Annotated in this window: 117 protein-coding genes, 1 pseudogene and 1 riboswitch (1 of these 119 cut by a window edge); of the genes and pseudogenes, 75 read left to right on the top strand and 43 right to left on the bottom strand. The window is 64.5% G+C overall.

Annotated elements, in window-relative coordinates:
* Positions 1 to 130: 130 nt before the first annotated feature.
* Positions 131 to 1048, top strand: coding sequence for an alpha/beta hydrolase (locus tag GRI42_RS05620; protein WP_160607353.1), 918 nt, complete (start codon positions 131 to 133; stop codon positions 1046 to 1048).
* A 7-nt stretch (positions 1049 to 1055) separates the two neighbouring features.
* Here GRI42_RS05620 and GRI42_RS05615 read toward each other — a convergent pair whose 3' ends face one another.
* Together GRI42_RS05615 and GRI42_RS05610 are read right to left on the bottom strand one after the other, a co-directional pair.
* On the bottom strand, positions 1056 to 1328 hold the full coding sequence (locus GRI42_RS05615) for a hypothetical protein (RefSeq protein WP_160607352.1): 273 nt from the start codon (positions 1326 to 1328) through the stop codon (positions 1056 to 1058).
* A gap of 78 nt (positions 1329 to 1406) precedes the next feature.
* Positions 1407 to 1886, bottom strand: a complete 480-nt coding sequence (locus tag GRI42_RS05610; protein WP_160607351.1) for a peroxiredoxin — start codon at positions 1884 to 1886, stop codon at positions 1407 to 1409.
* Positions 1887 to 2062: 176 nt separating this feature from the next.
* Between GRI42_RS05610 and GRI42_RS05605 the strand changes: the two genes are divergently transcribed.
* The 11 genes from GRI42_RS05605 to GRI42_RS05555 all read left to right on the top strand — a co-directional run bounded on the left by GRI42_RS05605 (position 2063) and on the right by GRI42_RS05555 (position 16873).
* Positions 2063 to 2521: an S-adenosyl-L-homocysteine hydrolase gene (locus GRI42_RS05605; protein WP_160607350.1), complete on the top strand. Its 459-nt coding sequence runs from the start codon at positions 2063 to 2065 to the stop codon at positions 2519 to 2521.
* A 143-nt stretch (positions 2522 to 2664) separates the two neighbouring features.
* On the top strand, positions 2665 to 4074 hold the full coding sequence (ahcY, locus tag GRI42_RS05600; protein ID WP_160607349.1) for an adenosylhomocysteinase: 1410 nt from the start codon (positions 2665 to 2667) through the stop codon (positions 4072 to 4074).
* Positions 4075 to 4163: 89 nt separating this feature from the next.
* On the top strand, positions 4164 to 6506 hold the full coding sequence (locus tag GRI42_RS05595; protein ID WP_160607348.1) for a PAS domain-containing sensor histidine kinase: 2343 nt from the start codon (positions 4164 to 4166) through the stop codon (positions 6504 to 6506).
* A complete protein-coding gene (gene tsaE, locus GRI42_RS05590) occupies positions 6503 to 6955 on the top strand; it encodes a tRNA (adenosine(37)-N6)-threonylcarbamoyltransferase complex ATPase subunit type 1 TsaE (RefSeq protein ID WP_325065301.1) in 453 nt (150 codons plus the stop codon). Before GRI42_RS05595 ends, tsaE begins: the two co-directional genes overlap by 4 nt.
* Positions 6952 to 7941: an aminoglycoside phosphotransferase family protein gene (locus tag GRI42_RS05585; RefSeq protein ID WP_160607347.1), complete on the top strand. Its 990-nt coding sequence runs from the start codon at positions 6952 to 6954 to the stop codon at positions 7939 to 7941. The genes tsaE and GRI42_RS05585 overlap by 4 nt, the downstream gene beginning before the upstream one ends.
* Positions 7938 to 8660 carry a nucleotidyltransferase family protein gene (locus tag GRI42_RS05580; protein ID WP_160607346.1) on the top strand — a complete coding sequence of 241 codons (723 nt, stop codon included), beginning with the start codon at positions 7938 to 7940 and terminating at the stop codon, positions 8658 to 8660. Before GRI42_RS05585 ends, GRI42_RS05580 begins: the two co-directional genes overlap by 4 nt.
* Complete coding sequence (addB, locus tag GRI42_RS05575) at positions 8653 to 11673, top strand: double-strand break repair protein AddB (protein WP_160607345.1); 3021 nt, start codon at positions 8653 to 8655, stop codon at positions 11671 to 11673. The genes GRI42_RS05580 and addB overlap by 8 nt, the downstream gene beginning before the upstream one ends.
* Positions 11670 to 15134 carry a double-strand break repair helicase AddA gene (addA, locus tag GRI42_RS05570; protein ID WP_160607344.1) on the top strand — a complete coding sequence of 1155 codons (3465 nt, stop codon included), beginning with the start codon at positions 11670 to 11672 and terminating at the stop codon, positions 15132 to 15134. Before addB ends, addA begins: the two co-directional genes overlap by 4 nt.
* A 51-nt stretch (positions 15135 to 15185) precedes the next feature.
* The gene (trxA, locus tag GRI42_RS05565; protein WP_160607343.1) at positions 15186 to 15506 is read left to right on the top strand and encodes a thioredoxin; all 321 of its coding nucleotides are present in this window, start codon (positions 15186 to 15188) and stop codon (positions 15504 to 15506) included.
* A gap of 67 nt (positions 15507 to 15573) precedes the next feature.
* Complete coding sequence (locus tag GRI42_RS05560) at positions 15574 to 16362, top strand: LysR substrate-binding domain-containing protein (protein WP_160607342.1); 789 nt, start codon at positions 15574 to 15576, stop codon at positions 16360 to 16362.
* Positions 16355 to 16873 (top strand): GNAT family N-acetyltransferase, encoded by a 519-nt coding sequence (locus GRI42_RS05555; RefSeq protein WP_160607341.1) that lies wholly within the window; start codon positions 16355 to 16357, stop codon positions 16871 to 16873. The genes GRI42_RS05560 and GRI42_RS05555 overlap by 8 nt, the downstream gene beginning before the upstream one ends.
* Here GRI42_RS05555 and GRI42_RS05550 read toward each other — a convergent pair.
* Entirely contained in the window at positions 16870 to 17508 is a 639-nt protein-coding gene (locus GRI42_RS05550; protein ID WP_160607340.1) for a GNAT family N-acetyltransferase, read from the bottom strand. The two genes, GRI42_RS05555 and GRI42_RS05550, sit on opposite strands and share 4 nt — an antisense overlap.
* An 88-nt stretch (positions 17509 to 17596) precedes the next feature.
* Here GRI42_RS05550 and GRI42_RS05545 point away from each other — a divergent pair, with 88 nt between their 5' ends.
* On the top strand, positions 17597 to 18205 hold the full coding sequence (locus tag GRI42_RS05545) for a DUF305 domain-containing protein (RefSeq protein ID WP_160607339.1): 609 nt from the start codon (positions 17597 to 17599) through the stop codon (positions 18203 to 18205).
* Between the two features lie 14 nt (positions 18206 to 18219).
* Here the strand turns inward: GRI42_RS05545 and GRI42_RS05540 are convergent, their stop codons facing one another.
* Genes GRI42_RS05540 through GRI42_RS05530 form a run of 3 tightly spaced genes read right to left on the bottom strand, consistent with a single transcriptional unit; the run spans position 18220 to position 19608 of the window.
* The gene (locus GRI42_RS05540) at positions 18220 to 18705 is read right to left on the bottom strand and encodes a DUF411 domain-containing protein (RefSeq protein WP_160607338.1); all 486 of its coding nucleotides are present in this window, start codon (positions 18703 to 18705) and stop codon (positions 18220 to 18222) included.
* Positions 18706 to 18727: 22 nt separating this feature from the next.
* Positions 18728 to 19342, bottom strand: coding sequence for a DUF2231 domain-containing protein (locus tag GRI42_RS05535; RefSeq protein WP_160607337.1), 615 nt, complete (start codon positions 19340 to 19342; stop codon positions 18728 to 18730).
* The gene (locus tag GRI42_RS05530; RefSeq protein WP_160607336.1) at positions 19339 to 19608 is read right to left on the bottom strand and encodes a metal-sensitive transcriptional regulator; all 270 of its coding nucleotides are present in this window, start codon (positions 19606 to 19608) and stop codon (positions 19339 to 19341) included. The genes GRI42_RS05535 and GRI42_RS05530 overlap by 4 nt, the downstream gene beginning before the upstream one ends.
* Before the next feature lie 82 nt (positions 19609 to 19690).
* On the opposite strand from GRI42_RS05530, the gene GRI42_RS05525 reads away from it, so the two are divergent.
* Both GRI42_RS05525 and GRI42_RS05520 read left to right on the top strand, forming a co-directional pair.
* The gene (locus GRI42_RS05525) at positions 19691 to 21487 is read left to right on the top strand and encodes a copper resistance system multicopper oxidase (RefSeq protein ID WP_160607335.1); all 1797 of its coding nucleotides are present in this window, start codon (positions 19691 to 19693) and stop codon (positions 21485 to 21487) included.
* Positions 21484 to 22416: a copper resistance protein B gene (locus tag GRI42_RS05520; RefSeq protein ID WP_160607334.1), complete on the top strand. Its 933-nt coding sequence runs from the start codon at positions 21484 to 21486 to the stop codon at positions 22414 to 22416. The genes GRI42_RS05525 and GRI42_RS05520 overlap by 4 nt, the downstream gene beginning before the upstream one ends.
* Positions 22417 to 22426: 10 nt before the next feature.
* On the opposite strand, the gene GRI42_RS13895 is transcribed toward GRI42_RS05520, so the two are convergent.
* The gene (locus GRI42_RS13895) at positions 22427 to 22855 is read right to left on the bottom strand and encodes a hypothetical protein (RefSeq protein ID WP_199800429.1); all 429 of its coding nucleotides are present in this window, start codon (positions 22853 to 22855) and stop codon (positions 22427 to 22429) included.
* Between the two features lie 329 nt (positions 22856 to 23184).
* Between GRI42_RS13895 and GRI42_RS05510 the strand changes: the two genes are divergently transcribed.
* The 26 genes from GRI42_RS05510 to rpmD all read left to right on the top strand — a co-directional run bounded on the left by GRI42_RS05510 (position 23185) and on the right by rpmD (position 38413).
* Positions 23185 to 23442: a cold-shock protein gene (locus tag GRI42_RS05510; RefSeq protein WP_160607333.1), complete on the top strand. Its 258-nt coding sequence runs from the start codon at positions 23185 to 23187 to the stop codon at positions 23440 to 23442.
* Between the two features lie 88 nt (positions 23443 to 23530).
* The gene (locus tag GRI42_RS05505) at positions 23531 to 23950 is read left to right on the top strand and encodes a hypothetical protein (protein ID WP_160607332.1); all 420 of its coding nucleotides are present in this window, start codon (positions 23531 to 23533) and stop codon (positions 23948 to 23950) included.
* Positions 23951 to 24279: 329 nt separating this feature from the next.
* Entirely contained in the window at positions 24280 to 24651 is a 372-nt protein-coding gene (gene rpsL / locus GRI42_RS05500) for a 30S ribosomal protein S12 (protein ID WP_160607331.1), read from the top strand.
* A gap of 24 nt (positions 24652 to 24675) precedes the next feature.
* The gene (gene rpsG / locus GRI42_RS05495; protein ID WP_160607330.1) at positions 24676 to 25146 is read left to right on the top strand and encodes a 30S ribosomal protein S7; all 471 of its coding nucleotides are present in this window, start codon (positions 24676 to 24678) and stop codon (positions 25144 to 25146) included.
* Between the two features lie 107 nt (positions 25147 to 25253).
* Positions 25254 to 27386: an elongation factor G gene (gene fusA / locus GRI42_RS05490; protein WP_160607329.1), complete on the top strand. Its 2133-nt coding sequence runs from the start codon at positions 25254 to 25256 to the stop codon at positions 27384 to 27386.
* A gap of 93 nt (positions 27387 to 27479) precedes the next feature.
* Positions 27480 to 28655 carry an elongation factor Tu gene (gene tuf / locus GRI42_RS05485; protein WP_160607328.1) on the top strand — a complete coding sequence of 392 codons (1176 nt, stop codon included), beginning with the start codon at positions 27480 to 27482 and terminating at the stop codon, positions 28653 to 28655.
* Positions 28656 to 28971: 316 nt separating this feature from the next.
* A complete protein-coding gene (rpsJ, locus tag GRI42_RS05480; protein WP_061924928.1) occupies positions 28972 to 29283 on the top strand; it encodes a 30S ribosomal protein S10 in 312 nt (103 codons plus the stop codon).
* 244 nt (positions 29284 to 29527) lie between these two features.
* Positions 29528 to 30397 carry a 50S ribosomal protein L3 gene (rplC, locus tag GRI42_RS05475; protein ID WP_160607327.1) on the top strand — a complete coding sequence of 290 codons (870 nt, stop codon included), beginning with the start codon at positions 29528 to 29530 and terminating at the stop codon, positions 30395 to 30397.
* A 2-nt stretch (positions 30398 to 30399) separates the two neighbouring features.
* Positions 30400 to 31023, top strand: a complete 624-nt coding sequence (gene rplD / locus GRI42_RS05470) for a 50S ribosomal protein L4 (RefSeq protein WP_160607326.1) — start codon at positions 30400 to 30402, stop codon at positions 31021 to 31023.
* Positions 31016 to 31336, top strand: a complete 321-nt coding sequence (locus tag GRI42_RS05465; protein ID WP_160607325.1) for a 50S ribosomal protein L23 — start codon at positions 31016 to 31018, stop codon at positions 31334 to 31336. Before rplD ends, GRI42_RS05465 begins: the two co-directional genes overlap by 8 nt.
* Positions 31336 to 32172, top strand: coding sequence for a 50S ribosomal protein L2 (gene rplB / locus GRI42_RS05460; RefSeq protein WP_160607324.1), 837 nt, complete (start codon positions 31336 to 31338; stop codon positions 32170 to 32172). Before GRI42_RS05465 ends, rplB begins: the two co-directional genes overlap by 1 nt.
* 6 nt (positions 32173 to 32178) lie before the next feature.
* Positions 32179 to 32454: a 30S ribosomal protein S19 gene (gene rpsS, locus GRI42_RS05455; RefSeq protein WP_160607323.1), complete on the top strand. Its 276-nt coding sequence runs from the start codon at positions 32179 to 32181 to the stop codon at positions 32452 to 32454.
* Positions 32454 to 32831 carry a 50S ribosomal protein L22 gene (gene rplV / locus GRI42_RS05450; RefSeq protein WP_160607322.1) on the top strand — a complete coding sequence of 126 codons (378 nt, stop codon included), beginning with the start codon at positions 32454 to 32456 and terminating at the stop codon, positions 32829 to 32831. The genes rpsS and rplV overlap by 1 nt, the downstream gene beginning before the upstream one ends.
* A 1-nt stretch (position 32832) precedes the next feature.
* A complete protein-coding gene (rpsC, locus tag GRI42_RS05445; protein WP_160607321.1) occupies positions 32833 to 33528 on the top strand; it encodes a 30S ribosomal protein S3 in 696 nt (231 codons plus the stop codon).
* Between the two features lie 21 nt (positions 33529 to 33549).
* Positions 33550 to 33984, top strand: a complete 435-nt coding sequence (gene rplP, locus GRI42_RS05440) for a 50S ribosomal protein L16 (protein WP_090478793.1) — start codon at positions 33550 to 33552, stop codon at positions 33982 to 33984.
* Entirely contained in the window at positions 33984 to 34190 is a 207-nt protein-coding gene (rpmC, locus tag GRI42_RS05435) for a 50S ribosomal protein L29 (RefSeq protein WP_160607320.1), read from the top strand. The genes rplP and rpmC overlap by 1 nt, the downstream gene beginning before the upstream one ends.
* A gap of 10 nt (positions 34191 to 34200) precedes the next feature.
* The gene (gene rpsQ, locus GRI42_RS05430; RefSeq protein ID WP_160607319.1) at positions 34201 to 34491 is read left to right on the top strand and encodes a 30S ribosomal protein S17; all 291 of its coding nucleotides are present in this window, start codon (positions 34201 to 34203) and stop codon (positions 34489 to 34491) included.
* Between the two features lie 56 nt (positions 34492 to 34547).
* The gene (gene rplN, locus GRI42_RS05425) at positions 34548 to 34916 is read left to right on the top strand and encodes a 50S ribosomal protein L14 (protein ID WP_006831888.1); all 369 of its coding nucleotides are present in this window, start codon (positions 34548 to 34550) and stop codon (positions 34914 to 34916) included.
* Positions 34916 to 35236 (top strand): 50S ribosomal protein L24, encoded by a 321-nt coding sequence (gene rplX / locus GRI42_RS05420; protein WP_160607318.1) that lies wholly within the window; start codon positions 34916 to 34918, stop codon positions 35234 to 35236. The genes rplN and rplX overlap by 1 nt, the downstream gene beginning before the upstream one ends.
* Positions 35229 to 35810 (top strand): 50S ribosomal protein L5, encoded by a 582-nt coding sequence (rplE, locus tag GRI42_RS05415; protein ID WP_160607317.1) that lies wholly within the window; start codon positions 35229 to 35231, stop codon positions 35808 to 35810. Before rplX ends, rplE begins: the two co-directional genes overlap by 8 nt.
* A gap of 41 nt (positions 35811 to 35851) precedes the next feature.
* Positions 35852 to 36157, top strand: coding sequence for a 30S ribosomal protein S14 (rpsN, locus tag GRI42_RS05410; protein ID WP_160607316.1), 306 nt, complete (start codon positions 35852 to 35854; stop codon positions 36155 to 36157).
* An 11-nt stretch (positions 36158 to 36168) separates the two neighbouring features.
* Positions 36169 to 36564: a 30S ribosomal protein S8 gene (gene rpsH / locus GRI42_RS05405; protein ID WP_160607315.1), complete on the top strand. Its 396-nt coding sequence runs from the start codon at positions 36169 to 36171 to the stop codon at positions 36562 to 36564.
* On the top strand, positions 36564 to 37097 hold the full coding sequence (gene rplF / locus GRI42_RS05400; RefSeq protein WP_160607314.1) for a 50S ribosomal protein L6: 534 nt from the start codon (positions 36564 to 36566) through the stop codon (positions 37095 to 37097). Before rpsH ends, rplF begins: the two co-directional genes overlap by 1 nt.
* Before the next feature lies 1 nt (position 37098).
* Entirely contained in the window at positions 37099 to 37443 is a 345-nt protein-coding gene (gene rplR / locus GRI42_RS05395) for a 50S ribosomal protein L18 (RefSeq protein ID WP_160607313.1), read from the top strand.
* On the top strand, positions 37443 to 38222 hold the full coding sequence (rpsE, locus tag GRI42_RS05390; protein WP_234033855.1) for a 30S ribosomal protein S5: 780 nt from the start codon (positions 37443 to 37445) through the stop codon (positions 38220 to 38222). The genes rplR and rpsE overlap by 1 nt, the downstream gene beginning before the upstream one ends.
* A 5-nt stretch (positions 38223 to 38227) precedes the next feature.
* Positions 38228 to 38413 (top strand): 50S ribosomal protein L30, encoded by a 186-nt coding sequence (gene rpmD / locus GRI42_RS05385; protein ID WP_160607312.1) that lies wholly within the window; start codon positions 38228 to 38230, stop codon positions 38411 to 38413.
* Positions 38414 to 38490: 77 nt separating this feature from the next.
* Here rpmD and GRI42_RS05380 read toward each other — a convergent pair whose 3' ends face one another.
* Positions 38491 to 39750, bottom strand: coding sequence for a glycosyltransferase family 4 protein (locus GRI42_RS05380; protein WP_160607311.1), 1260 nt, complete (start codon positions 39748 to 39750; stop codon positions 38491 to 38493).
* 155 nt (positions 39751 to 39905) lie between these two features.
* On the opposite strand from GRI42_RS05380, the gene rplO reads away from it, so the two are divergent.
* The 11 genes from rplO (at position 39906) to GRI42_RS05325 (ending at position 49201) form a co-directional block, all read left to right on the top strand.
* A complete protein-coding gene (gene rplO, locus GRI42_RS05375; protein WP_160607310.1) occupies positions 39906 to 40430 on the top strand; it encodes a 50S ribosomal protein L15 in 525 nt (174 codons plus the stop codon).
* A 105-nt stretch (positions 40431 to 40535) separates the two neighbouring features.
* The gene (gene secY / locus GRI42_RS05370) at positions 40536 to 41900 is read left to right on the top strand and encodes a preprotein translocase subunit SecY (protein WP_160607309.1); all 1365 of its coding nucleotides are present in this window, start codon (positions 40536 to 40538) and stop codon (positions 41898 to 41900) included.
* Positions 41901 to 41933: 33 nt separating this feature from the next.
* Positions 41934 to 42578, top strand: a complete 645-nt coding sequence (locus tag GRI42_RS05365) for an adenylate kinase (RefSeq protein ID WP_160607308.1) — start codon at positions 41934 to 41936, stop codon at positions 42576 to 42578.
* Between the two features lie 65 nt (positions 42579 to 42643).
* Positions 42644 to 43309 (top strand): SRPBCC family protein, encoded by a 666-nt coding sequence (locus GRI42_RS05360; protein ID WP_160607307.1) that lies wholly within the window; start codon positions 42644 to 42646, stop codon positions 43307 to 43309.
* Positions 43310 to 43603: 294 nt separating this feature from the next.
* Positions 43604 to 43972, top strand: a complete 369-nt coding sequence (gene rpsM, locus GRI42_RS05355) for a 30S ribosomal protein S13 (RefSeq protein WP_160607306.1) — start codon at positions 43604 to 43606, stop codon at positions 43970 to 43972.
* 53 nt (positions 43973 to 44025) lie between these two features.
* Positions 44026 to 44415: a 30S ribosomal protein S11 gene (gene rpsK, locus GRI42_RS05350; protein WP_160607305.1), complete on the top strand. Its 390-nt coding sequence runs from the start codon at positions 44026 to 44028 to the stop codon at positions 44413 to 44415.
* 104 nt (positions 44416 to 44519) lie between these two features.
* Entirely contained in the window at positions 44520 to 45575 is a 1056-nt protein-coding gene (locus GRI42_RS05345) for a DNA-directed RNA polymerase subunit alpha (protein ID WP_160607304.1), read from the top strand.
* Between the two features lie 96 nt (positions 45576 to 45671).
* Positions 45672 to 46091, top strand: coding sequence for a 50S ribosomal protein L17 (rplQ, locus tag GRI42_RS05340; protein WP_160607303.1), 420 nt, complete (start codon positions 45672 to 45674; stop codon positions 46089 to 46091).
* A gap of 90 nt (positions 46092 to 46181) precedes the next feature.
* Positions 46182 to 47546 carry a serine hydrolase domain-containing protein gene (locus GRI42_RS05335; RefSeq protein WP_160607302.1) on the top strand — a complete coding sequence of 455 codons (1365 nt, stop codon included), beginning with the start codon at positions 46182 to 46184 and terminating at the stop codon, positions 47544 to 47546.
* Positions 47547 to 47676: 130 nt separating this feature from the next.
* On the top strand, positions 47677 to 48282 hold the full coding sequence (locus tag GRI42_RS05330) for a hypothetical protein (RefSeq protein WP_160607301.1): 606 nt from the start codon (positions 47677 to 47679) through the stop codon (positions 48280 to 48282).
* Between the two features lie 151 nt (positions 48283 to 48433).
* Positions 48434 to 49201, top strand: coding sequence for a hypothetical protein (locus GRI42_RS05325; RefSeq protein WP_160607300.1), 768 nt, complete (start codon positions 48434 to 48436; stop codon positions 49199 to 49201).
* Positions 49202 to 49204: 3 nt separating this feature from the next.
* On the opposite strand, the gene GRI42_RS05320 is transcribed toward GRI42_RS05325, so the two are convergent.
* From GRI42_RS05320 to GRI42_RS05260, 13 genes are all read right to left on the bottom strand, one after another.
* Positions 49205 to 49840 carry a trimeric intracellular cation channel family protein gene (locus GRI42_RS05320; RefSeq protein ID WP_160607299.1) on the bottom strand — a complete coding sequence of 212 codons (636 nt, stop codon included), beginning with the start codon at positions 49838 to 49840 and terminating at the stop codon, positions 49205 to 49207.
* Between the two features lie 4 nt (positions 49841 to 49844).
* Positions 49845 to 50570 carry a PepSY domain-containing protein gene (locus tag GRI42_RS05315; protein ID WP_160607298.1) on the bottom strand — a complete coding sequence of 242 codons (726 nt, stop codon included), beginning with the start codon at positions 50568 to 50570 and terminating at the stop codon, positions 49845 to 49847.
* A 43-nt stretch (positions 50571 to 50613) separates the two neighbouring features.
* Complete coding sequence (locus GRI42_RS05310) at positions 50614 to 51948, bottom strand: amidase family protein (RefSeq protein WP_160607297.1); 1335 nt, start codon at positions 51946 to 51948, stop codon at positions 50614 to 50616.
* Between the two features lie 32 nt (positions 51949 to 51980).
* Positions 51981 to 52793, bottom strand: coding sequence for a hypothetical protein (locus GRI42_RS05305; protein ID WP_160607296.1), 813 nt, complete (start codon positions 52791 to 52793; stop codon positions 51981 to 51983).
* 22 nt (positions 52794 to 52815) lie between these two features.
* A complete protein-coding gene (gene lpdA, locus GRI42_RS05300) occupies positions 52816 to 54228 on the bottom strand; it encodes a dihydrolipoyl dehydrogenase (protein ID WP_160607295.1) in 1413 nt (470 codons plus the stop codon).
* 10 nt (positions 54229 to 54238) lie between these two features.
* Positions 54239 to 55477, bottom strand: a complete 1239-nt coding sequence (odhB, locus tag GRI42_RS05295; RefSeq protein ID WP_160607294.1) for a 2-oxoglutarate dehydrogenase complex dihydrolipoyllysine-residue succinyltransferase — start codon at positions 55475 to 55477, stop codon at positions 54239 to 54241.
* Positions 55478 to 55505: 28 nt separating this feature from the next.
* A complete protein-coding gene (locus GRI42_RS05290; RefSeq protein WP_160607293.1) occupies positions 55506 to 58337 on the bottom strand; it encodes a 2-oxoglutarate dehydrogenase E1 component in 2832 nt (943 codons plus the stop codon).
* A 106-nt stretch (positions 58338 to 58443) separates the two neighbouring features.
* On the bottom strand, positions 58444 to 59334 hold the full coding sequence (gene sucD, locus GRI42_RS05285; protein WP_160607292.1) for a succinate--CoA ligase subunit alpha: 891 nt from the start codon (positions 59332 to 59334) through the stop codon (positions 58444 to 58446).
* A gap of 31 nt (positions 59335 to 59365) precedes the next feature.
* Positions 59366 to 59854 carry a hypothetical protein gene (locus tag GRI42_RS05280; protein ID WP_160607291.1) on the bottom strand — a complete coding sequence of 163 codons (489 nt, stop codon included), beginning with the start codon at positions 59852 to 59854 and terminating at the stop codon, positions 59366 to 59368.
* Positions 59851 to 60348 carry a hypothetical protein gene (locus tag GRI42_RS05275; RefSeq protein WP_160607290.1) on the bottom strand — a complete coding sequence of 166 codons (498 nt, stop codon included), beginning with the start codon at positions 60346 to 60348 and terminating at the stop codon, positions 59851 to 59853. The genes GRI42_RS05280 and GRI42_RS05275 overlap by 4 nt, the downstream gene beginning before the upstream one ends.
* Before the next feature lie 29 nt (positions 60349 to 60377).
* Entirely contained in the window at positions 60378 to 61352 is a 975-nt protein-coding gene (gene mdh / locus GRI42_RS05270) for a malate dehydrogenase (protein WP_160607289.1), read from the bottom strand.
* Between the two features lie 289 nt (positions 61353 to 61641).
* Positions 61642 to 61977: a hypothetical protein gene (locus GRI42_RS05265; RefSeq protein WP_160607288.1), complete on the bottom strand. Its 336-nt coding sequence runs from the start codon at positions 61975 to 61977 to the stop codon at positions 61642 to 61644.
* A 114-nt stretch (positions 61978 to 62091) separates the two neighbouring features.
* Complete coding sequence (locus GRI42_RS05260) at positions 62092 to 63123, bottom strand: cell wall hydrolase (protein ID WP_234033853.1); 1032 nt, start codon at positions 63121 to 63123, stop codon at positions 62092 to 62094.
* 120 nt (positions 63124 to 63243) lie between these two features.
* Positions 63244 to 63433: riboswitch (cobalamin riboswitch) on the top strand.
* Positions 63434 to 63509: 76 nt separating this feature from the next.
* Here GRI42_RS05260 and GRI42_RS05255 point away from each other — a divergent pair.
* The 4 genes from GRI42_RS05255 to GRI42_RS05240 are packed head-to-tail and all read left to right on the top strand — an operon-like array spanning position 63510 to position 67919.
* A complete protein-coding gene (locus GRI42_RS05255) occupies positions 63510 to 65435 on the top strand; it encodes a TonB-dependent receptor plug domain-containing protein (RefSeq protein WP_234033851.1) in 1926 nt (641 codons plus the stop codon).
* Positions 65432 to 66244 (top strand): ABC transporter substrate-binding protein, encoded by an 813-nt coding sequence (locus GRI42_RS05250; protein ID WP_160607287.1) that lies wholly within the window; start codon positions 65432 to 65434, stop codon positions 66242 to 66244. Before GRI42_RS05255 ends, GRI42_RS05250 begins: the two co-directional genes overlap by 4 nt.
* Positions 66241 to 67194 (top strand): FecCD family ABC transporter permease, encoded by a 954-nt coding sequence (locus tag GRI42_RS05245; protein WP_160607286.1) that lies wholly within the window; start codon positions 66241 to 66243, stop codon positions 67192 to 67194. The genes GRI42_RS05250 and GRI42_RS05245 overlap by 4 nt, the downstream gene beginning before the upstream one ends.
* Positions 67191 to 67919: an ABC transporter ATP-binding protein gene (locus GRI42_RS05240; protein WP_160607285.1), complete on the top strand. Its 729-nt coding sequence runs from the start codon at positions 67191 to 67193 to the stop codon at positions 67917 to 67919. The genes GRI42_RS05245 and GRI42_RS05240 overlap by 4 nt, the downstream gene beginning before the upstream one ends.
* Before the next feature lie 77 nt (positions 67920 to 67996).
* Here GRI42_RS05240 and GRI42_RS05235 read toward each other — a convergent pair whose 3' ends face one another.
* From GRI42_RS05235 to GRI42_RS05210, 6 genes are all read right to left on the bottom strand, one after another.
* On the bottom strand, positions 67997 to 70213 hold the full coding sequence (locus GRI42_RS05235) for a M3 family metallopeptidase (RefSeq protein ID WP_160607284.1): 2217 nt from the start codon (positions 70211 to 70213) through the stop codon (positions 67997 to 67999).
* 165 nt (positions 70214 to 70378) lie between these two features.
* Positions 70379 to 71011, bottom strand: a complete 633-nt coding sequence (locus GRI42_RS05230) for a hypothetical protein (protein WP_160607283.1) — start codon at positions 71009 to 71011, stop codon at positions 70379 to 70381.
* Positions 71008 to 71547 carry an RNA 2',3'-cyclic phosphodiesterase gene (thpR, locus tag GRI42_RS05225; RefSeq protein ID WP_160607282.1) on the bottom strand — a complete coding sequence of 180 codons (540 nt, stop codon included), beginning with the start codon at positions 71545 to 71547 and terminating at the stop codon, positions 71008 to 71010. The genes GRI42_RS05230 and thpR overlap by 4 nt, the downstream gene beginning before the upstream one ends.
* 9 nt (positions 71548 to 71556) lie before the next feature.
* On the bottom strand, positions 71557 to 72726 hold the full coding sequence (locus tag GRI42_RS05220) for a GGDEF domain-containing protein (protein ID WP_160607281.1): 1170 nt from the start codon (positions 72724 to 72726) through the stop codon (positions 71557 to 71559).
* Between the two features lie 128 nt (positions 72727 to 72854).
* The gene (locus tag GRI42_RS05215; RefSeq protein WP_234033850.1) at positions 72855 to 73766 is read right to left on the bottom strand and encodes a lysozyme; all 912 of its coding nucleotides are present in this window, start codon (positions 73764 to 73766) and stop codon (positions 72855 to 72857) included.
* A gap of 118 nt (positions 73767 to 73884) precedes the next feature.
* On the bottom strand, positions 73885 to 74907 hold the full coding sequence (locus GRI42_RS05210) for an META domain-containing protein (protein WP_160607280.1): 1023 nt from the start codon (positions 74905 to 74907) through the stop codon (positions 73885 to 73887).
* A gap of 124 nt (positions 74908 to 75031) precedes the next feature.
* On the opposite strand from GRI42_RS05210, the gene uvrA reads away from it, so the two are divergent.
* The 3 genes and pseudogenes from uvrA to GRI42_RS05195 all read left to right on the top strand — a co-directional run.
* Positions 75032 to 77947, top strand: a complete 2916-nt coding sequence (gene uvrA / locus GRI42_RS05205; protein WP_160607279.1) for an excinuclease ABC subunit UvrA — start codon at positions 75032 to 75034, stop codon at positions 77945 to 77947.
* Positions 77948 to 78016: 69 nt separating this feature from the next.
* The gene (locus tag GRI42_RS05200; RefSeq protein ID WP_160607278.1) at positions 78017 to 78379 is read left to right on the top strand and encodes a DUF7662 domain-containing protein; all 363 of its coding nucleotides are present in this window, start codon (positions 78017 to 78019) and stop codon (positions 78377 to 78379) included.
* Positions 78380 to 78410: 31 nt separating this feature from the next.
* A pseudogene (locus tag GRI42_RS05195) lies at positions 78411 to 78608 on the top strand (hypothetical protein); the annotation flags it as partial.
* Between the two features lie 10 nt (positions 78609 to 78618).
* Here GRI42_RS05195 and GRI42_RS05190 read toward each other — a convergent pair.
* Both GRI42_RS05190 and GRI42_RS05185 read right to left on the bottom strand, forming a co-directional pair.
* Positions 78619 to 79659, bottom strand: a complete 1041-nt coding sequence (locus tag GRI42_RS05190; protein ID WP_160607277.1) for a phosphoadenosine phosphosulfate reductase domain-containing protein — start codon at positions 79657 to 79659, stop codon at positions 78619 to 78621.
* The gene (locus GRI42_RS05185) at positions 79656 to 80279 is read right to left on the bottom strand and encodes a hypothetical protein (protein WP_160607276.1); all 624 of its coding nucleotides are present in this window, start codon (positions 80277 to 80279) and stop codon (positions 79656 to 79658) included. The genes GRI42_RS05190 and GRI42_RS05185 overlap by 4 nt, the downstream gene beginning before the upstream one ends.
* Positions 80280 to 80454: 175 nt before the next feature.
* Between GRI42_RS05185 and GRI42_RS05180 the strand changes: the two genes are divergently transcribed.
* Both GRI42_RS05180 and GRI42_RS05175 read left to right on the top strand, forming a co-directional pair.
* A complete protein-coding gene (locus GRI42_RS05180; RefSeq protein ID WP_160607275.1) occupies positions 80455 to 81330 on the top strand; it encodes a hypothetical protein in 876 nt (291 codons plus the stop codon).
* The gene (locus GRI42_RS05175; protein ID WP_160607274.1) at positions 81306 to 81866 is read left to right on the top strand and encodes a hypothetical protein; all 561 of its coding nucleotides are present in this window, start codon (positions 81306 to 81308) and stop codon (positions 81864 to 81866) included. Before GRI42_RS05180 ends, GRI42_RS05175 begins: the two co-directional genes overlap by 25 nt.
* A 20-nt stretch (positions 81867 to 81886) precedes the next feature.
* On the opposite strand, the gene GRI42_RS05170 is transcribed toward GRI42_RS05175, so the two are convergent.
* Together GRI42_RS05170 and GRI42_RS05165 are read right to left on the bottom strand one after the other, a co-directional pair.
* Positions 81887 to 82399, bottom strand: coding sequence for a septal ring lytic transglycosylase RlpA family protein (locus GRI42_RS05170; protein WP_160607273.1), 513 nt, complete (start codon positions 82397 to 82399; stop codon positions 81887 to 81889).
* A 935-nt stretch (positions 82400 to 83334) separates the two neighbouring features.
* A complete protein-coding gene (locus tag GRI42_RS05165) occupies positions 83335 to 84549 on the bottom strand; it encodes an argininosuccinate synthase (RefSeq protein ID WP_160607272.1) in 1215 nt (404 codons plus the stop codon).
* A gap of 157 nt (positions 84550 to 84706) precedes the next feature.
* Between GRI42_RS05165 and GRI42_RS05160 the strand changes: the two genes are divergently transcribed.
* Both GRI42_RS05160 and GRI42_RS05155 read left to right on the top strand, forming a co-directional pair.
* Entirely contained in the window at positions 84707 to 85597 is an 891-nt protein-coding gene (locus GRI42_RS05160; protein WP_160607271.1) for an acyltransferase family protein, read from the top strand.
* 15 nt (positions 85598 to 85612) lie between these two features.
* On the top strand, positions 85613 to 86026 hold the full coding sequence (locus GRI42_RS05155) for a hypothetical protein (protein ID WP_234033848.1): 414 nt from the start codon (positions 85613 to 85615) through the stop codon (positions 86024 to 86026).
* Here the strand turns inward: GRI42_RS05155 and GRI42_RS05150 are convergent, their stop codons facing one another.
* On the bottom strand, positions 86027 to 87274 hold the full coding sequence (locus GRI42_RS05150) for an SAM-dependent methyltransferase (protein WP_160607269.1): 1248 nt from the start codon (positions 87272 to 87274) through the stop codon (positions 86027 to 86029).
* A gap of 81 nt (positions 87275 to 87355) precedes the next feature.
* On the opposite strand from GRI42_RS05150, the gene GRI42_RS05145 reads away from it, so the two are divergent.
* Positions 87356 to 87793 (top strand): DUF1801 domain-containing protein, encoded by a 438-nt coding sequence (locus GRI42_RS05145; RefSeq protein ID WP_160607268.1) that lies wholly within the window; start codon positions 87356 to 87358, stop codon positions 87791 to 87793.
* On the opposite strand, the gene GRI42_RS05140 is transcribed toward GRI42_RS05145, so the two are convergent.
* The 7 genes from GRI42_RS05140 to rlmN form a co-directional block, all read right to left on the bottom strand.
* Positions 87794 to 88534, bottom strand: coding sequence for a molybdopterin-dependent oxidoreductase (locus GRI42_RS05140; RefSeq protein ID WP_160607267.1), 741 nt, complete (start codon positions 88532 to 88534; stop codon positions 87794 to 87796).
* The gene (locus GRI42_RS05135; protein WP_160607266.1) at positions 88524 to 89195 is read right to left on the bottom strand and encodes a cytochrome b/b6 domain-containing protein; all 672 of its coding nucleotides are present in this window, start codon (positions 89193 to 89195) and stop codon (positions 88524 to 88526) included. Before GRI42_RS05135 ends, GRI42_RS05140 begins: the two co-directional genes overlap by 11 nt.
* Positions 89192 to 89959, bottom strand: a complete 768-nt coding sequence (locus tag GRI42_RS05130) for an SDR family oxidoreductase (RefSeq protein ID WP_160607265.1) — start codon at positions 89957 to 89959, stop codon at positions 89192 to 89194. The genes GRI42_RS05135 and GRI42_RS05130 overlap by 4 nt, the downstream gene beginning before the upstream one ends.
* A gap of 159 nt (positions 89960 to 90118) precedes the next feature.
* Positions 90119 to 90505 (bottom strand): glycine zipper 2TM domain-containing protein, encoded by a 387-nt coding sequence (locus GRI42_RS05125; RefSeq protein WP_160607264.1) that lies wholly within the window; start codon positions 90503 to 90505, stop codon positions 90119 to 90121.
* Between the two features lie 128 nt (positions 90506 to 90633).
* The gene (locus GRI42_RS05120) at positions 90634 to 91275 is read right to left on the bottom strand and encodes an MOSC domain-containing protein (protein WP_160607263.1); all 642 of its coding nucleotides are present in this window, start codon (positions 91273 to 91275) and stop codon (positions 90634 to 90636) included.
* Positions 91272 to 91880: a class I SAM-dependent methyltransferase gene (locus GRI42_RS05115; protein ID WP_160607262.1), complete on the bottom strand. Its 609-nt coding sequence runs from the start codon at positions 91878 to 91880 to the stop codon at positions 91272 to 91274. Before GRI42_RS05115 ends, GRI42_RS05120 begins: the two co-directional genes overlap by 4 nt.
* Positions 91877 to 93118, bottom strand: a complete 1242-nt coding sequence (gene rlmN / locus GRI42_RS05110; protein WP_160607261.1) for a 23S rRNA (adenine(2503)-C(2))-methyltransferase RlmN — start codon at positions 93116 to 93118, stop codon at positions 91877 to 91879. Before rlmN ends, GRI42_RS05115 begins: the two co-directional genes overlap by 4 nt.
* Positions 93119 to 93401: 283 nt before the next feature.
* Here rlmN and GRI42_RS05105 point away from each other — a divergent pair, with 283 nt between their 5' ends.
* A complete protein-coding gene (locus tag GRI42_RS05105) occupies positions 93402 to 94064 on the top strand; it encodes an outer membrane protein (protein WP_160607260.1) in 663 nt (220 codons plus the stop codon).
* Between the two features lie 54 nt (positions 94065 to 94118).
* Here GRI42_RS05105 and GRI42_RS05100 read toward each other — a convergent pair whose 3' ends face one another.
* Genes GRI42_RS05100 through GRI42_RS05090 form a run of 3 tightly spaced genes read right to left on the bottom strand, consistent with a single transcriptional unit; the run spans position 94119 to position 97049 of the window.
* Positions 94119 to 94604 (bottom strand): invasion associated locus B family protein, encoded by a 486-nt coding sequence (locus tag GRI42_RS05100; protein WP_160607259.1) that lies wholly within the window; start codon positions 94602 to 94604, stop codon positions 94119 to 94121.
* Complete coding sequence (greB, locus tag GRI42_RS05095) at positions 94597 to 95076, bottom strand: transcription elongation factor GreB (RefSeq protein ID WP_160607258.1); 480 nt, start codon at positions 95074 to 95076, stop codon at positions 94597 to 94599. The genes GRI42_RS05100 and greB overlap by 8 nt, the downstream gene beginning before the upstream one ends.
* A gap of 23 nt (positions 95077 to 95099) precedes the next feature.
* A complete protein-coding gene (locus GRI42_RS05090) occupies positions 95100 to 97049 on the bottom strand; it encodes a lytic transglycosylase domain-containing protein (RefSeq protein ID WP_170290000.1) in 1950 nt (649 codons plus the stop codon).
* Positions 97050 to 97144: 95 nt separating this feature from the next.
* Between GRI42_RS05090 and dapA the strand changes: the two genes are divergently transcribed.
* Positions 97145 to 98026 carry a 4-hydroxy-tetrahydrodipicolinate synthase gene (gene dapA / locus GRI42_RS05085; protein WP_160607257.1) on the top strand — a complete coding sequence of 294 codons (882 nt, stop codon included), beginning with the start codon at positions 97145 to 97147 and terminating at the stop codon, positions 98024 to 98026.
* Here the strand turns inward: dapA and GRI42_RS05080 are convergent.
* Entirely contained in the window at positions 98023 to 99096 is a 1074-nt protein-coding gene (locus GRI42_RS05080) for a succinylglutamate desuccinylase/aspartoacylase family protein (RefSeq protein ID WP_160607256.1), read from the bottom strand. The genes dapA and GRI42_RS05080 overlap by 4 nt on opposite strands.
* A 95-nt stretch (positions 99097 to 99191) precedes the next feature.
* Here GRI42_RS05080 and smpB point away from each other — a divergent pair, with 95 nt between their 5' ends.
* The 9 genes from smpB to GRI42_RS05035 all read left to right on the top strand — a co-directional run.
* Entirely contained in the window at positions 99192 to 99674 is a 483-nt protein-coding gene (gene smpB, locus GRI42_RS05075) for an SsrA-binding protein SmpB (RefSeq protein ID WP_160607255.1), read from the top strand.
* Between the two features lie 124 nt (positions 99675 to 99798).
* Positions 99799 to 100386, top strand: coding sequence for a DUF2062 domain-containing protein (locus GRI42_RS05070; RefSeq protein ID WP_160607254.1), 588 nt, complete (start codon positions 99799 to 99801; stop codon positions 100384 to 100386).
* A complete protein-coding gene (locus GRI42_RS05065; protein ID WP_160607253.1) occupies positions 100383 to 102866 on the top strand; it encodes a hybrid sensor histidine kinase/response regulator in 2484 nt (827 codons plus the stop codon). Before GRI42_RS05070 ends, GRI42_RS05065 begins: the two co-directional genes overlap by 4 nt.
* A gap of 38 nt (positions 102867 to 102904) precedes the next feature.
* Positions 102905 to 104431 carry a DUF4139 domain-containing protein gene (locus GRI42_RS05060; protein ID WP_160607252.1) on the top strand — a complete coding sequence of 509 codons (1527 nt, stop codon included), beginning with the start codon at positions 102905 to 102907 and terminating at the stop codon, positions 104429 to 104431.
* 10 nt (positions 104432 to 104441) lie between these two features.
* Positions 104442 to 106064 carry a DUF4139 domain-containing protein gene (locus GRI42_RS05055; RefSeq protein ID WP_160607251.1) on the top strand — a complete coding sequence of 541 codons (1623 nt, stop codon included), beginning with the start codon at positions 104442 to 104444 and terminating at the stop codon, positions 106062 to 106064.
* A gap of 109 nt (positions 106065 to 106173) precedes the next feature.
* On the top strand, positions 106174 to 107235 hold the full coding sequence (gene recA / locus GRI42_RS05050; protein ID WP_160607250.1) for a recombinase RecA: 1062 nt from the start codon (positions 106174 to 106176) through the stop codon (positions 107233 to 107235).
* 203 nt (positions 107236 to 107438) lie between these two features.
* Positions 107439 to 108065, top strand: a complete 627-nt coding sequence (locus GRI42_RS05045; RefSeq protein WP_160607249.1) for a glutathione S-transferase family protein — start codon at positions 107439 to 107441, stop codon at positions 108063 to 108065.
* 99 nt (positions 108066 to 108164) lie between these two features.
* The gene (locus tag GRI42_RS05040) at positions 108165 to 109331 is read left to right on the top strand and encodes a nucleotide sugar dehydrogenase (protein ID WP_160607248.1); all 1167 of its coding nucleotides are present in this window, start codon (positions 108165 to 108167) and stop codon (positions 109329 to 109331) included.
* Positions 109331 to 109879, top strand: the 5' portion of a protein-coding gene (locus tag GRI42_RS05035; RefSeq protein WP_160607247.1) for an NAD-dependent epimerase/dehydratase family protein. Its footprint extends 474 nt past the window's final position; only the first 549 of its 1023 coding nucleotides appear in the window; it begins with the start codon at positions 109331 to 109333; its stop codon lies off the right edge, out of view. The genes GRI42_RS05040 and GRI42_RS05035 overlap by 1 nt, the downstream gene beginning before the upstream one ends.

Below are 109879 nucleotides of genomic sequence, written 5' to 3'. Positions count from 1 at the left end.
CCGTTTCCCGGGCGTTCGCCATTTTGCGGGGCGGACGCTTGGGCTCAGCTGAGCTTCCCGGCACACCGGTGCTTGTCAAACGTCGTGTCTTCGCCTTTTCTGCCTGTCTTAACGAGGGGGCGAGGGCCGGATGACGAAAAACGCACTGATTGGCTTGCTGGCGGCGATCTTCCTTGCATCGCCCGCCGCGTCCCAGGCCGATGATGCCCCGCCGGTCGCGCTGGTCATCCCGGAAGTGCCGGGGGACGAGATTCCGCTTGAAACCGCCGGACCTGCGACGCCGGATACCGAGCAATGGAACCGGGTGATCGGCCAGGTCTGGGTGCGCAACGTGACCCGGCCTTCGCTTTACCGTATTGCCCCGAAGAACGGCCGCGACAATGGCCGTGCCGTCATCATCGTGCCCGGTGGCGGCTACTCTTTCGTATCGATCGAAAGCGAAGGCTACTGGGTCGCAGAGCGGCTTGCGGCGCAGGGATACACCGCCTTCGTGCTCAAGTATCGCCCCCGTGCCACGCCCGAAGACCCCGATGCTTTCATGACCCGTTTGCTGGCCGAATGGTCCGGCCAGAGCAACGACGAGGATTTCGACTATCCGCCGGCGGTGGACGATCTGGCCGCCGCGATTTCTCTCGTGCACGGGAAGTCGGAAGAATGGGGCCTGGTGCAGGACCGGTTGGGTGTAATCGGTTTCTCTGCCGGCGCGCACTCCGCCATCAGGTTGCTCGAGGGGAGGGAGGAGGCCTCGCTCGTCCAGAACCTCGCGCTCATCTACCCGCCGGTCGAAAAGGACATCGCGATGAAGCCGCGGCCGGATCTCTTCATGGCGATTGCCACGGACGATTTCCTTTTCCACGGGGGGATACTGGACCTGGCGGGCGACTGGCACGAGAGTGGCGGGAGCGTCGAGTTCCATCTCTATTCCGGCGGATCGCACGGTTTCGGAATGCGCCCGCAGGGCACGACCAGCGACCTGTGGATCGAGCAGTATCTCGCATGGTTGGACCTGCGCGGGGCAGCGGTCGGCGCTGCCGTTCAGGCAGATTGAGCCGGGCTCAGCCGCCCATCAGCTTTTCGATCAAACCGCGCTTCTTGCGCGTGGGCGCGGTCTGTCCAGCGAGCGTGTAGAGGTGGTTGCCTAGCAGGACGGCCTGTTCCTTGGTCAGGAAATAGCGGAATTCGTGCACGTCGGAGGCGCTCGTCACGACCTTGTCGGTGCTCTGCAGCTTGAGCGCGATGCGCTCTCCCGCAGGAGCGGATTCCCAGCCCAGGAGGATGCCGAATGTCACCTCCGTGGGCGTGTCTTGCTTTTCCCTGTCCTTGCCCATGCCCTAAAGACTGCGCCCCGCCGTGCACGGAGGCAAGACGGGGCGCAGGATTGTCCGCAATCGGGACAGATTGCAGGCTTACATCTGCTCGAGCATGTGCTCCGCGCTCGACACCGAGAAGTCGCCCGGCGCCTCGACGTTGAGCTGCTTCACCACGCCATCCTCGATCAGCATCGAATAACGCTGGCCGCGCTTGCCCATGCCGAAACCCGAACCGTCCATGGTCAGGCCCACGGCTTCGGCGAAATCACCATTGCCGTCGGCCAGCATGGTCACGTCGCCGGCTTCATTGGCATTCTTCCATGCGCCCAGGACGAAAGCGTCGTTGACCGCGGTGCAGGCGATTTCGTCGACGCCCTTGGCCTTCAGTTCCTCGGCCTTGTCGACATAGCCGGGCAGGTGGCGCGCCGAACAGGTCGGGGTGAACGCGCCGGGCACCGAAAACAGCGCCACGGTCTTGCCCTTGAAATACTCGCTCGACTGGACCTGCTGAGGCCCATCGGGCGTCGCCTTCACCAGCTTCACATCGGGGAGGCTGTCGCCAACAGCGATTGTCATTTGATAAAACTCCTGTGTCTTCCCATCCACACTCACGATGTAGAGCGACGAGCCGTGCATGCAAGGGAGTCGGATGGTTAAGATGGGTTTACTGCGCGGCTTTAACTCCCGGTAAAATTTTGCACTCATGTTTCCATCGCGGGCAACGGGTCGCTCGCGAAGGGAGACCAGGGACTATGAAAAATCTGAGGGATATTGTGCTCGCGGCATCCGCCGCTGCGCTGCTTTGCGTGCCTACCACTGCCAGCGCCGGGACGGGCGACGAGCAGATCCGCAAGCTGGACATCATGCTGATGGTCACTTCGCTTCGGTGCCGGATGGGTTCGGACGACTTCCAGCACCATTATCGCAAGTTCTCTGCCAACCACCTGCACACGCTCAATGGCGCGGCACGCAGGATGGAGCAGGGCCTCGTCAAGCGCCACGGCGCGCGCGGCGCGAAGCGGGCGCTCGACAAGATGAGCGTCGGCATGGCGAACGAATACGGGCAGGGCCATCCCTGGCTGGGCTGTTCGGAACTGAAGGAAATCACCTCCGACCTCTCGCAGTCGAGGGATCCTGCCGTGCTGGCGCAGGCCGCCGACGAACTGCTGGGTCCGCGCCCGACAGGCGGCGGACGCTACGCGCGGCGCTGAGGCCTTTCGGGATACGCGAGGGAGGGCGACAGAGGGGCGCTGTTGCCCTCCCATAAATCACAAGCTAGGGGCGGCGCTGACAGTGCCGCCCCTTCTCGTATGCGCGGTACACGTTCCATTTCACCGAACGCAAAGGACCGCTCGTGGCCCAGTTTACCGACTACGTCGTCAAGGACATCTCGCTCGCCAATTACGGTCGCGAGGAAATCCGCATCGCCGAAACCGAAATGCCGGGCCTGATGGCCACGCGCGAGGAATATGGCGCTGCGCAACCGCTGAAGGGCGCGCGCATCACCGGCTCGCTCCACATGACGATCCAGACCGCCGTGCTGATCGAGACGCTGACCGCGCTGGGCGCAGAAGTGCGCTGGGCGACCTGCAACATCTTCTCCACGCAGGACCACGCCGCTGCCGCGATCGCCGCGCAGGACATTCCCGTGTTCGCCATCAAGGGCGAAAGCCTGGCCGAATACTGGGACTATGTCGGCCGCATCTTCGACTGGTCGAGCGATGAGGACCCCGACTGCACGGCCAACATGATCCTCGACGATGGCGGCGATGCCACCATGTTCGCCCTGTGGGGTGCGCGCATCGAGGCGGGCGAGGAAATGCCGGCCCCGACCAATGCCGAAGAAATCGAGATGCAGCGCGCGCTCAAGGACTTCGTGAAGAAGAAGCCCGGCTACCTCACCAGGACGGTCAAGGCCATCAAGGGCGTGTCGGAAGAAACCACCACGGGCGTCCACCGCCTCTACCACCTCGCCAAGCAGGGCAAGCTGCCATTCCCGGCCATCAACGTGAACGACAGCGTGACCAAGTCGAAGTTCGACAACCTTTACGGCTGCCGCGAATCGCTGGTCGACGCGATCCGCCGCGCGACCGACGTGATGCTGTCGGGCAAGGTCGCCTGCGTCGCCGGCTACGGCGATGTCGGCAAGGGTTCGGCCCAGTCGCTCCGCAATGGCGGCGCGCGGGTGCTCGTGACCGAAATCGACCCGATCTGTGCGCTGCAGGCGGCGATGGAAGGCTACGAGGTCGTGACAATGGAAGACGCGGTCACCCGCGCCGACATCTTCGTCACCACCACCGGCAATGAAGACGTCATCACCGCCGAACACATGAAGGCGATGAAGCCCATGGCGATCGTCGCCAACATCGGCCACTTCGACAGCGAGATACAGATCAGCGCGCTCGACAATTACGAGTGGACCGAGCTGAAGCCCGGCACCGACCTGGTGAAGTTCCCCGACGGCAAGGAAATCATCGTGCTGGCCAAGGGCCGCCTGGTGAACCTGGCCTGCGCCACCGGCCACCCCAGCTTCGTGATGAGCTGTTCCTTCACCAACCAGGTGCTGGCCCAGATCGAGCTGTGGAAGAACACGGACGACTACGAGAACGACGTCTACGTCCTGCCCAAGCACCTCGACGAGAAGGTCGCCGCGCTCCACCTCGACAAGCTGGGCGTCAAGCTGACCAAGCTCAGCAAGGAGCAGGCGGATTACATCGGCGTGCCGGTCGAAGGTCCGTTCAAGCCGGAACATTACCGCTACTGATCGCAAAACGCCCGTTTTTCGGCGGGTAAGCAAGGCAATAGGGCGGCGGGGCATTGCATCCCCGCCGCTGGCCGCATAGCTGGCGGGTAATGGAAGTCTCGCCCGCCCTCCTTCCCCTTATCGGCGTATTGCTTGCCGTGTGGACCGGCGCGGCCGTCTGGCTGATGCTGCGCGCCACCAATCGCGCGCAGGCGGCGGAATCGCATCGCAAGGCCGCCTTGCGTCTTGCGCGTATGGTCGAGGAGGGCCCCGCCATCCCGCTGATGGTGCGCAGCGACGGCCGGATCGAGGCGCCCGACCGTTTTGCCCGCTGGCTCGGGCTCGACCGCGTGCCCGAATATCTCAGCGAACTGGCGCGCGAGGACGGGACCGGCCTTACCGAAGACCAGATCGAACAGCTCTCCACGCTTGTCCGCCGCACGCAGAAGAGCGCCAAGCCGTTCAAGATGTCGCTGCGCCCGCCCGGCTCGGGCAAGACGCTGGCCCTGCGCGGCGCGCTGGCGGACCCGGCCGTATCGCCCAGCGGCGCGGCTCTGGTCTGGGTATTCGATTTCACCGAGACCGAAGACGAACTCGCCCGCCTCGGCGAAGAGGCCGCGCGCGCCCGTGACGATTTCGGCGCGCTGGTCGGCCTGATCGAGGCCGCGCCCATGCCGATGTGGTTCCGCGGCGCGGACATGCACCTGCGGCTCGTCAACCGCGCCTATGTCGAGGCGGTGGGCGGCGCCAGCGCGGACCAGGTCGTGACCGACCAGGTGGAACTGGTCGAAACCGTCGGCGGACGCACGGCCGCCGAAGTCGCCCAGCAGGCTGCCGACCGCCGCCAGCCGATCGAGCGTATCGTGTCGGCCACGATCAAGGACGCGCGCCGCACCATCCGCGTCACCGACCTCCCGCTGGTGGGCGAGGGGATCGCCGGATATGCCGTCGATATCGAGGAAATGGAAGAGCAGGCCCGCGAATTCCGCGCCTTCCGCGAAGCGCAGCGCTCCATGCTCGACCAGCTGTCCATCGGCGTGGCGCAGTTCGACGCACGTCGCAGGATGACCTTTGCTAACCAGCCGTTCCACCGCGTCTTCTCGCTGCCGCCCGGCGTGGTCAACGAACGCACAACCTTCGAGCAGATGCTGATGGTCGCGCGCGAGAACGGGCGCATTCCCGAAGTGCGCGATTTTCCCGCATGGCGCGGCGAACTGGTCGGCTGGTTCCAGAAGGACGAGCCGGAGGAAATGGCTTGGCCGCTGTCCGACGGCACGCATTTGCGCGTCGTCGCCCAGCCGCTGCCCGATGGCGGGCTGGTGCTGATCGCGGAAGACCGGACCGAGCAGCTCAACCTGTCCGCCACCCGCGACACGCTGCTGCGCACCCGCACGGCGACCTTCGACAGCCTGTTCGAAGCACTCGCCGTCTTCGCGCCCGACGGGCATCTCGAACTGTGGAACCGCGGTTTCCCGCGCGCCTGGGGCCTCGACAGCGAAGTGCTCGACAACCATCCGCAGGCGGAAGAACTGCTGGAAGCGATCGCCGGACAGCTGGCCGATCCCAAGGCCGTCTCGCAGATCGGGCAGACCATCCGTTCGGCGACGCTCGACCGCAAGAACCGCGAAGGGCGCATCGAGCTCGCCGACGGGCGCACGCTCGATTACGCAGGCGTTCCGCTGCCCGACGGTAATGGCCTCCTCACCGTGATGGACGTCACCGCCTCGCAGCAGGCGGAAGAGGCGCTGCGCGAACGCAACCGCGCGCTGGAAGAAGCGGACGCGGTGATGACGCGCTTCCTCGCCAATATGAGCTACGAATTCCGCACCCCGCTCACGACCATCGGCGGCTTTGCGGAAATGCTCGAAAGCGGGCTGGCGGGCGAACTGACCCCGCAGGCGAAGGAATATGTGGCGGCGATCACCCAGTCGGTCGGCAAGCTGACCGAACAGGTGGAAAACGTGCTCGACCTCTCGCAGTCCGAAGCCGGGCTGATGCCGCTGCGCAAGGGGCGGGTCGAACTGCTGCCGATGCTGACCAGGATCGTGCGCAAGCGCGAACAGTCGATCCTCGACGGCGGGCTGACGCTCGACCTCAAGGGCAATGCCAATAAGATCGTGGAGGCGGACGAACAGCAGCTGCAGCGCGCCATCGGCCAGCTCCTCGACAATGCCATTACCAACACGCCGCCCGGCGGCCGCATCGTGATCGACGTGGCCAAGCAGCGCGGGCTCAACCGCATTTCCATCACCGATAACGGGCGCGGCATGAGCCAGCACGAACTCGCCCGCGCGCTGGAAGGCATCCGCATGGCGCCCGACGGCAAGGGGATCGAACGTCGCCACGGTCTCGGCATCCCGCTCGCTCGCCAGCTGGTCGAAGCGCACGGCGGCACGCTGGAAATCCAGAGCCGCCGCAACGCGGGCACCAGCGCGGTCATCACGCTGCCGTGACGGGCGCGCCGGTCATCGAACCGCTGCCGGACCTTCCGGCGATGGAGGAATTCGGCAATCGCATCGCGGCCCGCCTGCAGCCGGGCGACGTAGTGGCGCTGTCAGGGGGGCTGGGGGTAGGCAAGACCACGCTTGCGCGCTCGATCATCGCCGCGCTGGGGCATGCAGGCGAAGTGCCGTCGCCGACCTTCACCATCATCGAGACCTACGAGCACCTTCGCGTGCCGCTGGTCCATGCCGATTTCTACCGGCTGGACGACCCGTCGGAAGTGGAGGAAATCGGCCTCGATGATTACCGCGAGGGCGCGGCGCTGATCGCCGAATGGCCCGATCACGCAGGCGGCTTTGCACATGAGGCGGCCTGCCTCGAAATCACGCTGGAAACCGTGGGCGAGGGGCGCAGGGCCGTTGTCGCGGCGGGCGAAGCTTGGCAAGGGCGGATGCCATGAACCACACGCTGCCGCAGGGCATTCACGAGTTTCTTGGCGACACCGCATGGCAGGGGGCGGAAATCGCGCCGCTGGTCGGGGACGCCAGCTTCCGCCGCTATTTTCGCCTGCGCATGGGCGGGCGCAGCGCCATGCTGATGCACGCGCCGCCCCCGCATGAAGATCCCGCGCCCTTCCTCCATGTCGCGCACTGGCTGGCCGCCAATGGCATGCGCGCACCGGAAATCTACGCTGAACTGCCCGAACAGGGCTGGGTCCTGACCGAGGATTTCGGCGATTTCCGCATGAAGGAATGGATCGACGAGCATCCGAGCGACGAACAGGCCATCTACGCGCAGGCGATCGACGCGCTGGTGCAGCTGCACCGCCTGCCTGCCGGCCCGTTCGAGCCTTACGACATGGCCGTCTACCAGCGCGAGGCGGGGCTATTCACCGAATGGTATTGCCCTGCCGCCGGCCTCTCGGTCGATGAAGCGGGCTGGACCCGCGCATGGGACGAAGCGCTCGCGCCGCTGCTCGAACGCCAGCAGCCCGGCGTGACCGTGCTGCGCGACTACCATGCGGAGAACATCATGCTGCTCGAACCCGGCAAGCTGGGCGGGGAGCAGGGCATCATCGATTTCCAGGACGCGCTGGTCGGGCACAAGGCCTACGACCTCGTCAGCCTGCTGCAGGACGCGCGCCGCGACGTGTCGGAACAGCTCGAACACGACATGATGTGCCGCTACCGCGCGGCCGCCGATCCGGACGAGCATTTCGAGGCCGATTACGCCCGCCTTGGTGCGCAGCGGAATGCCAAGATCGTCGGCATCTTCACGCGCCTCTACAAGCGCGACGGCAAGCCCCGCTACCTGCGCATGATCCCGCGCGTGTGGAAGGCGATGGAACGCGATCTGCAGCACGAAGCACTCGCCCCTGTCGCGGCGTGGTTCGAGGCCAATATCCCGCAGGCGCTGCGCGATGTGCATGGCGGCGAAATCGCATGAGCGATCTCGCCTCCGACACAGTCATGTTGATGGCGGCAGGCCTCGGCAAGCGGATGCGTCCGCTGACTGCCGCAATGCCCAAGCCCATGGTCCGCGTTGCCGGAAAGCCGCTGATCGACCGTGCGATGGACCGGATCGAGGATGCGGGCATCGCCAAGGCGGTGGTCAACGTCCACTATCTCGCCGAATCGATCGAGGCGCATCTCAAGGCCCGCAAGAGCCCTTCCGTCGCCTTCTCGGACGAGCGCGCCGAACTGCTCGAAACGGGCGGTGGCATGGTGAAGGCGACGAAGGCGGGCCTGCTGCCCGATCCCTTCTTCGCCTGCAATGCCGACAGCATCTGGCTCGACGGACCGCGCAACGCTTTCCGCGACCTTTCGCACGCCTGGGACCCGGATCGGATGGACGCGCTGCTGCTGGTCGTGACCCATGCGCGGGCGCATAATTTCGACGGGACGGGCGATTTCTACATGGACGGCGCAGGTCGGCTGAAGCGCAAGCTGCCCGGCCGGATCGCGCCCTTCATCTACACCGGCATCCAGCTGGTCTCGCACCGTCTGCTGCGCGATGCGCCGGACGGAAAGTTCTCAACCAATATCCTGTGGGATCGCGCCATTGCCGAAGGCCGCCTGTTCGGCGTCGCCTTCACCGGCCTGTGGTACGAGGTCGGCACGCCGCAGCACATCAGGCCAACCGAAGAGGCGTTGACGGGTGGCTGAGGAAGGCAGGGTCGCAAACCAGCCGAAGGTCTACTCCATCGCCGCCCACCGCGGTTTCGCCGATGCGCTCGTGGCGGGACTGGTCCCGCGCTATGCCGAGGACGGGCTCGGGCTCGCCCGGCTCACGCTGCTCCTGCCGAGCAGCCGCGCCCGCCGCACGATTGCCGAGGCGTTCATCCGCCATGCGGGCGAGAACGGCACGCCCGGCCTGCTCATGCCGCGCATGGCCGTGGTCGGCGATCTCGACCTCGACGAGGCACTCGGCCCGCTGCTCGACCCGCTCGGCACCAGCGACATCAAGCCCGCCATCGACCCGCAGCGGCGCATGTTCGCGCTTGCTGCGCTGATTGCGGAGGAAATGGGCGCCGAAGCCCCAAAGGGCGCGACGCTGCTGCGGCTCGCCCGCGAAACCGGCGCGACGATGGACCGCCTGCTGGTGGAGGACGTGGGGCCCGAGCAACTGCTCGACGAGAAGGTGCTCGCGATCCATCCCAGCCTGTCCGAACACTGGCAGAAATCGTTGCGCCTTTTCGCCCGCGTGCAGGTCAAATGGCTCGCATGGCTGGAAGCGAACGGCGCGCTCGATGCAGCGGCAAGGCGCAACCGCCTGTTCGACCATGCCGCCGCCCGCTGGAAGTCGAACCCGCCCGCAACCCCGATCGTCGCAGCCGGCGTCACCAGCGCTGCGCCTGCACTCACGCGGCTTTTGCGCGTGGTCGCCGACCTGCCGCAGGGTGCGGTGATCCTGCCCGATTTCGACCTCACGATGAGCGGCGAGGTGTGGGACGAGCTGGGCAGGGCAGGCAACCGACCCACGCCCGACGACACCGTCTTCGACCGCGAGGATGCGGTCACGCACCCGCAGTACCACCTCAAGCTCCTGCTCAACCGCATGGGCGTGGGGCGCGAGGAAGTGCAGCCCTGGCACCGCAAGGGCATGACTGCCGCCCCGCCGGAGCGCAGCCACGCCATCGGCGCGCTGTTCCTGCCGCCCGAAGCAAGCAAGGTCTGGGTCGACCTGCCGCCCGAAAAGCGCCGCCTTGCCGGGGTGCGTGTCATGCAGTGCGCCAATCCCGAAGAGGAAGCGCAGGCCATCGCCCTGCTGGTGCGCGAGGCGGTCGAGCAGCCCGAAAAGCGGGTCGCCGTCGTCACGCCCGACCGCGCGCTGGCCCGCCGCGTGGTCCATCACCTCGCGCGATGGGACATCCTTGCCGACGATTCCGCCGGTCGCCCGCTCTCGCAGACGGCGGCGGGCCGTGCCTTCCTGCTCGCGGCCGCGGTGATGGCGGAAAATGCCATGTCGGTGCCGCTCATGGCCCTGCTCGGCCACCCGCTGGCAAGCGGCGGGATGGAACGCGGCGTGTGGCTGCGCCAGCTGCGCCGGGTGGAGCGCGAATTGCGCGGGCCGCGGCTTGAAGCGGGCCTCGACCCGGTCAGAGAAACCGTCGCCAAGCTGTCGGAAAAGCACAGTAATGTGGCGAAGTTCTGGGAGGCGGCCGAAGCCGCGCTCGCACCGCTGGTGGCGCGCGATCACGATGCCGCCGCGCCGCTCGGCCACCTGATCGATACGCTGGCCGCCAGTGCCGAGGCGCTGTGCGGCGAACGGCTGTGGGCGCGCGAGGACGGGCGCAGCCTAGCCTCTTTCGTGGAGGACTTCCGCCTCCATGCCCGCGAGGCCGGCTTCGCCGTCGCCCCGCGCGACGTTGCGGCGTTGCTGTCCGACGCGATGGAGCAGGTGGCGGTCCGCCCGCCCTATGGCGGCCATGCCCGCGTACAGGTCCTCGGCCTGCTAGAGGCGCGCATGAACCGCGCCGATCTCGTCATCTGCGCCGGCCTCAACGAGGGCGTGTGGCCCGCGCGCGGCAGCGTCGATGCACTTCTCGCTCCGCCGGTGCTGCGCAATCTCGGTGTGCCCGGCAGCGATTTCCGCATCGGCCTGTCCGCGCACGACCTTGCCGGGACGCTGGGCGCGCCAGAATTCGTGCTGAGCCGCGCGGCGCGGGACGAGGGCGGACCGGCGATCCCCAGCCGCTTCCTGCTGCGGGTCCAGGCGCTGCTAGGCGACCAGCTGTCCCGTCACGAGGAAAAGCGCGCGGTCGAACTGGCGAAGGCCATTTCGCGCGCGGAGCCTGCCGCACCCTATCCGCGCCCCAAACCCATGCCGTCTGCCGAACAGCGGCTGGTCGACATTTCCGCCACCGCGCTGGACCGGTTGCGGGGCGATCCCTACCAGTTCTATGCGGGCAAGATCATGCAGCTTGCCGAGCTCGACGCGCTCGATGCCGAACCTTCGCCCGCCTGGCAGGGCACGGTGGCGCACGAAATCCTCCAGAAATGGCACGAGGCCGATCCCAAGGTGCCGATTGCCGAGGTGATGGACCGCGTGTTCGAGGCGCGCAACGTCCACCCGCTGATGCGCGGACTGTGGCAGCCGCGGCTGCAGCAGGCGCTCGAATGGGTGGAGCACGAGATCACCCATGCCGATGGGCGCGAGGTCGTGGCGGTGGAACAGTGGGGCGAGATGCATGTCGACGGCGTGCGCGTCCACGGCAAGATCGACCGGCTCGACCGGTTCGCCGACGGGACGCTGGGCATCGTCGACTACAAGACCGGATCGCCCCCGTCCTCCAAGATGGTCGAACAGGGTTTCGCGCTCCAGCTTGGCCTGCTTGGCATGATGGCGGGCGAAAGTGGCTTCGGCGGCGTTAAGGGCGAGGCGAGCGTGTTCGAATACTGGTCGCTTGCCAAGGCGAAGCCGGACACCAATCCCTTCGGCTTCGGCTATGTGGAGACCCCGCTCAAGATCGGCAGCAAGCGCACCGGTATCGAACCGGAGGACTTCCTGCCCGAAACGGGAACCTACCTGACCGATGCCATCACGCGCTGGATCAAGGGCGAGCATCCTTTCACCGCGCGCTTCAATCCCGATTACCCGGCCTACGACACCTACGACCAGCTCATGCGGCTGGAGGAATGGCTGCCGCACATGGACGTCGAAGAGGACGAGACATGAGCGGCAAGGTCTATCCCCTCGTCGGCCACCAGCGCGATGCGGTCGACCCGCAGGAAAGCGTGTGGCTGTCCGCCAGCGCAGGCACCGGGAAGACGCAGGTGCTGTCCGCACGCGTGCTACGCCTGCTGCTGGAGCCGGGCGCCGACCCGTCGCAAATCCTCTGCCTGACCTTCACCAAGGCGGGCGCCGCCGAAATGGCCGTACGCGTGAACGAGGTGCTGGCGCGCTGGGTGCGCATGGAAGACACGCAGCTGGCCGAGGAACTTGGCAACCTTGGCGCGCGGACCGATCCCGATACGCGGGCGCGGGCACGCTCGCTGTTTGCCCGCGTGCTCGATTGTCCGGGCGGCGGCCTCAGGATCGATACGATCCACGCCTTTGCGCAGTACCTGCTTGCCGCTTTCCCGGCGGAGGCGGAAATCCTGCCCGGCAGCCAGCCGATGGAGGACCGCGAGCGCGACCTGCTGAGCCGAGAGGTGTTGGGCGAATTGCTGGAAGAAGGCGATCAGCGCTTCGTGGAAGCGATAGCGGAGATGAGCCGCCGCAAGGGCGCCGATGCGGTGCGCGGCTGGCAGATGAAATGCGCAGGCTATCTCGATCTGTGGAAGCTGCCCGGCTGGCAGGGCGATTTGTCCGGCGCGGTCCGGCGCGTGCTGGGCGTACCGGGTGACGCGGGCCCCGAATGGGTGGGCGATGCCTGCAGCGACGCGGTGTTTCCCGTCGCCAGCCTGCTTGCCTGCAGCCGCATCAATGCGGAATGGGGCGGTAAGCTCGGCACAGCCAACGCCGAATTCGCCGCTTCGTGGCTGGCCGCGGGAACGCAGGACCGGCTGGCCATGCTCGACGGTTTCTTCGGTACGCTGCTGACCAAGAAGGGCGAGCCGAGCAGGCTCGGCAACCTCGAGAAGATCGACCCGTCCTATGGCGGCAGGATCGAAGAGGTGCTCGAGGGCATCGAACTTGTGGCGCAGCGGCGCGCCTTGCTCGACCTGGCAGAATTCCTCGCCCCGCAGCTGGAGGCCGGACGCGCCTTCGCGCTACGCTGGCAGGAGGCCAAGGCTCGCGAGGGGCTGGTCGATTTCGACGATCTCATCCAGCGCGCTGCGCACCTCCTCTCCGATGCGGCTGTGGCGGACTGGATCCGCTACAAGCTCGACCGCAGTTTCGACCATATCCTCGTCGACGAGGCGCAGGATACCAACCGCGCCCAGTGGCAGATCGTGGAGGCGCTGACCGACGATTTCTTCTCGGGCGAGGGCGCAAGGTCGGACCGTATCCGCACGATTTTCACCGTGGGCGATTTCAAGCAGGCGATCTTCGGCTTCCAGGGCACCAGCCCGCGTAATTTCGCCGAGGCGCGGGACCGCTTCGCCGAACGGATGCGCCGCGCTGCCGAAGCCGCGGACGAGGCACGCGGGGCACAGCGGGCGCGCACCTTGCAGGAATACGGGCTCGGCCAGAGCTTCCGCACCGCCGACAACGTCCTCGATTTCGTCGATGCGGCGATCGGTGCGATCGGCTCCGAAAGGCTCGGCCTCGACCGTGCGGCGGAAGCGCACAAGGGGCAGGACCGGCCCGGCCTCGTGGCGCTGTGGAACACCATCCATGCCGACAGCGGAATGGAAGAGGGCGAGGCTGACGACAGCTGGCTGGGCAAGCATGACCGCAAGCTCGCCGACCGCATTGCGCGGCAGGTGAAGCGCTGGATGGACGATGGTTTCCCGCTGGTGAAAGGCGACAAGCCGCGCCGCGCGGGGCCGGGCGACGTGATGATCTTGGTGCGCAAGCGCCGCGAGCTTGCCTCGCTCATCGTCGCCCGGCTCTATCGCCACGGCGTGCCGGTAGCGGGTGTCGACCGCCTGCGACTGGGCAATCCGCTGGCGGTGAAGGACCTGATGGCCGCGATCCGCTTCGCAGCGCAGCCGCTCGACGATCTGACGCTGGCGAGCCTGCTGGTCTCGCCGCTGGTCGGCTGGTCGCAGGAAGAGCTGCTCGAACACGGTTTCCGCCCCAAGGGTGTGCGCCTGTGGGAGCATTTGCGCGAAGGGAAGCACCCACGTGTGGTGCAGACGGTCGCGGATCTGCGCGAGATCCTGCGCCGCGCCGATTACGACAGCCCGCAGCAATTGTTGCACTGGATCCTCGTCGGTCCGATGGATGGCCGGCGTGCGCTGGTGGCGCGGCTGGGGCGCGAGGCGAACGACCCGATCGACGAATTGCTCAACGCTGCCAATGCCTATGCCGCCAGCCACGTGGCGAGCCTGCAGGGCTTCATCCGCTGGTTCGATGCGGGCGAGGGCGAGATCAAGCGCGAGGCGGGCGAGTGCGGGGACCAGGTCCGCGTCATGACGGTGCATGGATCCAAGGGCCTGCAGGCGCCCATCGTCATCCTCGCCGATGCGGCGATCGGGCCGGACGCCGCGGGCGATCTCGAACTGGCCGACAGGCCGCTCGGCACCGATCTCGTCCATCCCGTGCCGCTGCCGGGCCTGCGCAAGGACGAGAAGGTCGGACCGCTGAGTGAAGCCGAGGACATCGCCTCTGCCGAAGCGATGGAGGAGCACTGGCGCCTGCTCTATGTCGCCATGACGCGCGCGGAGGAAGCGCTGTTCATCGGCGGCTCGCTCGGCCCGCGCGATGCTAAGAACGGCCCGCACGAGGACAGCTGGTACGCGCGCTTGAAGCCGCTGTTCGGCGACGAGGCGCTGGAAGACGGTTTGTGGGGTGCGCGCTGGGAATGGGGCGCGCTGCGCGATGCCAAGCTGCCGCCGCCCTCTGCCGGGCCAGAGCCTCGCACGGAACTACCCGATTGGGCGCAGCGCCCCGTCGGCCCCGAACCGCGCCCGCCGCGCCCGCTTGCCCCCTCCGGCCTCGGCGAGGTCGAGGGCAGCGATCCGCCGCTGCCGCCCGAAATCGCGGCTGGTGCCGCGCGGCGCGGGGTGCTGATCCACGCCCTGCTCGAACGCCTGCCCGAAGTGGCGGAGGACGAGCGCGAGGCTAAGGCAACCGCGTGGCTGGCGAAACAGGCACCCGACCTGCCCGAGGCGGAGCGGGACGAAATGCTCGCCCGCGCGCTCGCCGTGCTGAGCGAACCGGCCTTCGCGGCGATCTTCGCGCCGGGCGCGCTGGCGGAAATCCCGCTCGCCGCGACCGTGCAGGGGCAGGTGGTCATGGGCACTGCCGACCGGCTGCTGGTGACTGAAGAGACGGTCACGGTGGTCGATTTCAAGACCGCGCGCCGCCCTCCTGCCTCGCTCGACGGGGTGCCGGAGACGACCCTGCGCCAGATGGCGGCCTATGTCGCCGCGCTGGAGGCGATCTATCCCGGGCGGCGCGTTTCGGCAGCGGTGCTCTATACCCAGACCCCGCAACTCATCGCCTTGCCCGAGAGCGTACTCGCACCCTACAAGGCCGCCTTCCCGGATCGGCAGGAAAGCTTTGCCCTGCCGCCGCTTGAGTAATTGCCCCCGCTGCACCACATCGGCGCCAGACACGAATTCAGGAGATATCCCATGGCCACCATCAACGTAACCGACGAAGGCTTCCAGAAGGACGTGCTCGACAGCGACAAGCCCGTCCTCGTGGACTTCTGGGCGGAATGGTGCGGGCCGTGCAAGATGATCGCCCCGGCGCTGGAAGAACTGTCGGACGAACTGGCCGACAAGGTCACCATCGCCAAGATGGACATCATGGAAAACACCGGCGTCCCAGGTTCGATGGGCGTGCAGTCGATTCCTTATCTCGTCCTGTTCAAGAACGGCGAGCCGACCGCCCAGATGCGCGGCGCTGCGCCCAAGGGCCAGCTCAAGCAGTGGCTCGAAAGCGTCCTCTGACGCGCTGACACGCGCCTTTTTCCTGCCATCTTGTGCTGCGGCGCAGCACTGCTAAACGCGTGAGACCATGAAGCGCACGCATCTGCCCCTGAACGCCCTGCGCGTATACGACGCCGCCGCGCGTCACCTCAGCTTTACCCGCGCCGCGGACGAGCTGGCGGTGACGCCTGCCGCCGTGGGGCAACAGATCCGCGCGCTGGAAGACCATCTCGGCACGGTGTTGTTCCGCCGCACGAGCAAGGGGCTGGAACTGACGCAGGAAGGCGCGGCCGGTCTCGACGCGCTGCGCGAAGGCTTCCTCAAGTTCGAGGAAAGCGTGTCCGCCATGCAGGCGGGGCAGGCGTCCGACAGCTATACGATCGCCTGCCCGCGCGAATTCTACGCGCAGTGGCTGGCCCCGCGCCTCGCGAAGTTCGGGGAGGCAAATCCCGACATCAAGTTCGCTTTCGTGGCCGACGAGAACGCCGATTTCACCGAAGCGAACCTCGATTGCGCGATCCGGCTGGTCGATGGTCCGGGCGATCTGCAGGGCGTGGAACTGGCCGCGGCCCGCCGCGTGACGGTGGCAGCACCCGGCGCGCCGGACAAGTGGATCGACTGGGGCCTGCCGCTGCAGGACGGCGTGCAGGCGCATGTGACCGTGAGCAATGCAGGACAGGCGCTGTCCTCCGCCATGGCGGGACTGGGCAAGGCGATCCTGCCCGAACTGCTAGCCAAGGAAGCGATCGAGGCAGGCCAGCTCGAAGTGCTCGACGGCCCCGAACCCGGCACGCGCGCCTACTGGCTCGTCGCGCCGACGCCGCAATGGCGCACCAAGAAGGTCAAGGCGCTGGTCGCTTTCCTGGAAGGTGCGTGACGTCACGGTCCTGCGCACGGACCGCTTCATTCTCAGACCCCTCCGCAGCGACGATACCGCCGCGCTCTTCCCCACCTTCGCCGACGAAGGCCAGTGCCTCTACCTCACGCGTCCCGCATTCACTTCCGCAGAGGAATTGTGGGGCTGGCTGGCGGAGCCGGGCTGGAACGGCCGCACTTGGATTGCCGAGGGAGCAAACGGCGCGGTCTGCGGCCGGTTCGTCGCCGTTCCCGGCCATGAGGCGGGCGTCGAGGAAGTCGGCTACGTCACCGTGATGGACCGGCAAGGCGAAGGCGTCGCCCGCGAGTGCATGGTCGCACTGGTCGAGCATCTGTTTGCAGAAGGGCTGCGCAAACTCACCGCAGAAGTCGATACCGACAACACGCCCTCCATCCGCCTGCTCGAACGGCTCGGTTTCCGAAAGGAAGCGCATTTCCGCCAGCACGAGACGACCCATGCAGGGCTTCGCGAAGTGCTGGTCTACGGCCTGCTGGCCAGCGATCCGCGCTAGGCGAAAGCGGCAAATACCGAAGCGATGCCCGGCGGGTCGGCTGCATCGCGCAGGCGGGCGAGCGCTTCCTCCACCTCGAGCACGAAGCCGCGGGTCATGTCGACGCTCCCGCTGCCCACGCCCCCAAGCATCCGGGTGAAGCTGGCCGCGCTGTGGTTTTCCGACAGGGTTTCGACATGGAAGCGCCTGATCCCTTCCTCGCGCGCGTCGAGCAGGATGGTCGCGGTCAGCAGCTTGCCGAGGCCGAGCCCGTGGTAATCGTCCACGATGGCGACCGAAAACTCCGCGCAGTCGGGATCGTTTTCATCGCGGAAGGCATGGACCGCCCCGATGGCGGGCCGTTCCTGTTGCGACAGGTCAATGGCGCCCCAGGCGAGGTGCTTTTCGCCATCTGCATCGAGCAGGCGTTCGATCACCCAGTCGGGCGGGGTGCGCATGCCCGAAAAGAACCGCAGGTAGCGCGAGCGGGGCGACATCCGCTCGATCCCCTCGCGCATCAGCGTCTCGTCGGCCGGCGTCACGCGGCGGATGCAGACGGGCGTTGCGTCCTCCAGCGCCGATTCGATGGAGCCGGGGCCGCAGCCGCCGCGCCACGGCGCAAACGGGGGTTTGGGGATGCCGGTCTCGATGCTCATGCTCCGCCTTACGCGGGACTAGCATAGCAGTTCCGCACCGGAACCTTGCCGGTTTTCAGCGCGTAATATCCCTCGAAAGGGGAAAACCATGCAAAATCAGAACAGTGGGTCGCACCACGGCAAGTGGAGCACTTTTTTCGCGATGATCGCCACTTCGATCGTGACGATGTTCGTGCTCAAATATTCCAATATCTACGAAGCCGACCACGCTTTCTTTAGCCAGACCCGGATGTGGATGGCGTTGATGATGGGCATGGCGATGATCGTCATCATGCTCGGTTTCATGTGGGGCATGTACAAGACCTTTGCGACCAAGGTCATCGTGATGGTCGCCGCCATCGCCGGTTTCTTGCTGTTCCTGTTCCTGGCGCGGAGCCAGTCGACGGTCGGGGACGAGGCATGGATGAAGGCCATGATTCCGCACCACTCGATTGCCGTCCTCACCAGCCGCCGCGCGGACATCAGCGATCCGCGGGTGCGCAAGCTTGCCGATTCCATCATCGAGGCGCAGGTGAAGGAAATCGCGGAGATGAAGCTGCTGCTCGAAGATATCGAGCGCAATGGCGAGATGGGCGATGGTACGCCCCTGCCGCCACGCACGGCAGACCTGACACCCGACCTGCTCGAAAAGGCCAAGAAAACCGTCGAGCGTCCCGTAACGCCGGAGATTATCGAAGAAGTCGAGCCGGGCGCCTAACGCCCGGCTGCGCCTTATCCGTCCCTGGCGGGATAGGTCGCCCAGACAACCCGCTTGTTCGGTCCGAAGGCGATGACCTGGTAGGCCTGCCGCCGCTCGCCCGCTTCCATGCCGGGTGAGCCGAGGGGCATGCCGGCAACGGCGAGGCCGGTGATGCCCTTCGGCCGTTCTTCAAGCAGGCGCTCGATATCGGCGGCGGGCACATGACCTTCGATCACCATGCCGTCGACAATGGCGGTGTGGCAGGAGACGAGGTCGGCTGGCACGCCCTTGTCCGACTTCAGGGCCGCGATATTCGGGCTGTTCACGGACTTGGCCGTAACCTTCTCCTCACCCTTCGCGAAATGCTCGTTGGCGTGCTTCAGCCACGAGAGGCAGCAGCCGCAATTGGGATCGCGATACATGGTGATGCTGGTCGCCTGCGCCGCGCCGGCACAAGCCGCGAGCGCGAGGCCGAGCGCCAAACGGAGGGGGGTGCGGGTGAACGACGTAAGGGTCATAGATCGGGATCCTTCGAAGTTTTTACATGAGGTGATTGGAGCCGTGGGCCAGTTCGCCGCCCAGATAGCCCTGGACGACCAGTGCGCTGCAAACGCAGGCGAGCAGGATGCGCAGAGGTCCGCGCGATTTGAACCGCATGGCGGGCAGGAGTGCAAGGCCCGCAAAGGCCACTCCCGTACCGGTCCAGCGATGCCACTGCATGGGGGCATCTCCGCCAAGCCAGGCGCCCGTATGGACCCAGCCGAAAGTGGTCGCGAAGACTGCGCCAACCGTTCCCGCGACAATCAGGACGTCCACGCTGGACCGAAAACTGTCCCGCTGGCGGGATATGGCTAGGGTCTCCAGCAAGCCTGCAAGCAGGAAGAATGCGATCGGGAAATGGACGGTCGCGGGGTGCAGGCCGCGCAGGAAACGCAGCGCTCCCGGCTCCTCGCGTGGGCCCGTCTCGGCTTCCATGGCCACCGTGACGGAGGCGGTCGGGGTTTCGCTGGCTGTGGAGCTCGAGAGCGGCTCAGTTGCAGTCGCGACAGGCTTGTCTTCGTGGCTATTGCTCCCGTGGGCCGCAGACGGGGAAGCGATGGCAAGGACAAGCGTTGCCAGCAACGCGAATACCAATGGGCGGAACCAGAGCGTCACTTGCGCTTCTCGAACAGGTCCACGAGCTCTTCGAATTTCTGCTTCTGCTCGGCGGCATCGCCGCTCTTGATCGCCTCGGAAATGCAGCATGCTGCATGATCCTTCAGCACTTCGCTCTCCACCTTGGCGAGCGCGGACTTTACCGCCTGGATCTGGTGGAGGATGTCGATGCAATAGCGATCGTCCTCGATCATACGGGCGATTCCGTTCACCTGTCCGGATATACGGTTCAGCCGGCGGATCTTTGCGGCAGACTTCTCGTTCATCTCGAAATGGGCCCTTCCAAATACCCCATGGGGGTATATATAGGGCCCCCAATACCCCCATGGCAACCGTACAGAAGTGTCGATGAACTCCTCCCCCCTGATTACGCGTCGCAACCTCATCCGCAGCACCGTCGGTCTCGCCGCAGCAAGCGCGGTCCCGCTGCCTGCATGGGCCAAAGGACAATCGCTGACCCACGCCCCTCAGGGCTTCGGCGAGGTGAGCGGCGAACGCATCGCGCTGACGGTGGACAGCCATCATTTCGGCGTCGGCGGCAGGAGCGGCCATGCGGTGGCCGTGAACGGCACGGTGCCCGGTCCGCTGGTGCGGCTGCGCGAAGGGCAGAACGTGCGCATCGACGTGACCAACCGGCTCGCCGAGGATACCTCGATCCACTGGCACGGCCTTCTGCTGCCCTTCCAGTTCGACGGCGTGCCGGGCGTCAGCTTCCCCGGGATCAAGCCGGGCGAGACCTTCACTTATGAATTCCCGATCCGGCAGAACGGCACTTACTGGTGGCACAGCCACTCCGGCCTGCAGGAGCAGGAGGGGCATTACGGTCCGCTCATCATCGAGAGCGCCACGCCCGATCCGCGTTACGACCGCGACTATGTCGTGCTGCTGAGCGAGTTCACGCCCGTCCATCCGCACGAGATCGCGCGCAAGTTGAAGGTCGGGGAGCATTACTACAACTACCAGATGCAGACCGCGACCGAAGGCGACATGAGCCTGGAAGAGCGGCTGATGTGGGGCCGCATGCGGATGAACCCGCGCGACATTTCCGACGTGACGGGTGCGACCTATACCTTCCTCGTCAACGGCCACGGGCCGATGGACGGGCTTGAATATCTCTTCACTCCCGGCGAGCGGATCAGGCTGCGCGTGATCAACGGCTCGGCCATGACCTTCTTCAACGTCCGCATTCCGGGCGTGCCGATGACCGTCATCGCCGCCGACGGCAAGGAGGTGGAGGAGTTCGAGGTGGACGAGTTCCAGATCGGCACGGCGGAAACCTACGACGTCATCGTCACGCCGCCTGGCGGCAGCCACGCGCTGGTCGCCGAGGCGATGGACCGCTCGGGCATGGGCGTTGCCTCTATCACCTCGCACAAGGGCCACCGTGCCATCCCGCCGCCGCTGCGCGAGCCGGTGACGTTGACCATGGCCGACATGGGCATGGGCTCGATGGTAGGCGGCGAGGGCGGTCATGGCGGGCACGGAGGCCACGGTGCCCATGGTGGGATGGACCACGGCTCCGGCGATGCGATGGCGGGAATGGATCATGGTTCGATGGACCACGGTTCGATGGACCATTCCATGCGCGATACCTCGAAGCTGCCGGCCAATGTGAAGGTCGGACCCGGCCTCGACATGGTGGCGCCGATGCCGGTCGACCGGATGGATTTCCCGGGCCTCGGCCTCGACAAGGTGGACCACCGCGTCCTGCGCTACACCGACCTTAAGGCGAAGCGGCCCAACCCGCACCGCATGCCTACGCGACAGCTGGAGATCCACCTCACCGGCAACATGGAACGGTACATGTGGAGCTTCGACGGCAAGAAGTTCTCCGCCGTCACCGACGATCCGATCCGCTTCGCCTATGACGAGCGGGTGCGGGTGAAGCTGGTCAACGACACGATGATGGCGCACCCGATCCATCTGCACGGCCACTTCTTCGAGCTGGTGAACGGGGCGGGGATGATGAACCAGCCGCTGAAGCACACGGTCGTGGTCCAGCCGGGCGGCACGGCGACCTTCGACGTCACCGCGAACGAGCCGGGCGACTGGGCCTTCCACTGCCATTTGCTCTATCACATGCACGCAGGGATGATGCAGACGGTGACCGTGCGGCCGTTCCCCAAGGCGGGAGAGGGCGCATGAGGACCGCTCTCGCCCTGCCACTGATCCTCTTCGCCCTTCCGGCCGCGGCGCAGGACCACTCGGGCCATGAGGGCCACACCGAGGAGCCGGCGAAGGCACCCGCCAAGGCCCCCGTACCGTTCAAGCTGCCCGACATGACCGGCGCGCCGCAAATGGACCACTCGGCCCACCAGGTCGGCGACCTGCCTTCCGGCCCGCCGCCGGCAGAGGCGTTCGAGGGGCCGCAGCACGCCGCCGACGCGATCTTCGGAGCCGAAGCCATGGCCGCCGCCCGCGTCGAAAATCACGCCACCCACGGCGACATGAAGACCGGCACCGTCATGGTCGAACGGCTCGAAGCGCGCGTCGCCGACGGCCACGATGCCTTCCTGTGGGACGTGCAGGGCTGGTACGGCGGCGATATCGACAAGTTCGTCTTCAAGTCCGAAGGCGAGGGCGAGTTCGGCGGCAGCGTCGAGGATGCCGAACTGCAGGCGCTTTGGGGCCATGCCATCGGCCCCTTCTTCGACCTGCAGGCCGGCGTACGGCTCGATGTGGAGCCGGAGACGCGCAGCCACCTCGTCCTCGGCGTGCAGGGCCTTGCGCCCTACATGTGGCACGTCGATGCGGCGGCCTTCCTGTCCGATCGCGGCGATATCACCGCGCGGGTGGAGGGCGAATACGACTGGAAGCTGACCCAGCGCCTGATCCTGCAGCCGCGCGCGGAGCTGGAACTGTCCGCACAGGACATTCCCGAACGCGAGATCGGGGCAGGGCTGACCAAGCTGGAGACAGGGGTGCGCCTGCGCTACGAATTCGCGCGGGAATTCGCCCCCTATGTCGGCGTCGGCTACGAGGCCAAGCTGGGCGAGACGGCGGACATCGCGCGCTTCGCGGGCGAGGATACGGACGGCATCGCGCTCCTGCTGGGGCTGAGGGCCTGGTTCTAGGCCGCGTCCCTTACGGCTCTTCGCCGGGGAAGGCGGCGTCCCAGTCGATCGTGCCGTCGCCTGCATCATCCTCGGGCGGCTCCCCCTCCTCGGGATCGTAGCCGTAGAGCGCGATCGCCCGCTCCCGCCGCGCGGAGTTGATGGCCTCGGGTGAGCGCGCCGCGGCCTTCGCCCGTTCCTCCGCCAGCACCTCCGCCTTGATGGCCTCGTACACGGGGTCGCCTTTTTGTGGGCCTACCGCTTCGCTGCTTGAGGCCACTCCGTGCGGACTCACCGCTCCGCTGCCCGAGGCCGGGGAATACTTGTCCCTGAGCCGGTGCTGGAGGAGGAACCGGAGCAGCCCGTTATCGGGCTTGTGCCACACGCCCAGCAGCTTGCCGGACGAGACGATCGGCGTCGGCGTGCCCTGCAGCGCGCGTTCGAGCGCGCAATCCCCCATCCCAGCATGCGCCCGCCCATCCGGCGTAGGAACCCTCCCATTCCGGCCAGATAGCGCTGAACATTGCCGGCCATGTCCCGGTGGCCTGTCGAGAATTCGACCAAGCTCTCTCCCAATGGACGCCAGCTCCTTCAGCCAAGGTTTCGCACCCACGCCAGACTTCGGCGACGCCTTGTAATGCGGAAAAAACACCCCATCTAAGGTTGAGCTACCAGTCGCGATCGACGGTCCCGAGGGCCAGTTGTCCTCCCTTCTTTCCATTTCGCCTTCTAGCCCCGCGCACAAGCGGTCGCTCCCGAACGCCTGCGCGAAATCGAAGGAATTCCATCATGTCCCATTACGGCAACATCAAGAGCTACGACAGCGACAAGGGTCGCGGCGTGATTGCTCCCGAACAGGGTGGCGATACGCTCGCCTTCGTCAAGGCCGACCTCCAGCAGCAGGCGTCCGAGCCCAAGAGCGGCCAGCGCTATGCCTATGAAACCAGGCAGGTCGGCGGCGACCAGCCGCAGGCCATCAACCTGAGGCAGCAGGAGCAGGACGAAAAGACCGATCAGCGCAAGCAGGCCGAAAGGCAGCAGGGCTGATCGAAAGGTGGCCCGGGCGTCTCTGCGGGATGCGTCCGGGCTGCTTCGCCCGTTTTCCCCTTCACCCGCATCGAGAAGGCGCAAGGCCATGGACCTCAACGAATTGCTACACAGCCATCAGGTCGCGGTCATGAAGGCGGCGGCCGCCGGAGACGGCCCGGGGCGGGACAATCATTTCGCCAAGGTCGCCGAATATGCCGAGCGCGTGCGCGCGCTCAGGGATATGGGCCCGTTGACCGGCCAGCAGGCAAGTCCTGCCGGCGGGGCTCCGGCGATCATCTATGGCACCTATGCGGGCGATACCCCTGTGCCGTTACCGGCAGATTCGCTCGCATCGTGGGAAGACGAGGGCGGGGCGCTTCGCCATCCGCATGTCGCGGCGCCGGAAGGCATAGAGACGAGAAGTGTTCGCGAATATCGCGTGGGGCCTTATGTCTACCAGGACCTCGATCTGGCAGTGGCGGAACACCTGCGCCAATTGAGCGCCAAGGGTTCGGGTGTAGCTTGACCGAAGCGGCTTACCCCACTATGTGCGCGCCCATCCGGCGTAGGATTCGTCCAACTCCGGCCAGATAGAGCTGAACATTGCCGGTCATGTCCCGGGGGCCTGTCGAGAATTCGACCAGGCTCTTTTCTATTGCAGCGAACCTCTTGGGAACGCTCGGGGCAGCCGTCAAAGTAACCCGGTGGCCGTGTGGCCGAAGGGTGGAGCGTTTCAGGCTCGTGCAGATATGCCGCCCTGGCGCTTATGCGCCGCGCGCGTCGCAAGCACGAACCCAAAAACGCATCACCCCGACACCACTAGTCGCCGCCATTCATACGGTGAAGCGAGAAACTATGCCGACGATCAATCAGCTGGTCCGCAAGGGCCGCGTTCCGCAGAAGGCCAAGAGCAAGGTCCCTGCGATGGAGCAGAACCCGCAGAAGCGCGGCGTTTGCACCCGCGTCTATACGACGACCCCGAAGAAGCCGAACTCGGCTCTGCGTAAAGTTGCCAAGGTCCGCCTGACCAACCAGCGCGAAGTCATCTCCTACATCCCGGGCGAAGGCCACAACCTGCAGGAGCACAGCGTCGTGCTCATCCGCGGCGGCCGTGTGCGCGACCTTCCCGGCGTGCGCTACCACATCCTTCGCGGCGTGCTCGACACGCAGGGCGTCAAGGATCGCAAGCAGAGCCGTTCGAAGTACGGCGCGAAGCGTCCGAAGTAAGATATCCCGTTAGGAGCAAGATAGATGTCACGTCGTCGTCGTCCCGAGAAGCGGGAAATCCTGCCTGATCCCAAGTTCAACGATCAGGTCCTGTCGAAATTCATGAACAACCTGATGTATGACGGCAAGAAGGCCGTCGCCGAAGGTATCGTCTACACCGCGCTCGACACCGTCGAAGCCAAGGCCAAGACGAACCCGGTCGAGGTGTTCCACGAAGCCCTGAACAACATCAAGCCGCAGGTCGAAGTGCGCAGCCGCCGCGTCGGTGGTGCGACCTACCAGGTGCCGGTCGAGGTTCGCCCCGAGCGTGCCCAGGCCCTCGCGATCCGCTGGCTGATCTCGGCCGCTCGCGGTCGTCCGGAAACCACCATGGCTGCCCGTCTCTCGGGCGAGCTGATGGATGCGGCCAACAATCGCGGCAACGCGGTCAAGAAGCGCGAAGACACGCACCGCATGGCGGACGCCAACCGCGCCTTCTCGCACTACCGCTGGTAAGGCGTTCCGTTTGCAAGGCCGGGGGCGTGCTCCCGGTCTTCAAGCGGTCACATTAATCGCTACATGGGGGCAGAGTTTACTCACCCCCGCATTTTGAGGAAAACCACATGGCTCGCGAATATCCGCTGGAGCGGTACCGCAACATCGGCATCATGGCCCACATCGATGCCGGCAAGACCACCACGACCGAGCGTATCCTCTACTACACCGGCAAGTCCTACAAGATCGGCGAAGTCCACGACGGCGCCGCCACCATGGACTGGATGGAGCAGGAGCAGGAACGCGGCATCACGATCACCTCGGCTGCCACCACGACCTTCTGGACGCCCGAAGATCCCTCGATGGATCCGCGCTCGGCTCCCGAAGACCTGCGTGCGAACATGCCGAAGTACCGCATCAACATCATCGACACCCCCGGCCACGTCGACTTCACCATCGAAGTCGAACGTTCTCTGCGCGTGCTCGACGGTGCAGTCGCGGTCTTCGACGGCGTTGCCGGCGTTGAACCGCAGTCCGAAACCGTGTGGCGCCAGGCCGACAAGTACGGCGTTCCGCGCATGTGCTTCATCAACAAGCTCGACCGCACCGGCGCGGATTTCTACTACTGCGTCCAGTCGATCGTCGACCGCCTCGGTGCCAACCCGCTCGTGATCACGCTCCCGATCGGTGCTGAAAGCAACCTGCAGGGTGTTGTCGACCTCGTCGCCAACCGCGGCATCGTGTGGCAGGCCGAAGACCTCGGCGCGAAGTACGAGTTCGTCGACATCCCGGCCGACATGGCCGACAAGGTCGCCGAATATCGCGAGAAGCTGATCGAGACCGTGGTCGAACAGGACGACGATGTCATGGAAGCGTACCTCGAAGGTAACGAGCCTGACGTCGCCACGCTCAAGAAGCTGATCCGCAAGGGCACCATGGCGCGCGACTTCGTGCCGGTTACCTGTGGTTCGGCCTTCAAGAACAAGGGCGTCCAGCCGCTGCTCGACGCAGTGGTCGACTACATGCCGTCGCCGCTCGACGTTCCGGCGATCAAGGGCGTCCTGCCCGACAGCGACGTGGAAGAAACGCGTCCGTCGTCGGATGACGAGCCCTTCGCAGCGCTCGCGTTCAAGATCATGAACGACCCGTTCGTCGGCTCGCTCACCTTCACCCGCATCTATTCGGGCAAGCTCGCCAAGGGCTCGGTCCTGAACTCGGTTAAGGACAAGAAGGAAAAGATCGGTCGCATGCTGCTGATGCACTCGAACAACCGCGAGGACATCGAAGAAGCATTCGCAGGCGACATCGTCGCGCTTGCCGGCATGAAGGACACCACCACGGGCGATACGCTGTGCGATCCGGCCAAGCCGATCATCCTCGAGCGTATGGAATTCCCCGAACCGGTTATCGAGCTCTCTGTGGAACCCAAGACCAAGGCCGACCAGGAAAAGATGGGCGTTGCCCTCAACCGCCTGGCTGCCGAGGATCCGTCCTTCCGCGTCTCGACCGACCATGAATCGGGCCAGACCATCATCAAGGGCATGGGCGAACTGCACCTCGACATTCTCGTCGATCGCATGAAGCGCGAGTTCAAGGTCGAAGCCAACGTCGGCGCGCCGCAGGTGGCTTACCGTGAATATCTCGGCAAGCCGGTGGACGTGGACTATACCCACAAGAAGCAGTCGGGTGGTTCGGGTCAGTTCGGCCGCGTGAAGGTCAAGGTCGAGCCGGGTGAACGCGGCCAGGGCTTCGTCTTCCAGGACGAAATCAAGGGCGGTAACATTCCGAAGGAATACATCCCGGCCATCGAGAAGGGCATCCGCGAGCAGGCCGAAAGCGGCTTCCTGGTCGGCTTCCCGATCATCGACTTCACCGTGACGCTTTACGATGGTGCTTACCACGACGTCGACTCGAGCGCGATCGCGTTCGAAATCGCCGGTCGCGGCGCCATGCGCGAAGTGGCCCAGAAGTCGGGCATCAAGCTGCTCGAGCCGATCATGAAGGTGGAAGTCGTGACCCCCGAGGACTACCTCGGCGACGTCATCGGCGACCTCAACTCGCGTCGTGGCCAGATCCAGGGCACCGACAGCCGCGGCAATGCCCAGGCAGTCGAAGCCAACGTGCCGCTCGCGAACATGTTCGGCTACGTCAACGAACTGCGCTCGTTCACGCAGGGTCGTGCGCAGTACACGATGCAGTTCAGCCACTATGACGAGGTTCCGGCTAACGTCGCGGCCGAGGTCAAGGAGAAGCTTGCGTAAGCCAGCTTCAAGGTCTAGGGGCGGCGCCTGATTCAGCGGGCGCCGTTTCCTCCCCGCAGAAATCCCAAATTTTAAGACAGAGGTTATTGGAAAATGGCGAAGGAAAAGTTCGAGCGTAACAAGCCGCACGTCAACGTCGGCACCATCGGTCACGTTGACCACGGCAAGACCACGCTGACCGCGGCGATCACCAAGGTCCAGGGCGCAGCCGTCGATTTCGCAAACATCGACAAGGCTCCCGAAGAGCGTGAGCGCGGCATCACCATCTCGACCGCACACGTCGAGTACGAAACCGACGCGCGTCACTACGCACACGTCGACTGCCCGGGTCACGCCGACTACGTGAAGAACATGATCACCGGTGCTGCCCAGATGGACGGCGCTATCCTGGTCGTGAACGCAGCTGACGGCCCGATGCCGCAGACCCGCGAGCACATCCTGCTGGCCCGCCAGGTCGGCGTTCCGCAGCTGGTCGTGTACCTGAACAAGGTCGACCAGGTCGACGACGAGGAAATCCTCGAGCTCGTCGAACTGGAAGTTCGCGAACTGCTTTCGAGCTACGACTTCGACGGCGACAACATTCCGATCATCAAGGGTTCGGCTCTGGCCGCTCTCGAAGGTCGCGATCCGGAAATCGGCGAGAACTCGATCAAGGCTCTCATGGACGCCGTCGACAGCTACATCCCGACCCCGGATCGTCCGGTCGACAAGCCGTTCCTCATGCCGATCGAAGACGTGTTCTCGATCTCGGGCCGTGGTACGGTTGTTACCGGCCGTGTTGAAACCGGCGTCGTGAACGTTGGCGACGAAGTCGAAATCGTCGGCATCCGCGACACGCAGAAGACCACCGTCACCGGCGTTGAAATGTTCCGCAAGCTGCTCGATCGCGGCGAAGCCGGCGACAACATTGGCGCCCTGATCCGCGGCATCGGTCGTGAAGACGTCGAGCGTGGCCAGGTTCTCTGCAAGCCCGGTTCGGTCAGCCCGCACACCGAGTTCAGCGCAGAAGTCTACGTCCTGTCGAAGGACGAAGGCGGCCGTCACACGCCGTTCTTTGCGAACTACCGTCCGCAGTTCTACTTCCGCACCACCGACGTCACCGGCGAAGTGATCCTTCCCGAAGGCACGGAAATGGTGATGCCGGGCGACAACGTGACCATCCAGGTCAAGCTGATCGCACCGATCGCCATGGACGAAGGTCTGCGCTTCGCAATCCGCGAAGGCGGCCGCACCGTCGGCTCGGGCGTTGTTGCTTCGATCCAGAAGTAATCTTCGGCTGAAATCTGGCAGGCCCGTCCTTCCTTAGGGGAGGGCGGGCCTTCCGGTTTTATGAGGGCTGGCGAACGGGCCTGGAACACGGTTCGTCGCGCCTCCGGACCACCTGTGAAAATGGGTGGAATTCGGGGGTTGCCAGATGCGGGTCTCGCCCGTATATGCGCGCCCACAGACGGGGATTCGTCCCTGTACAAGAATTCATGGAAGGTCGCCCGTTCCGGGAAACCGGGCTCACAAGCGGGGTCAGACCTTTCTTTTTGTTTGCGGATCACCCGTTGGTCCGTTTGGCTCTTTCGCATCGGTGTAGGTAATGGAAGCACAGAATATCCGCATTCGCCTCAAGGCGTTCGACCATCGCGTTCTCGACCAGGCAACTGGCGAAATCGCAGAAACCGCACGTCGTACGGGTGCCCTCATTCGTGGTCCCATTCCCATGCCGACGCGTATCGAGAAGTTCACCGTGAACCGCGGCCCGCACATCGACAAGAAGTCGCGCGAGCAGTTCGAGGTGCGCACCTACAAGCGTCTGCTCGACATCGTGCAGCCCAACGCCCAGACCGTCGACGCGCTGATGAAGCTCGACCTCGCAGCTGGCGTGAACGTCGAGATCAAGCTGGCCTAAGCCACTGATCCGGTCCCCGGCAGGACCTTAAAACCGCCGGAAGTTTCAGGGGCCCTCGATTGCCCCGCCTGGCTCGCAAGGCCCGGCAAGACATCGGGATACCGCCGGATTTCATCCGGGACTGCGTCCCCCGTCTGCCTTCTTCTCGAAGGCAATCAGCCCGGACGGGGGCACGCATCGCACAATCGGGCTGGCAAGCACCCATGGGATGGGCCCTTGGGTGCCTCTGTTGAGGAGTTTGACGATGCGCACAGGCGTTATCGCAAAGAAAGTCGGGATGACCCGCCTCTTCCAGGAGGACGGACGGCACGTTCCCGTGACCGTTCTTTCGCTGGAAGATTGCCAGGTTACCGCACATCGCACGCAGGACCGTGACGGCTATTATGGCGTCCAGGTCGGTTCGGGTGAAGCGAAGCAGAAGAACGTGAACAAGCCGCAGCGCGAAGCCTTTGCGAAGGCCGAAGTCGCGCTGAAGATGAAGGTCGCGGAATTCCGCGTCGACAGCGAGGAGGCCCTGCTTCCCGTTGGCGCACGCATTTCGGCCGAACACTTCATTGCCGGCCAGAAGGTCGACATCACCGGCCACACCCAGGGTAAGGGCTTTGCCGGCGCCATGAAGCGCTGGGGCTTCGGTGGTATGCGCGCCACCCACGGTGTTTCGATCAGCCACCGTGCCCACGGTTCGACGGGTAACCGTCAGGATCCGGGCCGCGTGTTCAAGGGCAAGAAGATGGCCGGCCACATGGGCGACCGTCAGCGCACCCAGCAGAACCTCGAAATCGTGCGCACCGACGCCGATCGCGGTCTCCTCTTCGTCAAGGGCTCGGTCCCGGGTGCGAAGAATGGCTGGCTGCTCGTCCGCGACGCCGTGAAGGTTGCTGCTCCGGCAGAACTGCCGTTCCCGGGCGTGATGCGCCGCAACGAAGACCAGTTCGCCTCGGAAGAAGCGAAGCCGGGTCTCGTCGAGAGCGCAGCCGAGCATGAAGTCGGCACCGAAGTTTCCGCCGAGCAGCAGGAAGAGCTGCTGAAGGTGCAGGAAGCCGGTGCTGATGCCGAAACCACCACCGAAGGTCAGGCCGATGCCGCGACCGACGGCGAGAGCAAGGAGTCCTGATCGTGAAGGTCAAGGTCCAGAAAATCGACGGCAAGGCGTCGGGCGATATCGAGCTGAATGACGACGTCTTCGGCCTCGAACCGCGCGCCGACATCCTGCACCGCGTCGTGACGTGGCAGCTCGAAAACCGCCGCGGCACCGCCCGCCCCACGCGTGAGCGTTCGGACGTTGCCCGCACCGGCAAGAAGTTCGGTCGCCAGAAGGGCGGCGGTACGGCTCGTCACGGTGACCGTGCAGCCCCGATCTTCATCGGCGGCGGCAAGGCCCACGGTGCGCGCAAGCGTGACTTCGCGCAGTCGCTCAACAAGAAGATCCGCGCTCTCGGCCTCAAGATGGCCCTGTCGAGCAAGGCGAAGGACGGCCTCATCGTCGTCGACAGCCTCGAGCTCAAGGACGCCAAGACGAAGGCTCTCAAGGGCATGTTCGACAAGAATGGCTGGGCCGGCAAGGTCCTGGTCATCGACGGCGAAACCGTGAACGACGGCTTCAAGAAGGCTGCCGGCAACCTGCCGGGCGTGAACGTCCTGCCCGCCATGGGCGCGAACGTCTACGACATCCTGAAGCACGACACGCTGGTCCTCACCAAGGACGCTGTCGAAAAGCTGGAGGGCCGTTTCAATGGCTAAGAAGCAGGCAATCGACGCGCGTCACTACGACGTGATCCTTGCTCCGCACATCACCGAGAAGTCGACGCTTGCGTCGGAAAACAACGCGGTGGTGTTCAAGGTCGCAGGCGATGCGACCAAGCCGCAGATCAAGGAAGCCGTGGAAGCGATCTATGCCGATCAGAAGGCAAAGGTCGTCTCGGTCAACACGATCAACGTGAAGGGCAAGACCAAGCGCTGGAAGGGCAAGCCCTACAAGCGCAACGACGTGAAGAAGGCGATCGTCACTCTCGCTGAGGGTTCGATGATCGACATCACGGAAGGTGTGAGCTGATGGCACTCAAGAACTACAAACCGACGAGCCCCGCACGCCGCGGCCTCATCCTCGTCGACAAGTCGGGCCTGTACAAGGGCAAGCCCGTCAAGTCGCTGACGGAAGGCAAGCGCAAGACCGGCGGTCGCAACAACAAGGGCCATGTCACTTCGCGCGGCATGGGCGGCGGTCACAAGCAGAAGTACCGCTTCATCGACTTCAAGCGTCGCAAGTGGGACGTCGAAGGCACTGTGGAACGGATCGAATACGATCCCAACCGCACCGCTTTCATCGCCCTGGTGAAGTACGAAGACGGCGAACTGGCCTACATCCTTGCTCCGCAGCGCCTCGCTGTCGGCGACAAGGTGATCGCAGCTGAAAAGTGCGACACCAAGCCCGGCAACGCCATGCTGCTCGGCCAGATGCCGGTCGGCACGATCTGCCACAACGTCGAAATGAAGCCTGGCAAGGGCGGTCAGATCGCACGTTCGGCAGGTGCCTACGTCCAGCTGGTTGGTCGTGACCGCGGCATGGTCATCGTGCGCCTCAACAGCGGCGAGCAGCGTTACCTGCGCGCCGACTGCATGGGCACCGTTGGCGCCGTGTCGAACCCCGACAACCAGAACCAGAACCTGGGCAAGGCCGGTCGGCGTCGCTGGATGGGCATCAAGCCGCTTACCCGCGGTGTCGCCAAGAACCCGGTCGACCACCCGCACGGTGGTGGTGAAGGCCGCACCAGCGGTGGCCGTCACCCGGTCACTCCGTGGGGCAAGCCGACCAAGGGCGCCCGTACGCGTAACAACAAGCAGACGGACAAGATGATCATCCGTTCGCGCCACGCGAAGAAGAAGAGGTAATCCGACATGGCTCGTTCCGTCTGGAAAGGTCCGTTCGTCGAACTCAGCCTTCTGAAGAAGGCCGAAGAGGCTCAGGACGCAAGCAACGCAAAGCCGATCAAGACCTGGTCGCGCCGCAGCACCATCCTGCCCCAGTTCGTCGGTCTCACGTTCAACGTGTACAACGGCCACAAGTTCATCCCGGTCTCCGTTTCGGAAGAAATGGTCGGTCACAAGCTCGGCGAGTTCGCACCTACGCGCACTTTCCCGGGTCACGCTGCCGACAAGAAGGGTAAGCGCTGATGAGCAAGCAGAAAGCTCCCCGTCGCGTCGCCGACAACGAGGCTCTGGCAGTGGGCACCACCATCCGTGGTAGCGCCCAGAAGCTGAACCTCGTTGCTGCACTGATCCGCGGCAAGAAGGCCGAAGAGGCCATGAACATCCTCGCTTTCTCCAAGAAGGCGATGGCGAAGGACGCCAGCAAGGTGCTCGCTTCGGCGATCGCCAATGCGGAGAACAACCACAACCTCGATGTCGACGCACTGGTCGTCGCTGAGGCTTCGGTCGGCAAGTCGATCACGATGAAGCGCTTCCACACCCGTGGCCGCGGCAAGTCGACGCGCATCCTGAAGCCGTTCAGCCGCCTGCGCATCGTCGTCCGCGAGCAGGAAGAGGCGTAAGATGGGCCATAAGAGCAATCCGATCGGTCTGCGCCTGCAGATCAACCGCACCTGGGACAGCCGCTGGTACGCCGAAGGGCGCGACTATGCCAAGCTGCTCAGCGAAGACATCGAGATCCGCAAGTACATCCTCGAGAACGCAGCCCAGGCCGCTATCTCGAAGGTCGTGATCGAGCGTCCGGCAAAGCTTTGCCGCGTGTCGATCTATGCTGCGCGTCCCGGCGTCATCATCGGCAAGAAGGGCGCGGACATCGAAAAGCTGCGCGCGCAGCTGTCGAAGATGACCGAAAGCGAAGTGAAGCTGAACATCGTCGAAATCCGCAAGCCGGAAGTCGACGCCAAGCTCGTCGCCCAGGGCATTGCCGACCAGCTGATCCGCCGTGTCGCTTTCCGCCGTGCGATGAAGCGCGCCATGCAGTCGGCCATGCGCCTTGGTGCCGAAGGCATCAAGATCATGTGTGGCGGCCGTCTCGGCGGTGCTGAAATCGCCCGCGTCGAACAGTATCGTGAAGGCCGCGTGCCGCTGCACACGCTGCGCGCCAACATCGATTACGCTGAAGCCGAAGCGCTGACCGCTTATGGCATCATCGGCATCAAGGTGTGGGTCTTCAAGGGTGAGATCCTCGGCCATGACCCGACCGCGCAGGACCGTCTGATGATGGAATCGCAGACGTCCGGCGTCCGTCCGGCTCGCTGATTGCAGGTATAGGAAAGAACCATGCTGCAACCGAAGAAAACCAAGTACCGCAAGGCGTTCAAGGGCAAGATCCACGGCAACGCCAAGGGCGGCACCACGCTCAATTTCGGCTCGTACGGCCTCAAGGCCCTCGAACCCGAGCGTATCACCGCGCGCCAGATCGAGGCGGCTCGCCGTGCGATCACGCGTCACATCAAGCGCCAGGGTCGTCTCTGGATCCGCGTCTTCCCGGACGTGCCGGTTTCGAAGAAGCCTGCCGAAGTCCGTCAGGGTAAGGGCAAGGGTTCGGTCGAATACTGGGCAGCTCGTGTGAAGCCGGGCCGTATCCTGTTCGAACTCGACGGCGTTGCCGGCCCGCTGGCCGCCGAAGCGTTCAGCCGCGCAGCCATGAAGCTGCCGGTCAAGACCAAGGTTGTCGCTCGCCTGGGCGACTCCTCGCACCTGGGAGGCGAATGATGAGCAAGATCGAAGATCTGCGCCAGAAGAGCGACGACCAGCTGGCCGAGGAACTGACCAGCCTGAAGCGTGAGCAGTTCAACCTGCGCTTCCAGGCCGCGACGAACCAGCTCGAAGCGCCCGCCCGCATCCGCGAAGTCCGCCGCACGATCGCCAAGATCAAGACGCTGCAGACCGAGCGCGCCAGCGCCGCTGCCAAGGCTTAAGGAGTAGACCATGCCCAAGCGTATCCTTATCGGCACCGTCACCTCCGACAAGACCGACAAGACCGTTACCGTGCTCGTCGAGCGTAAGGTGAAGCATCCCCTCTACGGGAAGATCATCCGCCGCTCGAAGAAGTACCACGCTCACGACGAGAACAACGAGTACCAGCTCGGCGACGTCGTGCGCATCGAAGAGACCAAGCCGATCTCCAAGACCAAGACCTGGACGGTCAAGGACCGGGTGACGGCAGGCGGTACCCAGGCTGTCGAGGCTGACCTCGAAGTCGAAGCCGCAGGCAACTGACGTTTTAGGAACTGCCGGGCGAATGTCCCGGCAAGCCAAGAGAAGGAACCGGATCAATGATCCAGATGCAATCCAATCTCGACGTCGCGGACAACAGCGGCGCAAAGCGCGTCCAGTGCATCAAGGTACTGGGTGGCTCTAAGCGCCGTACCGCGTCCGTCGGCGACGTGATCGTGGTTTCCGTGAAGGAAGCCCAGCCGCGCACCAAGGTGAAGAAGGGCGATGTTCATCGCGCTGTCATCGTGCGCACGAAGAAGGACGTCCGCCGCCCCGATGGCAGCGTGATCCGCTTCGACAGCAACGCCGCGGTTCTCGTCAACAAGAACGAAGAACCGATCGGTACCCGTATCTTCGGCCCGGTGGTCCGCGAACTGCGCGGCCGCGGCTTCATGAAGATCATCTCGCTTGCTCCGGAGGTGCTGTAATGGCTGCCGCAAAGATCAAGAAGGGTGACAGCGTCGTCGTCCTGTCCGGCAAGGACAAGGGCAAGACCGGCACCGTTGCGAAGGTCATGCCGAAGGAAGGCAAGATCGTCGTCCAGGGTGTGAACGTCGCTGCACGTCACCGTAAGCCGACCCAGCAGAACCCGCAGGGTGGCATCGACCGTTTCGAAGCGCCGATGCCGATCAGCAAGGTTGCTGTTGCCGATCCGAAGGACGGCAAGCCCACCCGCGTCCGTTTCGAAACGAAGGACGGCAAGAAGGTGCGAGTTGCCGTGAAGAGTGGGGAGACCATCGATGGCTGATAACGCCCCCCGTATGAAGCAGCGCTACGACGACCAGATCGTCAAGGCGATGACCGAGAAGTTCGGCTACAAGAACCGTCTCGAAGTCCCGAAGCTGGAAAAGATCACGCTCAACATGGGCGTGGGCGAAGCCAGCCAGGACAAGAAGAAGGTCCAGACGGCCGCTGAAGAAATGGCGCTGATCGCCGGCCAGAAGCCGGTCATCACCAAGGCCAAGAAGTCGATCGCGCAGTTCAAGCTGCGTGAAGGCATGCCGATCGGTGCGAAGGTTACCCTTCGTCGCGAGCGCATGTACGAATTCGTGGACCGCCTGGTGACCATCGCCATGCCGCGTATCCGCGACTTCCGTGGCCTCAACCCGAAGTCCTTCGACGGCCGTGGCAACTATGCCATGGGCCTCAAAGAACAGATCATCTTCCCCGAAATCTCCTACGACAAGATCGAGAAGGTCCGGGGCATGGATATCATCGTGACCACCACGGCGAAGACCGACGAGGAAGCGCGCGAACTGCTGCGTCTCTTCGGCTTCCCGTTCCCGGCTGAAACCAAGTCGGAAGAGAAGGAGGCGGCGTGAGCCGCCTTCCGATCGAGATTTAAGGAAGGAACTTAAGTCCAATGGCGAAACTGAGTTCGATCAACAAGAACGAGCGTCGCAAGAAGCTCGTCAAGCAGTATGCGGACAAGTACGCGAAACTGAAGGCTATCGCAGATGACGAAAGCCTCGACGAAGGCGAGCGTCTGATCGCGCGTCTCAAGATGGCGGAACTGCCGCGTAACGCGAACCCGACCCGGGTGCGCAACCGCTGCTCCACCACCGGCCGCCCGCGCGGCTATTACCGCAAGTTCGGTTTGAACCGTATCGAACTGCGCGACCTCGGCAACAAGGGCCTGATTCCGGGCCTGACCAAGTCGAGCTGGTGAGGAATCGATAGATGGCTATGACCGATCCCCTGGGTGATATGCTCACCCGTATCCGCAACGGCCAGCGTGCGAAGAAGGACAGCGTCCTTTCGCCCGCCAGCAAGCTGCGTGCAAACGTGCTCGAAGTTCTCCAGCGCGAAGGCTACATCCGTGGCTATTCGGCTGACGACAGCGGCAAGCACCCCGCGCTGCGGATCGAACTGAAGTATTTCGAAGGCGAACCGGCTATCAAGCACGTCGCCCGTGTCTCCAAGCCCGGCCGCCGCGTCTATGCGGGTTCCAAGGAACTCCCCGTGGTCCGCAACGGCCTTGGCATCACCATCGTCTCGACGCCGAAGGGCGTGCTCTCGGACGCCGAAGCACGCAACGAAAACGTCGGCGGCGAAGTGCTGGCGGAGGTGTTCTGATGAGCCGCATCGGCAAAAAGCCGGTCACGATCCCGAGCGGGGTTGAGGCCAAGATCGAAGAAGGCACGCTCAGCGTGAAGGGTCCCAAGGGCACTCTTTCGATGGGCCTGTCCGACCTGGTCGAGTACAAGCTGGAAGACGGCGAAATCTCGGTCAAGCCGGCCAACGACACGCGCGCCGCTCGCAACCACTGGGGTATGCAGCGCACGCTGGTGTCCAACCTGGTCGAAGGCGTGACCGACGGTTTCACCAAGGTCCTCGAGATCACCGGCGTCGGCTACCGTGCGAACGCTCAGGGCAAGACCCTGAAGCTGCAGCTCGGCTATTCGCATGATGTCGATCTCGACGTTCCCGAAGGTATCGAGGTGAAGACCCCGGACCAGACGACTGTCGAAATCAGCGGTACCGACAAGCAGGCCGTGGGCCAGTTCGCGGCAAATGTCCGCAAGTGGCGCAAGCCCGAACCCTACAAGGGCAAGGGCATCAAGTACCGCGGCGAGTACATCTTCCGCAAGGAAGGGAAGAAGAAGTAAGATGGCAAAGCTCTCTCTTTTCGAACGCCGCCGCCGCCGTGTCCGCACTGCTCTTCGCAGCCGTGCGGGCGGCAAGCCGCGCCTCTCGGTCCATCGCACCGGCAAGCACATCTACGCGCAGATCATCGATGACGCGGCAGGCAAGACCGTTGCCGCTGCCTCGACGCTCGGCGTGAAGGGCTCGGGTGCCAATGTCGACGCCGCCAAGAAGGTCGGCAGCGACATCGCCGCCGCCGCCAAGAAGGCCGGCGTCACCACCGTCGTGTTCGACCGCGGTGGCTTCCTGTTCCATGGCCGCGTCAAGGCGCTGGCCGACGCCGCTCGCGAAGGCGGGCTGGAGTTCTGATGATGGCTGACGAAAACAAGACCGAAGAAGCCGTGACGGCCGAAACCGAAACCGCAGTGACCAACGAGCAGCCGGCTGTCGCCGACACGCCGTCGGAAGCAGCTGCGAACCAGGACCCCGCGCAGGGCGCCGAAGGCGAACCGCGTCGTGGCCGTGGTGGCCGTGGTGGCGAACGTGGCGAAGGCGGCCGTGGCCGTGGCCGCGGTCGTGACGACCGTCGCAACAACCGCCGCGAGGAAGAAGACGACGGCATCATCGAGAAGCTCGTCCACATCAACCGCGTCAGCAAAACGGTGAAGGGCGGTAAGCGCTTCGGTTTCGCTGCGCTGGTGGTCGTGGGTGACGGCTCGGGCCGTGTCGGCTTTGGCAAGGGCAAGGCCCGCGAAGTGCCGGAAGCCATCCAGAAGGCAACCGCTGCCGCTCGCAAGAAGATGATCCGCGTGCCGCTGAAGGAAGGTCGTACCCTCCATCACGACGGCAACGGTCGCTTCGGCGCCGGCAAGGTCACCGTGCGTACGGCGCCTCCGGGTACCGGTATCATCGCCGGTGGTCCGATGCGTGCCGTCTTCGAGAGCCTCGGCGTTGCCGACGTGGTGACCAAGTCGGTCGGCACCTCGAACCCCTACAACATGATCCGCGCCACCTTCGACGCGCTGCAGGACCAGACTTCGCCGAAGTCGGTTGCCCAGCGTCGCGGCAAGAAGGTTGCCGACCTCCTGGGTCGCGGCGGGGCATCGGAGGCCGAGGCTGAAGCCGACGCCGCCGCTATCGCGGAGTAAGAACGATGGCCAAAGCGAAAACCATCAAGATCAAGCAGATCGGTTCGCCGATCCGCCGTCCCGAAGGCCAGCGCAAGATCCTCATCGGTCTTGGCCTGAACAAGATGCACAAGGTCGTCGAACGCCAGGACACCCCCGAGGTGCGCGGCGCAGTCGCCAAGATCCCGCATCTGGTGACGATCGTCGACTGATCGACCGGGGCTTCGGCTCCTGCAAGATAGAAGGGCTCGCGACCTTACCGGTTGCGGGCCCTTTTTCTTTGGCTCGCTCAGCCAAGCTCCATCCGCGCCAGCAGGTCCGCGATGCGGTCCCGGTACGCCGCGAAGCGGTAATTGCGGGCACTGGCGCGTGCATTCGAGCGCCAGTGAATGAGAAGATCGCGGTCTGAAACCGCCTGCTCCATCGCCGAGGCCAAGGCGTCAGTTTCGGGGCGTTCCAGCATGATGCCCGTCTCGGGGGTCACCGCCCGGGCAGCACGGTCGGTCTGGATCAGCGCCATTCCTGCGGCTAGCGCCTCGTAAAGAACAAGGCCCGCTCCTTCGAAATAGGTCGGGAAGAGCAGGACATCATGCCGCGCCATGACCGCGGGAACACCGGAGCGGGGCAGAGTGGGGATGTGTGTCACGCGCTCGGAAAAGGGCGCGAAAGTCTCTGGCGGCACATCTACCGAGCCGAGCAGGGTCAGCGTCGCATCTTCTTCGGGAAAGCGGGAGATCGCCTCCAGCACATGGTGGATGCCCTTGCGCGGGATGCCGAGGCCGGCAAACAGGAAGCGCACCGGGCCGCTGAGGTCATGAGGGACAGGCTCGACCGCGTCGAACGCAGGGTCGTAGCAATATTCCAGGACTTCGAGTTTCCCGGTCACCGCTGCATCTGTCGCTTCAGCCGCAATCGTGCTGGCTGCATAGTCGCAGCCCACCAGGACCCGGTCTGCCAGGGCATATTCCGCATCGGCCCGTTCGATCTCGCGGGGATCGGTCCTGTTGTGTCCTTCGAGGAACCAGTCGCCATAGGTTTCCTGCAGCGCCGCCATCTCCCGGTCGAATGCACGCGGGTCGCCGATCGTCTGGTCCAGGATGCAGGTCCGGCCATGCCGCTTCCCCAAGGCGAAGCTCTCCAGCGAAGACTGGTTGTAGCCCCACAAGGCGAAAGGGCTGTCTGAAGCCACATCATCCTCGATGAATCGTACGAACGCCTTGTTACCCGCCGCGTTCAGTAGGTGGGTAAGGCCCGTCCTTCCCAACCTGGCGCAAATTCGCTCTGCCCATTCGTGCCATCCACCCGTCCTGACCAGTGCGGGATCGATGCCTTCAGCGGCGAAGCGGCGGAATTCGCGCTCCAGTTTGCCGCCCAGAAAAGGCAGCCGTTCGAGGACAAACGGCCAGCGATTGGGCTGGTAAAACAGCGACGTAGCGTAGAATTCCAGCCTGCCGAGGTCCTGCAGGGCCCTTGCGGTCTGCCAGCTATGCTGGGTGCCGGGATGGAACACGCCGACCGGGACGCAGGAACTGGTTACACCGTTCGACATGGTGGTACGGGGATTACCGTCCGTAGGCCGTTTCGCAAACGCGAAAAGGGGGGGTGACAAGGTGGGCCATACAAGCTAGGGCGCGCGCCTCACTAAATCAGTGCGAAATCTCCGGCGCACATCCGCGCCGGACCAAGCGAAAGCGAGTGCAGAACATGAAACTCAACGAAATTCGTGACAACGAGGGTGCGCGCAAGAACCGCATCCGTGTCGGCCGTGGTATCGGTTCGGGCAAGGGCAAGACCGGTGGTCGTGGCCAGAAGGGCCAGAAGAGCCGTTCGGGCGTCGCCATCAAGGGCTTCGAAGGCGGCCAGATGCCGCTTCACATGCGCCTGCCGAAGCGCGGCTTCAACAATCCGTTCGGCAAGGACTTCGCCGAAGTGAACCTGGGCATGGTCCAGAAGTTCATCGACGCCAAGAAGCTCGATGCCAAGAAGGACATCGACCACGCAGCGCTGAAGGCCGCAGGCCTTGCACGCGGCGGCAAGGACGGCGTCCGCCTGCTCGGCAAGGGCGAACTGAAGACCAAGGTCAAGTTCGTCGTCGCCGGTGCCTCGAAGGGCGCGGTCGCAGCTGTCGAAAAGGCCGGTGGTTCGGTTGAAATCCTCGACAAGGGCAAGCCCGAGCACGAGAAGAAGGCCGAACGCGCAGCCGCCAACAAGGCTGCCAAGGCAAAGTAATCGATGGAAATAGGGGAGCGGGGGTTCGACAATCGTCCTTCCGCTCCCTATCTGTCCGGTCAGCGCCGGGACGGGCCGGCGCCAAGCTAGGATCGAAGACGACCAATGGCATCACGCGCCGACAGTTTCGCGAGCAATATCAGTCTCGCCAATTTCTCCAAGGCAACCGAGCTCAAGCAGCGCATCTGGTTCACGATCGGCGCGCTGATCGTTTTCCGTTTCCTCAGCTTCGTGCCGCTGCCGGGCATCAATGCCCGCGCACTCACCCAGCTTGCCGATGTCACCCAGGGTGGCATCATCGACATGTTCAACATGTTCACCGGCGGCAGCCTCGAGCGCATGAGCCTCATCGCGCTCGGCGTAATGCCCTACATCACCGCCTCGATCGTCGTTCAGATGGCCTCCGCCCTGCATCCGGCTCTTGCCGCGCTGAAGAAGGAAGGCACGGTCGGTCGCCAGAAACTGAACCAATACACGCGTTACGGTACGGTGCTGCTGTGCACGGTGCAGGGTTGGTTCCTCGCGGCCGGTCTTGAAAGCTTCGGTGCCGCCAATGGCATCGCCGCAGTCGTCGACCCGGGCTACATGTTCCGCGTGGGCGCCGTCATCAGCCTCGTCGGCGGGACCATGTTCCTGCTGTGGCTGGGTGAACAGATCACCAGCCGCGGTATCGGCAACGGCGTGTCGCTGATCATCATGGCCGGCATCGTCGCCCAGTTCCCGACTTTCGTCACCAACATGACCTCGGGCTACAGCGAAGGCTCGATCTCGACCGGCATCCTGCTCGGCTTCATCTTCATGGTCGTCGGCCTGATCCTGCTGATCAGCTTCTTCGAGCGCGCCCAGCGCCGCCTGCTGATCCAGTATCCCAAGCGCGCGACGCAGCGCGGCATGATGCAGGCCGACCGTTCGCACCTGCCGCTCAAGCTCAACACGGCCGGCGTCATTCCGCCGATTTTCGCCAGCTCGCTGCTCCTGCTGCCGCTGACGATCACGCAGTTTGCGGGCAATTCGCTCGACACGGAAAGCGGCTTCGGCGGTTCGGTCCAGACGATCCTGCAATACCTGCAGCACGGTCAGCCGCTCTACATGACGCTGTATGGCCTGGGCATCGTCTTCTTCTGCTTCTTCTACACCGCGGTGGTCTTCAACCCTGAAGAAACCGCCGAGAACCTGAAGAAGAACGGCGGCTTCATTCCGGGCATCCGTCCGGGCAAGCGGACCGAGGAATACCTCGATTACGTCCTGACCCGCATCACCGTGATCGGCGCGATCTACCTGACTTTCGTCTGCGTGGTCCCCGAATACATGATCGCGCAGACCGGCATCCCGCTCTTCCTTGGCGGTACCAGCCTGCTGATCGTCGTGAACGTCACGGTCGACACGATCAGCCAGATCCAGTCGCACCTGCTGGCGCACCAGTATGGCGATCTCATCAAAAAGGCCAAGTTGAAGGGACGCCTGCGTTAAGGCATCAAGGCGCGCGACAAGGGACTTCACGCGATGGATATCATTCTTCTCGGCCCTCCGGGGGCAGGCAAGGGAACGCAGGCTCACCGCCTGATGGAACACCACGGCATGCGCCAGCTTTCGACGGGCGACATGCTGCGCGCCGCGGTCAAGGCGGGCACTCCGGTGGGTATCAAGGCCAAGGCGATCATGGATGCGGGCGAGCTCGTGTCCGACGAGATCGTCTCGGAACTGATCGATGCGGAACTGACCGCGATGGGCCCGGACACCGGAGCAATCTTCGACGGTTATCCCCGTACCGAAAAGCAGGCGGAAATCCTCGACGGACTGCTGGCCAAGCACGGTCGCAGCCTCGACCATGTCATCGAACTCGACGTGGACGAGGATGCCCTGGTTGCCCGCATCACGGGCCGTTACACCTGCGCCAATTGCGGCGAGGGGTATCACGACACCTTCAAGCAGCCCGAAGTCGAAGGCGTGTGCGACAAGTGCGGCTCGACGGAGTTCAAGCGTCGCCCCGACGATAACGAGGAAACCGTGCGTCACCGCATGCAGGTCTATCGCAGCGAAACCGCTCCGATCCTGCCGGGCTATGAAGCGCGCGGCATCGTCAGCCGGGTGGACGGCATGGCCGCCATCGGTGACGTGACCCACGCTATCGACGCCATTCTGGGCTGACCGGCCTTTCCAAAAGCACAAGGCGGTCATAGGACTCGCTCCCGAGATATTCCCGGGAGTGAGACATGCCGCAATTCCGCTACTTCGCCGCCGCGCTGGGCCTTGCCATGATGGCGGCGCCTGCTTCGGCGAAGGTCGTCGCCACCAGTGACGACGGTTTCGTGACCAAGGCATCGGCCAGCGTGTCTGCAACCCCGCGCGAGGCCTGGCTGGCACTCATCAAGCCAGGGGCATGGTGGAACGACAGCCACACCTGGTCGGGCGATGCTGCCAACATGACGCTGGTGCCGAGCGCCGGCGGCTGTTTCTGCGAGAAGATCCCGGGCGAGGGCGACATCCCCCTCGACGGGAGTTCCCAGCACGCGATCGTGGTGCAGGCCGTACCCGACAAGGCACTGCGCCTGCGGGGCGGGCTTGGTCCGCTCCAGGCCGTGCCGGCAACCGGCGTCCTCACGATCACGCTCCACGAGATCGACGGCGGCACGCGGATCGACTGGGAATACAATGTGGGCGGCCCCATGGGCATTCCCGTCGCCCAGATATCAAAGGCGGTCGATAGCGTGATGACCCAGCAGCTGATGGGCCTGCGCGATCACCTCGGCGCGCTCGACGGAGACACCGAGCAGGCACCTGACGAGGCGAAGGTTGACGAAGAAGAGCCGGGCGATTTCGAGAAGGCGTTCGAGACGCCTGAAGAACCTGCCGAAGAAGCTCCTGCCACCGACGAATAGGGCTGTGCACAGCCCGGCTTTGACCTTTCTCCCGGCCGGGCGTATGACGGTGTTGTAATAGACGGACGGCTGCCCATATGGGCTGCCTCGTCGTTTGTGCGCGCGAGCGGTTGACCTTACGGCCGAATCCGCCTAAGCGCGCCTTTCATTCGACACTTTCGGTGAGTCCGGCAGGCGGTAGCGCTATGCACGCCATCCGGGCTTTTGCGTTACCTGCCACCGGGTGTGTCAATGAAAACAAGGCGTTGAGATAGGGTCCCGCTTCAAAGGACCCTGTGGAGCATGGAGATTTAAGTGGCTCGTATTGCCGGGGTAAACATCCCCACCAACAAGCGCGTTATCATCGCGCTCACCTATATTCACGGTATCGGTCGCGCCACGGCCGTCGAGATCGCCGACAAGCTCGGCATCGATCACGCTCGCCGTATTCAGGACCTGTCCGACGAGGAAGTCCTGCGCATCCGCGAAACGATCGATGAAGATTACACCGTCGAAGGCGACCTTCGTCGCAACACCGCGATGAACATCAAGCGCCTCATGGACCTCAAGTCCTACCGCGGCCTTCGTCACCGTGCCGGTCTGCCCGTTCGTGGCCAGCGCACCCACACCAACGCCCGCACCCGCAAGGGTAAGGCCAAGCCGATCGCCGGCAAGAAGAAGTAAGCCTGGGTCTCCCAGAGCTTTTCCCTTCTTGAGAATATAGAGGAAGATACACCATGGCACGCGAACCCGGCCGTATTCGGCGCCGCGACAAGAAGAACATCTCTTCGGGCGTCGCGCACATCAACGCCAGCTTCAACAACACCATGATCACCATCACCGACGCGCAGGGCAACGCTATCAGCTGGTCCAGCGCAGGCATGATGGGCTTCAAGGGCAGCCGCAAGTCGACTCCCTATGCCGCGCAGGTCGCTGCCGACGACGCAGGCCGTAAGGCTGCGGAACACGGCGTGCGCACCCTCGAGGTCGAAGTGAAGGGCCCGGGCTCGGGCCGTGAAAGCGCACTGCGCGGTCTCGCCGCAGTCGGCTTCACGATCACTTCGATCCGCGACGTGACGCCGATCCCGCACAACGGGGTCCGTCCTTCCAAGCGTCGCCGCGTCTGATCCGTACCTGCCTGGCGGCTCGCTAGCGGGCCGCCGACACCTTCACGGACCGGACGCTCGGTAAAGAGCTCCGGTCCTGCCCGCATCCACACCAGGGGAAATCCATGTCCGTCAACATCAAGAACTGGCAGGAACTCAAGAAACCCAACACCCTCGACATCAAGGACGGTGGCGACAAGGCGCGCAAGGCGACCTTCGTGGCCGAACCGCTCGAGCGCGGCTTCGGCCTGACGCTCGGCAACGCGCTGCGTCGCGTTCTGCTGTCCTCGCTGCAGGGTGCAGCCATCACCTCGATCAAGATCGAGAACGTGCTGCATGAATTCTCCTCGCTCGCCGGCGTGCGCGAGGACGTTACCGACATCGTCCTGAACGTGAAGCAGATCGCGCTCAAGATGGAAGGCGAAGGCACCAAGCGCCTGCAGCTCTCGGCCACCGGTCCGGGCGAAGTGAAGGCCGGCGACATCGCCGTGACCGGCGACATCGAAGTGATGAACAAGGATCTCGTGATCTGTCACCTCGACGAAGGCGCCACGCTGAACATGGAACTGACCGCCGATACCGGCAAGGGCTACCGCCCGGCAGTGATGAACCGTCCGGCCGATGCGCCGATCGGCCTCATCCCGGTCGACAGCCTGTACTCGCCGGTTCGCCAGGTGAGCTACAAGGTCGAGAACGCCCGCGTCGGCCAGGAACTGGACTATGACAAGCTTTCGCTGACCGTTGAAACCGACGGCACCGTGACCCCGGAAGACGCCGTGGCCTATGCCGCGCGCATCCTCCAGGACCAGCTGACCCTGTTCGTCCACTTCGAAGACGGCATCCCGCAGCCCAGCTCGGCCATGATCGGCCAGGCAGCAGAGCCGCAGGAAAGCGACACCAACCAGCTCAACCGTTACCTCCTCAAGAAGGTCGACGAGCTCGAACTGTCGGTCCGTTCGGCGAACTGCCTCAAGAACGACAACATCATCTACATCGGCGACCTGGTCCAGAAGACCGAGGCCGAGATGCTCCGTACGCCGAACTTCGGCCGCAAGTCGCTCAACGAGATCAAGGAAGTCCTTTCCTCGATGGGCCTGCGCCTCGGCATGGACATCCCTGGCTGGCCGCCGGAGAACATCGAAGAAATGGCCAAGAAGCTCGAACAGGAACTTCTCGGCTAATCACAGGTACCGGCGGCGCACCTCCCACATCCGGGAAAGCGCCGCCAGCACTGGGCTACCTCGAACGGGCCCTTTTCGAACGAAGAAGGAAGTACAATGCGTCACAAGATTTCCGGCCGTAAGCTGCAGCGCAAGACCGGCCACCGCAACGCGATGTTCCGCAACATGGCTGCCTCGCTTATCAAGCACGAGCAGATCATGACCACCGCCCCCAAGGCGAAGGAAATGCGTCCCTACATCGAAAAGCTGATCACGCTGGCAAAGCGTGGCGGTCTTTCGAACCGTCGTCTCGCCCAGAGCCGCCTGCAGGACGAAACGCAGCTGAAGAAGCTCTTCGACGTCCTCGCCGAGCGTTATGCCGATCGTGAAGGCGGTTACACCCGCATCATCAAGGCCGGCTACCGCGGCAGCGACGCGGCCCAGATGGCCGTGATCGAACTGGTCGACCGCGACGTCGACGCCAAGGGCCAGGACAGCGGCCCCGTCATGAACGACGAGGAACTGGAAGAAGCGTAAGTTTCTCCACTACGAGACAATCGGGGCCGGGGGAGCGATCCTCCGGCCCTTTTGTTTTGATGCTCGCGAAAGGCGTGTCACAAGGCACGCATGATTAGACACACACTTGCAGCTGCCGCGCTGCTCGCCGCCGCCCCGCTTGCCGCCCAGTCAACCACGCAGGAGGAGATCGGCGCGCGCTACGACCGCGCGCTTGCGGCCGGGTACAAGGCGCTGTTCTTGTGCAGTGCGCTCGCCAATGCGGAACGCGCGGGCACCAAGAGGACCGAGCAAAGCATTCTCGAATGGGAATTGTCGGGCATCCAGGCGCCGCTCGACAGCATCGTGCCCGAACTGCCCTACTCGGTTTACCGGTTCCGTGGCGGAGAGGGCGCGGTGTCCCATGTGTCGGTGGAATGGGCCGATGACATGCCGCCCAGGCTTGCGTGGCACCGGCAGGAAGGCGGATGCGCAATTGGCCCGGTCGGCACGACGGAGCCGCCCAAGCGGGACTCTGTCCCCTTCTCCGACGGTATTTACATGTGGCACCAACGCATCCCGCAAAATGGCGAGCTTGCCGCCGTTGTCGACCGTGCCTTCTCGTCGGGTTTCGGTGAAAAGACGCGGACCACCGCCGTAATCGTCAGCCAGGGCGGCGCCACGCGCATCGAGCAGTATACGGGCGAGTACGGTCCCGCCACACCGCAGCGCACGTGGTCGGTAGCCAAGAGCCTGGCCGCCACGCTCGTCGGTGCGGCCGTGCACCGCGGGGAAACCGATGTCTCGCAATCCGCCGGACTGGGAGAGACGCCCGAAGACCCGCGACGCGCGATCACTATCGACCATGCACTGCGGATGGCCACGGGCCGCTATTCGGACACGCCGGGCAATCGTACCGATCCGCTCTATTTCGGCGGCGCCACCGTCGACGAGGTCGCGGTCGACTGGCCGCTGCTCAGCACGCCGGGCACGGTCTACCGCTACGCCAACAACGATACGCTGGCTGCCGTGCAGGCGATCGAGGCGACGTTTGCCGAACATCCGCCAGCGGAATTCCTGAAATCCGTAGGTATGAACCGCACGGTCTCCGAGACCGATTGGCAAGGCAATTACATCCTCTCCAGCCAGGTATGGACGACCGCGCCCGATCTTCTGAAGCTCGGCCAGCTCTACCTCGACGACGGCGTGCTGCCGGATGGGACGCGCATGCTGCCGGAAGGCTGGGTGGAATATGTCGCGACGCCTTCCGGCCCGCAGCCTGATGGCGCATTCGGCTATGGCGCGGGCTTCTGGCTGCTAAACAAGTCCGACGGCGTTCCTGCCGATACCTTCGCCGCTTTCGGCAATCGCGGACAGTACGTCGTGATCGTTCCGAGCCTGAACGTTGTTGTCGTGCGCAGGGGTGAGGATCCGACGGGCTCGCGCTTCGATATTGCGGCATTTACGCGGGATGTGCTTGATTCCCTTGCGAAATAGACATTCAGCTAAATTGCTGCTTTTCTGAACGTAGGCTGCTCGCGCGATTCAGCGTCACCTCAGTGAGACTCGCCTAGAACCTCAATCGACCGAGGCAATCCCGCCCCGGTAGAGATGAGGAGCACCTCACATGAGCAACAAGACAAAGACATTTGCGAAGGGTGGGATCGCAACCGCAGCCGTTGGCGCAATGGCGCTTGCAGGTGCCACCCCGGCGCAGGCCCGCGACCGCGACGACGGCATTTCCGTCGGCGACGTGATCGCCGGTGCCGTGATCATCGGCGGTATCGCCGCCGTCGCCAGCGCTGCCAGCAAGGACCGCGACTATTACCGCGACGGTCGTTACTACCGCGATGGCCGCTACTATCGCGACGGTTACGACTACCGCCGTGATGCCTACCGCAGCCGGGGCAACCCGCGCGCCGCTGTCGAACGCTGCGTCAATGCGGCGACGAGGGACGCGCGCCGTTCGGGCTTCCGCTACGCCCAGGTGACCGACATCCGCGACGTCGACGACACCCGCTACGGCTGGAGGGTCAAGGGCCGCATCGTGGTCGATGGCGAACGGGGCCGCTACGGCAACTATGGCCGCTACGACCGCTACGATCGTGACGACCGTTATGGACGCTACGACCGTCGCGGCTATCGCGGCGAGGACAATGGCAAGTTCACCTGCTACATCGAGCGGGGCCGCGTCAGCCACGTCAAGTTCGACGGTATTCGCGGACTGCGCTGATAAACCAGACCACCAAGAAACGGCCCGGACCCCAGCGGTTCGGGCCGTTTTCCTTTGTGCGGTTCAGCCGTGCTAAATGCGCGACGGGTTACCAGCCAAGATAGTTGAGACTTGCGCCGGGTGGGGCGCGCCATCGAAGGGATCACTTCCAATGTCGCTGTTCCGCACCTGGGCCGCTGCGCCCGCCCTGCTTGCCACCGCTTCGCTTGTCGCCAGCCCGGCCTATGCCGCGCAGCTTCCGGTCGTCACCTCCTATCCGGCACAGGCTGAAGGCGTGACCAGCTACGACCCGGCCGACCAGACATACCAGAACCATCGTTATCGCCGGTACCGCCATCATCGCGGACCCGGCCTCGGCGATGTGCTGACCGGCGTCCTCATCATCGGCGGCATCGCGGCAATTGCCAACCGAGCCAAGCGCGACGACGATCGCCGCTATCGCGACCGCGACTGGCGCTATCCCGAACAGCGCCGCGACCATGCCCGCTGGGACGACGGACGCGGCATCGACCGTGCAGTAGGCATGTGCGTCGAGGAGGTCGAGCGCGACCGCCGCGTGGAAACCGTCGACCGTGCCAACCGCACGCCGCAGGGATGGGAAATCTCCGGCACGGTTTCCGATGGCGAGGCTTTCTCTTGCGCCATCGGCGAAGACGGCCGGATCGAAAACGTCGATTTCGGATCGCGCAGCAGCTGGCGCGACCAGCAGGGCGGTGACGAGGAATTCGCGCGCGCCCCCGATGATCGACAGTGGGACGACGAACGCTATGCCGCGGAGTGGGATCGGGTGGACCGCCGAGCCGAAGCGCCGGCCGACGATGGCCCGCAGCCGGACTATCCCGGCGGTCCGATCAGTGGCGACGAAGGAGCCGAGCCTGAACTCGACGTCGGCACCGGATATCCCGGCAAGGCTATCTGATATCTATTCCTTGCTCGCCCCGCGCTCGTCATAGGCGGGGAGGGCAAGGTTCCACCTGATCGCGGCGAGGCGCAGGCCGAACCCGGCCACTGTCGCCGCGATCCAGACATACCAGCGCTCGAATCCGGCCATGCCGCCTGCCACGGTGAGCGCGGCCGACAGTGCTCCCGCCGTGACATAGAGTTCCGGGCGCATCAGGATGGACGGGCGCCCAGCGATCACGTCGCGGATGATGCCTCCCGCGCAGCCGGTGATGACCCCCATGAGGAAGGCCGGGACCGGCGGTACGCCGTATTCCAGCGCCTTTGCCGTGCCGAGCACCGCGTAGGCTGCGAGCCCCAGGCCGTCGACAATGGAGAGGAAGCGGCCCTCCCACCAGCGGGTGGGGGTGAACCATGCGAACAGCGCCATGCCGAGGCAGATTGCCGCGACCCACGGGTCGGCGATCCAGAACACCGGAGCCTCTATCAGCAGGTCGCGGATCGTGCCGCCGCCTACGCCGGTGATCAGCGCAAAGAAGGACAGGGTGACAAGCGTCTGCTTCTCCTTCGCAGCGACCAGCGCGCCGGTCAGCGCGAAAATCGCCACGCCCGCAAGGTCGAGCCAGTCGAGCACCGGGGTGAGGATTTCCTCGTTCATCGGATCACTTGTCGATCAGCGGCACCGGGCGCGCCTTGCGGCGGCGGAACATCAGGATGCAGCCGAGGATCGACCCGATCACGCCGAGCGCGGCAAAAAGCACCAGCATGGCGTAGTTGAACCCGCTCTGGTCATCGAGTTCGCGCGTCTGCAGGTTCATGATGTGCAGGCCCCACATGAAGTCGAAGGTCCGCCACCACCGCGTGCGGACCGCCTCGACATTGCCGGTTTCGGTGCCGACGTAAACGTGGGTGCCGTCTTCCAGCGCGACCTGCCACACGGGCATGGGGCGCCGGAAATCGAACGGCACGCTCTCGGCATCGAAGCGCTTCGTTCCGACGACCTTGTCGCCGCCGCGGATTTCCTTCGAGACGATCAGGCGCGCCTCGACATCGGACAGCGGCGACATCTGCGTACCGTCCGCGCGGTATCGTTCGCTCGTGCCGTCCATGTAGGTGATGCGGGTAATCGTCTCGCCGCGTTCCATCTGCGTGCTTACCGACCTTACGGGGCGTTCCCCGTCGGCGGGCAGAGCGACGGCAATTTCGGTATCGCTGGGCAGCGGGCTGGGCGGGGATTCGATGCGCAGGTGGTTGCCGCGCACTTCCTCGATCGGCGTGATGACCATGGCCAGGCCCGTGACGGTCCACATCAGGACAGGCACGCCGACCAGCCATCCAAGCCAGATATGCCATTTCGCAAAGCGCCGCATGACGCGCTGGTGACCCACTAAACTTCTCCAGTCTTTGTGGCCCCGGCATGGGGCGCGGCGCTCAGGAGTGCAACACCTGCCCGATCGCTTCTGCTGTCGCGATGGTGGAAAGATCGGACCAGCGGGGGCCCATTACCTGCACGCCGCAGGGCAAATCGCCCGTGCCGCCCACCGGAAGGACGGTTGCCGGGAGGTTGGGGAAGGTTGCAAGGCCGGCCCAGCAAAGCCCCGCGGCCCCGCGAACTGGTTGTCCGTCCACCTCGATCTCGCCATCGAAGATACGCCCCTCGCTATGCGGGACCGCGAGGACGGGAGCGGGCGGGGCGAGCACGTAGTCATACGTCTCGAACAGACGCGCCCAGGCTGCCTCGTTGCGATATTGCTCGTCGAGCAGGTCGAACCAGTCGGTCGCACTCGCGCGCTTACCGTTCGGGCCCGGCGCCCCGCGAGCCATCGCGACATTGAGCATGCGCATGTAGTCGGCCTGCTGGCGCGCAAGGTCCGGCAGGAGATCGCTGGTCCGGTCGACCTGCGCGCCTTCGGCCTCAAGCGCGGCAAAGGCTTCTTCGAGCGGAACCCTCACGCCCTCGTCTGTCGGACAGGTCGGATGACCGGTCAGGGCCAGCAGGCGCATCTTCTTCACCGGCTTGCGCTCGGTATGAAGGGGGCGTTCGCTCGTGATGGTCACGAGAGCGGCGAGATCGGCTGCATTGCGGGCGAGCGGTCCGGCGATGGATAGCGCGCCATCATGGGCGCCGATGCCGGCGACGAGCGGATGGTCGTGGCCTTCCTTGCTGATCAGCCCCCAGCTCGATTTGTGGCCCCAGACCCCGCAGAAATGGGCCGGCACGCGGACCGAACCGCCGATGTCGGTGCCGAATTCGCACGGCACCATGCCGCTTGCCACGGCCGCTGCGGAGCCGCCTGACGACCCACCCGGCGAGCGTTCGTGGTCGTGGGGATTGTTGGTGCGGCCATATACGGGGTTGTTCGACTGCCAGTCGGCAAGGTCGGGCGGGACATTGGTCTTGCCGAGGAAGATGACCCCCGCTGCCTTCAGCTTGCGAACCACTGCGGAATCGGCGGACGCGATGTTGTCCGCGTAGGCGGTGTGCCCCCAGCACGTGGGCAGGCCTTCGATGTCGAAGCTTTCCTTGATCGTCATCGGCACGCCGAACAGGGGCTGGTCGGCTGCGGGCTTGCCCCCGGCCATCGCGCGGGCAGTGGTGCGGGCGCGCTCGAAATCGCAGACCACCACGGCGTTGATATGCGTATCGAGATGCTCGATCCGGGCGATGGCCGCATCGACCGCTTCCAGCGGAGACAGCTCGCCCTTTGCGACTGCCGCTGCCGTTTCCAGCGCGCCGGGCTTCTTGGTCAGTTTCGGATAGGCCATTGCGTCTCCCCCCCCCGCGCCGTTCCCGGCGGTCAATCCTCGGTCGAATGCCGATAGTCGCGCGGGACCGCACCCAACGCAAGCCCGAAGCCGAGGATTGGCGCCGCGCCATAGCCGAGGATGGGTGTCGGGTAGTTTCCGATGAGGGACATCGCTGTGAATCCGATCATGGCGGCGGCCATTGCAACCCTCTCCTCATGGGGCACGGTTCGCGCCGTCAAAAGCAGGACAAGGGCGGTAAATACTGCCGCAGCAAGTGCTAGTGCGATCAACGGCTGCACCGCCCAGGCATCGGCAAATACGTGCTCGACAAGAGGTTCGGGGGGCAGGTCGCCAGCACCGAACGCGATGATGCAAGCTGCAAGGCCAAGCGCCGCAATGGCAGCGAAGAGCGGCTTGCGGTGCATCCATGAGAGCGCGGCGGCGACGAGCGCTAGGGCAGTGGCACTCGCCGCATCGGGCTGTAGCAGAGCGATCCCTAGGCCCGCGCCGAGAACCCACGGACCGTAGCGCAGATCGCGCACGCACAAGCAGACAAGCAACGGGATGAGCAGCATTCCTGCATGAAGCGACATCGGGCCGAGCGGGAGCCAGCGCCGCACGCCCTCGATGTCGGGGCCAGTGAACAGGGGCAGGGCGAACAGGGCGAGCAGCACTGCCTGCAGGACGTGCTTGGCGATTTCGCTATCGGGAACGCGGCCGAATGCTATCCAGCCAAGTGCCAGCAGCAATCCACCGCCATTTATAGCGAGGTAGTGCGCAGGCGCGCCGGATGCTGCGAGATAGGCCAGTCCTGCGACGGCAGGAACGGCCAGAGAGAGCATCAGGCGGTACCGGTCATTCATCGTCCGGTACCGCCGGAATGCATCAGATGTGGATAGGCTTGCCCTGCACCGCCATCGCCGCTTCCTTGATCGCTTCGGAATGCGTCGGGTGGGCGTGGCAGGTATAGGCGATGTCTTCCGACGTTGCGCCGAATTCCATCGCCTGTGCCGCCTGCGCGATCATCGTGCCGGCGACGCTGGCAATCGCCCAGACGCCCAGCACGCGGTCGCTTTCAGCTTCGGCGATGATCTTCACGAAGCCGTCGGGTTCGTGATTGGTCTTGGCGCGGCTGTTCGCCATCATCGGGAACTTGCCGATCTTCACCTTGGCCTTGTCGCCGCCCATCTTTTCGATGGCTTCGTCCTGGGTCAGGCCGACACCGGCGAATTCGGGCCAAGTGTAGACCACGCCCGGGATGATGTCGTGGTTCACGATGCCGGTCAGGCCCGCCACGTTCTCGGCGCAGGCGATGCCTTCATCCTCGGCCTTGTGCGCAAGCATGGGGCCGGGAACGACGTCGCCGATGGCCCACACACCGTCGACTTTGGTGCGGAAGTCGTGATCGGTTTCGATCTGGCCGCGCTGGTTCACCTCGAGACCGATGTTCTCGAGGCCGAGGCCCTGCGTGTTCGGACGGCGGCCGATCGAGACCAGCACGCAATCCGCATCCAGCGTCGTGGCTTCGCCCCCGGCGGCGGGTTCGAGCGTCAGCGTGGCCTTCTTGCCCTTGACGGTGCATCCGGTGACCTTGGTCGACAGGCGCAGTTCCATGCCTTGCTTCTTGAAGATCTTGGCTGCTTCCTTGCGGACGTCGTCGTCCATGCCGGGCAGTAGCTTGTCGAGATATTCGACCACCACGACCTCTGCACCCAGACGGCGCCAGACCGAACCGAGCTCCAGCCCGATCACGCCGCCGCCGATGACGACCATCTTCTTCGGCACGGCCTTAAGTTCGAGAGCACCGGTGGAATCGACCACGACCTGCTTGTCATTGTCGACTTCCACTCCCGGAAGCGGGGTGACCGACGACCCGGTGGCGATGATCACGTTCTTCGCGGTGACGGTTTCGTCGCCGACCTTGACCGTGTGCGCGTCCTGGAAGGTGGCGTGGCCCTTCTTCCAGTCGACCTTGTTCTTCTTGAACAGGAATTCGATGCCCTTGGTCAGGCCGTCCACGGCGTCGATGCGCTGTGCGTGCATCTTGTCGAGGTTGAGCTTGGGAGCGACCTCGATGCCCATGTCGGCCATCGTGCCGTTCGCCGCGGCATCGAAGAATTCCGATGCGTGCAGCATCGCCTTCGACGGAATGCAGCCGACGTTGAGGCAGGTCCCGCCCAGCGTCTCGCGGCTTTCGGCGCAGGCGGTCTTCAGGCCCAGCTGCGCGGCGCGGATTGCAGCGACATAGCCACCCGGGCCAGCGCCGATGACGAGGACGTCGTAGTCGTATTCAGCCATGATTTCTTCCTCAGAGGTCGATCAGCATCCGGGTCGGATCTTCGATCGCTTCCTTGATGATTTTCAGTGCGGTGACCGCCTCGCGGCCGTCGATCAGGCGGTGATCGTAGGACAGGGCGATATACATCATCGGGCGGATGACGATCTCGCCGTTGCGTACGACCGGACGGTCCTCGATGCGGTGGAGGCCGAGAACGGCGCTCTGCGGGGGGTTGATGATCGGGGTCGACATCAGGCCGCCGAACACGCCGCCGTTGGAGATGGTGAAGGTACCATCCTTCATGTCTTCCATGGTCAGCGTGCCTTCCTTGGCGCGCTTGCCGAAGTCGGCGATGTCCTTCTCGATCTGGGCGAAGCTCTTGCTGTCCGCATCGCGCACGACGGGGACCACGAGGCCATTGGGAGCCGAGACCGCGACCGAGATGTCGACGTAATCGTGATAGACGATTTCATCGCCGTCGATCTGCGCGTTGACGCCCGGGATGTCCTTCAGCGCAAGGCAGGCGGCCTTGGCGAAGTAGCTCATGAAGCCGAGCTTGATGTCGTGCTTCTTGGCGAAGAGGTCCTTGTAACGCTCGCGCGATTCGATGACGGCGGACATGTCGACGTCGTTGAAGGTCGTCAGCAGCGCGGCCGTGTCCTGTGCGCTCTTGAGACGCTTGGCGATGGTCTGGCGCATGCGGGTCATCTTGACCCGTTCCTCGCGGCGTTCGCCGGTGGCGGCAGCAGCAGGTGTAGGTGCCGAGGCGGCCTGGGCCGGTGCGGGGCTGCTGGTCTTGGCCTGGGCGGCTGCGATCACGTCTTCTTTCGTCAAGCGGCCGTCCTTGCCGGTGCCCTTGATGGTGGAGGGATCGACACCGTGTTCCAGCACCGCGCGGCGCACGGCGGGCGACAGGGTCTGCGATGCGTCGGAGCCGAGCGCTTCCTTGGCCTGTGCCGGGGCAGTCTTCTCGACGCCGGCATCGGGCGCGGCGGCCTTGGGCTCTGCAGCAGGCGCGGCAGCGGCAGTGCCGCCTTCGTCGATGATGGCGAGTACAGCGCCGACTTCGACAGTGTCGCCGACTGCGACCTTGAATTCCTTGATGACGCCGGCGACGGGCGAGGGGGCCTCGACCGCGACCTTGTCGGTTTCAAGGCTGACGATCGGCTCGTCGACCGCGACGGCATCGCCGACGTTCTTCAGCAATTCGCCGATGGAGGCTTCGGTAACGCTCTCGCCGAGCGTGGGGACTTTGACTTCGGTGGCCATGGTCAGATTTTTCCTTCTAGGGCCTCGATCAGGAGCAGGTTGTAGAAGCGGCGGAGGTGTCGCCGTTCAGGCCGAGTGCGATATTGACCAGCGCTTCCTGCTGGACCTGGTGACGGCTGGCGAACCCGGTGGCGGGCGACGCGCCGACTTCGCGGCCGGCATAGCAGGGGCGCATGCCCTTCTTGCCGGCCTTGTCGGCCGCTTCTTCGATGAGACGGTCGACGAAGAACCAAGCACCGTTGTTCTTCGGTTCTTCCTGGCACCAGACGATCGTCTCGAGGTTCTTCATCCGCTCCAGGCGGACCGCAAGCGGGTCGCCGGGGAAGGGATAGAGCTGCTCGATCCGGACGATGGAGACGTCTTCGAGACCGGCTTCGTCGCGGCGTTGCATCAGGTCGTAGGCGACCTTGCCCGAACACAGGACGAGGCGCTTCACCTTGTCGTCAGCAATGGTCTTCAGGTCCGACTTGATGCGCATGAAATGCGTATCGCCGAGGAACCCTTCCGCCTCGCTCTTGGCCATCGGGTGGCGCAGCAGCGACTTGGGCGTCATGATGACGAGCGGCTTGCGGAACGGGCGCAGCATCTGGCGGCGAAGCACGTGGAAGTAATTCGCCGGGTCGGTGATGTTGCAGACCTGGATGTTGTCGTTCGCGCACAGCTGCAGAAAGCGTTCGAGACGCGCCGAGCTGTGTTCGGGGCCCTGTCCCTCGTAGCCGTGAGGCAGCAGCAGGACGAGGCCGTTAGCGCGCAGCCACTTCACTTCGCCCGCAGCGATGAACTGGTCGATCATGATCTGCGCACCATTGGCGAAATCGCCGAACTGCGCTTCCCACATGACCAGGCTCTTCGGGTCCGCCATGGCGAAACCGTATTCGAAGCCGAGCACGCCGTATTCGGACAGCGGGCTGTCGTAGACCTCGAACTTGCCGTGGGGCAGGGTGGTGAGAGGGATGTACTTGCGCTCGGTCTTCTGGTCGACCCAGACGGCGTGGCGCTGGCTGAAGGTGCCGCGGCCCGAATCCTGGCCGGACAGGCGCACGCCGAAGCCTTCGGTGACGAGGCTGCCGAAGGCCAATGCCTCGGCGGTGGCCCAGTCGAAGCCGGTGCCGCTGTCGAACATGTCCTTCTTGGCCTTGAGCACGCGCTCCAGCGTCTTGTGGATAGTCACATCCTCGGGGACGGTGGTCAGCGTGCGGCCGAGGCTGTCGAAAAGCTTCTTCTCGATCGCGGTCTCGACGTTGCGGCGCGCGTTTTCGGGATCGGCAGGCTTGTTCATGCCGGCCCAGCGGCCACCGAACCAGTCCGCCTCGTTGGGCTTGTAGTCCTTGGCGGCGGCGAATTCCTCTTCGAGGTGGGCGTCGAACTCCTTGCGCAGCTCGTCGGCATAGCCCTTCGCGATCACGCCCTCTTCCTCGAGGCGCGCAGCGTAGATCTCGCTCACTCGCGGATGCTGGCGGATGGCGTCATACATCAGCGGCTGGGTGAATTTCGGTTCGTCGCCCTCGTTGTGGCCAAAGCGGCGATAGCACCACATGTCGATCACGATGTCGCGGCCGAAGACCTGGCGGTATTCGATGGCCAGCTTGCAGGCGAAGGTCACCGCTTCCGGATCGTCGCCATTGACGTGCAGGATCGGCGCCTGGACACCCTTCGCCACGTCGGAGGGATAGGGGCTGGAGCGCGCGAACTGCGGGCTGGTGGTAAAGCCGATCTGGTTGTTGATGACGAAGTGCAGGCAGCCGCCGGTGTTGTAGCCGCGCACGCCCGAAAAGCCGAGGCACTCCCACACGATACCCTGGCCCGCGAAAGCCGCGTCGCCGTGGAGGAGGACCGGCAGGACCTGTTCGTGCTTCTTGAGGTCGTCGCGGATTGCCTGCTGCGCGCGGGTCTTGCCGAGCACAACCGGGTTCACCGCCTCGAGGTGCGAGGGGTTGGGCACAAGGCTCATGTGCACGTCGATGCCGTCGAATTCGCGGTCGGTGCTGGTGCCGAGATGGTACTTCACGTCGCCCGAACCGCCGACATCGTCGGGGTTGGCGCTGCCGCCAGAGAATTCGTGGAAGATGACCTTGTAAGGCTTGCCCATCACATTCGCGAGGACGTTCAGGCGGCCGCGGTGGGCCATGCCGTAGATGATCTCGCGCACGCCGAGCTGGCCGCCATACTTGATCACCGCTTCCAGCGCCGGGATCATGGATTCGCCGCCGTCGAGGCCGAAGCGCTTGGTGCCGACGTATTTCTTGCCAAGGAACTTCTCGTATTCCTCGCCGCGGATCACCGCCGCGAGGATGGCGCGCTTGCCTTCCTCGGTGAACTGGATCGTGTCTTCCGGCTGCTCGAACTTGTCTTGGAGGAAGCGGCGTTCCTCCGTGTCCGAGATGTGCATGTATTCGAGGCCCACCTTGCCGCAATAGGTTGCGCGCAGGGCGTTGTAGAGGTCGCGAACGGTGACCCATTCGAAGCCGAACACGCCGCCGACGTAGACTTCCTTGTCTTCCTGGCCGGCAAAGCCGTGCCATTCCAGCGTCAGGTCTTCCGGCACTTCGCGGTGGGTGAGGCCGAGGGGGTCGAGGTTGGCCGCCAAATGGCCGCGCACGCGGTAAAGGCGGACCAGCAGCATCGCGCGGATGCTGTCGTCGGCGGCCTGCGCGATCGCTTTGGGATCGTTCGCCTTGCCGGCCTTCTCGGCGGCCTGCGCAACGGCGAGGCGCATCTGCGTCGGGTCGAGCGCGGCGGTCAGGTCCGCGCCGCTGTCGACGACCTCTGCCATCCAGCGCGGATTGCCCCAGCTGGGGCCCGGCTGCGGGGCTTCCTGGTCCCCCAGTTCGGGGAGGAAATCGTGGCTTTCGTTACCCATCGGGCTACCTTTCGCGCCGGATCTTGTGCCGGCTCCTAAACGCCAATGCCTCGGCGGTGCGGAAGGCTCCCGGGGAGGAGAAAACCTTGCCGCGCCGTGCCGTGGATCAGGCGAGTTCCTTCAGCATCGCATCCAGCGTGGTGCCAAGCTCGCTGGGCGAGGGCGACACGCGGATGCCCGCCGCTTCCATTGCGGCGATCTTGTCTTCGGCGCCGCCCTGGCCGCCCGAGACGATCGCGCCTGCATGGCCCATGCGGCGGCCCGGAGGCGCCGTGCGGCCCGCGATGAAGCCGACCATCGGCTTCTTGCGGCCCTTGGCGGCTTCCTGCTTGATGAACTCGGCCGCTTCTTCTTCCGCGCTGCCGCCGATTTCGCCGATCATGATGATCGACTTGGTGTCGTCGTCGTCGAGGAAGAGGTCGAGCACGTCGATAAAGTTGGTGCCGTTGACCGGGTCGCCGCCGATGCCGACCGCAGTGGTCTGGCCGAGGCCGACCATGGTGGTCTGGTGGACGGCTTCGTAGGTCAGCGTGCCCGAGCGCGAGACCACGCCGACGCTGCCCTTCTGGAAGATCGAACCGGGCATGATGCCGATCTTGCATTCGCCGGGCGTCAGCACGCCGGGGCAGTTCGGGCCGATCAGGCGGCTGTTGGACCCACGCAGGGCGGCCTTGACCTTGACCATGTCGAGCACCGGAATGCCTTCGGTGATCGCGACGATCAGTTCCATCTCGGCATCGATCGCTTCGAGGATGGCGTCGGCCGCGAACGGCGGCGGCACGTAGATGCACGATGCGGTCGCGCCGGTTTCGGCCTTGGCTTCGCGCACGGTGTTGAAGTTCGGCAGGCCGATGTGCGAGGTGCCGCCCTTGCCGGGGGTAACGCCCGCGACCATCTGGGTGCCGTAATCCAGTGCCTGCTGCGTGTGGAAGGTGCCGGTGTCACCGGTCATACCCTGGGTGATGACCTTGGTATTCTTGTCGACGAGGATGCTCATAAGTCTCTCTCTTGCGTCTTGAATTCGGGCGTTACTGTTCGTCGGCCATGGACATGGCGGTGATGCGGGTGCTGAGCCCGCCGCTGCGGTTTTCGAAGGACAGGATGGCGATGACGTCCCCGACCACGAAGCCTGCTCCCGACCCGCTGCGGTTGACGGTCAGCTGGTCTGCGAATTTCGCGGCAAGGCGTGCCTCGATCGTCTCGTCGAGCCCGTCGCGCTCGCCCTGCTTGGAATAGCCGTCGACCACGCAAGTCGGCGAACCCATCATGTCCGACGTCACGATGGCAAGGCTGGTGCCGTCATGCTTGTAGCGCGTACCGAACGGGTTCTTGCCCATTTCCTTCCAGCCGGCCTTCGTCATGCTGTCGGCAAGGCTCGCACCTTGCGCGAGGCCGTCGATGCAGGCTTCGGCCGCCATCGCGAACTCGTCGCCGCCTGCGGTTTTCTCGCCCGCAAGCGCAGGTGTCGCGAATGCGAGCGCACACAGGGCGAAAGCCGAAGGGCGGAGCACGCTCACTCGGCGGTTTCCTCGGCGGTGGCGGTGATTTCGAACCGCGCAATCGGCTTGTCACGGTCGCCAGCCGGGTCAACGCGCATGTTCATGCCGTCGCCCAGCGACCAGAAATATGTCGGACCTTCGGCGCGAGTGGGCATGCCGACGATCTGCGACACGCCTTGCGCGGTGGGGCCATAGTCGGACGTGTTGTCCAGCTTGGCGAACACGACGCAGGCTTTGGTCTTCAGCTCTTCCTTGCTGATGATGATGAGCGCTTCGTTCCCGACCTTTTCATAGGCACCGCGCACGACCTGCGCACGGCGACCGGCAGCCTTGCGGTACGGCCTCCAGCCGTGGTCCGAAAGGCTGTCGAGGTCGAGCCACGTCGGCGTGGTGATCTGCTTGCAGGCCTCGATCGCGTCGACGATCTGGAAAGCCGTTGCAGGCTTGTCCTGCGCAGCGGCGGGCGCCGCCGCGGCGAGGGCAAGGAAGGGGAGGAAGCGAAGCGTCTTCATCGTGGTGCGTCCCTGGATGACGGGCGCGCTCAGGCGAGCGCGCCGTCCATGCCCTTGCAGGCTTCGAGCAGTTCCTCGACCGCGTCGGTCGAGACCTTGAGGTTGCTTGCTTCTTCTTCGGACAGTTCGATTTCGACTACTTCCTCGATGCCGTTGCCGCCGATCACGGCCGGGACACCGACATAGAGGCCGTCGAGCCCGTACTTGCCTTCGACATAGGCGGCGCAGGGCAGGATGCGCTTCTGGTCGCCCAGATAGGCTTCGGCCATGGCGATCGCGCTGGTGGCCGGGGCATAATAGGCCGAGCCGGTCTTGAGCAGGCCGACGATCTCGCCGCCGCCCGAACGGGTGCGCTGGACGATTTCGTCGATACGCGCCGGGTCGATGCCCTTGATCTTGGCGAGGTCGTTGACCGGAATGCCGCTGATCGTGGTGTAGCTGGTGACGGGGACCATGGTGTCGCCGTGGCCGCCGAGGACGAAAGCGTTCACGTCCTTGACCGAAACGCCGAATTCCCAGGCGAGGAAAGTGGCGAAGCGCGCGCTGTCGAGGACGCCGGCCATGCCGACGACCTTGTTGTGCGGCAGGCCCGAATATTCGCGCAGCGCCCAGACCATCGCGTCGAGCGGGTTGGTGATGCAGATGACGAAAGCGTCGGGGCAGTTGGCCTTGATGCCTTCGCCGACCGACTTCATCACCTTGAGGTTGATGCCGAGCAGGTCGTCACGGCTCATGCCGGGCTTGCGCGGCACGCCGGCGGTCACGATGACCACGTCTGCACCGGCGATATCGGCATAGTCGTTGGTGCCGGTGATCTTGGCGTCGAAACCTTCGATCGGGCCGCACTGCGACAGGTCGAGCGCCTTGCCCTGCGGCATGCCTTCGGCGATGTCGAACAGGACGATGTCGCCCATTTCCTTCTTCGCGGCGAGATGGGCGAGGGTGCCGCCGATCATGCCGGAACCGATAAGGGCGATCTTCTTGCGACGGGCGCTCTGGGCCATGCGGGGAAATCCTTCCAAACGCGCGGGACGGTCTGCATCGATCCGAATGGCGCGCACGCGTGTCCCGCGACGGTGCGTACGCCCGGAGTTCGAGGGCGGCCTAGGCCTCGGCGGATAGGAATGCAACCGGCAAAAGGTCGCATGGGCAAACTATCTTTGCAACTGGTTCGCAGTAGCAATAAGATGTTTCGGCCGTGCTTCAAGAGGGCAATGGCTGCCCCCTGCGCCGGTTCCGCGCAATCGGTGCTTAAATCGCTGGAAAGCCCGGGACTTCAGCTCGGGCAAAACGTCAGCCGATGAGCGGCTGGTTATCGAGGATCAGCTGCCGCTCGAACGCGCTCGCCTGGCGCTGGTCGAGGGTGCGGAAAATGCCGTTCCAGCGCGCAAAGGCATCGTCGTCCCCGTCGTTATGCGCCCGTTCGGCGAGCTTGCGCGCCTCGCTGACAGCGGCAAGGCCGTGGCGGGCGAAATGCATGAGTGTTTCGCGCAGGGCCTCGTCGAACACGAAGGGCGTTGCCGCCGGGCCTGCATTATCATTCGCCGCCGCGCCGGGTTTCAGGGGTCCCAGCACCCGCGCTACGTGGGAACGCAGGGTGCAGCGCGCGGCGGCGAAATGAACAGGCATCAACACGATCCTTCAGTAAAGCCGCGATCTGTCGTCGCGGTCCGGCTGAGGATTGCTTTAGCGCGCACGCGCTAAGCATCGGTTCCGCAGCATGCTTATGATTGGGTTAAACGGCTATTCCGTAGCCGGCTTGGCTGCACCGGGTTCGCGGATCCAGCGCCCGCTGTTGCGGAATTCGGGCTTCACGTCGCCCGATTGCAGCGGCGCATTGCCGCCGCGCGGCGCCTCGGTCGATGCCCTAGGTTCGGCGACCTGGGGTGCACCCGTTTCCGGCAAGGGCGAGAACAGGTCGGTCGTCCCCGCTCCTGCCGACGCGGGAAGCGGTGAAGCTTCACGCGGGTTGGGCAGGGCGAGCGGTTCGCGCCCGGCATAGGCATTGGTGAAGGCCGCGGCGCGCCCGGCATTGCCTTTCCACCGGTAGAAGCGATGCGCCCCGATCGATCCGATGAGGTCGAGGCTGCTGGCCCAATACGGGTTCACCGCGTGCGTATGGTAATGCGTGGCGAGGCCGATGGGGGCGAATACGTTGCCCGACAATGCCGCCAGCGCGACTGACTGCGCCCGTGCCCAGCCGGCCCGCGAAGGCTGGCGGTTGAGCGAGCCGTCACAGGTGAAGGTGAACTGGCAACCGGTCTTGCGCTCCGATCCCTGGAACACGACGCCACAGATACTGGATGGGTATGCGGGATGCGCCACGCGGTTGAGCACGACCTGCGCCACGGCCTCCTGGCCTGACTGGCTCTCGCTCGCCGCTTCGTAATAGACTGCCATCGACAGGCATTTGAGCGCGCGTGCCTTGTCGATGCCGGTGCCCGCACTCATGAAGGCGCGTGCCGTTGCGCCCGCGCCGAATTTTTCGGTCAGCTTTTCGGCATCCAGCGTGCCTTCGGCCACGCGCAGTTCGTCGATGTCGAACACGGGCTGCGGCGGCTGGTCGAGATAGTAGAAGGCCGACCCGGGAAAGCTTTGCCCGGCGATTTCGAACGGCATCGGCTCTACGTACCGTGCGCTTTCGTCGATGCCCATGGCGATGGCGAAGCCGGGCCAGGCTCCTTGCGCCGCGGCCGTCGGCACTGCCACGGCCAGCGCGAGCACACCGGCGCGCTTGGCAAGCTCGCGACGAGCAGCCGCGCGCGCTTCACGCATGGCGCGCCTGCTCGACCCTTGTTCACCTCTGTCCGGCATGAAGTGCTTCATATCGCAGCTTTGCATAGCGGGGAAAGGTTAATGGCTGTCCCCTTGCCGCACCTGCGAGATGGGTCTAATGAGCGCGCCATTGGTAAGGGTTGTCCGGGAGACCGGACCTAAGAGGGAACGGGGTGCATAGCCCCCGGCTGCCCCCGCAACTGTTACCGGGGAGCGATCCCGCCAGATGCCACTGCTCGAAAGGGTGGGAAGGCGGCGGGAAAGCGGAGATCCGGCGAGCCAGGAGACCTGCCTCTACCAGTCGTTCGGCCGCGGGCGGGGTGTACCGATGGCAAGCGGGGAAGCGGGCAATCCTGCGCGCTCCCGTCATGGGCGGCAGTTCGTTCATGATGGGAGCTATTGTGCATAAATACCTGTTCTTACTTTCCGTATCCGCCATTCCGGTGTCCGCTCACGCGCAATCCGCTAGCGAAGAAGCGCTGGCCGAAATCATCGCGCAGCAGGATGCCGCGCAAGGGCAGCAGCAGACCGCCGAAGGCGCGCCGCAGTCCGAGCAGATCGTCATTGCCGACTACCGCGTTCCGCTGGTCACGGTGACGGCCAACGGGCTCGGCACCAATGTCCAGAATACCGGCCAGGCGGTGACCGTCATCGGCCGTGACGAGATCGAGAGCGTGCAGGGCGCGGACGTGACCCGCGTGCTCCAGCGCACGCCCGGCCTGTCGCTCTCGCGCAATGGCGGCATCGGCGGCTTCACCGGCGTGAACATTCGCGGGGCCAGCGCGGACCAGTTGCTGGTCCTTGTCGACGGCGTGCGCGTGGCCGATCCGGCGGCACCGGGCGGCGGGTTCGACTTCGGCAACCAGCTTTCAGGCATGGCGGGGAAGTTCGACATCCTGCGCGGCTCCAACAGTACGATCTGGGGCAGCGAGGCGATCGGCGGGGTGGTCGATATCTCGACCCGCGCGGAAACCGGCATGGTCGGCACGTTCGAATATGGAGCGCGCGACACCCTGACCGCGAACCTTGCGGCAGGCGTGGACGAGGACTTCGGCTACCTCGGCCTCACCGGATCGTGGCTCAGCACCGACGGCTTTTCCACCGCCGACACAGGCAGCGAAGCCGACGGTTTCGAGCAGTTCGCCATCAGCGGGACGGCTTTCGTGGACCTGACCCACAACCTGTCGCTGTTCAGTCATGTGAACTGGAGCGAAGGCACGCTCGACATCGACGGTTTCCCGCCGCCCGACTACGCCTTTGCCGACACGGCGGAAACGCAGGAGACGCAGCGCCTGTGGGGCGATCTGGGCCTAGCCTATTACGGCAACGACCTGACCTTGCGCGCGGCCTTCAGCCGATCGGAGACGAAGCGCGACAATCTCGACGAGACGGGCGCGCTCACTTTCGGCAGCGAAGGGACGTCCGACCGGATCCAGCTGCGCGGAGAATACCGCCTCATCGGCGGCCTCAGCCTAGCGTTCGGCGGCGAGCGCGAGTGGACCGCCTTCGAAACCAATTTCGACCCGCGTGCCGAAACCGAGATTACCGGCGCCTATGCACAGCTCGGCTGGGTGATGGGCGACTTTGCGATCCATGCCGGAGCGCGGCTCGACGATCACGAGCAGTTCGGCAGCGCGACCAGCTTCGGCGGCGATGTGAGCTACAGCCTCGGCAATAGCTGGCGCGTGCGGGCGAGCATCGGCGAAGGGTTCAAGGCGCCCACGCTCTACCAGCTGCTGTCGTTCTACGGGAATGCGGATCTCGAACCGGAGGAAAGCACCAGCCTTGACCTCGGTATCGAGCATGGCCGGCGCGACAGCGGGCTTCACCTAGCACTGACCGCCTTCCGCCGAGACAGCGACAATCTGATCGGCTTCAACTTCCCTGCCGGTTACGAGAACACCGCCCGTGCGCGCGCACAAGGCATCGAGGCAGAAGCGGGCGTGGACATCACCGGCACGCTGCGCCTGTCCGGTGCCTACGCCTTCGTCGATGCCGAGGACCGCGATACCGGCCTCGACCTTGCGCGCCGGCCCCAGCATTTCGGCACCATCTTCGCCGATTGGGAGAGCGATTTCGGCCTCAGGCTGGGCGCGGACCTGCGCATTTCGGGCGCGAGCTTCGACAATGCCTTCAATACGGTCCGGCTGGACGGATATGAGGTGCTGGACCTTCGCGCCGCCTTCGATATCGGCGAGCACCTGGAGCTCTTCGGGAGGGTGGAGAACGCCTTCGACGCCGACTATCGCACCGTGGCGGGCTACAACACGCCCGGTCGCGGCGGTTTCGTCGGGGTGAGGGCGCGGATGTGAAGCCGCTCCTGCCCGCGCTGGCCCTGGTTCTCGCGTCCTGCGCGGGAGCAGAGGCCCGCGCGCCGCAGGGCGATGCGCGGCCGACCATCGTCAGCCTAAATCCCTGCACCGACGCCATCCTTGCCGAGGTCACGGCACCCGGACAGCTGCTGGCGATCTCGCATTACAGCAAGGACCCCCGCGCCAGTTCGATGGAGCCGCAGGACGCTGCCCGTTACCTCGCGACAGGCGGAACGGTCGAGGAGGTGCTGGCACTCGACCCCGATCTGGTGGTCGCCAGCACTTTCATCGATCCCGCCACCCGCGCCGCGCTGGAAGACCTCGGGCTCGAAGTCGCGACCTTCGGCGCCGCATCGACGGTAGAGGACAGCGCAGAGCAGGTCCGCGAGCTGGCAGAGCTTGCGGGCAATGTCGCCGCCGGCGAGGCGCTGGTGGTAAGGATGGAAGCGGCCTTGCAGGCTGCCGCCACGACGGGCGCTCCGGTAGAAACTGCCCTGTGGCAGCCCGGCGGGATCGTGCCGGGCGAAAGCTCGCTGGTGAGCGACCTGCTGCACCGGACGGGCTTTGCCAGCTACTCGGCAAGTCGCGGCATGGCGCAGGCCGACTACCTTTCGCTGGAGCAGGTGGTTGCCGATCCGCCCGAAGTCCTGCTCGTAGCGGGCGGCGAGACGGGCCAGCGCCACCCGTTGCTCTCGCGCCTCCCGCAAATGCGCCGCGAAGCCTTCGACACGCGCCTCATCTATTGCGGCGGTCCGACTATTGTCCGCGCGGCCGAACGGCTCGCGAATATCCGCAAGGGCGCGCAGTGAACCGCGCTGTCCTGATTTTTGCCGCGCTATTGACGCTTGCAGTGCCGCTGTCGCTGCTGGCGGGTCGCGTCTGGATCGATCCGGCGAGCACGCCCAATGCATGGCTCATCCTTGGAGAACTGCGCCTGCCGCGCGCCGTGCTGGCGGTCGTCGTCGGTGCGGGGCTGGGAGCGGCAGGGGCGGCGATGCAGGGCTATTTGCGCAACCCGCTCGCCGATCCGGGGTTGTTCGGCATTGCGCCAGGCGCGGCGCTGGGCGCAGTGACGGCGCTGTTCTTCGGCTATGCGGCGAGCGCTTGGTTGCTGCCCGTATTCGCGCTGGTCGGGGCAGGCGGAGCGATGGGCCTGCTTGCGCTCATCGCCGGGCGCACGGGTGGGATCGCCCTGTTCACGCTGGCCGGCCTGATGGTCGCCAGCCTTGCAGGCGCGTTGACCGCGCTCGCGATTTCGATGGCCCCCAATGCCTTTGCCATGAGCGAGATCGTCCTGTGGCTGAACGGCGCGCTGACAGACCGCAGCTGGCGCGAGGTGTGGATTGCCGCGCCGCTCGTCGCGCTGGGCGTGGCGTTGTTGTGGCGTGCAGGTGCATCGCTCGATGCCTTGACGCTGGGAGAGCCGGTAGCTCGCTCGCTCGGGGTAGAACCCGCTCGCCTGCTGTGGCTCCTAATCCTCGGCATCGCGCTGACCGTGGGAGCGGGCGTAGCGGTGGCAGGCATCATCGGCTTCGTCGGACTGATCGTGCCGCATCTCGTGCGCCCCTTGACCGACCGCAGGCCATCCCAGCTCATCCTGCCGAGTGCATTTGCAGGCGCGCTGCTGGTGCTGGTCGCCGATAGCGTGGTGCGCGTCCTGCCTTTGGTGACCGAACTGCGCCTCGGCATTGCGCTAAGCCTGCTCGGCGGACCCTTCTTCCTCTGGCTGCTGCTGCGCATGAGGAGGGGCCTGGCGTGAGGCTGGAAGCGAAGGGACTGGTGCTCGGGGGGCGGCTGGCCGGTGTGGATTGCACGCTGGAATCGGGCGCGATCACCGCGATCTGCGGGCCGAACGGGGCGGGCAAGTCCAGCTTGCTTGAAGCGCTTGCGGGGCTGCTCTCGCTGGATGGCGGAACGGTCGAGCTTGATGGCGAGAGCATCGCAACCTTGCCGCCACGCGAACGTGCAATGCGTCTCGGCTATCTTCCACAAGAGCATGAAATCGCGTGGGATGTTCCCGTCCGCCGCTTGGTCGAACTGGGGCGCATGCCGCATGGCGACCGGTTGGCAGGACCGGTCGATGAAGCGCTGGATGCGCTTGATATTACCGGACTGGCGGATCGGCGCGCACAGTCGCTTTCGGGAGGCGAAACGGTCCGTGTACTGCTGGCCCGCGTACTGGCAGGCAAGCCGCGCTGGATCCTTGCCGACGAGCCGCTCGCCGCGCTCGATATCGCGCACCAGCTGGAATTGCTCCGGCACCTGCGCGCCGAGGCCGACAGGGGCACCGGCGTCATACTGGTGCTGCACGACCTCGCCCATGCGATGAACCATGCCGACCGCGTCATCGTGCTGCATGAAGGCCGCATCGCTGCCGATGGCCCGCCGCAGGAAGCACTCTCGCCCGAACGCGTCGCGCAGTGCTGGCGGGTGGCGGTCAAATGGATCGGTGAAGCCGGGGCAAGGGCACTGGTCGCCGCCTGATGCGGCAAGGGCTGAGGTCACGAAAAAGGGGCCGGACCTTCAAGGCCCGACCCCTCTTGCTACCCGTTACGGGATAATCAGTTCACTGACTGGGGCGGCAACGCCCCGTCCGAAACTTCGCTGTCCGCCGCTTCGTCGCCGGCGACAAGGCCGCGGGCTTCGAGCATCGGGGTCACGTCCGGCGCACGGCCCGCGAAGTTCTCGAACATCTTGAAGTAGTCCATCGTACCGCCGCGGCTGAGCACGGTGGCGCGGTAGTGGTCGCCGTTCTCGCGGGTCAGGCCGCCGTTCTCGATGAACCACTTGCGGCTGTCACGGTCGAGCATCTCGGTCCAAAGATAGCTGTAATAGCCCGCGGAATAGCCCGAGGGCGAGCTGAAGATGTGGTTGAAGTAGGTGCTGCGATAGCGCGGCGGCACGAGGTCGATCTCGAGGCCGAGTTCTTCCAGCGACTTGCGTTCGAAGGCGTCGACCTTCTCCGGCGTGTCGATGGCGGCGGCTTCTGCGGGCGACAGAGCGCTCCACTTCATGTCGAGCAGGGCGGCTTCGACGACTTCGCCGAAATCATAGCCCTGGTTGAACTTGGCCGCGGCCTCGATCTTCTCGATCAGCTCGTCGGGGATCGTCTCGCCCGTCTTGTAGTGCTTGGCATAGTTCGAGAGGATCGACGGCCAGGTCGCCCACATTTCGTGGACCTGGCTGGGATATTCCACGAAGTCGCGCGCGGTCGCCGTGCCCGACAGGCTGGCGTAACGCTGGTCGGCGAAGAAGCCGTGCAGCGCGTGGCCGAATTCGTGGAAGGTGGTGTTCACCCAGTCGAAGCTGACCAGCTGCACTTCGCCTTCCGGCGCCTTGGGGATGTTGAGCACGTTGTAGATGACCGGCTTCGTTCCGTAGAGATGGCTCTGGTCGACGAAGTTGCTCATCCACGCACCGCCGCGCTTGGACGCGCGCTGGAACGGGTCGAAGTAGAAGATGCCCAGTTCGCTGCCGTCACGGTCGAACACGGTGTAGGTCCACACGTCCGGGTGATAGACCGGCAGGTCGGTGCGGCGCTGGAAGGTCAGGCCGTAGAGCTTCTCCGCCATGTAGAACACGCCGTCCTCGAGCACCTTGTCGAGCACGAAATATTCCATGACCGCATCTTCATCGAGATCGTACTTCTCGGCCTTGATGCGGTTGGCATAGCGGTACCAGTCCCACGGCTGGACTTCGTAGTCGCCGCCGTCGGCCTTGATGGCCTCGGTGAGAAGCGCGGCTTCGCGGCGCTGGGTCGCGGCGAGGGCGGGGACCATCTGCTCCATGAAGTCGAGCGCGGTCTTGGGCTTTTCGGCCATGCGGTCCCACATCGCGTAGCTAGCCCAGTCGGGCTGGCCGAACAGGGCCGCCTTCTTGGCGCGCAGTTCCGCGATTTCTGCGATCAGCATGCGTGTGTCGACAGTCATGCGGCCGTCGGCGCGGTGGTAGCTCGCCTTGAACAGCTTCTCGCGGGCGGCGCGGTTGGCCATGCTCGGCAGGAGCGGCTGCTGCGTGGTGTTCTGGAGGGCGATGGCGAACTTGCCCGGCTGGCCCTTTTCGGCAGCGAGGTCGGCGGCGGCCTTGATGTCGCTGTCCGACAGGCCGGCAAGGTCGTCGCGGCTGTCGAAAAAGACCGGCTGGTCGCTCATCGCGGCGCGGGCGGCCTGGCCGAATTCGGTGGTCAGCGTGGACAGCTGCGAGTTGAGCGTCTTGACCTCTTCGCGCTGGGCGTCGGTCAGCAGCGCGCCGGCCTGGACCATGCCTTCATAGGTGCTATCCAGCAGCTTGGCGTCTTCCGGGGTCATCGTCATCGCGGCGCGGTTGTCGTAGACCGCCTTCACGCGGGCGAAGAGCACCGGGTCGAGCGTGATGGCATCGCCGTGCGCGGTCAGCTTGGGGCTGATCTCGGTGTTGATCGCGTCGAGCTTGTCGGTGGTGTTCGAACCGGTCAGCGCGAAGAACACGGTGGCGACGCGCGTCAGCATCTTGCCCGAGGTTTCGAGCGCGACGATCGTGTTCTCGAAAGTCGGTGCTTCAGGATTGCTCTTGATCTTCTCGATTTCCGCGGCGTGAATCTTCATCGCGGTTTCGAAGGCGGGGATGTAGGCATCCTCGCTGAACTTGGTGAAGTCGGGCGCGCGGAACGGCAGCGTGCTGTCGTTGGCGAAATAGCTGACCTGCCATTCGACCGGCGGAAGCTCTTGGGCCATCGCCGCCTGGGGCTGGGTCGTGAGAATTGCAGCGAGCGCTGCGCTGGCCAGGATCTGGGCCTTCATGGTCTCTCCAATACTGTGCGAAACGCGGGGGCTATGGGATGGTGCACCCGCAATATGGTTTCGTTTGCGACAATGGCGCATGAACAGGAATTGCAGCCGATGTGCAAGGTTCCAGCGGCAAATGTGCGATGGGGATCTGCGAAACCCATCTAGGAGAGGATTTGGCTAGTCGAGGATTTGGCCGCGTCCCTTGTCCGCCTGCCGCCGAGCCGCTTCGGCCGCTTCGCCCAGCGCCTGCCGGTTGACCGTCACTACGCGTGGCCGCCCGCCGGTGGCATCGACCACCAGCCAGAGCGATCCGAGTTCGAAGAAGGCGCCCTGGTCTTTCTCCACGGTCATCTGCGACAGGTCGAGGTTCTGCAGCAAGGCAATCATGCGTGCATCGAACACCTCGTCGAACAGCGTGTCGATCTCGTCCCCGGTCAACTCGCGGCGGTCTCCCTTGGCGTCGATATAGAGCAGGGGAATGCCCACCTCGCGCAGCAGCCGTTCCTTGTCGCCGCTGCGGGCGGCATCGCGCAGGGCAGCGATGGCCGCTTCGAATTGGCTGGCACTGGTACCGGTGGCGCAGGAGATCGCACCGCCTTTCACGGTGTCGTGCTTCCGGTCGAACTCGACATCGGGCGCGTCCTGTTCCGACCACACCAGCAGCAGGCAATTCTGGCCCGGATCGGGGCTTTCGGCGACCTCGGGTTCGGGAAGCTGGGGCGATTGCTGCGGCTCGCCTTCCGCTACCTCGGCAGGCGAGCAGGCGAGCAGCAGCGCTACGGGCAGGAGGGCGAGGGGCAGGGACTTCATGCCGTGGCTGGATAGCGGATGACAGGCGTGTAAATCGACCCTTCTTCGTGCAGTTCGCTTTCGAACAGAACGAATTCCTGCACGGTCCATGGCGCCAATGCCAATTTCCCATGCTGCGCAAGCCACGGGGCCACCGGGCCGCTCGCCGTGTTTAGGCGGGCGAGAGTCACGTGAGGGGTGAATTTCCTGTGCTCGGCCTCGATGCCGACCGATTGGCACACCCGCTCGACGCGGCGTTGCAGCCGGCCAAGCGGCTCGTTCTTCTCCACTCCGGCCCAGAGGGTGCGCGGAATACCTTTTCGTTCGAAAATCCCGGTACCTGCGATGCGAAGCTCGAACGGTTCGAAACATATAGTGCCAAGGGCCTCGGCCAAATCGTCGGCCCGGTGGGTCTCGGTCTCGCCGATGTATCGCAGGGTCAGGTGAAGCTGGTCGTCATCCTGCCAGCGGGCACTGTCCACCCCGTCCATCGTATCGAGAAGGGCATCGCGAAGGGTCTGCGGCGGGCGCAGGGCAATGAACAGGCGGTGGCTCATGACAGGGGTTTAACGTTCGACCCTTCGGACGCGGTTCCGGCCCTGCGTCTTCGCATCGTACATCGCCGCGTCGGCGCGCTGCAGGCTGAGGTCGACAGTCTCGCCGCGGTCGTGGTGCGTAAGCCCGATCGACGCGCTGAGTGCGCCGGCGGGCAGCCCCACCGCCTCGTGAAGCTGTGAGAAGGCCTCCCGCAGATCCTCGGCGAAGACCAATGCCTTCGCCGCGTCCGGCTCGTCGATGAACAGGCAGAACTCTTCCCCGCCAAGCCGGGCGGCGAAGTGATAGCCCGGACCATAGTCGCGCATGACGTCGCGCATCAGCTTGCTTGCCTCGATCAGCGCGCGGTCGCCCATGTCATGGCCGAAACTGTCGTTGAGCTTCTTGAAATGGTCGAGGTCGATCAGGAGCATGTGCGCCGTATCGTTATGGGCGCCTTCGACCAGCCGTTCCTCGAACAGCGCGCGGCGATTGTACAGGCCGGTCAACGGATCGTGCCCGGCAAGAAATTCAGCATGGGCCAGCGCCTCGGCCAGGTCCTCGTTCAGCCGTCGGTTCTCGACCAGCATATCGGCCGATGCCTCGCGCTGGCGGACATTGGCGAAAGCGAAGATCAGCACGCCTGCCGCCAGCAACGTAACGCCGACCGAATAGACGAAGGCCGCGTCGGGTTCGCCGAGCATGACGCCGGCGAACAGGGTAATCAGGAAACCAGCGACATAGGCCAGTGTCGGGAGGCGCAGCGTAGCCGTCATGGTGACGATGAGCGCCACGCCGACCAGCGTGCCGCCTGCGACCAGCACCCTGAGAGGGTGGTCGACCGTGGGATCGAGGGAGGGGAGAAGGAGGTAGGCCCAGCTCATCCCGCCGAAAAACAGCATGACCCCCAGCAAACGGAGCGCCGGTTCGAGCGGCGCGCCCTTCTCGATCCGGGAGCGCAGGTGATTGTAGGAAAGGTGTGCCCCGACAAGCGCCAGCACGCGCATGAGCAGGGGCAGGATATAGGCCGAGGCATTCGGCAGGAAGCTGGCTGCACCGGCGAACAGGATTACCGAAAGCACATTGGCAGGAAATGCGCGGTGCTCGGTAATGAGCACCGAACGCACGGTTTCCCGCCAGCTTTCACGAACCCAGTCCGCATCCCGTTCTGTAACGGTCCCGAATGCCTGCGCCTCGGACAAGCGCGCCCCCTGTTATTGCTCCGGACTGTCTCGCCCGCTAAATGGCGGCGCCTATGGCATGTTTCACATGAACGGGAAATGATAATAATAAATGTCGCTGAATATCCGTATGATAACCTGATTATTGCTCAGATTTCGCGCGGATCGTCGTAACTTGCATCCATGAAAATCTGTGCGCGACGTTCGGACCGGAACTCAAGCCCGCGGGCAATCTGACCGGCTGCATGGGTATATTCGAGCTCTGCCGCGATGGCCTCGTAATCGCGTGCGCGAATGGCCTCGTTGAGCCGGGGACTCTCGCTTTGGGATACATTGCCGAGGCCCACATTGTAGACGAGATCTAGCAGGGCATCGAATTCGTGCTGGTAGAGCGGCAGCGTGCCGACCAGCTTGCGAACGCCCTGTTCTGCAATCCGCAGGTCGCGGTCGAGCAGTGCCAGCACCCGGTCCTCGTCGATCCGGTCACCGACCCTGAGGTTGTCACCGGGTGTTACAAGATGTCCGACGCCAACGGTGGGATAGCCCGCGACGTCGCGGTACACCGTGTAGCGGACGCCTTCCTCCTCGATCAGCGCCTGCTTGAACGCGTCGCTTGCCTTCAGCAGCGCGGCGGGCAGCCTGATGGTCCGTTCCGTGTCGTCGAGAGAGAGCGTGTTCGCCGAAACCCTGTCACCTGATTGCTGGATCGGCGGACCCGTAAAGGCGGTCAGCCCCATCGCGCCGGCGCCCATCATCAGGGTTGCGCGCTTGCGGGCGGAAAGGCGGGGCTTCACACCGAAGACTGCCTGCGCGGCCTTGCGGGCGCGCTTCAAATCCTTGCGGTGGTCGCGATGGCCCTTGATCCGCGAGAGCAGGCCCCTGGCCCCCTTTTGCTGCCCGGCGTGCGGCGTCGAGGTCCATTTCTCGTCATCGAGCGGCCTGTCGTAATCGCTGAACAGCGCGCGGATGCGCTCGGTCTGGAGCTGGTTGGCAACGGATGACGGACACTGGGAGGGCAGGGGCGGCATGGCCCCTTGGTCCTTCTCGGTTTCCTGCGTCATCTCGTGATGGTCCTAAACTGCGAATGGTGGTCGGCTGTCGCTTCACTCACTCAACGGTCGGCAAGCCGCGAAAGGTCCACGGCTTGCCGCTCGCAAACCTCCATTCGGCATTCGGACCCTATGGCCTGATCGGCGGGGGCGAAGGAGGTGGCGGCGGCCTCGGCTGGGCGGGCGGTGCGGGAGGTGGCTCGGGCGGGTTTAGCACGCTGTCCTCGGTCTGGAGGTGGAGCTCGCGCCCCTTCTCGCCGGTGCCGTCGATCAGCACGATGGAATGCGGACCGGTCCTGACGACGGCAGGGCTGGCAGCCAGCATCCGCATCACTTCCCAGGCACCCTTGTCGGCGGCCCGTTCGACCGCCTTGCAGTTGCCGGGATCGCCTTCGACGCGGGACAGGCGGGCATCCTCGCCCCACCTGATGGCGACGGGCGTCTCCGGGCATTGCGACCAGACTATCCGGCGCGGGCCAATGGTGATGACGCCTGCATTCTCGCCGATGCCGAAACCGGAATGTCCCCAGCCGTCGTAATTGTTTGCCGAAATGGGAATCCAGCGGCCCGTTATCTCCGAAAGTTCGGGAGTATTGGCGAGGCGCCATGCCTCGGGCCTGACGAGGACCAGCTCGCCCGCCGCGCTTGTCAGAATTATCCGGTCCTCGCCTGGTCGGGTCACTTCCGGGTTGGAACCGAAGAACCCGAAGAAGCGCCCGTCGCGGTCTTCCCAGTCGGGCGGGCATCCCATCAACGTTTGCAAGCGCGATCCGTCGCCCGTGTCGCGCAGGATCGCGTCCGCGCCCAGGCTGGCGGCATTGCCTGAATGGTTGCAGCCGACCGAATAGGACAGGCCGTCCTTTCCAACCTGCACATAGGCACGGCGCCAAGGCGTGCCGTTCTGCCAGCCCGGTTCGAAATCCCCGAAACTCTGCACCAGCCAGAAGCCCTCGATATCCTCCAGCGAAGTGACCGGATCGCCCGGCCAGGTCGACGAGCTTTCGGTTTGGGTCGCGGCTGGCTGGTCTGCCGCGGGTCCGGAGCATGCCCCTAGCCAAGCCATTGAGAGTAGGGCGGTAAAACCGGCGCGGTGCAGCTGGGCGATCATGGTGGAGAAACGCACTGCAGCGCCATCGGGGTCCCGCGCTTGCATTCGCGCCGGCCTTTCCCACATCGCTGGAACTCTCGCGCCGCTCGTCCGCTCCCTGTTGCAGGGCCCTTCGCGCGGAACGCGGCCCTCTTGACCAAAGCGAACAATTCGGGAACACGCTCTCCCCATGGCACTTACGCAAATCTCGGTACGCGGCGCGCGTGAACACAACCTCAAGGGCGTCGATATCGACCTGCCGAGGGACAGCCTGATCGTGATCACCGGGCTGTCGGGCTCGGGCAAGTCGAGCCTGGCGTTCGACACGATCTATGCCGAAGGGCAGCGGCGCTATGTCGAGAGCCTGTCGGCCTATGCGCGCCAGTTCCTCGAGATGATGCAGAAGCCCGATGTCGAGCATATCGACGGCCTCAGCCCTGCGATCTCGATCGAGCAGAAGACCACCAGCCGCAACCCGCGCTCAACCGTGGCGACGGTTACCGAGATTTACGACTACATGCGCCTGCTGTGGGCGCGGGTGGGCGTGCCCTATTCGCCCGCCACCGGCCTGCCGATCGAGGCGCAGACCGTCTCCAACATGGTCGACCGCGTGATGGCGCTGCCCGAAGGCACGCGGCTCTACCTGCTCGCGCCGGTGGTGCGCGGGCGCAAGGGCGAATACCGCAAGGAACTGGCCGAATGGCAGAAGGGCGGCTTCACCCGCGTGCGCATCGACGGCAAGATGTACGCGATCGAGGACGCGCCCGCGCTCGACAAGAAATTCAAGCACGACATCGAGGTGGTGGTCGATCGCCTCGCCGTGAAGGAAGGCATCGAAACGCGTCTGGCCGACAGTTTCGAACAGGCGCTGAAGCTGGCCGAGGGGCTGGCCTATGTCGACCTCGCCGACGGCGTCGTGCCGGGCAGGGAGGGCGAGGCCGACAGCGGCGGCGCGATGAAGGGTGCCGGCATCCCCGCCAACCGCATCGTCTTCTCCGAGAAGTTCTCCTGTCCCGTCTCCGGCTTCACAATCGAGGAGGTCGAGCCGCGTCTGTTCTCGTTCAATGCGCCGCAGGGGGCCTGCCCGACGTGTGACGGGATCGGCGAAAAGCAGCTGTTCGACCCGCAGCTGGTCGTCCCCAACGAAGCGCTGAGCCTCAAGAAGGGCGCCGTGGTGCCCTGGGCCAAGTCGAACCCGCCGTCGCCCTATTACATGCAGGTGCTCGCGAGCCTTGCGAAGGAATACGAGTTCAGCCTCGAAACCCCGTGGGAGGATTTCGACCGCGAGATCCGCGAGATCATCCTCTACGGCACCCGCGGCCGGGCCATCCCGCTCACCTTCAAGGACGGGCGCAAGGAATACACCGTCCGCAAGCCGTTCGAAGGCGTCATCGGCAACCTCAACCGCCGCATGCTGCAGACCGAAAGCGCCTGGATGCGCGAGGAGCTGGCCAAGTTCCAGACCGCCCAGCCGTGCGAGACCTGCCACGGCAAGCGTCTCAACGAGAAGGCGCTCAGCGTGAAGATCGCCGGAACCGACATCGCCACGCCCACCAAGATGAGCGTCGCCGATGCGAAGAAGTGGTTCCTCGCGCTGCCCGACCAGCTGAACGACACGCAGCGCCAGATCGCGCAGGCCATCCTCAAGGAAATCAACGAGCGGCTGGGCTTTCTCGACAATGTCGGGCTCGATTACCTCAACCTCGACCGCACCAGCGGCACGTTGAGCGGCGGGGAGAGCCAGCGCATCCGCCTCGCATCGCAGATCGGCAGCGGCCTGTCGGGCGTGCTCTACGTGCTCGACGAGCCCAGCATCGGCCTCCACCAGCGCGACAACGACCGGCTGCTGGAAACGCTCAAGCGCCTGCGCGATCTCGGCAACACGGTCATCGTGGTTGAACATGACGAGGACGCGATCCGCGCCGCCGACCACGTGGTCGACCTCGGCCCGGGCGCGGGCGTCCACGGGGGCGAGGTGGTGGCGCAGGGCACGCTCAAACAGGTGCTCAAGTCCAAGACCTCGCTCACCGCCGCCTATCTCAACGGCACGCGCGAGATCACCGTCCCCGCCGTCCGGCGCAAGGGCAACGGCCACCAGCTGACCGTCCACGGCGCGCGGGCGAACAACCTTCAGGACGTGACCGCCAGCCTGCCGCTCGGCACCTTCACCTGCATCACCGGCGTATCGGGCAGCGGCAAGTCGTCCTTCACTATCGACACGCTCTACGCCTCTGCGGCGCGCGCCCTGAACGGCGCACGCGTGGTCGCAGGCGCGCACGACAAGGTCACCGGCCTCGAATATTGCGACAAGGTGATCGAGATCGACCAGTCGCCCATCGGCCGCACCCCGCGCTCCAACCCGGCGACCTACACCGGCGCCTTCACCCAGATCCGCGACTGGTTCGCCGGCCTGCCGGAAGCGCAGGCGCGCGGTTACAAGCCCGGCCGCTTCAGCTTCAACGTCAAGGGCGGCCGCTGCGAGGCGTGCCAGGGCGACGGGCTGATCAAGATCGAGATGCACTTCCTGCCCGACGTCTACGTCACCTGCGAGGAATGCGGCGGCAAGCGCTACAACCGCGAAACGCTGGAGGTGAAGTTCAAGGGCCACTCCATCGCCGACGTGCTCGACATGACGATCGAGGATGCGGAGGAATTCTTCAAGGCCGTCCCCCCGATCCGCGACAAGATGCACATGCTGAACGAGGTGGGCCTGGGCTACGTCAAGGTCGGCCAGCAGGCGACCACGCTGTCAGGCGGGGAGGCGCAGCGCGTGAAGCTGGCGAAGGAACTGTCGAAGCGCAGCACCGGCCAGACGCTCTACATCCTCGACGAGCCCACCACCGGCCTGCACTTCGAGGACGTGCGCAAGCTGCTCGAAGTGCTTCACCGGCTGGTGGACCAAGGCAATTCGGTTGTGGTGATCGAGCACAATCTCGACGTCATCAAGACCGCGGACCACATCCTCGACCTGGGCCCCGGCGGCGGCGTGCGCGGCGGCAAGATCGTAGCGCAGGGCACGCCGGAGGACGTGGCTGAGGTGCCGGAGAGCTATACGGGGCAGTACCTCAAGCCGATGCTGGAACGGCAGCGGGAGGCGGCGGAGTAGTCATGCAACATACATGGACATATATTATATAATACACCATAGAGCGATTCTCAACGAAGGAGAATTGCTATGTCTAAGAAATATCAAAAACTCACAGAGTACCTCGCATCAATCGACGATACCGAATGGGAAGCAACCTTCGAGCAGATCGAGAGGGTTCTCGGATTCCGCTTGCCAGAAAGCGCGAGGCAGCATCAGGCTTGGTGGTCGAACCAGATGCGCTCGCAAAGCCTCGGCTGGCAATTGGCCGGCTGGAAGACCACCGCGCTCGATCTCGAAAATGAGCGAGTGACGCTGGTTTATGTGGCGGGTGACGATCCCGACAAGCGCAGCGCAAACGCCAAACCGCTGACCATTCAGGCCGCCAAGGACGGATTGGCAGCCGCTTTCGGGGTGGACCCGAGCCAGGTCGAGATCACTATCCGTGCCTGAAGGACGAGCCAGCCGACTGCAGGGGCTGGCGAATTCCTTGGTTGTGATCGAACACAATCTCGACGTCATCAAGACCGCCGACCACATCCTCGACCTCGGCCCCGGCGGCGGCGTGCGTGGCGGCAGAATCGTCGCGCAGGGCACGCCGGAGGACGTGGCGGAGGTGCCGGAGAGCTATACCGGGCAGTACCTCAAGCCGATGCTGGCACGGCAGCGGGAAGCGGGTTAGTAGGGCTGAGCTAAAGTTTAAATGATAGCCGAGGGACGTCATCGAATTTCCAGAGCGCTGCGATCATGCCCCGCTCTTCCGATGTGATTATTTCGGTCCCTGTCGCATCTTCCAATGCGTCTACTCGTCGTAAAATTTCATAGCGTGCGTCCATCGTGAACGGGCCCAATCCTTCGGAGCCATTTCGGCGCTTCTTCCAGCGTGCATTTGGGTCGTTGCGGAATTCAGCGAGCCAATTTCTGAACTCCAGAAACGGGGACAATTGGGTATACCCAGAACGAATAAGCTTCTCAGCTGACTTGTCTTTTCGCACAACTGTACAGGTCCAGCATCCAAATCTGCCTGATCCGCACGGCGGACTTTGAGGAGATTTGATGATCGGACACTCACCCGAAGCTCCCCTGTAAAGATCCTCTAAATCAGACGCGCTAATTGACCGAGGCTTAGTCAATCCAAAGATTGCATCCCACACTGCAGGCACGTCTAATTCTAAAATCGGCAGGTAGACGTCGTAAGAGAACGTTGACTCCCTCTGTCTTTGCCAGTGGCTAGAGCCATTTTTCTCCAACGAACGCGTGCGTTGCTGACTTTCATCGCGGCGCAATCCCAGTGCAACGACAGATTGCTCAGCAGTGGCCGCCTTCAAGAAAGAGGCTACCGGATTGATGCGCAGTGCCTTCGTACACCATCGGAAGCTGTTGGTCGGCGGCGGATAACCGCGACCGATAATCTTCACGAAGAAAGACTCTTGCACCGGTGCTTTCAGAATTGTCGTCCTGATGGGGAGCCCATCAAGTTCCGCTTCGCGATTTATGTCTTGAATTTGATTCTTGATGTATTTGTCGAGTATCTGGTTCTCGACGCCCGTGTCGCAATAAATCAAATCGAAGAATGGTGGCTTCTTCGTCGCGAGTTTCCAGGCCGAGAGTAAAATTTTTAGCGTGGCGGTAGAGTCCTTGCCGCCTGAGTAGCCAACTATCCACCTACTATCATGCCTTACCTCCAGCGCCTCTGCAGAATGTTCAATCGCAGATAAAACGGGGTCATTCATCTACGAGCCTTTTCGAAGTCCGCTTTGATTTCTGCAGAGCGGTAATCGCGCATGTACTCAAGTTGCTCTGTGCTCAACTTGACATGCTTTTTGGTAACAACAGATTGGAGCAGCAGGGAAGCAATTCCTATTGTCGCAAATAAAATATAGATTTGACCGCTATCAAAAATACCAAAGTAGTAAGTAAAAAAAGAAAATAAAGAAAATATGATAGATATCACGGAAAGGTCTGCGAGGCTTGTCCAGATAAAGCCATTGGACATAATTATCTCCGATTTCACCTCTAGAGTTTTGTCGCGATCAATTTGACGATAGAAGATATTCATTATCTTCGATTCCGGAGTCTTTCCGTCATCCGGCTCCCCTATGATTTCGAAGATTATCTTTCGGATATTCCCTTTTATCTCTTTATGGTAGCCGTGGTTTGTCCACTTTCTAAGCGGAAGCGCGCTGTAAGCGAGCACTGTCAGCAACGCAGGAAGGTTGAAGAGAGCGCTCTCGAAACTCTTTGGGGCTGCTAGCGCGGGAAGCCCGAGATTCTCCGCTGCAATGGATTGGAATGAGAGAAAAATGAAAACGGGAACCGCTAGCCTCCATTTTTTCAACGATGCTCTCGTCATTCGATCCTCCTGCAGTTTATCTAGCTATTGGCAGTGATTGTCGTTGCAAATCCCTGGCCTAGGAATTTCCACTCCCATAGTGCCCAAGAACTTCAACAAGTGGTTGAATTTTGGATGTCCTACTCGCCAAACCCCCTATAACTAACCCGGTTCACTCCACTCCATGAGGTGAACCATGAACGCTCTCGTCCCCATCGAACCCGCTCCCACCGCCGGCCCGCACGGGGAGGGGCACACCGTGTTCTCACCCGCGCGGCAGGCGGAGTTTCTCGCCAGTCTCCAGCTGTTCGGCAATGTCCGGTTTGCGTGCCGCGCCGCGCGGGTCTCGGCGCAGACGGCCTATCGCCAGCGGCGGGCGTCGGCGGCGATCGCGCGGGCGTGGGATGCGGCGCTGCTCGCGGCGCGCGCGCATGCGGAGGCTACGCTGGCGGAGCGGGCGATCGAGCGGGTGGAGGAGGCGGGGTTCTACCACGGCGAGGAGGTCGCGCGGCGGCGGCGCTATGACAGCCGCCTGCTGCTCGCGCACCTGGCGCGGCTCGACCGGTTGGAGGAGCGGCCCGAGGTGGTCGCGGCGCTCGCCACGCTCGACGGGGATATCGAGACCTTGCGCGAAGGGTGCGCGCTGGAAGACCGGCCCAGAGCCGATGCTGCCGATTCTGCGGAGGCCGCCGGAAATTCTCCCCAGGACCCTGTTCCATCCGTTCCACCCTGTAGGATGTGCGGAGGGCAATGCGACGATCCGGACGCCAAGCTGACGCAGGCCGATTGCCAGTGGTTCGGCAACCGGCTCGAGCGGTTCTACGACGCGCGGCCCGATGGCGTGGAGAGCTTTGCCCAGCTCGCCGGGTGGGAGCTCGACCGCCACGAGGTGGAGGCGGTGCAGATGGAAGCCTTCGAGGCGGGCGTACCCGAATGGTGGCTGCTCACTACGGAGGAGGAGCTGGCGGCGGCGCTGCGCGCATCGGGCGGGGGCGATTGTGCTAACCTGTCCGAAGGCGTACCTTCCCCTGCGGAAGGGGAGAGATCATGCGTGCAGGAAACTGGTTCATAGCGCTGGGGGCACTCGCACTGCCCTGCGCGGCGCAGGCGGCGGCCTACATGAAGTTCGACGGCATCAAGGGCGAAAGCCGGATCGCCGCAATGGGCTTCAAGGGCGAGGGCGAGGGCTTCACCGGCGGCGTCAGGGTCGCGAGCGGGGACGTGACCGGCGACGGCACGGCCGATGCGAGCGGTGATGGCCGGACCGATGCGGGCGACTACACGGTGTGGCGGGACTCCGCCGGGGCTGCCTCGGCCGCTCCGGGCGATGTGGCGGCGCCGGGTCCGAGACCGCAGGCGGCCAGCCTGCTGCTCCCCGCGGTGCAGAAGGTGCGCGAGGTGGCCGCGGCGCGGCCTGCAGGCATGGCGTGCGAGGTCGGCGCGACCCTGCGCAACCTGACCATCCGCAACGAGGAAACCGCACAGGTGGTGCGCGTGCCAATGGCGACCGTCACGGCCTGCTCTGCCGAGCAGGTGACGCTCAACTTCTCGAAGGTGGAGGCGATGGATCCGGCGGAGCGGCCCCGCAGGGCCAGGACGCGCGAATAAGGGGTGCGCGGGGCGCTCGCTCAGTCGAGCAGCGCCAGTTCCACTTCGCCGTGGCCGCGGTTGACGATGCCGATCTCCTCTGCCGCGGCGCGCGACAGGTCGATCGTGCGGCCGCCGTGGAAGGGGCCGCGGTCGTTGATGCGGACCACCACCGACTTGCCGGTGCGCGGGTTGGTCACCGAAACGCGGCTGCCGAAGGGCAGGGTGCGGTGCGCGGCGGTATAGCTGTTCATGTCGAACCGCTCCCCGCTGGCAGTGCGGCGGCCGTGGAAACGCTTGCCGTAATAGGAGGCGACGCCCGATCCGAGCGAGGTGCCCGCAGGTTCCGCCTCGACGACCGGCTCGATCGTGGCGAGGTCGACCACCTCCGGACCCGGCGCAGGCGCTTCGGGCAGAGGCGCGTAGGCGGCGAAAGTGGTCGCGAACTGGGTGTCGGTTACTGGGGTAAGTTCACGCTCTTCGGAATGACCGGCGGTACCGGGCAGCGTGAGGGCTGCGAAGAAGAGCATGCTGCGTAGCGCGCGTTTGGCCATGAATGGACCTCCCGTTCGGTTCGGGAGGCTATAGAGGACCCCGCAAGCCGAGTCGTTAAGGCCAGGGGCGGCTGCCTCGATTTGGCCACAGTTCGTCGCGATTGCGCCTTCGCGGCGCGGACCGGGCGCGCTTTCCTACAGCATGTCGTGGGTGGCACAGGGCAATCACACTATCGCGTGATTCGAGAGTCTGCATGCCTTGTCTGGAAGAAGCGGGAATGCGGGAAGGGAAGCCCCAAAGCAAATGGGGCCGGCATTGCTGCCGACCCCACTCTCACCGATGCGTGGTCTTGTCCGAAGACGAGAGCTTGGCATCCGATGCTTTTCCCTTCTGTCCGTCCGAAGACGGTCTTCCGGGTCTGTCACCGGCGCTCGCACCGGCATCCGGCTCCACCCTCCAATCAGCCCGGTCCGGTCGCGTCGTGGCCGAAGCCATTCGCTTACCTTCCCCAGCCGACCTTCGACGGGCGGCTCCGCAGCCCGACCTTCCGTTGATGGCCGGAGCCTCGAGCGGTTGCATCACCATCCGGTCCGAAGACCATTCTGCGACGCCTCCTCGGCATCCGACCGGGTTGGTCCGGCCCGTAATGGGATGTTACGCGTCTCCGTCATCGACCCACCTTGCGTCTGGCCGAAGCCTTCTGCACGAGGGTCTCGAAAGTCGCGCGGACAGATCCCGCTACGTCTTTCCGGTTCCGAATTTCCCAAATCTTTCAGGCCGTTAGACCGTCTGGACCGGAAGCTTTCTTCGCCGTTCCGATGAATTGAAGCTGCGCCTGATCGCCCGATTCTTCAAGCTTGCAAGACGCGAGTTATCCACTTTCCCCCGAATTCGCTGTGGACGGAGGTGGATAAGTCAACGGTTCGTCGCAATTTCCGGAAGGCGAGCGCTGGGAATGCGCAATTTTGCGCTTCCTGCACGCGATTTCACGCAATTACCGGTCGCGCTTGGCCAGCAGGCGGAGGCGCAGGGCGTTGAGCTTGATGAAGCCTTCAGCGTCCTTCTGGTCATAAGCGCCCGCATCGTCCTCGAAGGTGACGTGCGCTTCGGAATAGAGGCTGTTGGGCGACTTGCGGCCCACCACCATCGCATTGCCCTTGTAGAGCTTGAGCCGGACGGTGCCGGACACCTTTTCCTGACTGAGGTCGACGGCAGCTTGCAGCATCTCGCGCTCGGGGCTGAACCACAGGCCGTTGTACACCAGCTCGGCATAGCGCGGCATGAGCTCGTCCTTGAGATGCGCCGCCCCGCGATCGAGCGTGATCTGCTCGATCCCGCGGTGGGCACGGGCGTAGATCTCGCCGCCGGGGGTTTCGTACATCCCGCGGCTCTTCATGCCGACAAAGCGGTTTTCCACGAGGTCGAGACGGCCGATACCATGCGTGCGCCCGAGATCGTTCAGCGCGGCGAGTAGGGTCGCCGGGCTCATCGCCTCGCCATTCAGGGCAACGCCGTCGCCCTTCTCGAAATCGATCGTGATGTATTCGGGCGTGTCCGGCGCGTTCTCCGGATGGTCGGTGCGCGAATAGACGTAATCGGGCGTCTCTTCCCACGGATCCTCCAGCACCTTTCCTTCCGAAGATGTGTGCAGCAGGTTCGCATCGGTCGAAAACGGGCTTTCGCCGCGCTTGTCCTTGGGGACGGCGATCTGGTGCGCTTCGGCCCATGCGATCAGGGCAGTGCGGCTCGTCAGATCCCATTCGCGCCACGGGGCGATCACCTTGATGTCGGGATCGAGCGCATAGGCCGAGAGTTCGAAGCGCACCTGGTCGTTGCCCTTGCCGGTCGCGCCATGCGCAATGGCGTCCGCGCCGGTTTCGTGCGCGATCTCGACGAGGCGCTTGGAAATCAGCGGGCGCGCGATCGAGGTGCCGAGCAGGTAGTCGCCTTCATAGCGGGCATTGGCGCGCATCATCGGGAAGACGAAATCGCGCACGAATTCCTCGCGCAGGTCCTCGATGAAGATGTGCTGGTCCGGGATGCCCATGGCGCGCGCCTTGGCCCGGGCCGGTTCGATTTCCTCGCCTTGGCCGAGGTCGGCGGTGAACGTGACGACTTCGAGACCGCGTTCCACTTCGAGCCACTTGGCGATGACGGAGGTATCGAGGCCGCCGGAATAGGCGAGGACGACACGCTTGATATCGGACATTCGGACACACCTTTCGATTAAGGGGGGCGCCGCTAGCAGGAGCGCGACGCTGTAGGCAATCAAGAAGCGCTAAGTTGCGGGAAAGATGGCGCGCTGACTGGTTCGGCGCGAGGCAAGACCCTAGATTGGCAGGACACGGCGGGGGAGGGCGTAGCTGATGGGCATGTGGAGCAAGGCGAAAGGGCTGGCGCAGCAGGCCCCGCCAGAACGCAACCGCTATGTCGATTTCCTGCGCGCCCTGTCGATCCTTGCCGTCGTGGTCGGGCACTGGCTGGTAGCTGCGCCCTATGTCGATGCGAGCGGAAAGGTGGTCGGCGGCCATCTGCTCGGGATACTGCCCTGGTCGCAATGGCTCACCTGGAGCTTCCAGGTCATGCCGGTGTTCTTCCTCGTGGGCGGCTATTCCAACGGCGTGAGCTGGGCTTCGACCCGCGCGAAGGGCGGCCATTATTCCGACTGGTTCGCCAGCCGCATCCAGCGCCTGATCAACCCCGTATTCCCCGTGCTGCTGGTCTGGGCCTCATTCGCCTTTGCCGCCACGCAATTGGGGATGGCGCGCGAGACGGTGCGGATGGCGGTCTTCCTTGCGCTGATCCCGGTGTGGTTCCTCGCGGTCTATCTGCTGGTGACCGCGCTCGCCCCGCTGACGTGGAAGCTGTGGGAGAGGCTGGGCTTCGGCAGCGTCGCCCTGCTGGTGGCAGGCGCGGTTGTGGTAGACTGGCTGACGCTAGCGCGCGGCGTGCCTTACGTGAACTTTGCGAATTTCATCTTCGTGTGGGTCGGCATCCACCAGCTCGGTTATGCCTGGCAGCAGGGGAGGCTGGGGCCGAACAAGGCGCTGGCGCTGTTCCTCGTGGGCCTCGCCGTGCTGCTCGGCCTCACCGTCTATGGCCCGTACCCCATCGCCATGATTGGCGTGCCGGGGGCAGAGATCACCAATTCCATGCCGCCCACGCTCGCGCTGCTGGCACTGGGCATGACGCAGAACGGGCTGGTGCTGGCGCTGGAGCCCTGGGGCAGGAAGCTGCTCGACAATCTGACGGTCTGAACCGCGACCGTGCTGATGAACGGCATGAACATGACCGTCTATCTCTGGCACCTGACGGCCTACGTGCTGGTGATGGTGGCGACATGGCTTTCAGGAGGCATCGGCCTGCGCGTCATGCCGGGCACTGGCGAATGGTGGCTGGGCCGGCCTGTATGGTTCGCGCTCTGGATCGCGGCCCTGCTGCCGCTGATCGCGATCTTCGCCCGCTACGAGCGCGGCAGCGTCCCCGCCGCCCGCGAGCGCCCGGTACCCCGCCTGCGCCTCGTCATCGGCATGATCGCGATCTGCGTGGGGCTGGCCATGACCGCCGCCATCAGCATCGCCAGTCCGGAAGGGGTGACCGGCGTGCGGCTATGGGTGGTGGCGCTGCCCTTCGTGGGAGCGGCGCTGGTGGGGTTCGGGCCGGTGTATCGGTGGGCGAAAGGCTGACTAACGAGGTAAGAGCTTCGCCTCCGCCTCGGCCATATAGTCGCGGGTGAACGGCAGGGCGTGGCGGCTGCGGGCGAACTGGATCTGGTAGTTGCCCATGCCGCCCCATTCGAAGGCCGCTGTCGCCCCGGCGAGGTAGAAGGTCCACATGCGGTAGAAGCGCTCGTCGTACATGGCGACGATAGACTCGCGGTTCGCCTCGCACTTGGCGTACCAGGCGCGCAGGGTCTTCGCGTAGTGCAGGCGCAGCGTCTCGACGTCGGTCGCGATCAGGCGGTACCTCTCGCTTGCCGCGACCGTCTCGGACAGGGCAGGGATGTAGCCGCCGGGGAAGATGTACTTGCGCGTGAAGGCATCGGTCGTCCCGGGCGATCCGAAGCGGCCGATGGTGTGCAGCAGCATCACGCCGTCTGCCTTCAAAAGCGCGGTACAGGCCTGGAAGAAGGCTTCGAACTGCGGGCGGCCGACGTGTTCGAACATGCCGACGGACACGATCCGGTCGAAGCTTTCGCCCCGCGCGGCAAGATCGCGGTAGTCGACGAGTTCGAACTGCACGCGGTCGCTCACGCCGGCTTCGCTCGCCCGGACGCGGGCCAATGACAGTTGCTCTTCGGACAACGTAATGCCGTGGACGCGCACGTCGCAGTGCCGGGCAAGGTAGATCGCCATGCCGCCCCAGCCGCAGCCGATGTCCAGCACGTGCTGGCCGGGTGCGATCGCCAGCTTCGCCGCGATATGCGCCAGCTTGGCCTCCTGCGCCTCGGCGAGTGTCGTCGTCTGCGTCGTCCAGTAGGCGCAGCTGTATTGCATGTGCTCGGCATCGAGCATCAGCCGGTAGAAGTCGTTCCCGATGTCGTAGTGATGGGCGATGTTGCGCTTGGCACCGATCCGGTTGTTGACCGATTCCCGCGCGAAGCCGAGCGAATTGAGAACCCGCTTGCGCAGGCTCGGCCCGCGCAGTTCGCCGCCGCGGTCCCAGGGCTGGTTGCTGCGCATGAGTTCGACGAGCTCCATGATCCCGCCGCGCTCGACCACCAGCCGCCCGTCCATGAAGGCCTCCGCCGCGCCGAGCCGGGGATCGAGGAGGATGTCTCGCGGCGCGCTGTTATCGGTGAAGCGGATGGCGACGTCACGAAAGCCCTCTGCGGGCGTTCCAAGCTTCTCGTGCGTGCCGTCGGCATAAGCGACCTCCAGCGTGCCGGATTTGACCACCGATCCCAGGAAGCGCGTGAGAAGTCGCTTGCTCATGAGCACGATGGATATGCGTTTTCGCACGCGCTGTTAAGTGACCTGTCGCGCCCGGCGGCGCGTGGTGGTAGGCTTCATCCCATGGCAGAGGCGAAAACCACGATCACGGACCAGTCGCCTGCGGACTTCATCGCCGGGGTGGAACCCGAGCGGCGCCGGGAGGAGGCGCTCGTCCTCGATGCCCTGTTCCGCAAGGTGACCGCGGAACAGCCCGTCATGTGGGGGCCGTCGATCATCGGCTATGGCCAGTACCGGACAACCTATGCCAGTGGACGCGACGTGCACTGGATGCGGACCGGTTTCAGCCCTCGCAAGGCGAAGCATTCGCTCTACCTGATGGGCGGCTATTGCGACGAGCTGACCGGCCAGCGCCGCGATGCGCTGCTGGCGAAGCTGGGCAAGTACTCCACCGGCAAAAGCTGCCTCTACATCAACAAGCTCGCCGACGTGGACATGGCGGTGCTGGAAGAGATGCTTCGCAACGACTGGGACGCGATGGCGCGGCTCTACCCCGAATAGTCAGATCCCCGCGTACCACTGGTATCCGGCGCGATCTTCCCAGTAGCCCCCTTTTCCGCCGCCGATATCGTCGAGGCTGGCGACCGCTTCGATGGCCGTGAGATACTTGGCGTGCTTGTAGCCCAGCTGCCGCTCGATCCGCATGCGCAACGGCGCCCCGTTGCGGATCGGCAGCGGTTCGCCGTTCAGCAAGTGCGCCACGATGGTCTGCGGGTGGTAGGCATCGATGAGGTCGACGCTCTCGTAATAGTCCTGCCCTTTGAGGTTGTCGGCGCAGCGGAACACGATGAACTTCGCTTCTGGCTTCAGCTTGGCCGCATCGAGCAGCACGGACAGCTGCGGCCCGGTCCATTCCCCGATCGCGCTCCATCCTTCCACGCAATCGTGGCGCGTGACCTGCGTGCGCTGCGGCAGGCGCCTGATGTTGTCGAGGCTGAGCGAAAGCGGTGTTTCCACCATCCCCCGCACTTCCAGCCGCCAGTCGGCAAATCCGTTCGCCGCCTGTGCGGGATAGTCCCCGTTCTGGGGATCGACCGAGCCATTGCCGCGGAAAAAGGGAGAGACTGCACTGCGCGGGAATTCCGGGGCCAGCGCCTTGCGGTCCTGCAGGAAACGGTGCGCGTTCTTGTGCCAGCCTTCCGCAGCGCCGAGCAGGCGCGATCCCGTCTCGCTTTCGGCAATCTTGTTGCAGCCAGCGACGAATGCCGCGCCCATGACGGCAAGGAACCCTCTACGCTTCATCGCTGCGGCCCCCTGTAATCATCGCGCCCACCTGCTTCACCGGACCGGACAGCAGCACGAGTGCCAGGTGGACAAGAAAGAAGCCGAACAGTGCGAAGGCGAAGATGAAGTGCAGGCTGCGCGCCGATTGCCTGCCTCCGAGCAAGTCGACCATCCAGCCGAGCACCGGCTCGATACCCGGGCTGATTGCGAGTCCCGTGAACACCATCATCGGGAGGAACACGCCGAGGACGAGTCCGTAGGCGAGCTTCTGGAGGAAGTTGTACTTGCCGCCGCCGTGGTCGAAATCGAGCTTCAGGTGACGGAGGATGTCTTCGCGGATTGCCGGCCAGCGCCATTCGCTGCGCGCGGTCGCGATGTCGCGACGGAAATGCCGGTTCAGCAGCATCGCGGCCCACATGAAAAGCAATCCCAGCGCAAAGGGCCAGGCCGTCAGGATGTGCCAGTCCCGCGCAAGTGCGAGGTCGTAATAGCCGGGAATGGTCATCCAGTCGGGAAAGCGGGGCACTTCGAGCCATGCCTGCGAGCGCGAGAAGCCCCAATCGCCCCAGTAGAGCAGCCGGTGCGCGTTCGAGATGGTGAGGCCCGACATGAACAGGACCACCACGCACACGAGGTTCACCCAGTGCCACATCCTCGTGGAAAGGGCGTGGCGCTTCACGATGCCCCGGCCCCTTCGCGGGCGAGATAGATGACATCGCGGTCCTGCCGCATGAGGTGCTGCCCGCTGTCGATGTAGAGCGTCTGGCCGCTCGCCAGCGCTCCCGAAGCGAGGAAAAGGGCGGCATCCGCGATTTCAGCGGGTCCGGTACGGCGGGCGAGCAGGTTCAGGCGGTGCGACACTTCGGCTTCCGCGTCGGACTGGTCGTGGCTCGGCAGGATTGCACCAGGCGCCAATCCGTAGATCCGGTCGTCGGGCTGCGCTGCGCCCATCGCCAGCATCGGGATGGTCGCGTCCAGCGCGTGCTTGCTCATGGTGTAGCTGAAGAAGTCGGGGTTGGGGTTGCGCAGCTTCTGGTCGGTGACCTGAATGACCCTGCGACCGCCCTGCGCCCGGGCATGGGCGAGAAAGGCCTGCGCCATGCGCGCGGGTGTCTGGGCGTTGACCTGCATCGCCCGTTCGTTCGTCGGCAGGTCGAGCGCGGTTACATCGTCCCACTCGAACAGCGAGGCATTGTTGACCAGCACCCGCCAGTCATCGAGCCGTTCTGTCAGATTGCCGATCATCGCCAACGCCGCCTGCATGTCGGACAGGTCGCAGCGGACCGTTTCGGCAGAGGGCAGGGTGGCGGCGAGCGCTTCAGCCTCGTCGCTGGAATCGCGGTAGTGGATGACCACGTGCCATCCGGCAGCGGCAAAGGCGCGGCTGATCGCGGCACCGATCCGTGCCGCTCCGCCCGTCACGAGCACGGCAGGAGCGCTCATCGCGTACTCCTACAGGGTGGAACGGATGGAACACGGTCCTGCAGCAAAAACGCCGCCCCCGACGGATCGGGAGCGGCGCCATGTATCTTGGGAAGGCTTTGCGGTCCTTGCATGCCCAACGCCTAGCGGCGCTGGCGCAGGTAGGAAAGCCCTACAAGGTCAACGGCAGCTCAGGCTGCCACGGTCGATTTCGCGTCCGACCACGGCGCCGATCGCACCGCCGAGGATCGCGCCGAGCGTCTTGTCGCCGCGGCCGGCGAGCTCATGGCCGGCAAGGGCGCCGACGCCTGCGCCGATCACCAGGCCGGTCGTGCCATTGTCGCGCTTGCAGTAGTAACGGCCATCGCGGCCACGCCACATGTAGCTGTCACGGGTGATCCGGCGCGGTTCGACGTAGTAACCGCGCGAATCGTACATGGCGCGGTCCTTGGCGCGCTTGCCGTGGGCCGGGGCCCAGTGTGGCGGGTCAGCGGCAGCGGGCGCTGCGGTGCCAAGGCCGGTGAGGGCCATCGTGCCGGTAGCAAAAGCGAGAGCGATCTTCTTCATTGTGCGGTCCCTTTTAGGATTGTTCGACCGCCAGAATGCGCCGGCTATTACAACCGCGCCTGAACGAATGCGCTTAACCCGAAATTAGCGATAAACCGTGGGGAAACGCGGGACGAGTTGTTCGCAATTCAGAGCTTTGCGGCTGCCTTGCCGCGCCAGACCTCGCTCAGCCGGTTCATGTTGGCGAGCGTTTCGAGGTCCGCTGGCGAGGGCGGATTCGCCTTGTCATAGAGCGCTGCGAACACCCGTGCGACGGACCATTCCGGGTTCACGGTCTCGATGCGTTCGAGCCTGTCGCCAGCGGCGGCCTCGCCTTCCTCGATCACGCGGTAGTACCAGCCGCACCGCCCCGTCTCTAGGATGCGTGCGACCATGCCCTTGCGCTGGAAGCGGTGTTCGATTTTCCAGCAGGGCTGGCGGCCCTGGCTGATCTCGAGGATCGCGGTGCCGAGGCGGAACCGGTCGCCGACATGGACCTGCGTTTCCACGAGGCCGAGCGACATGAGGTTCTCGCCGAATGCGGCAGGGCCTGCGAGCAGTTCGTGGCCGCCGAGCCAGTCGTTCCAGTCGGCATAGTGGTCGCCCGGATAGTGATGCACCGCCATGTCGGCCCCGCCGTGGTGCTTCGTGTCCGCGACCATGTCGCCTTCGATGCCGAAGGCGCGGATTTTTACCCGTCCTGCGACCGGAGCCTTTGCGATTGCGCTCGGTTCGGCACCGTTGAAGGGCTTCGGCAGGCCGACGCAGATCGCCCGGATTTCGCAGGTCATTGCGTACCTTTCCTGACCGTCAGTGCGTACCAGTCGCGGCGCGTTCCGTCGGTGCTGGCGGCATTGTACGAGTAACGATGCTCGATCATGAAACCCACCTCGCCATAGAGCGCATCCAGCCAGTCCGAAGTTGGCAGGCTCGACCATCGACCCGTGGTGTCGCGTCCTTCGTCTGGGTGTTCTTCGTCGCCCAGCTTGTAGTTCGCAAAGTGCAGTCCTCCGGGTTTGAGGGCCCGGGAAATCCTGGCGATCACCGGGGGAAGGTCCGCACGCGGCAGGTGATGCAGGCAGGCATGTGCCCAGATGGCGTCGTAGCGCTCGACCGCAGCGAGCTCGTCGAAGCGCATCTGCCGGGCGCCGACGTCGAAACGCTCGTTCGCCTTGCGGACCATGGCCGCGGCCCCATCGGTCGCGTCGAGGGTGAAACCGCGTTTCAGGATATGCGCGGAATCGAGGCCTATGCCGCAGCCGAGTTCGAGAATTTCCGCGCCCGGCGCCAAGCGGTCTAGGAACGGGTCAAGCAGTTGGTGGCGATCTTGCGCACTGCTGGCTGTATAACGGGGCGCTGCGCGCTCGTAATAGGCCAGCGTTGCGCTATCGCTCACGCGGAAGCAGCCTCTGCCGCCTCGCGGTCCAGCTGGGCGCGGCTCTTCTTCTCGGCCGCCGTCTTAAGCTGGCCGCAGGCCGCGTCGATGTCGCGCCCGCGCGGGGTGCGGACCGGCGCGCTGATGCCGCCTTCGAACACGATATCGGAAAAGCGCTTCACCCGTTCCGGCGTCGAAGTGTCGTATTCCGCGCCCGGCCAGGGGTTGAAGGGGATGAGGTTCACCTTCGCCGGCAGCTTGTAGTGCTTGAGCAGGCGGACGAGCTCGCGCGCGTGTTCGTCGCTGTCGTTCTTGTCCTTGAGCATCACGTATTCGAACGTGATGCGGCGGGCGTTGCTGGCGCCGGGATAGGCCGCGCAGGCTTCGAGCAGTTCCTCGATGCCGTATTTCTTGTTCAGCGGCACGATCTCGTCGCGGATTTCCTTGGTTACCGCATGGAGCGAAACGGCGAGGTTCACGCCGATTTCTTCGCCGCAGCGGTCCATCATCGGCACGACGCCGCTGGTCGACAGGGTGATACGGCGCTTCGACAGGGCCAGCCCGTCGCCGTCCATGACGAGCTTCAGCGCGCCCTTCACATTGTCGAAATTGTAGAGCGGTTCGCCCATGCCCATCATCACGATGTTGGTGAGCAGGCGGCCGTCGGAGGTATAATGGCCCTCGTCCTCAGCCTCGTCGAGGCCGGCCATCGAACCCTTGGGCCATTCGCCCAGCGCATCGCGCGCCAGCATGACCTGGCCGACGATTTCGCCGGGTGTCAAATTGCGCACCAGCTTCATCGTGCCGGTGTGGCAGAAGCGGCAGTTGAGCGTGCAGCCGACCTGGCTCGACACGCACAGGGTGCCGCGGTCAGCGTCGGGGATGAAGACCATCTCGAAGTCGTGGCCGTCGGCAGTGCGGAGCAACCACTTGCGGGTGCCGTCGACCGAATGCTGGGCCTCGACCACGTCGGGGCGGCCAATGACGAAGCGTTCCGCAAGCCACGGGCGCATCGTCTTGGCGATGTCGGTCATGGCCTCGAAATCGGTTACGCCGCGGTGGTAGAGCCAGTGGAACACCTGCTTGGCGCGCAGCTTGGCCTGCTTGGGCTCCAGCCCTGCGTCGGCGAAGAGTTCGCGGATGCGGTCCTTGGGCAGGCCGATCAAATCGATGCGGCCATCGGCGCGCGGCGTGATGTCACGCGCGACGGGAACCGGGTCGATCTGCCCGGGAATGCTCATGAGTGTCGTGTCGGCCATGGGAGCGCCGCATATAGTCGCGAGCGCACGCAAAGGAAAGGGGCGCGACCAATCCGCAAAAGCGCATTCGGTTTCCGCATTCTGCGCCCAATTCAAACCGCTTCGTCGATTTTTCCGGTTCGCGTCGTTTCGTCGCACAACGTGTGCAGCTCGTCGACAATTTTGTTGCACAAAAACAACGCGCTCTTGTTGTGCAGCGTTCATGAAACGCGACGCCCGCCGCTCCGTTGAATGGGTCCACGCATCGCTGACGGTGCGTAGAAAACAACAATGGAGTTACCCAATGAACAAGTTCGCAGCCCTTCTGGTCGCAGGTACGGCAGCAGCAGTCGCAACCCCCGCCATGGCGCAGGATAACACGCCCTTCACCGGCCCGCGCGTCGAAGTGCTCGGCGGTTACGACGTGAGCAAGGCCGGCAGCACGGTCGATGACGACGCCAACGAAGACAACGACCAGTCGATCGAAGGCATCGGCTACGGCGTGGGCGTCGGCTATGACTTCAACGCCGGCGGCGTCGTCCTCGGTCTCGAGGCCGAACTGGCTGATTCCACCGCCAGCACCGAGTTCGAAGACGGTGATTTCGAAGGCTTCGGCCTCGGCGAAGTCGAAACCGGCCGCGACCTTTACGTCGGTGCTCGCGTCGGCGTGCTCGCCCAGCCGGACCTGCTGATCTACGCCAAGGGCGGCTACACCAACGCCCGTTACAACGTCGAAAGCTCGTTCGACGGCGAGCAGTACAACTCGAAGATCGACACCGACGGCTTCCGCGTGGGTGCGGGCGTGGAATACGCGCTCAACCCGAACACCTTCGCCAAGGTCGAATACCGCTATTCGAACTACAGCGATGCGGAACTCGACTTCGAAGGTGACGCGCCCGACGTGGACCTCGGGGAAATCGACACCGATCGTCACCAGGTCATGGTCGGCTTCGGCTACCGCTTCTAAGCGTAGCTGAACCGATGGACGGGGCCGGTAGCCATCGTGCTGCCGGCCCCGTTTCTATTTGCGCCGTGCGCAGGCCAGCGTTGCCGCGTCCAGCGCGCTGGCTGCGCCGCCGAGCCGGTAGGTGGCGGAATAGCTGCGCCCGTCGGGCCCGCGCGAGCGGACTGTCATTTCGCTGGCAGAGCGCATGGCTGAAACGATTGCCGCATCCATCTTCGCGTCGCGCGCCCAGGCCCCGTCGCCTTCGGACCTCAAGGCAAAGCTCTGCCTGCCGATGCGCAGCGTCGCGCTCTTCGATGGGGCTGGGCGGGACAGCTTGAAATAGACCTGTCCGCGAATGCGCTGGCGCGGCCAGGTGCCGACGCTGGCATAGGCCCCTCGATTGGTGGCGCCGCGATCGGGTATGGGCGAGGAAATCGCATAACAACGCGGCACGCTGGCATCGCGAAAGGCGCCCCAGTCTCCGAACACGCCCAGGCCGTCCTTCGCCGCCAGCGGCGCGGCGAAGAGCAGGGGGAGAGAGGCGACGAACAGGCTACGCATAGTCGATTGCCACGATTTCCCATTCCTTGTCGCCCGATGGAAGCCGCACGCTGCGCAAATCCCCGATGCTTGCACCCTTTAGCGCGCGGGCGAGGGGGCTGGACCAGCCGATCCTTCCGGCACTCGCGTCCTGTTCGTCATCACCGACGAGCGTGACCACTTTCTCGACATCGTCCTCGTCCGCCAGCGTGACGCGCGCGCCGAAAAAGGCACGGCTCTTGTCGGGCTGTTCGGAAGGTTCGATGACTCGCGCGGCCTTCATCCGCCGGGCGAGATGGGCAAGCTCGCGGTCGATCTCGCGCATGCGCTTGCGGCCATAGAGGTAATCGCCGTTTTCGCTGCGATCGCCATTGCCCGCAGCCCAGCTGACGATTTCGACGATCTCTGGGCGCTCTTTGCCCAGCAGGTGGTCGTAACGCGCCTTCATCGCGGAATAGCCCGCCGGGGTGATCGGATTGGTCTTGCCCTGCATCAGGCGAGGGGCTCTAGCGCCTATCAGCGCCCGACGTAATGGCGAATATCGCGTTCGTAGGGGGCCGACTTGTCCGGATGCAGATTGGCGTAGGTGACCGCGTTGCCGATCACGCGCATGACGTAATAGCGGGTCTCGAAATTGGACGGGATCTGTTCGATCCACGAAATCCAGTCGACCGCTCCGGTGCGGGGATCGCCATTGAGACGCAGCCATTCGTTCACGCGTCCCGGCCCGGCGTTGTAGGCCGCGATGGCGAGCGGATAGGCGCCATTGTAGCGGTCCATCAGCCGCGCGAAATGCGCATCGCCGAGGCGGATGTTGTAGCTCGGGCTGTCGGTCAGGTTCGCCGACATATAGGTGATGCCGAGCTTGCCCGCCTCTTCGCGGGCGGTACCGGGCATCAGCTGCATCATCCCGCGCGCGCCGGCATGGCTGACACGGGTGCGGTCGAATTCGCTTTCCTGCCGGGCAATCGCATGGACCATCGTCCAGTTCGCGCCCGAGTGGGTGGTCACGGTCGGGAAGCCGAGCCATTCGAAATCGGCGAAATCGCGCTCGCCAGCAACCATGCCGGCGACGACGGCCATTTCTTCAAGGCCTGTCTCGCGTGCCAGTTCGGCGACGAGGGCCATTTCTTCGGGCGTCCTGGCATTTTCGGCGATGGCTTCGAAGAAAGCGCGTTCCGTCTGCCAGGCGCGCCGGTTGCGCGAGATTTCGCGCAGGGCCTGCGTCAGCGGCTGCGCGTTGAACGCGGCACGCTGTTCCGGTGAGGGCTGGACGGGAAGGCCGCCGGCGAATTGCTTCATCGGGCGACCCAGTTCGCTCAGCGCGAGCTGGCCGTAGTAATATTCGGGGTGGCGGGCGGCCATTTCCCAATAGCGCTGCGCCTCTTCGCGATTGCCTGCGCGCGCCGCGGCGCGGCCAGCCCAGTAGAAGCCCTTGGCGCGGGTCAGCTGGCTTTTTGCCGCAGAGCCGTAGCGATAGAACAGAGGGGCGGCTTTCGCGCCGTCGCCCATCGACCACAGCGCCTTCGTGCCGCCGAGCCACATGAGGTCGGTGTATTTGTCGCGCAGCTGGAAGCTGCCCTGCGAGATGTCGGTGCCGGGGGCAAACAGGTCGTCGACCTTGCTGGCAATCGCGATCGCCTGCGAGGTGCCCGCACCCTTGGCGATACGCAGCGCCTCGACGACGAAATCCGTGCCGTCGAAGGCGGGGGTGGATGCCGGTGCGCGGGTTGCGAGAAGGTTCACCGCTTCGGGCAGGTTGCCGCTGCTGCGCCTGTAGCGCGCAAGATTATAGACGTAGCCGGCATCGTTCATCGCGCCAGCCGGAACCCGCAGGCCGATGCTGGCCGGATCGGTCCCCTGCAGGAGCGAGAGGCGTGCTTGCGCCATATCGCGATAAGCGGGCGACACGCGCACGATCTGGCGCACTGCCGCTTCGGATTCGCCCTGCCAGAGCAGCGCATCCATGCGCGCATCATGGTCTTCGGGGCCAAAGCGCTGGCCGAACAGGCCCTGCATGTAAGCTTCTGCCGGGCCGCTCATCCGGCCTCCGCGCCAGGCCGCGCGGGCGAGGTCGAAGGCTTCGGGCCGGTTCATCGCGGCAAGGGCGAGGGCATAGCGCGCCTTGGCCCCGTTCGATAGCGGTGGGTACTGTTCGAAGAAAGCGACCAGCGATTGCGGCGAGACCGCATCATTGTCGAGCGCGGCTTCCGCGCGGCGCTGGATCAGTTCCGCCTTCGGGAAGTTGGGATATGTGGAAAGGAAGCCCGCATATTGCGAGAACGAGAGGTTGTCAGTCTTGGTCAGGTATTCCCACTGCGACAGGGCGGCTGCCATCCGGGTGGGCTGCTGGGCTACCATGGTCCTCTGGGGCACTTCGATCGTCTGCGCGAATGCGGGTGAAGCCAGCGCGCTGCCGGCCAGGAAAACGAACGAAACAAGAGATTTACTGCCCATGCTGGACATAGTGCCCGGCCCCTCCTTATCAGGCGCTGAATGAATTGCGGCACGCGGTGCCACAAAGCGCCCCTTTTCATAGCTCTAACGCAGGACTCGCGTAAATGTTCTCTGGCTCAATTCCGGCTCTGGCGACTCCTTTTCGCGACGGATCGTTTGACGAGGCCGCTTTCCGCAAGCTTGTCGACTGGCAAATCGCAAACGGCAGCAAGGGTCTCGTGCCCTGCGGCACCACCGGTGAAGCCTCGACGCTGTCCAATGCCGAACACCACCGGGTGATCGAGGTCTGCATCGAACAGGCTGCCGGGCGCGTGCCGGTTATCGCGGGCTGCGGATCGAACGATACGCGCAATGCGCTGCTGCACATGAATTTTTCCAAGAAGGCGGGTGCGACCGCGGGCCTGTGCGTGGCGCCCTATTACAATCGCCCGAGCCAGGCGGGCCTGATCGCGCATTTCAGTTTCCTTGCGGAAAACAGCGACCTGCCGATCGTCCTTTATAACGTTCCCGGGCGCACGGTGACCGACCTCGAGGACGAAACCGTGGTCGAACTGGTGCGCAAGTATCCCGACCGGATCGTCGCCATCAAGGATGCGAGCGGAGACCTTTCGCGCGTGGCGGATCACCGCATGGGCATCGGCCATGATTTTTGCCAGCTGTCGGGCAATGACGAATTGTGGCTGCCGCATTCGGCTGCGGGCGGTGCGGGATGCATCTCCGTGACGGCGAACGTCGCCCCGGCCCTGTGCGCCGAATTCCACGAGGCGATTGCTGCCAACGACCTCGTCAAGGCTCGCAAGCTCAACGACAGGCTGTTCCCGCTCCATTACGCGATGTTCTCCGACGCGAGCCCGGCGCCGGCCAAATACGCGCTCAGCCGCGTGCATGACTGGTTTTCCGACGAAGTTCGCTTGCCGCTGGTCCCAGCGAGCGAAGCTTCGCGCAGGGCAGTCGACGAGGCGCTGGAAATCGCAGGCCTGCTCTAGAGCACCTCGTCCTCGTCCAGCAGCGGGGTCGCCGGGAAGGGCGGGGCGCTGGCGGCAAGCGCTTCCACGATGCTGTTGACGTGCTTGCCTGCATGGTCGAGCCCTTCGACCTCGGCGATATGGAACATCGCGTCGCCCTGGTTCACGATGGGCAGAGTTGCGTGGCCGATCACCACGCCGTCGATCGGGCTAACGAGATCCTCGGGATCTTCGCCGAACAGTCCACCGACCATCGCCAGCAATTCGCCCGTACGCACCACATCGCCCGATTTGCAGGCGCGGCGGCTGATCCCGCCTCGGGGCGCCCGTACCCAGGTAGAGCGGCTCGATCGCAGCGGGACCTCGACTTCCTCGAGGCCGTCGTCGGCGTCGATCATGCCGATATGGGCAAGCACACGCAGCACGCCGGCCACCCCGACCTCGATCGCGAAGCGGTCGAGGCGCAGCGCTTCTCCCGCTTCGAGCAAGAGCATCGGGGTCTCGCGTTCGGCAGCCAGCGCGCGCATCGAACCGGGGCGCAGAGGGCTTTCGATGATGATCGGTGCGCCGAAGGCCATGGCGAGTTCGGATAGGTAGGGGCTGCCCGAGGCGATGCGTATCTGCGGTAGGTTGTAGCGATGGACTGCGGCCGAGTGGATATCGATGCCGAGCGAACAGCGGTCTATCACGTTTTCGAGAAAGCAATGTGCCAGCTGTGCTGCCAGGCTGCCGCGTTCCGCGCCCGGGAAGCTGCGATTGAGGTCGCGCCGGTCGGGCAGGTAGCGGCTGTGCGAGACGAAGCCGTAGATATTGACCACGGGTGCGAAGATGATCGTGCCCGAGAGCATTTCGGGCGAGATTTGCTCGATCAGCCGCTGGATCACTGCCGCCCCGATGATCTCGTCGCCGTGGATCGCTCCGCTGACGAAAATGCAGGCGCCCCGTTTTGCGCCGTTGAATACCTTGAGCGACAGCGAGGAATCGAGGCCGGTGACGTGCTGACTGACCGGGATCGAGACCGTCGCGCTGGTCCCGGGAGCGATCACCTTGTCGTGAATGGCAAACGGTTCGTTCGAATTTCCTGCGTCCATTGCCCGCTTTCGCCACGCAGCGGCGCTCTTTGGCAAGCGAATTCGCGCCTGTACCCTTTCCAATCGCGCATGCCTCGCCTACATGCGCCCACCCTATGGCTCGTCCCAAACCCGTCACTTTCGACAAGCAGAAAACCGTCGCCGACAACCGGCGCGTGCGGTTCGACTATCATGTCGAGGATACGTTCGAGGCGGGCCTTGCCCTGCAGGGAACCGAGGTCAAGGCGCTGCGGGCGGGCGAGGCTTCAATCAAGGAAGCCTATGCCGAGGTGCGCGACGGGCAGGTCTGGCTGGTCAATGCCAACATCCCCGAATATTCGCACGGCAACCGCCTGAACCATGAGCCGCGCCGGCCGCGCAAGCTGCTGCTCCATGCGCGCGAGATCGAAAAGCTGTTCGGCGCGGTCGAGCGCAAGGGCATGACGCTGGTCCCGCTGTCGATCTACTTCAACTCGACCGGGCGGGCGAAAGTGGAGCTGGCCCTGGCCAAGGGCAAGCAGTCCCACGACAAGCGCCAGACGATCAAGGACCGGGACTGGCAGCGCGACAAGGCGCGCCTGATGCGGGAGAAGGGTTGAGCTTTTCAGCAAGCCGCAATCAAATCGTGCTAATCCCGTCGCCAGTCATGCAGTTTTCGTCGCCGATATCTGATTGCCGCTCCTTGCGCTTGGCAGGGCCGCGTCCCATTGCAGGAAGATGCCAATGAGCGGGCCCAGATCGAAGACCTGGCTGTCGGACCTGATCCGCAAGCATATGCCCACGCGCGAGGAAATGGCGTCCAACCGCTATTTGCGGCCGATTGCTCACCGTTTCCTGTCGCCCGAACTCTGGCGCTTTACCCGCCGCAGCGTGCCGCGCGGCGTGGCGCTGGGACTGTTCGCTGCCTTCATCGTGCCGCTGGGCCAGATTTTCCTCGCCGCTTTCCTGGCGCTGCCAGCGCGCGCGAACGTGCCGCTGTCGGCCCTCGTGACCTTCGTGACGAACCCCTTCACGCTGCCCTTCTGGCTGGTGGTTGCCAATCGCGTGGGCGAACTCACGCTCAACATCGACGCCACTCTGGGCGCAGGTGCCGCCAATACGCTGGCTGAAGACAGCGGTGTGCTGGCCCGCTGGCTCGAGGTGGGGGGCGTGACTGCTTTCGGCTTCGTGGTGCTCGCCGTGGTCAGCGCGGCGCTCGGCTACCTGATCGCAGGGTTCGGATGGCGCTACATCGTCGCCCACAAGCGCCGCAAGCGGCTGGTGAAGATGGAGCAGCGCCTCGTCGAACGGCTCAAGGAGCACGGCCAGTGAGCCTCGGCAGCCACGGCGACGGGCCCGGCCTCCCGCCCATTCCGCTGCTTTTCGGCATCCTGCTGGCGCTGGCCGTATCGGTCGGGCTGGTCTGGCTGGTCGGAGGAACCTCGCTGGTGGCGCTTGCCTATGGGGGCGCGCTGCTCACGGTTCTGCTGACGCTTCTGCTGGCGGCACGGCTTAAAACGCCCGAGGAGACGGCCCAGCTGACGCAGCCCGACTGGGCGGTCACCGCCGCCGCGATCGAGAACCGGCGCCGGGCCGTTGCCATCATCGACCGGGCCAACCGGCTTGTGTGTGCGAATGCCACCTACGAGGCATGGTTCGGCGGGCAAGGCGCCCCGCACGAAATTGCGCTGGACGATGCGTCGCGCAAGCGGCTCGCCGATGCGGCGCGGCAGGCATGGCGCGAAGGGTCGGCCGAAACCGACGAGCTGTCGACCCCGGCAAGGGATCGCAACTTCACCCTGCAGGTCGAGCGGGTCGGCCGCGGAGAGGACTACCTCGTCTGGCGTTTCGGCGAGCGGATCGACGACAAGGGACAGGAAGGCGTTGCTGACCGCATTGCCGGACCATTCGGCGCGCTGCTGTCTGCTTCGGGTATCGAACTCGCGCTGGTTGCACCTGACGGTATCGTGCAGTCGGCCACTCCCGGCCTCGCAGAACGGGCGCTGGGCGAGCAGGGCGGATCGCTGGTGGGTCAGGAATTCGTGCAGCTCCTGCGGTCCGACGACCGCGACCGTATCTTCTTTGCGCGCGAAGGCCAGCAGGGCACGCCCCAGACGCTGGTGCACATCCCGCTCGACCAGCCCGACGGCGATGCTGGCGCACCCGCCGACAAGGCCCCGTCGCTGATGCTGCTGGTCGACAGCAATGTCGGCATCGGCGGTGGCTGGCAGGGCAGCGGCAAGGCGGCCATCCCGCAGCTGGAGGCGCTGCTTTCCGCGCTGCCGCTGGGACTGGCGCTGACCGACCGCGACGGCCGCTTCCTGTTCGCCAACAAGGCTTTCCTGCGCGCGGTCGAGCGCGAGGAACAGGGCCTGCCGCAATTCCCCTCCGACCTCGTCGTGCGCGAGGACAAGCCGGCCATTGCCGACACCGTGCGCCGCTTTGCCAAGGGCGCGACGTCGAGCGGCGACATGGCCGTGCGGCTTGCAGGCGACAAGGAAGAGCCGGTGTCGATCGGCCTCGCCGGTGTGCGAGGGCTGGGCGATGCGGCGGTGCTGCTCTCGATCACCGATTCCACCGAGGAAAAGCGCCTGCGCCGCCAAGTCGCGCAGGCCACCAAGATGCAGGCTGTCGGCCAACTGGCAGGCGGTGTCGCGCATGACTTCAACAACGTCCTGACCGCCATCATCGGCTATTGCGACCTCATGCTGCTGCGCCACACGCCGGGTGACAGCGATTACGATGACATCCAGCAGATCAAGGCCAACTCTAACCGCGCGGCCAGCCTGACCCGCCAGCTGCTCGCTTTCAGCCGCCAGCAGACGCTGCGCCCCGTGGTCCTCCAACTGCCCGACGTGGTGAGCGAAGTCAGCCAGCTGCTCAAGCGCCTGATGGGCGACAAGATCGAGTTCGCCGTCCGCCACGACCGCGAACTCGGGCCTGTCCGCGCCGACCCGCAGCAGCTTGAACAGGTCATCATCAACCTTGCCGTGAATGCGCGCGATGCCATGCAGGCCCATGCCGCGCGCTCGGGCAAGGAAAACTGGAAGGGCAAGCTGACCCTTGCCACCCGCCGCGTTTCCGCGCGCGACGTGCGCAAGATGGGCATCGATATCATGCCCGCCGACGATTACACCGTGCTGATCGTGCAGGACACGGGCGGGGGCATTCCCGCCGAACACCTCAGCAAGATCTTCGAGCCGTTCTTCACCACCAAGGAACAGGGCAAGGGCACCGGTCTCGGCCTTTCGACCGTCTACGGTATCGTAAAGCAGTCCAACGGCTTCATCTTCGCCGACAATATCGGCGGGCCGGACGGTCGCCCTTCGGGCGCGCGCTTCACTATCTACCTGCCGGTCCACAAGGGTGAGATGCCCGTCGTCCAGCGCTCCGATGACAACGAGGATGCCAAGGCCAGCGAATGGTCGGGCGGCGGCAATCTCCTGCTGGTCGAGGACGAGGACATGGTCCGCGCAGTCGCCGAACGCGCGCTTACGCGGGCAGGCTATACCGTGACCACCGCGCGCGACGGCGAAGAAGGCCTCGCGGCAGTTGCCAACGGAAAGACCGAATTCGACCTCATCGTGTCGGACGTGGTCATGCCGGCCATGGATGGTCCGGCGATGGCGCGGGCAATCCGCCGGGTAAAACCGAAGATCCCGATCCTTTTCATGTCGGGTTACGCCGAAGAGCAGTTGCGCAACGAAATCGATATCGACAACATGCACTTCATTCCTAAGCCGTTCAGCGTACAGCAAATAAACGGTAAGGTATCAGAAGTGCTTGGAGAACAGGCCAAGATCGACGCCTAGGCTTTTTCGGGTGCATCTGGCCGCGGGGAGGGACTGCGATGAAGGTGCATTCGATAACGGCTCTGGCAGGTCTTGCGGCGCTGGGGGCGGCACCCTTGCTGGCCCAGTCGGCAGAGCAGGTGCTGGCCGATCCTGACGCGACTGCGCAGGGCGATGTCTCCGTCACCATCTACAACAACGACCAGGCACTGGTTCAGGACGTGCGGCAGCTGGCCATAGGTGCCGGTCGCAGCCGGATCGAGTTTCCGGACGTATCCGCACGCATCCGTCCCGAAACGCTCAGCTTCGCAGCCGCGGGTGCAGGCATCGTCGAACAGAACTTCGACTTCGACCTCCTGACCCCGACCAAGCTGATGGAAAAGGCCATCGGCCAGACCATCACGCTGATCCGCACGAACCCCGCGACCGGCGCTGAGACGCGCGAGCGGGCGACCGTGCTTTCCACCGCTGGCGGCGTGGTGGTGAAGATCGGCGACCGCATCGAGGTACTGCGCGACGACGGCCTGCCGGTGCGCGCCATCTTCGACCGAGTGCCGACCAATTTGCGCGCCCGCCCGACATTGTCGGTCACTGTGGAGAGCGACCGCAGCGGGACACGTCCGGCCTCGATCCGCTATTTGACGCCCGGCCTCGGCTGGAGCGCGGATTACGTCGCGCTGTTCGACGAGCAGCGCGGCACGGTGGATATGCAGGGCTGGGTGACGCTGACCAACCAGACCGGCACGACCTTCCATCGGGCGGACACGCTGCTGGTCGCCGGAAGTCCCGCTGGCGGAAACAACGGCAATTACAACCCGCGCCGCCGCGTTTCACCGCCCCCGCCGCCGAATGCGATGCGCCCCGGCACGGAAACGGCGAACCGCGAGCAGCTGGGCGATTTTTACCTCTATCCCTTGTCCGAGCGCACGACGATCGCCAACCAGCAGACCAAGCAGGTCAGCTTCCTCGACGTGCAGAGCGTGCCTGCCAAGCGGCGTTACGAGCGCACGGTCGACTGGCTGACCAACGACGCCCGCTCGATCAATGTTGCCAGCCAGTTGCAGTTTAGCACCAGCCGCGACCAGGGGCTGGGCGATGCGCTTCCCGCAGGCACGGTCCGCTTCTACCAGCGAGATGCGCAGGGCAACCCGCAGTTCATCGGCGAAAGCGGCATTGGCCACACGCCCATGGGCAGCCAGCTGACCCTGCAGACGGGCGATGCCTTCGAGGTGCTCGTGCTTGCCGAAGTGGTCGAGCGCGAGAAGATCTCCTCGGCCGAATTCGAAAAGTCCGCGCGCTACCGCGTGATCGAGAACGGCAAGGTCATCCGCGATGTCGAAGTCGAGGAGGCCAAGGAATTCTGGCGCACCACCATGCGCTACACCATCACCAACGCGAAGCCCGTCCCGGTCGAGGTCGAGTTGTCGCAGGCGGGCCTCTACCGCGGGTGGTGGTCGGAGGACTACCGCGTCATTTCCGAGGATATCCAGGGTCGCCGGTCCGGCCTGGACCGACGCGAATGGACCGTGCCGGTCGCTGCCAACAGCAAGCGCGAAATCACCGTGACCTACGAGGCGCGCTTCTGAGGCCATCGCGATGAAGTGCATCCTCATCGGACTGGCGGTGTTCGCGGCATCCATCGCGGCTCCCGCTGCCGCGCGCGAGGCAGTCGATGCCTCGAAGCCGCAGAGCCTTGCGGTGACTGTCTATCGCGACCCCGGCCGGGACGAGGACGGCCGGATGAACCGCGACTGGCCCGAAGGCTTTGCCATGATCAGCGAGGTGCGGACCGTCACTCTGCCCAAGGGCGTCTCGACCATCCGTTTTACGGGCGTTGCCGAAGGCATGGTCGCCGTGAGCGCCATCGTCACTGGCCTGCCTGGGGGCACCATCGAGAAGAACCGCAATGCCGAACTGCTGAGCCCGGCGGCGCTGGTCGACCGCTCGCTCGGCAACCGTGTCACCATCACGCGGACCGATCCGGCCACTGGTATCGCGCGCTCCGAAGATGCCATTGTCAGGACGCGTGCGGATGGCGGCCTCGTGCTGCAGACGCAGCAGGGGTACGAAGCGGTGCGCTGTTCGGGCCTACCGGAAAAGCTCGTTTTCGATCGCGTGCCGTCCGGACTTTCCTCGGATCCCGTGTTCTCTATCGATACGCGCAGCGAGGAGGGGGGCACCTACACGGTAACGCTGTCCTACCTTGCATGGGGTTTCGACTGGGAGGCGAACTACGTCGCGCGTCTCCAAGAAGCGAAGCGCGACGGCACGCTGCGAATGGAGCTGCTGTCCTGGCTCACCATCCTCAACGACAACAACCAGAGCTTTCCCGATGCCGATCTGATGGCGGTGGCAGGCACGCTCAATATCGAGAGCGACTTCGACGAATTGTCGGAAGAGCCGATGGCCAATCCCTTGCGGCTGACCTGCTATCCTTTCGGCAGCACGGCGCGCGGGAGTCCGGTCGCCTATCCGCCACCGCCACCGCCACCTCCACCACCGCCTTCGCCCGCGATGATGTACGACAGCGCGAATTCGATCGTCGTTACCGGCGCGCGGGTGCTGAAGGTCTCAGCGGAAGCAGCCGCGCCCGTCGCGGTAATCGCTGCCGAGGAGGCGCTGGGCGACCTCAAGCTGTATCGCATTCCCGAACCGGTCACCGTGTCCGCGCAGGGCCAGAAGCAGGTCGCCTTCCTCGAGAAGGACGCGGTCGAGGCCCGCTTCGTTTACCGGGTCTCTTGCGACTACGGTGAGGTCGATGCCTTTGACGAGGTCGAGTATTTCGATCCCGTCCCGATGCTGCTGGTGACCGCCAACGAGGACGCGAAGGGGCTGGGCCAGTCGCTGCCGATGGGCGGAATGGCGATCTACGAGACGACTGCAGCAGGCGACCTGCTGGTCGCCGAAACCCGGCTGCGGGATTTCGCCCTGTCGGAAGATATCGAGCTGGAGCTCGGGGCGAGCTCGCAGGTCTTCGCCCAGTGCGGCCATGTGGACGACGACGAGCTCGACGATGAAAAGCGCTGGGTCCGCAAGCGGGCGCAGGTATCCAATGCCAATGATGCACCGGTGACCGTCAGGCTCGATCTCGGGATGGCCGGCTACACCAGGTTGCGCAATCTTTCGGGCACGAAGATCAAGGACGGGCGCGTGATCTACGAGTTCGAAGTGCCCGCGAATTCACGCCGTGCGGTGCGTTTCCGGGAGCGCCAGGACTAGTTCGGCAAAAAAATTGCGTTCCACTCTTGTTCTTGTGGAACAAAGGCAGTACACCCTGTTGTGTTGAAGAGTCACGAACGGCTCTGGAAATACGAAAGGGGTATGTGTCATGGCGGCCAGTCTGAAGCTCGTGGAAGGAAAACAAGTGGACGCAGATCGCCAGAAGGCATTGGACGCAGCTCTCGCGCAGATCGATCGCGCATTCGGTAAAGGCTCGGCGATGAAGCTGGGCCAGAAGGAAGCCATGAACGTGGAGGTCATCTCCACCGGTTCGCTCGGCCTCGACATCGCACTCGGTGTTGGCGGCCTCCCGAAAGGCCGCGTGATCGAAGTGTACGGCCCGGAAAGCTCGGGCAAGACGACGCTCGCGCTGCATGTCATCGCCGAAGCGCAGAAGGCCGGCGGCACTGCCGCTTTCGTCGACGCCGAACATGCCCTCGACCCCGTTTACGCCAAGAAGCTTGGCGTCGACATCGACGAACTGATCGTCTCGCAGCCCGATACCGGCGAACAGGCGCTGGAAATCACCGACACGCTGGTCCGCTCGAACGCGATCGACGTGCTGGTGGTCGACTCGGTCGCAGCCCTCGTGCCGCGCGCCGAAATCGAAGGCGAGATGGGTGACAGCCACGTCGGCCTCCAGGCCCGCCTCATGTCCCAGTCGCTGCGCAAGCTGACCGGTTCGATCAACCGCTCCAAGTGCATGGTGATCTTCATCAACCAGCTGCGCATGAAGATCGGCGTGATGTACGGCAATCCGGAAACCACGACGGGCGGCAATGCCCTCAAGTTCTATGCATCGGTCCGTCTCGACATTCGTCGCACCGGCCAGATCAAGGACCGCGACGATATCATCGGCAACTCGACCCGCGTGAAGGTGGTCAAGAACAAGGTTGCCCCTCCGTTCAAGCAGGTCGAATTCGACATCATGTACGGCGAAGGCATTTCCAAGATCGGCGAGATCCTCGATCTCGGCGTGAAGGCCGGCGTTGTCGAGAAGTCGGGTAGCTGGTTCAGCTACGACAGCGTTCGCATCGGCCAGGGCCGCGAGAACGCGAAGACCTTCCTGAAGGAAAACCCCGAGATGTGTGCCAAGTTGGAAGCCGCCATTCGCGGCAAAACCGACGAGGTCGCCGAGGAAATGATGACGGGTCCGGACGCGGACGACTGATCATCACTCCTCGAAGCGGGAGCGCGGGCGGCGCTTCAACCCCTGCCGCCAGCAAGCCGGACTGTCCCCCGGTGCTCCCGATGAAACGGAAAGCCGGTGCGCGCGCCCATTCCATGGCTGCCGCACCGGCTTTTCCGTATCCGCCTATGGTAATGGACCTGCCACGGGCGTAGGCAGGCTGCCGTAACCAGCAGGAGCAGTGCATGACCATCATCGTCCACCATCTCAACAACAGCCGTTCGCAGCGCATCCTCTGGCTGCTCGAGGAACTGGGAGCGGATTATGAGATCAAGGCCTACCAGCGCGATGCGGAAACCAATCTCGCCCCGCCGGAACTCAAGGGCGTGCATCCCCTGGGCAAGTCCCCGGTTATCGAGGACGACGGGCGGATGGTCTCCGAAAGCGGTGCGATCATCGAATATCTCTGCGCACTGCACGGCGGCGAGGCTTGGCTTCCTGCGCAGGGATCGGATGAGTGGGTGGACCATCTGGAATGGATGCAGTTCGGGGAAAGCTCCTTCTTCGTGCCGGTCATGCTCAAGATATATGCGGGCCGTCTGGGTGAAGCGGCAGCACCGCTCATGCCCCGCGTGGACGAACAGCTGGCCGCACACATCGATTTCGCGGAGCAGAATATCTCCGATGACCTGCACTTCGTCGGCAACGGCTGGAGTGCAGCGGACGTGATGATGAGCTTCCCCGCGGAAATCGCGGTCATGCAGGGATATGCTGATCGAGCACCCAAGCTCGCGCGCTTCGTGGAAGCCGTGCATGCACGCCCGGCCTGGCAGCGTGCCCGTGAACGCGGCGGAGCCTATTTCGTCTGGTAAATCCGGGCTGCGGGAGCGGCCTTGCCATGCGAGGGCCCTAACCTTTACAGGGCCCTCGACCAAACGGCCCGGGCCGTCGCTTTCAATACAGGTAACAAGATGAAGATCGCAGTTTTCGGCCTCGGCTATGTTGGGCTGTCCAACGCCATCATGCTCTCCCAGCACAACACAGTCGTTGGCTGCGATGTTTCTTCCGATCGCGTGGCCATGCTCCGGGATGGCACGTCGCCGATCCAGGACGCGCTGGTGCAGCAGTACCTTGCAGAAGCCGACCTCGACCTGACCTTCACGACCGATTTTGCCGAAACCGTCGCAGGGGCGGAGTTCGCCATCGTCGCCGTACCGACCAATTATGATGTCGATACCAATTTCTTCGACACATCCGCAGTCGATTCCGTGATCGAAAACGTGCTTGCGGCGAACGACCGGACGGTCATCGTGATCAAGTCGACCATTCCGGTGGGTTACGTTTCCTCTGCGCGGCAGCGCTTCGGCAGCGACCGGATCATGTTCAGCCCCGAATTCCTGCGCGAAGGGCAGGCGCTGCACGACAATCTCCATCCTTCGCGGATCATCGTGGGTGAACGTTCGGAGCGCGGCCAGCGTTTTGCCGACCTTCTTCTCCAGCCTGCGCTCGACGACGATGTGCCGATCCTGCTGACCGATGCCGACGAGGCCGAGGCGATCAAGCTCTTCGCCAACACCTACCTTGCCATGCGTGTCGCCTTCTTCAACGAGCTCGACAGCTATGCCCTGTCCCGCGGCCTCGACACGCGCCAGATCATCGAGGGCATCGGGCACGATCCGCGCATCGGTTCGCATTACAACAATCCCTCCTTCGGCTACGGCGGCTACTGCCTGCCCAAGGACACGAAGCAGCTCCTCGCCAATTACAGCGAGGTGCCGCAGAACCTGATCCGCGCGATCGTCGATGCAAACCGGACCCGGAAAGATTTCCTCGCCGACCGCATTATCGAGAAGAACCCGGCGAAAGTCGGCGTTTTCCGGCTCGTGATGAAGGCCGGATCCGACAATTTCCGCCAGTCCTCGATCCAGGGCATCATGAAGCGGATCAAGGCCAAGGGTATCGAGGTCATCGTCTACGAACCCGTGATGGAGGAAGACAGCTTCTTCGGCTCGCGTGTTGAACGCGACTTGGCGCGGTTCAAGGCCGATTGCGATGTCATCATCGCCAACCGCCTCGATCCCGAACTGGCCGACGTCAGCGAGAAAGTCTTCACCCGCGATCTGTTCGGAGCGGATTGATGGGTGAACAGCGCACGGCGCTCGTCACGGGTGCTGCCGGTTTCATCGGCTATTTCACCTGCAAACGCCTGCTGGCCGACGGTTTCACAGTCGTCGGCATCGATTCCCTCAGCGACTATTACGACCCGCAGCTCAAGCGCCGGCGGCAGGCCGAACTGCTGCAGAACGCAGCCTTCCGGATCGAGAACGAGCCGATCGAGACGCCCGGCCTGCTGATGCAGTTGTTTGCCGACGAGAAGCCGGATGTGGTGATCCACCTCGCCGCGCAGGCAGGTGTGCGCTACTCGATCGAGAACCCCCGCTCGTACCTAGAAAGCAATCTGGTCGGCACATTCGAGCTGCTCGAAGCGGCACGCGCACACCCGCCGCAGCACATGCTGCTCGCCTCGACGTCCTCGGCCTACGGGGCGAACGAGGAGATGCCCTATCGCGAGACGATGAAGACGGACCACCAGATGTCCTTTTATGCGGCGACCAAGAAGGCGAACGAGGCGATGGCGCATTCCTACGCCCACCTGTTCGACCTGCCGGTCACCATGTTCCGCTTC

The organism is Qipengyuania gaetbuli (genome assembly GCF_009827315.1).
GTDB classification, from domain to species: Bacteria; Pseudomonadota; Alphaproteobacteria; order Sphingomonadales; family Sphingomonadaceae; genus Qipengyuania; species Qipengyuania gaetbuli.
This window is presented reverse-complemented; position numbering and strand designations above follow the sequence as displayed.

Excerpts from the sequence above, each read along its gene's own strand:
- GRI42_RS05620 (WP_160607353.1), top strand. The coding sequence starts at position 131 with ATGACGAAAAACGCACTGATTGGCTTGCTGGCGGCGATCTTCCTTGCA.
- GRI42_RS05615 (WP_160607352.1), bottom strand. The coding sequence starts at position 1,328 with ATGGGCAAGGACAGGGAAAAGCAAGACACGCCCACGGAGGTGACATTC.
- GRI42_RS05610 (WP_160607351.1), bottom strand. The coding sequence starts at position 1,886 with ATGACAATCGCTGTTGGCGACAGCCTCCCCGATGTGAAGCTGGTGAAG.
- GRI42_RS05605 (WP_160607350.1), top strand. The coding sequence starts at position 2,063 with ATGAAAAATCTGAGGGATATTGTGCTCGCGGCATCCGCCGCTGCGCTG.
- GRI42_RS05595 (WP_160607348.1), top strand. The coding sequence starts at position 4,164 with ATGGAAGTCTCGCCCGCCCTCCTTCCCCTTATCGGCGTATTGCTTGCC.
- GRI42_RS05585 (WP_160607347.1), top strand. The coding sequence starts at position 6,952 with ATGAACCACACGCTGCCGCAGGGCATTCACGAGTTTCTTGGCGACACC.
- GRI42_RS05580 (WP_160607346.1), top strand. The coding sequence starts at position 7,938 with ATGAGCGATCTCGCCTCCGACACAGTCATGTTGATGGCGGCAGGCCTC.
- addA (WP_160607344.1), top strand. The coding sequence starts at position 11,670 with ATGAGCGGCAAGGTCTATCCCCTCGTCGGCCACCAGCGCGATGCGGTC.
- trxA (WP_160607343.1), top strand. The coding sequence starts at position 15,186 with ATGGCCACCATCAACGTAACCGACGAAGGCTTCCAGAAGGACGTGCTC.
- GRI42_RS05560 (WP_160607342.1), top strand. The coding sequence starts at position 15,574 with ATGAAGCGCACGCATCTGCCCCTGAACGCCCTGCGCGTATACGACGCC.
- GRI42_RS05550 (WP_160607340.1), bottom strand. The coding sequence starts at position 17,508 with ATGAGCATCGAGACCGGCATCCCCAAACCCCCGTTTGCGCCGTGGCGC.
- GRI42_RS05545 (WP_160607339.1), top strand. The coding sequence starts at position 17,597 with ATGCAAAATCAGAACAGTGGGTCGCACCACGGCAAGTGGAGCACTTTT.
- GRI42_RS05540 (WP_160607338.1), bottom strand. The coding sequence starts at position 18,705 with ATGACCCTTACGTCGTTCACCCGCACCCCCCTCCGTTTGGCGCTCGGC.
- GRI42_RS05530 (WP_160607336.1), bottom strand. The coding sequence starts at position 19,608 with ATGAACGAGAAGTCTGCCGCAAAGATCCGCCGGCTGAACCGTATATCC.
- GRI42_RS05525 (WP_160607335.1), top strand. The coding sequence starts at position 19,691 with ATGAACTCCTCCCCCCTGATTACGCGTCGCAACCTCATCCGCAGCACC.
- GRI42_RS05520 (WP_160607334.1), top strand. The coding sequence starts at position 21,484 with ATGAGGACCGCTCTCGCCCTGCCACTGATCCTCTTCGCCCTTCCGGCC.
- GRI42_RS13895 (WP_199800429.1), bottom strand. The coding sequence starts at position 22,855 with ATGGGGGATTGCGCGCTCGAACGCGCGCTGCAGGGCACGCCGACGCCG.
- GRI42_RS05510 (WP_160607333.1), top strand. The coding sequence starts at position 23,185 with ATGTCCCATTACGGCAACATCAAGAGCTACGACAGCGACAAGGGTCGC.
- GRI42_RS05505 (WP_160607332.1), top strand. The coding sequence starts at position 23,531 with ATGGACCTCAACGAATTGCTACACAGCCATCAGGTCGCGGTCATGAAG.
- rpsL (WP_160607331.1), top strand. The coding sequence starts at position 24,280 with ATGCCGACGATCAATCAGCTGGTCCGCAAGGGCCGCGTTCCGCAGAAG.
- rpsG (WP_160607330.1), top strand. The coding sequence starts at position 24,676 with ATGTCACGTCGTCGTCGTCCCGAGAAGCGGGAAATCCTGCCTGATCCC.
- fusA (WP_160607329.1), top strand. The coding sequence starts at position 25,254 with ATGGCTCGCGAATATCCGCTGGAGCGGTACCGCAACATCGGCATCATG.
- tuf (WP_160607328.1), top strand. The coding sequence starts at position 27,480 with ATGGCGAAGGAAAAGTTCGAGCGTAACAAGCCGCACGTCAACGTCGGC.
- rpsJ (WP_061924928.1), top strand. The coding sequence starts at position 28,972 with ATGGAAGCACAGAATATCCGCATTCGCCTCAAGGCGTTCGACCATCGC.
- rplC (WP_160607327.1), top strand. The coding sequence starts at position 29,528 with ATGCGCACAGGCGTTATCGCAAAGAAAGTCGGGATGACCCGCCTCTTC.
- GRI42_RS05465 (WP_160607325.1), top strand. The coding sequence starts at position 31,016 with ATGGCTAAGAAGCAGGCAATCGACGCGCGTCACTACGACGTGATCCTT.
- rplB (WP_160607324.1), top strand. The coding sequence starts at position 31,336 with ATGGCACTCAAGAACTACAAACCGACGAGCCCCGCACGCCGCGGCCTC.
- rpsS (WP_160607323.1), top strand. The coding sequence starts at position 32,179 with ATGGCTCGTTCCGTCTGGAAAGGTCCGTTCGTCGAACTCAGCCTTCTG.
- rplV (WP_160607322.1), top strand. The coding sequence starts at position 32,454 with ATGAGCAAGCAGAAAGCTCCCCGTCGCGTCGCCGACAACGAGGCTCTG.
- rpsC (WP_160607321.1), top strand. The coding sequence starts at position 32,833 with ATGGGCCATAAGAGCAATCCGATCGGTCTGCGCCTGCAGATCAACCGC.
- rplP (WP_090478793.1), top strand. The coding sequence starts at position 33,550 with ATGCTGCAACCGAAGAAAACCAAGTACCGCAAGGCGTTCAAGGGCAAG.
- rpmC (WP_160607320.1), top strand. The coding sequence starts at position 33,984 with ATGAGCAAGATCGAAGATCTGCGCCAGAAGAGCGACGACCAGCTGGCC.
- rpsQ (WP_160607319.1), top strand. The coding sequence starts at position 34,201 with ATGCCCAAGCGTATCCTTATCGGCACCGTCACCTCCGACAAGACCGAC.
- rplN (WP_006831888.1), top strand. The coding sequence starts at position 34,548 with ATGATCCAGATGCAATCCAATCTCGACGTCGCGGACAACAGCGGCGCA.
- rplX (WP_160607318.1), top strand. The coding sequence starts at position 34,916 with ATGGCTGCCGCAAAGATCAAGAAGGGTGACAGCGTCGTCGTCCTGTCC.
- rplE (WP_160607317.1), top strand. The coding sequence starts at position 35,229 with ATGGCTGATAACGCCCCCCGTATGAAGCAGCGCTACGACGACCAGATC.
- rpsN (WP_160607316.1), top strand. The coding sequence starts at position 35,852 with ATGGCGAAACTGAGTTCGATCAACAAGAACGAGCGTCGCAAGAAGCTC.
- rpsH (WP_160607315.1), top strand. The coding sequence starts at position 36,169 with ATGGCTATGACCGATCCCCTGGGTGATATGCTCACCCGTATCCGCAAC.
- rplF (WP_160607314.1), top strand. The coding sequence starts at position 36,564 with ATGAGCCGCATCGGCAAAAAGCCGGTCACGATCCCGAGCGGGGTTGAG.
- rplR (WP_160607313.1), top strand. The coding sequence starts at position 37,099 with ATGGCAAAGCTCTCTCTTTTCGAACGCCGCCGCCGCCGTGTCCGCACT.
- rpsE (WP_234033855.1), top strand. The coding sequence starts at position 37,443 with ATGATGGCTGACGAAAACAAGACCGAAGAAGCCGTGACGGCCGAAACC.
- rpmD (WP_160607312.1), top strand. The coding sequence starts at position 38,228 with ATGGCCAAAGCGAAAACCATCAAGATCAAGCAGATCGGTTCGCCGATC.
- GRI42_RS05380 (WP_160607311.1), bottom strand. The coding sequence starts at position 39,750 with ATGTCGAACGGTGTAACCAGTTCCTGCGTCCCGGTCGGCGTGTTCCAT.
- rplO (WP_160607310.1), top strand. The coding sequence starts at position 39,906 with ATGAAACTCAACGAAATTCGTGACAACGAGGGTGCGCGCAAGAACCGC.
- secY (WP_160607309.1), top strand. The coding sequence starts at position 40,536 with ATGGCATCACGCGCCGACAGTTTCGCGAGCAATATCAGTCTCGCCAAT.
- GRI42_RS05365 (WP_160607308.1), top strand. The coding sequence starts at position 41,934 with ATGGATATCATTCTTCTCGGCCCTCCGGGGGCAGGCAAGGGAACGCAG.
- GRI42_RS05360 (WP_160607307.1), top strand. The coding sequence starts at position 42,644 with ATGCCGCAATTCCGCTACTTCGCCGCCGCGCTGGGCCTTGCCATGATG.
- rpsK (WP_160607305.1), top strand. The coding sequence starts at position 44,026 with ATGGCACGCGAACCCGGCCGTATTCGGCGCCGCGACAAGAAGAACATC.
- GRI42_RS05345 (WP_160607304.1), top strand. The coding sequence starts at position 44,520 with ATGTCCGTCAACATCAAGAACTGGCAGGAACTCAAGAAACCCAACACC.
- rplQ (WP_160607303.1), top strand. The coding sequence starts at position 45,672 with ATGCGTCACAAGATTTCCGGCCGTAAGCTGCAGCGCAAGACCGGCCAC.
- GRI42_RS05335 (WP_160607302.1), top strand. The coding sequence starts at position 46,182 with ATGATTAGACACACACTTGCAGCTGCCGCGCTGCTCGCCGCCGCCCCG.
- GRI42_RS05330 (WP_160607301.1), top strand. The coding sequence starts at position 47,677 with ATGAGCAACAAGACAAAGACATTTGCGAAGGGTGGGATCGCAACCGCA.
- GRI42_RS05325 (WP_160607300.1), top strand. The coding sequence starts at position 48,434 with ATGTCGCTGTTCCGCACCTGGGCCGCTGCGCCCGCCCTGCTTGCCACC.
- GRI42_RS05320 (WP_160607299.1), bottom strand. The coding sequence starts at position 49,840 with ATGAACGAGGAAATCCTCACCCCGGTGCTCGACTGGCTCGACCTTGCG.
- GRI42_RS05310 (WP_160607297.1), bottom strand. The coding sequence starts at position 51,948 with ATGGCCTATCCGAAACTGACCAAGAAGCCCGGCGCGCTGGAAACGGCA.
- GRI42_RS05305 (WP_160607296.1), bottom strand. The coding sequence starts at position 52,793 with ATGAATGACCGGTACCGCCTGATGCTCTCTCTGGCCGTTCCTGCCGTC.
- lpdA (WP_160607295.1), bottom strand. The coding sequence starts at position 54,228 with ATGGCTGAATACGACTACGACGTCCTCGTCATCGGCGCTGGCCCGGGT.
- odhB (WP_160607294.1), bottom strand. The coding sequence starts at position 55,477 with ATGGCCACCGAAGTCAAAGTCCCCACGCTCGGCGAGAGCGTTACCGAA.
- GRI42_RS05290 (WP_160607293.1), bottom strand. The coding sequence starts at position 58,337 with ATGGGTAACGAAAGCCACGATTTCCTCCCCGAACTGGGGGACCAGGAA.
- sucD (WP_160607292.1), bottom strand. The coding sequence starts at position 59,334 with ATGAGCATCCTCGTCGACAAGAATACCAAGGTCATCACCCAGGGTATG.
- GRI42_RS05275 (WP_160607290.1), bottom strand. The coding sequence starts at position 60,348 with ATGAAGACGCTTCGCTTCCTCCCCTTCCTTGCCCTCGCCGCGGCGGCG.
- mdh (WP_160607289.1), bottom strand. The coding sequence starts at position 61,352 with ATGGCCCAGAGCGCCCGTCGCAAGAAGATCGCCCTTATCGGTTCCGGC.
- GRI42_RS05265 (WP_160607288.1), bottom strand. The coding sequence starts at position 61,977 with ATGCCTGTTCATTTCGCCGCCGCGCGCTGCACCCTGCGTTCCCACGTA.
- GRI42_RS05260 (WP_234033853.1), bottom strand. The coding sequence starts at position 63,123 with ATGCGTGAAGCGCGCGCGGCTGCTCGTCGCGAGCTTGCCAAGCGCGCC.
- GRI42_RS05255 (WP_234033851.1), top strand. The coding sequence starts at position 63,510 with ATGATGGGAGCTATTGTGCATAAATACCTGTTCTTACTTTCCGTATCC.
- GRI42_RS05235 (WP_160607284.1), bottom strand. The coding sequence starts at position 70,213 with ATGAAGGCCCAGATCCTGGCCAGCGCAGCGCTCGCTGCAATTCTCACG.
- GRI42_RS05230 (WP_160607283.1), bottom strand. The coding sequence starts at position 71,011 with ATGAAGTCCCTGCCCCTCGCCCTCCTGCCCGTAGCGCTGCTGCTCGCC.
- thpR (WP_160607282.1), bottom strand. The coding sequence starts at position 71,547 with ATGAGCCACCGCCTGTTCATTGCCCTGCGCCCGCCGCAGACCCTTCGC.
- GRI42_RS05215 (WP_234033850.1), bottom strand. The coding sequence starts at position 73,766 with ATGACGCAGGAAACCGAGAAGGACCAAGGGGCCATGCCGCCCCTGCCC.
- GRI42_RS05210 (WP_160607280.1), bottom strand. The coding sequence starts at position 74,907 with ATGCAAGCGCGGGACCCCGATGGCGCTGCAGTGCGTTTCTCCACCATG.
- uvrA (WP_160607279.1), top strand. The coding sequence starts at position 75,032 with ATGGCACTTACGCAAATCTCGGTACGCGGCGCGCGTGAACACAACCTC.
- GRI42_RS05200 (WP_160607278.1), top strand. The coding sequence starts at position 78,017 with ATGTCTAAGAAATATCAAAAACTCACAGAGTACCTCGCATCAATCGAC.
- GRI42_RS05190 (WP_160607277.1), bottom strand. The coding sequence starts at position 79,659 with ATGAATGACCCCGTTTTATCTGCGATTGAACATTCTGCAGAGGCGCTG.
- GRI42_RS05185 (WP_160607276.1), bottom strand. The coding sequence starts at position 80,279 with ATGACGAGAGCATCGTTGAAAAAATGGAGGCTAGCGGTTCCCGTTTTC.
- GRI42_RS05180 (WP_160607275.1), top strand. The coding sequence starts at position 80,455 with ATGAACGCTCTCGTCCCCATCGAACCCGCTCCCACCGCCGGCCCGCAC.
- GRI42_RS05175 (WP_160607274.1), top strand. The coding sequence starts at position 81,306 with ATGCGTGCAGGAAACTGGTTCATAGCGCTGGGGGCACTCGCACTGCCC.
- GRI42_RS05170 (WP_160607273.1), bottom strand. The coding sequence starts at position 82,399 with ATGGCCAAACGCGCGCTACGCAGCATGCTCTTCTTCGCAGCCCTCACG.
- GRI42_RS05165 (WP_160607272.1), bottom strand. The coding sequence starts at position 84,549 with ATGTCCGATATCAAGCGTGTCGTCCTCGCCTATTCCGGCGGCCTCGAT.
- GRI42_RS05160 (WP_160607271.1), top strand. The coding sequence starts at position 84,707 with ATGGGCATGTGGAGCAAGGCGAAAGGGCTGGCGCAGCAGGCCCCGCCA.
- GRI42_RS05155 (WP_234033848.1), top strand. The coding sequence starts at position 85,613 with ATGAACGGCATGAACATGACCGTCTATCTCTGGCACCTGACGGCCTAC.
- GRI42_RS05150 (WP_160607269.1), bottom strand. The coding sequence starts at position 87,274 with ATGAGCAAGCGACTTCTCACGCGCTTCCTGGGATCGGTGGTCAAATCC.
- GRI42_RS05145 (WP_160607268.1), top strand. The coding sequence starts at position 87,356 with ATGGCAGAGGCGAAAACCACGATCACGGACCAGTCGCCTGCGGACTTC.
- GRI42_RS05140 (WP_160607267.1), bottom strand. The coding sequence starts at position 88,534 with ATGAAGCGTAGAGGGTTCCTTGCCGTCATGGGCGCGGCATTCGTCGCT.
- GRI42_RS05130 (WP_160607265.1), bottom strand. The coding sequence starts at position 89,959 with ATGAGCGCTCCTGCCGTGCTCGTGACGGGCGGAGCGGCACGGATCGGT.
- GRI42_RS05125 (WP_160607264.1), bottom strand. The coding sequence starts at position 90,505 with ATGAAGAAGATCGCTCTCGCTTTTGCTACCGGCACGATGGCCCTCACC.
- GRI42_RS05120 (WP_160607263.1), bottom strand. The coding sequence starts at position 91,275 with ATGACCTGCGAAATCCGGGCGATCTGCGTCGGCCTGCCGAAGCCCTTC.
- rlmN (WP_160607261.1), bottom strand. The coding sequence starts at position 93,118 with ATGGCCGACACGACACTCATGAGCATTCCCGGGCAGATCGACCCGGTT.
- GRI42_RS05105 (WP_160607260.1), top strand. The coding sequence starts at position 93,402 with ATGAACAAGTTCGCAGCCCTTCTGGTCGCAGGTACGGCAGCAGCAGTC.
- GRI42_RS05100 (WP_160607259.1), bottom strand. The coding sequence starts at position 94,604 with ATGCGTAGCCTGTTCGTCGCCTCTCTCCCCCTGCTCTTCGCCGCGCCG.
- greB (WP_160607258.1), bottom strand. The coding sequence starts at position 95,076 with ATGCAGGGCAAGACCAATCCGATCACCCCGGCGGGCTATTCCGCGATG.
- GRI42_RS05090 (WP_170290000.1), bottom strand. The coding sequence starts at position 97,049 with ATGTCCAGCATGGGCAGTAAATCTCTTGTTTCGTTCGTTTTCCTGGCC.
- dapA (WP_160607257.1), top strand. The coding sequence starts at position 97,145 with ATGTTCTCTGGCTCAATTCCGGCTCTGGCGACTCCTTTTCGCGACGGA.
- GRI42_RS05080 (WP_160607256.1), bottom strand. The coding sequence starts at position 99,096 with ATGGACGCAGGAAATTCGAACGAACCGTTTGCCATTCACGACAAGGTG.
- smpB (WP_160607255.1), top strand. The coding sequence starts at position 99,192 with ATGGCTCGTCCCAAACCCGTCACTTTCGACAAGCAGAAAACCGTCGCC.
- GRI42_RS05070 (WP_160607254.1), top strand. The coding sequence starts at position 99,799 with ATGAGCGGGCCCAGATCGAAGACCTGGCTGTCGGACCTGATCCGCAAG.
- GRI42_RS05060 (WP_160607252.1), top strand. The coding sequence starts at position 102,905 with ATGAAGGTGCATTCGATAACGGCTCTGGCAGGTCTTGCGGCGCTGGGG.
- GRI42_RS05055 (WP_160607251.1), top strand. The coding sequence starts at position 104,442 with ATGAAGTGCATCCTCATCGGACTGGCGGTGTTCGCGGCATCCATCGCG.
- recA (WP_160607250.1), top strand. The coding sequence starts at position 106,174 with ATGGCGGCCAGTCTGAAGCTCGTGGAAGGAAAACAAGTGGACGCAGAT.
- GRI42_RS05045 (WP_160607249.1), top strand. The coding sequence starts at position 107,439 with ATGACCATCATCGTCCACCATCTCAACAACAGCCGTTCGCAGCGCATC.
- GRI42_RS05040 (WP_160607248.1), top strand. The coding sequence starts at position 108,165 with ATGAAGATCGCAGTTTTCGGCCTCGGCTATGTTGGGCTGTCCAACGCC.